Origin of the sequence: Paenibacillus marchantiae (assembly GCF_028771845.1) — a bacterium.
Lineage (GTDB): Bacteria > Bacillota > Bacilli > Paenibacillales > Paenibacillaceae > Paenibacillus > Paenibacillus marchantiae.
The window spans coordinates 6,802,173-6,917,515 of record NZ_CP118270.1 but is presented as its reverse complement, the minus strand read 5'-3'; the positions used below and the strand labels follow the sequence as shown (position 1 = coordinate 6,917,515).

Genomic DNA, 115,343 nt, shown 5'->3' with positions numbered 1-115,343 from the left:
GAGAACGTAATCATCGGCAGATCTTGCAAATGTTCCATTCCGGCTTCTTTACCCGATAGGGGATGCTTTAGGGGTACAACCAGCTCCAGATGATCATCAAAGAGCGGCACACAGTTTAGCCCGGCTTCACTTATAGAAGAGGCAACGATGCCCACATCGGCTTTTTTATCCCGGACAAAAGAGACGATTTCATGTGTTTTCCCCGTCACCAGCTTGATTTCGGCGTTCGGATGCTTCTCCATAAAGGCATTTACCAGCGGTGGCAAAGTGGTTTGAAGCGTTGTCAGACTGGCTCCAAGCGTAATGGAGCTTTGTTCTTCGTCCTTGTACTGGGCCAGCATGGTCAGAAATTTTTGTTGCTGCTGTTTCTGCTCTACCGCGAAAGTATAGGCGAACTGGCCTACGCTGGTTAATTCAAGTCGTTTACCACGGCGATGAAAGAGCGCTACGCCGAGCTCATCCTCCAATTTGGAGATTTTGCGAGACAGCGCGGGTTGTGACAGATTCAGCAATTTCGATGCACGGTTCAGACTGGACTGCTCTACAACCGCCGCAAAAGCGTTTAATTCCTCGAACATGAGCACTAACCTCTTTTCTAATGAACGTATGAACGTACTTTGCGTGAGGCATCTCCTTGTCAAATATTTCTCCATGTTGTATGGCCTGCACGACCGATGTTTATAACTTATACCTATAGGTTATAACATTTAATAATTATATTGCAATTCCCTTATAAGAAAAAAAGGAGTAACATGAATCGTGACACAAGTTGTTCACACCTGAAGAAAACGGAACAATTTGTCGAACCTTTCCTTGGGAAAGGTTTGTGTCATGATAAGCGAATTTTATTTATGAAAACGTTGTATTTAGCGAAAGGGGATCGACATTTTATGAAAGGGTTTTACTCCAGAAAGCTGCACTCCTTGCTTGGCGTCATTCCGCTCAGTCTGTTTTTCATTGAGCATATGGTGACGAACTTCTCGGCAGTTGAAGGCGGCAAAGAAGGCTTTAACGATGCAGTTGCATTTCTGAATGGCCTGCCGCTCGTGATTGTACTTGAAACGCTTCTCATCTGGTTGCCGCTGTTCTATCACGGTGTATATGGTTTGTACATTGCCTATCAGGCCAAGCCTAACGTGGGACGTTTTGGCAATGAGCGCAACTGGCGCTATACGTTGCAGCGCGTCAGCGGTGTCATTACGTTTGTGTTCGTCATCTGGCATATTTGGGAGACTCGTTTCCAGGTTGCGCTGGGGAATGTCACACACGAAGAGCTTGGCGGTGTCATACATGGCATCGTGATGAACCCGGTAACGTTTATTTTATATCTGATCAGTGTGGTTGCGGCATCCTATCACTTTGCCAACGGTTTGTGGTCGTTCCTGGTTAGCTGGGGAATTACCGTCGGTCCGCGTGCGCAGCGTGTATCTTCCTACATCTGCATGAGCTTGTTTGCTATCGTAGCCATCATGTTTATTGTATCGTTGCTTGCTTTCCGGAGCATGGATTTCCAGGTAGCCACTTCGATGATTGACGCAGTTAAGACAGTTCTGATTTAAGCATTTGGACTTTAAATGCTGACTTATAAGGGAGTGAACAGCAATGGCATCATCTAATGTAATTATTGTGGGCGGAGGTCTCGCGGGATTGATGGCGGCGATCAAATCGGCTGAAGCCGGAGTCCATGTTCATTTATTTTCACTGGTTCCCGTTAAAAGATCCCATTCCGTATGTGCCCAAGGCGGTATCAACGGTGCGGTAAATACCAAGGGTGAGGGCGACTCCCCATGGGTACACTTTGACGATACAGTATACGGCGGTGACTTTTTGGCGAATCAGCCTCCAGTCAAAGCGATGTGTGAAGCCGCACCAGGCATCATTCACCTGATGGACCGGATGGGCGTAATGTTTAACCGGACACCGGAAGGTTTACTTGATTTCCGTCGTTTCGGCGGAACGAAGCATCACCGTACAGCGTTTGCCGGTGCAACGACAGGACAACAATTGCTCTACGCATTGGATGAGCAGGTGCGTCGCTGGGAAGCGGCCGGTCTCGTGACCAAGTATGAGAACTGGGAGTTCCTGCAGGCGGTTATTGATGACGAAGGCATCTGCCGCGGCATTGTAGCACAGGATCTGAAAACGATGAAGGTACAGACGTTCCCGGCTGAAGCAGTTATTCTGGCGAGCGGCGGCCCTGGCATTATTTTCGGTAAAACAACCAACTCGGTTATCAATACAGGTACTGCCGCAAGTGCGGTGTATCAGCAAGGTGTAAATTACGCGAACGGTGAGTTCATTCAGATTCACCCGACAGCCATTCCAGGCGATGACAAGCTGCGTCTGATGTCCGAATCGGCTCGTGGTGAAGGTGGACGGATCTGGACGTACAAGGACGGTAAGCCTTGGTACTTCCTCGAAGAAAAATATCCGTCATACGGTAACCTTGTTCCGCGTGATATCGCGACGCGTGAAATTTTCAGCGTCTGCGTGGATATGGGCCTAGGCGTGAACGGCGAGAACATGGTATATCTCGACTTGTCACACAAAGATCCGAAGGAGCTGGATGTGAAGCTCGGCGGAATCATTGAGATCTACGAGAAGTTCATGGGGGATGACCCACGTAAAATCCCAATGAAAATTTTCCCGGCAGTCCATTATTCCATGGGCGGCATGTGGGTAGATTATAACCAAATGACCAACATTCCAGGACTGTTCGCAGCTGGTGAATGTGAATACCAATATCATGGTGCGAACCGTCTGGGTGCAAATTCCCTGGTATCAGCAATCTACGGTGGTATGGTAGCTGGACCGAAAGCAGTTGAATATATCAAAGGACTCAAAAAATCGTCCGCAGATATCAGTTCTTCCGTATTCGAAGGTTATACTAAGCGCCAAACCGATAAATACGAAGGCATCCTGAACATGCAGGGCAATGAAAATGCCTATGTCATTCACAAAGAGCTTGGCGAGTGGATGACGGCGAATATGACGGTGGTACGTTACAACGATAAGCTGGAAGCGACCATCGGCAAAATCAAGGAATTGAAAGAGCGTTACGGCAAAATCAACATGTACGACACTTCCGGTTGGAACAACCCGGGTGCAGCATTTACCCGTCAGCTGTGGAACATGATTGAACTGGCAGAAGCGATGACTTTGGGCGCACTGCTGCGTAACGAAAGCCGTGGAGCCCATTACAAACCAGACTTCACCGAACGTAATGACGAGGAATTCCTGAAAACAACGATCGCAAGCTGGTCGAAGGAAGGTCCGAAAATTTCGTACGAGCCTGTAGACGTTTCCCTGATCCCACCACGGATCCGGGACTACTCGAAGGATTAAGTAAAGCGAAATTTCGGTCTATTCATAAAGTTAAAGACTTAGCATCTTAACGGAAAAGCACTAGACACATAGAGGCAAAGCGTACACGGAGCTTCTCAATGTTACTGCCACCAGAATGAATGGAGTGCAGTTTCCAGCAAAGTGACCCTGCGTGCACGACGTAGCGGAGGAAGCGGAAATGCCCAGAAGAAGCGAAGCGCTCGCCTTTATCACCGGATTTTAACCCTGGGAAGGGTTGATAAAAAAAATCCGGGGATAACAGCGATCAGAAGGGCATTCCGCTGCCGGAGCGCCACCCGTGCACCAAAAGAGTAACTTTGTGCATCAGCAACACCAATCATCGTCACTCAAAGGAGGGGACAACGATATGACGGACACAGCTACAGCAAAAAAAACCGTCAAGTTTATCATCACCCGTCAGGACAACCCGGAGTCATCTTCGTACAACGAAGAGTTTGAGCTTCCGTACCGTCCCGGCATGAACGTTATTAGCGCCCTGATGGAGATCCAGCGGAACCCGGTTAATACAGAAGGCAAGTCCATTGCCCCGGTCTGCTGGGAATCGAACTGTCTCGAAGAAGTCTGTGGAGCATGCTCCATGGTCATCAACGGCAAGCCGCGTCAAGCGTGTGCAGCCCTGATCGACAAGCTCGAACAACCGGTTCGCATTGAACCGATGAAAACCTTCCCGGTGGTTCGTGACCTCGTCATCGACCGTACTCGGATGTTTAACGCCCTGAAACGGGTTAAAGCGTGGATTCCGATTGATGGTACCTATGACCTTGGTCCAGGTCCGCGGATGCCTGAGAAGAAACGTCAGTGGGCTTACGAGCTGTCCAAATGTATGACATGTGGTGTATGCCTCGAAGCGTGCCCGAACGTCAATGAGAAAACAGACTTTATCGGTCCGGCAGCTCTTTCTCAAGTACGTCTGTTCAATGCTCACCCAACAGGGGAGATGAACGCTGAAGACCGCTTGGAAGCACTTATGGAAGACGGAGGTATTGAGGGCTGTGGTAACTCGCAGAACTGCGTACGCTCTTGTCCAAAAGGTATTCCGTTGACTACTTCCATTGCCGAAATGAACAAACAAACAACCAAACACATGTTCAAACGCTGGTTGGGTGTGTAATCTAGTCATATTTAATGCAGAACTTCGGATCTGCCCATTAGAAGAAGTCGTGATCCTTGGCACATATAGCCTAAGATCCCGGCTTCTTTTTCTGTACTCGCAAAGGAACCGGGCTAGTCATGCAGAATATGGTATACTAAGGGGATGGATTTGGAGCGGAAGAAGGAGGGGGACGCATGGGAGAAACACCGCGTGAGGGCAGCAAGATCTCGCCGCCCCGGCGCTCACAGAATGGATCTGATTCGCAGGACTCCATTTTTCCCGGAGAGGAAAAGGATCATGATCCCTCCCGGCGCAGTTTTTTGCTGCGCATGATCATAATGACGGCGAGTGCCAGTATACTCACAGGAGGATATGCCTGGTTATGGGAGCCTCGTCATCTGGAGATCAAGCATGTTGAGTTGAAACTGCCCAAGTTTCCAAAAGCATTTGAGGGACTGCGTGTGATTCAGTTCAGTGATGCTCATCTTGGATTCCATACGGGGCTGAAACAAATGGAGAAGCTGGCTGAAACGATAAGGGAACAGCAGCCTGATCTGATTTGTTTTACCGGTGATATGGTTGAACGGGAAGCAGAACCGATGCGTGAATGTATTCCTGCACTGGCATCAATGCAAGCGAAGTATGGCAAATATGCCGTATTGGGGAACCATGATTATCGAGGCCAGCAGCAGCATGAAGTGGAGCTGATGTTTAAAGAGGCCGGGTTCACGTTGCTTCGAAACAGCCATGTTCTGATTGAACGAGGGGATTCACGTATTGCGATAGTAGGTCTGGATGACGCGCTTACGGGCAGACCTGATCCTGTTGTAGCAATCAAGGGGTTGAGTAGAGAGGTCTGGAAACTGCTGCTTATGCATGAGCCCGATTATGCAGACATTGCAGCACCTTACGGTTTCGGACTACAGCTCTCTGGACACAGTCATGGCGGGCAGGTGCGTTTTCCCTGGATTGGGGCACTGACTACACCAAGAGGTTCACTCAAGTATATTCAAGGGTTATATTACGCTGGGGATAAGCATATGCCAGTCTATGTGAACCGAGGTTTTGGCATGACCCAACTGCCGATTCGCTTTTTGTGCAGGCCGGAATTGACGGTTTTGGAACTAAAGGGTTAGCAACATAAAGAATATAGAGCATAAAGGGAGGTTAGCCAGATGGAACGAATTGCGATTGTATCCGATATTCATGGCAACATGACTGCTTGGGAAGCGGTATTAAAAGATATTCGGAGTCGCGGATTGAAGCGAATCTTTTGTCTTGGCGACCTCGTTGGCAAGGGGCCTGATCCAGTACAGGTTGTTGATCTGGTGAGAGAGACATGTGAGCAAGTTATCCGTGGCAACTGGGATGAGTTGGTTGCGGTTAATCAGGACAATGAAAATTTTACTTGGCAAGCGAAGCGGCTGGGTAAGGAGCGATTGGCATATCTGGAGAGCTTGCCGTTTACCCACCAATTAGAGCTGAGTGGTCGTACGATCCGTCTGGTGCACGCATCTCCCCAAAGTGTATATCACCGTGTACAGCCGTGGGATGAGATTGAGAAGAGGTTGGCCATGTTCGATCCTCCGGCAGATGAACCTGAGCTTGGTATGGCGGATGTCGTGGGATATGGGGATGTGCATAATGCATACTTGCAATTTATGAATGGAAAAATGTTGTTCAATGCAGGCAGCGTGGGTAACCCGCTTGATTTTACCCAGGCTTCTTACTGTATTCTTGAAGGAGAGAACAGCAACGATCGGAACACCCCGTTCAACCTTCAATTTGTAAGGGTGCCTTATGATATTGAGCAGGAAGTAGAGATTGCTCAGCAGGCTCAGGTGCCTTCGCTTGATTTTTATATCCGAGAGCTTCGTACAGGCGTTTATCGCGGGCTGCAAACGGATTAGTTATGTCAGGAATAAACCGCTGTAATGAATTGGCATACTAATGTTCGGGCTACTGAGCGGGTATTGTGGAGTATAGTGATGTTATTGTTTATCCATGTATTTTATTTGCGCCGGATCATCCTCAGAGCATGCTTGTCTTACCGGACTAGAACCCGTTAGGCAAAAGGAGCGATTGTCATGCTGACCCGAAAAATGCTGGGCCAAGGATTGCCTGCTTTATGGACAGAGCGCCTTGTTCTTCGATCATTACGTCAGAGTGATTACAGCACGTTGTCGGAGCTGTTTTCCGACCCGCAGGTGATCCGTTATGTAAACAGGGGGAGTCAGCCCACGCCAATCCGGGCTCGGCGATTATTGAATCAGATCCGCAGCAGCAGTGCCAAGCTGGATTCATTGCATTACGGCATCTGCTGGAAAGGCAGCGAACAGATCATCGGCATCACTTCATTCCAGCATTGGAACGACCAGAATGGTACCGCACAGATCGGATATATTCTGAACAGGTCCTGCTGGGGTAAGGGAGTCGCGACTGAGGCAGTGCAGCGTTTGCTGGAATTCGGTTTTGCCGAGCTTAATTTGTGTAAAGTAGAAGCCCGCTGTTACGAGGCAAATGTATCATCCGAACGGGTTCTTTGTAAAAGCGGTATGATTTATGAACGGACCCTGCCCTCATTTGTTTTGAATCATGAGGATGGTGAGACGCCGGAAACCCTGCTGGATGTTAAGGTGTATAGTCTCTATCGTGAACAGCATGTCCGTTCTCATTGGGAAAATCGCCTGCAAACGTTGGTATCCGACAAGCACGAGTAACATAGAATAGAGTATATTGCATAAATCCAAAGAGCGTATTTCAATCAGAAAAATATAGATCGAAATGTTTCTATTCGTCTATTTTTTTACTCGGAAGCGAGTTGGGTCGAATTATGCAAAATGCTGAAATTAAATGAAACAGCAGAGGTTTGAAACGAACTTCAATTATTTGTTACACAAATGAAATATAGCTGCAATTGAACTCTAACAGACAGCGGGTAAACTTATCTCATGACCCCCTTTTTGATAATAGATAATGCTGTTGGGACCCGCGCTTAGCGGGTTCATTTTTTTTGTCTGTATAAGTTTAACTATGGAATTTCTACACCAACACTCCGATGACAGAACTACTTTCTGTTATCGTGTAAATATTTATTGAACTTATATAACATCTTTTATATTAGGATACAAAGAAAAACCCTCACAGCGTTTTTTTACGCCGTGAGGGCTATTGTGGTGCTCTATGTTTAAAACGGTACAACTTGCATTTGTTTCTGCTTGAAGTATACCCATTCGGTGAATCCAATCTCTTGCAGACGTGTACAAACGTCATCCAGTTCATCAGCAACACGCTGCGGTTTGTGGGCATCCGATCCGAAGGTCACCTTCACTCCGTAATGATGCGCACGCTCCAGAATGGCATCGGAAGGGTACCAGCCCCCACTGAGTTTGGTTTTACCCGATGTATTAATTTCAATAGCCACGTTCGATTCTGCAATGACCTGCAACGTTTCATCGATGGCTTGATCCGCGATAATATCCGAGAAAGGTGGATAATTTCCTTTCATGGCATCAATATGTCCGAGAATCTGGAACATTCCGCTTCGGGCTGATTGCCGAATTAAAGCATAGTAACTCTCTTTCACTTCAACCTTACGTGCATTGCTTAATCCGTTCCAGCGGGTTTTGTTGAATATGCTGACATCTTCCGTATGATGAACTGAACCAATAATATAATCAAAAGGATATTGCCCCAGTGTATTGCGATACAAATCGGCATGGACGGGGAAATAGTCAGATTCAATGCCAAGCAGCACATCAATTTTGCCCGCGTATTCTTCCTTCAGAGCCAGTACTTCTTCCACGTAATGATGCAATTCCGACTTGCCCATCGCGATCCGGGGAAAAGCCTGTTCTTCGTCACTACCGAAGTAAGGTGTATGATCTGAGATACCGATGACCTGAAGTCCAGATTGAATACCTGCCTCAATATAGTCGCGAATATTGCCGTCTGCATGACCACAACGAAAATGATGGGTGTGAAGATCAAATTTCATATGGAAATCCTTCCTTTCTCATGGCTCATTTATCATTCTGAACTGATGAACTGGGTCTCCGGCATGCCTTTGAGATCGCTCAGGAATTGCTGCATGGCCGAATTCACATAACGACTTGATTTGTAAATGACTCCGACAGGGTGACTGACTTCCAGTTCACTCAGTGGAATCATGCGCAGTGTGCCTTGCCGCAACTCGTGGGCAACGGATTGTTTGGATATAACGGCTGCCCCGAGATTAATCTCAACCATCCGTTTTACTTCCTCGCTGCTCGACAACTCCATAACGATATTGGGCTCAATATTATGTTTTTTGAAAATGCCTTCCGTAAAGCGGCGCCCCACTGTATCCGGAGATAGCAAGATCAGAGGTGTGCTGCGCAGGACATCCACCGCGGCATGCTTTTGCTTCGCCAGTGGATGGAAAGGAGATACCACAAGCTCGAAAGTATCATAATACAGCACAGACGTATTCAGGTTAGGATTACGCTCTGTAAGATAACCGATACCGATATCGACCATACCATTCTCGACCTGAGTATAGATCTGGGAGGAAGGCAGGGATTGGATACTGGTCTTGATGAGTGGAAATTGATCCTGAAAGTAGGATAAGACCCGTGGCAAAATCTGAATGGCAATGGATGTGGTTGTACCGAGTCTGATATGTCCCTGAGGGGTCTCATCGAGATCCATCAGCTTCTGTTTCAGCTCCCCCACGATGTCCAGCATACGTTCGGCATGTTGAAGAAATACCTGTCCGCGATCGGTGAGGGTGACCGGTTGGTTCCGATCGACAAGAACGGTTCTGAATTCATCCTCCAAGCTCTTGATCTGGGCGGAGACGGCGGGTTGAGTCAGATTTAGAAGTTCTCCGGCTTTGCGGAAACTCATCGTTTTCGAGATGGTAATCAGCGTCTCCAGTTGACTGATATTCATGTATGGCCTCCTTGCACGTAAAATGTCTTCTGTCTATCCATAGGTGGAATCCCGTAACTGGTCATTGTTCCGTTCCTTAAATTATAGGTGATTCAGGACAGCAGGGCAATGAAGGGAACATCATGGATTTGGGGAGGTCCATTAGAACGAGAAATTAATTTTATTTCAAGAAATTAAATTTTTAACATTTTAAGAAACAGTAAAAAAGTCCTAAATGCCTTTTGCCATGCCTCTCTATGGCAATTGTTCTTGCAACAGATGCGAAAAGCCTCGTTTTTTCGCTAGAATCAGCTATAAACATTTGCCCCGCCGATGACGATAAATTATAGTACACATGCCTTACCGAATTCTTGGTGAATTCTTGTACGTGATAAAGTATAATAAATTTATTGAATATGGGACTTTTGGTGTGTGACCAATAACCCAGTGTAAGGGGGACATTAGACAGTGAAAGCGGAAGTGATTAATCCTTTCCTGGAATCCGCACGGAACGTATTCGAACAGCTCATCCAGGTTTCGCCTTCCACCGGGAGTCTTGGCGTGAAAAATGTGGAGTACATTGCAGACCATGTCTGGATCGTGATCGGAATGACTGGACAACTGAGCGGAAACATCGTGTTTGGAATACAAGAGTCGGTAGCATTGAAAATCGTTTCTGCCATGATGGGCGGCTTTGTCATTACAGAAATGGACGAAATGAGTAAAAGTGCTATTTCTGAACTTGGCAATATGATTAGCGGCAATGCAAGTACCATCCTGTCCAATCAGGGTGTCGTTGTTGATATTACACCTCCACAAGTGATGAATTCTGAATACGTGAGTTCTTTTAGTGCAACGAAGGCATTGAGCATTCCTTTGCTGATGGACGGAATCGGTGAGATGGATATTCAAGTGATGATCTCGTAGAATAGAACCATACGCCTCTTGGGGCAATATGTGTTCAATACGGGAGGACATCGGGTATGTTGAAAGATCAGGTTGTTTTTATCACAGGTGCGTCGAGCGGAATTGGTGCGCTCTGTGCACAGATGCTGATAGAAGAAGGAGCCATCCCGATTCTGGCTGCCCGCTCGCGGGACAAGCTGGAAGAGATTGGTGCTTCGCTGAAAGGGCAACATGAACTACTCACGTTAGATGTAACGAATACTGAGCAAGTTCAGACAGCCGTGGATGCGATGTTGCAGAAATACGGACGAATCGATATTTTGCTGAATAACGCTGGTTACGGAAAATTTGCAGCGATGACGGATATGTCTGTGCAGGAATTCGATGAGATGATGGACGTTAATTACATGGGCATTGTTCGCTGCACCAAGGCAGTGCTGCCGCAGATGTTACAACGAGGCAGAGGGCAAATCGTGAATGTAGCTTCCATGGCTGGCAAGATCGGAACTGCAAAATCCGCTTCATATACGGCAACCAAACATGCCGTACTTGGCTTCAGCAATGCCCTGCGCCAGGAACTTCGCAAGACCGGAGTCACGGTAACGACCATTAATCCCGGACCCATCGATACACCGTTCTTCCAACGGGCAGACCCCTCCGGTAACTATGTTAATAATGTACGCTGGATGATGCTGAAGCCGGAAGAGGTTGCGGGGCATATGATCCGGGCGATGAAGAAGCGCAAGGAAGAAGTGAATCTGCCCAGACTGGCTTCGGCTGGAGTGTGGCTGTATCAGCTATTTCCGCGTCTCGCTGACAGGCTGTCGCACGGAGTAATGAATCAGAAGTAAGATGCAACAATGGGCATCATATATCGGATAAAAGAAGGGCTCCGCCGAGGGGCTTTTCTTTTTTTTGTGTGCAAAGACATGTTTCATGAATAAGATTTGGTCCGCAGGCTTTTTTCGCATATAATGAAAGGTAATGTGATGACAGGCTTCGGTTTTATTAGTACAAGCAGGGCTAGAGCATCAAAACGAATAAATTTAAAGGATGGACATACATGACGAATCAAACATTTGCTTCAATTGGCGTAGAACAGGATCTTGAGGCTGTACTCGCCAGACATGGCATCAACGAACCTTCACCGGTACAGGCACAGACAATCCCGGTTATTTTGGAAGGTCGCGATGTGGTTTCAAAATCGCAGACGGGAACAGGCAAGACGCTCGCCTATTTGCTGCCACTGCTGCAATCCATCAAAAGTGATGTAAAAGGGACACAGAAGCTCATCATAGCTCCTACACAAGAGCTGGCGATGCAGATTGTCCGCGAGGCACAGCGCTATGGAGAAGAACGCAAAATTGGCGTTCTGGGGCTAATTGGCGGCGCCGCAGTAAAACGTCAGATCGAGAAGCTGCGTGAACACCCGGAACTGGTTGTAGGAACGCCAGGACGTCTGAAGGAACTGATCACGCTGAAAAAGCTGAAAATGCACAACGTCTCCACGATCGTTATTGACGAGGCAGACCAGGTATTCCAGCTCGGCGGGGTAAGTGACGTGGACTTCGTATTGCGCAGTGCCCTGCGCGACCGTCAGCTCATTTTCCTCTCAGCAACGATTGATGAACATACCGCAGGACTTGCGAAGCGGGAGATGAAAGAGCCGGTACAGATCGGAATTGAACCGGACCGGGCAACTGCGGCGGGACTGGAGCATTTTTATTTTGTAGAAGAAAACCGCAACAAAATTGATATGCTGCGCCGTCTGGTTAGACAGTATAACCCGGATCGTGCCATCGTCTTTGTGAATGCTACCGAGGATATTGGCGAGGTTGAAGCGAAAATGAATCATCTGGGCTTCTCGGCAGCTGCGCTGTATGGAGATGCTGACAAAGTGACCCGCAGCAACGTGTTATCCGCTTTCCGTAACGGGAAACTGCAACTGCTGATCGCGAGTGAGGTTGCAGCCAGAGGACTGGATATTGAAGGTTTGCCGATGGTCATTAACTATGATCCTGCATTTGATTCGGAACACTATGTTCACCGTGCAGGAAGAACAGGTCGTATGGGTCGCAGTGGTATCGTGTTGTCGATCGTGGACGAAACGCAAATTTTCATTATGCGCAAGTTTGCGCGGGAACTTGGAATCGAATTGCCGGAACGTGTATTGTTCGGGGGTAAAGTGCTGGAGGCTGATCCGCGTCCGGATACGCGGCCTGAAGGACATTCTTTCTCCAGAAAACCAGGGCAGTCCCGGGATCGTAAACCTGGTCAGGCCAGCCGCAATGGCGGCGCCAGAACTGCTGCTTCGAATCAACGTCCGGCGGGCGGCAAGCCAGCTGGCAATACAGGCAGAACAGAACGGGACCAGGATCGTAAGAACAAGGGCGCTCCTAAATGGAGTAAAGGTAAAGAGCCACGCTCTGAAGAATAAAACCTGACGAAAGAGGTGCAGGGATAGATGGAAAACGTTCAACCACCCGTATTGAAAATCAACGGGCTAAGCGGAGGATATAGTGCCAAACGGCCCGTCCTCCACGGCATCGATCTTGAAGTTGGACGCGGAGAAATGGTCGGACTGATCGGATTAAACGGTGCTGGCAAAAGTACTACGATGAAGCATATTTTAGGATTGATGACCCCTCAACAGGGAGAAGTGCGGGTCATGGGCAAGAAGCGGGACGAAGATCCACAGGTATATCAATCCGCCATGGCCTTTGTACCGGAATCTCCTGAGCTGTACGACGAGATGACAGTCATGGAGCATCTGGAGTTTACGGCCAGAGCATATGGCGTTTCTGAGGCTGATTTCAAAAAGCGTACGGAGAAACTGCTCGACTTGTTCCGCATGAATGAGAAAAGTACCAGTCTGTCGACCCACCTGTCCAAAGGTATGCGGCAAAAGGTCATGATCATGTGTGCTTTTGTGGCGGGTCCGCCACTCTATATCATTGATGAGCCTTTCCTGGGACTTGACCCCCTCGGAATCCGCTCTTTGCTTGATTTTATGCTTGAAATGAAGGCTTCGGGATCATCCATTTTGTTGAGTTCACACATTCTGTCCACCATTGAAAATTACTGTGACCGTTTTATTGTCCTGCATCGAGGACAGGTCATTGCTCAAGGGACGCTGAATGAGCTGCGTACTCAATTCGGGGAATCGGATGCCACGTTGGAGCATATGTTCTATTCCCTTGTACAAGGCAGGGATTAAGCATGGATCTCAAGCAGTTATGGAAGCAAAGACGTACGGGATTCTGGAATGGAATTCTTCCTTATCTGGGTTATGTCATTCAGAGCGGCGTAGCCATGGTGTTCTTATTTCTCGTCATTGCGTTCTCCGCCTGGTATACATCGTTTGTACAGCACATTCCGGCGGGATTTCCGATTCGATGGATTACGCTGCTGTTGTTGGCGCCACTGGTGCTGTTTAGCAGCTATCGTACATATCTACATCCGGCAGACATCGTATTTTTACGTCCGCAGGAATATCGGATGCACGAATATCTGAAAAACAGCTTTGCTCGTGGCATTATCTATAAAACCTTGGGTATGCTGCTCGTATTTGTAACGTTGTGGCCGCTCTATGTTCGAGCAGATCAGGATGCAAGGCCATTTGGCTGGTTTATCCTGCTTCTTCTGTTGTGGAAAGGGTTATCGAGCTTCGGGGCTTGGCAAGAACTACGCATGGTGCAAATCGGTGCCGCTAGAGGATATCGTTTGCTGCGGTGGGCTTTGGCTATACTGGCGATTGCCGCCTGGTTGTGGCAGCCTCCACAGCGCAGTATCTGGTTCCTGCTGCTGCTGGCCGTCGTTTATATCGTTGCTCTGCGTATCCCTCTGAAACATCGGGTTTCATGGGAGCGTCTCATTCAGGTGGAGCAGGGCCAGGCTGGCCGAGTGATGCGTACGCTGGGATGGTTCGTAGATGTGCCTTCATCAGGCCAAAAAGTAAGTTCTCGCCGCTGGCTCAGCAAATGGGGGAGTGGCCTCCCGTGGAACGCAGGGAAAGCCTATCGCTATCTGATCACCAAAACGTTCATCCGAACTGAAGTGTTCTCTATCGTTGTGCGCTTGGTTGTACTGGGCATGCTGCTGTCCTGGTGGACGGCAGGCAGTTATTTCGGGATTGGTGTATACCTGTTCTTCCTGCTGCTTGTGGGTGTGCAACTGGGTGCACTGCGTCGCAGTCATGGTGAATCGTTCTGGATTATGATTTATCCCATCTCGGGAGAAAGTCGTCGTTCCCAGGTGCTGGGGTTCATCTCGAATCTGCATGCACTGACTGCCTTGCTCATGTGGCTGCCGATGCTGGTTGCGGGATGGAATGGACTGAGCATGATCGGAGCAGCACTGGTTCTTGGTGTGCTGGTCATCTACTTGATGCGACGTTCTCAGGGCAACAAGTGGTTGAAGGAAGAAGAGGATGAATGAACGATCGATCGAGCGTGTGACTAGTTAACGTTCAATGGCAACGCCGACTAGGGACGCTTGCGTAACATAACAAAAGAAGGGTATTCCGAGCTGTATCCCGGAATACCCTTCTTTGTGCTGTCAGCTTACCTTGTTCCGACTCCTGGTGAGGACGTATGAACTAACAGAGGAATGATTTTGTGATAATGACGAGCAAGATGAACAGAACGAGAATGGCACCTGTATTTGTAAATCCTCCTCCGTAACCGTAACCGCCGCATCCATAACCGCCTCTTGTTTCTTCAACTACTCCAGACATGGTCATTCCCCTTTCAAGTGGTGTTGGGCACGCCCTTGCGTACATCGTATATTATGTGCTTTGGGGATAGGCTGATTGGGCCGTTGCCCGGTAGAGCCTGAAAATTCATCGTTTTGGGCCTTTGCCCGTCAAGATAGCCACACGTTTTCAAAGCGGAACACAAAATACCCCTTTATATCGAGAGACATTCATCAGGATACAAAGGGGTTCGTATTTGAGTCAGGCAACGGATGCAAGTCCGCTCCCTGACTTATTTATTTGGATTAGCATTACTGCATATAAATTAAGTTGTCTGTAGATCCAAAACTCCACGATAGATCGTGTCGAACAGATCTTCCAGTCCGGATTCTTCAATACAGGAGAAGGCGATTCGCAGATCCGCCTCACCCAGCGCAATCGTACCGACGCCGTATTTCTGTAGCAAATGGGTCCGGAGCTGCTCTGCGCCGACATCCTTCAGCTTCAGGCACATGAAGTAACCGGAGTTGAACGGATAGTAATCCCATACCTCACCGTATTTACCGCTATCGAGGATGGATTTTACTTTGTTGGCGCGGCCTTTCATGATTTCAAACTTCTCCAGCTTCTGTGCTTCGAACTCAGGTGCTTTCAGCGCATCCAATACAAAAGTTTGGGAAGGATGCGGACCACTGGAGATGGTTGCCCGGATAATACCGAGTGTTTTTTGCTCCAGAGCATGGAGAACTGCAGCATCTTCATGGGCGTACGTGATGAATCCAACGCGGAAGCCCCATACGAATTCTTCCTTCGTGGCACCGTCAACTTTAACAGTTAACACACGTGGGTGGAGGTTCGCCAGTTTGCCAAACAGGGATTCGTGAATGGAATCTTCGAAGAAGAGACCAAAGTAGGCATCATCTGTCACAGCAACGACGTTCACACCAGCCTCAGCCGCTTGATGGATCGTATCCACGATTGCATCTGCTTCTTCGGCTCCAGGCGTATAACCTGTCGGGTTGTTCGGGAAGTTCAGCAGCACGATGGCTTTGCCTTTGTCCTTCTGCGCAAGCAACGCTTCGAGCAGGCCAGCACTGTTGAAGTTCAATTGATCATCGAACAGGGGATAATGAACTAACTCGCCATGACGACGAATTCCGAAGGTCAGCTCATAATTTTCCCAGTTTTTATCCGGATATATAACAGCGTCCCCTTCTTCGGCGAACAGGTCGGCTACGATACTCAGTCCATGAGTTAATGCGTTAGTCACAATGGGGTTACCAAATGTTTTACCTTCAAGGGAAGGTGTTTCCTTCAGCATCTTGTCTCTCCATACGGTCCGCAACTCAGGCTTCCCTGCAGGCGGAGCATAAGGGTACAAATCTTTCGGTTGGTATGCGGACAGCTTATCCTGAATAACAGCTAGGTGCATCGGCACACCGCCCTCCAGAGCAATACCAATCGTAGCATTGTAGGTTTTGGCCAGACTTGCTGCTTCAGCAGACTGACTCAAGATACCTTCTTTTGGAAAATAGATTTCTTTGCCGAGCTGCGACAGCATGGAGTAGACGTGACTGCTGCCTGCCTGAATACTTTCGTTCAACTGTTCAGCCAGTGGATTCATTCTTTTCATCCTTCCAAGTCTTTGGGATTCAACTGCCTAACATTATAACACCTTGCCTTGCCCCCGTCACGGAAATTACGCATAATGACAGTTTTATCACTTCACCGCGTTGTTGCGGGTGTTTTCGAGTTAGGTTAATGTTACTTCTCCCGATTGATTATACTATGGAAAATGAATGTTATTTCTGATGGAAAGGACAATATTTCCGCATCATTTCGGCAGTTTCTGCATCTCGTCCTTCGTTACGCTGTTCCAGTTCGCCGCTAATATGGTCAAAGCGTTCAGCCGAGAGGTTCTGTCCAAATTTGAACTTGGCACTGATCCGTTCAGGAACAATGCGAACCACAGCAACGGCTTTGAGATTACCCTTGTAGCGGGGATCAGCTGCATCAATGGGGACATATCCGCCCTGCGGCTGGAGTTTCTCCATAAAGCGTTGAAGAACCTTGCCCTTGATGTCCAGATCCTGAACCGGCTCTGCCTGTCCGAATGCCATTACACTTTTGAAAAAAGAAGTTGCCGGACAAGCTAATTCGGGATCACTGAAATAAGATGGAATCAGGGAAAACTCTTCTGCCACGGTAAAACTGACGGAGGAATCCTGCTTGATCTGTTTCATTTTCTCTCCGGCAAGACTGCCATGGAAATAAAAACAACCGTCCATATATACGAAGTTTAGCGGTGTTACCCGTGGCTGCCCGTCCGGACTAACCGTTCCCAGAAAACCAAAGGAGCATTGGTCCAGAAATGTTATCATTTCCTGTTCTTCATCTACATTGAATTCTTTTCTTCTCATCGGTGTTCCCCCTTGAATAGCATGTGGATTAAATCACTGTACCTTAGCCATAACATTAGAACTTGCATTGACATATAAAAAGATCCAATTTACATTCACTTTAATAGACCAATTTATTTGGAAAAAGAGGTGCACGATGGAATTGTGGCTGCCTATGGATTCATACGTGGTTCAACACCGTTACAAATACGAGGCATTGTACCATGCTTTGCGTGACGCCATTCATGCAGGGACGCTGGTTGGAGGCACAAGACTGCCTTCCACTCGAGAGTTAGCACGTCAATATGAAATGTCACGCGGCTCCGTGGCACAGGTATATGACATGCTGCTGGCTGATGGTTACGTGCGAGCGCATAGGGGAAGAGGGACTTTTGTTTCGGACACCATAACAGCACAGGACCATGCAGAGCAGGAGGCAATGATTCAACTTTCTCCATGGGGAGAGCGGGTGAGTACGCTGAATATTCAGAATGAAAAGGAAAAACCGTCAGCCATTGACCGGGAGCAACGGGTCATCAACTTCCATGTACAGCGTATGCCTGCCGAGCATTTCCCACAAGCGGAATGGAAAAGTGCGCTGGCCGCCGTTCATCGGAGCGGATCGCATGAACGAAGTGGTGCTGCTGGAGACCTTGAACTACGTGAGGCCATCGCATCACATCTGAGGTGGACACGGGGCATTCAGGCTGAGGCATCACAGATCGTACTGTTTAGTGGTTCCATGCAGGGCATCACTTTGATAGCACAGCTGCTTATCCCTGAGGGGGCCGCTGTTGTATTGGAAAACCCGGGATATAAGGGAATTGCTCATGCCGTTAAGTCCTGCGGAGGAAAGATTATTCCAGCGGAAGTAGATACCGGGGGGATTATTCCGCAGTCCTGGGAAGCACAGACGTTATTTGTGACACCTACCCGCCAGTTTCCTACAGGGGCTGTCCTTGGTCTGGACAGACGGAGAGCAATACTTGAATGGGCCTCGGAGCGAAATGCCGTCATTATTGAAGATGATTATGATAGTGAATTTCGCTGGGGAGGTAGGCCGATTGAACCGCTCAAAGTACTCGATCGTGAACAACGGGTCATTTATGTCGGATCGTTCTCACAAACGATGGTTGCATCCTTCCGGCTTGGTTACGCGGTTCTGCCACCCAGTCTGGTGCAGCCACTGATCGCTGCAAAAGCACTGTACGAACCCGTACCTCCTGCCCTTCTGGAGCAGCGTGCACTTGCGAAGTTTATGGCCCGAGGAGGGTATTTGCGCCATCTAAGACGGTTAACCCGTCTCTATGGGGAACGGCATGCTTTTTTTGTCAGTGAGATGAAGCGGGAATTACCGGAACCTTTCATCATGCAGCCTGGGGATGCTGGATTGCATATTTATGCTACGTGGAAAGGGGATATTGACAGTTACGAGCGGTTCAAGGCACTGGCTCAGGAAGAAGGTGTCGTATTCCGTGATGCGGTTCGTTATTGGCTGACTCCAGGTCCGCCGGCTGTGTGTTTTGGCTTTGCACATCTGGAGAAAGAGGAGATTGAAGAGGGGATAAGGCGAATGCGGTTAGCATGGGAGAAGTGCACATTTTCGTTTCGGTGAATTCCGCTGTATAATGGAATAAGACGTTTCGCTCCAGCAGGAGCAGAAATATATAAACACATATCGCATCATTTTTGATGCAGTATGCAAAAGAGATTAACTTTCAAGGGGGAGTGGCGACATGCTGCAGGCATCGCCGTCATCTTTTGTTATTTTGCCCGCCGTCGCCAAAATTGTCTGCGAACCGGGATGGAAGTGGCAAAAGCGGGAAAAACCGATGCAAAACTATGACTTATTTTATGTATGGAGTGGTGAAGGGACCGTTGTGCTGAATGACCGATCGTATGAAGTTGGCAAGGGTAGTTGTTTTCTGTTCAGGCCAGGCGATCATCCTACTGCAACACATAATAAGCAAAAACCGTTGGTACTAACGTATATTCATTTTGATGTAGATATACCCGTTAATGATGTTCCCCAGTCCTATCGTGAGGTACTGGAAACGGTGGAATTCGAGCACTTGCTGGCTCGTTATGTAAGATTGTTCCTATCCGATGTATATGGGCGGGATGAGGAGAGCCGACTGATTCTGAAACAGCTGATGATTCATTTGCTGCGTGCAGATACAGAAGCTCCTGTGGAGAAAAAGGTGAGCAACCAGTTGTCCGATGTCATCCAGGAGGTAGCTAACTATGTACGCCAGCATCCGGGGATAACACATCGCGTGGAAGACCTCGCTGCAAGGGCTGGATTATCGCCGCGATACTTCTCGATCAAGTTCAAGGAATTGATTGGTTCGTCCGTGCAATCCTATATCATTCGCATGCGCATTGAGCGGGCTGAGCATCTGTTGGTGCATACCGGCATGAATGTGACCGAAGTGGCAGATGCCCTGGGGTACCGCGATATCTTTTTCTTCAGTCGTCAGTTCAAGCAGTATACCGGCAAAAGTCCGTCCGAGATTCGTTAGGGCCTCTCTGTCCGGTAGAATATGGTAACGTTTCAATTCTGGGAAGCAGGGGTAAGTATGTAGCATTCCAGACGATCGAAAGGGGGAACTTGTGATGAACGGAAAACGTCGGGTCCGCAACCGGGGATGCTCTATCAGGGGCTTTAATATTTTCCGGAACCGCCTGCGCCGCTCCAAACCGGCAGAGGAAATGCAGGACGTATGGTTTTAAGGAATGGTCAGAAAACCAATATGACGAAGCTTAGCTTCGTATTGCATGTATACATGGAATGGGAACGGTAATCATCCTGACTTCTACATAGCTCTGAAGCGGATAATCGGATTCTCTGATCGGCAAAAGGTACTCATAGCCTGGACACTTTACCCTTAAAAGGTGTTCCGGCTGTGAGTACCTTTTTATATTTATTTTTTTATATAGGCCAAAGTTCTGTGTAATCTGTTTCTTGAGATCAGAAATTAAAAAAGATGACTCCTGTTATTCAGGAATCATCTGCGTATTGCTCAATGGATTGGTTTTAACCGACCGAGCAATTCTCCCATTTTGACGGAGTCGCCAGGCTGCAAGCCTGGGTCCGGTTCGAATGTACCGCTCTGTGTTAACAGTACGACGGTGGAACCGAATTCAAAATATGCGAGATCATCGCCTTGTGCCCATGAACTTACATCCGCACCAGCGTACTGTATGCTGCTCACATTCATTGCGCCTACTTTCACGACAGCAACTTCTCCATAATCATGAGCAATATACGTAATGAGCCGTTCGTTCCGACTCAGCACCGATTTCATATGGGTCAGACCAAAATCATTTACGGGATAAACCTTGCCCTTAATATGTTCACTCTCAATGCGGCGACCGCTAACAGGAGCATGAATGCGGTGATAGTCGCGTGGGCTGAGATACAGGACAAAGGCATAACCGTGCTTGTACTTCTCCAGATGTGGTGAGTGGTTTAATAATTCAGCAAGTGTATAATTTTGTCCCTTAACATTCAGGAGCGTTCCAGCAGATACAGGACCGGCTGCCGTGATTTTGGCATCGACCGGACTGATCAGTGCATGTTCTGAAAGTTCAAGCGGGCGCATGCCCGGTTTAAGTTTACGGGTAAAGAAATCATTCAATGAACGATATTCCTTCCAGTCTTTCTCAGCTTCCTGAACAGGGATGTCGTAGGTCCGGACAAAATAAGGGATAAATGCCTTGCTTCCCCGGCTCTTGGAGAAGGCTCCCACAGTCCGGGAGATCCATTTGCGAGAAGAAAGCTCGGTCATTAACCGCAACAGCGTTTTTGCCATGAATATCCCCCTTAGGGTTAGTGCGAACTTCAAGGCCGGCAGGGCCGGCCGTTCTGCATAATATTGACACAGAATGCCCACGAAATCAATATAGGCCGCGATCATACGTCTGGGGTTGCCTTGGTATGCGCGAATTCTGCTCCAGCAGCAGACGTCCATAAGCCATCGGCTGCCGGTAGCTGGCTTTCCAAGTCTCCGTCATTCCGGCCTTGCGGAAACCGTAGCGCTGATCCCTTCCGTTGCATTCGATAAAATAAATCTGGCCCTTCTCTGTGATCCCCAGATCAAGTCCGAGGTCCGCAAGATGAGGCAGGCTCGAAGCCAGCGTCCGTGCGATTCGGAGCCCGACAGACCGGATTCTGGCCTCCAGTTCAAGTGCATGCCAGTCGGTTGCCTGCAAGTCAAGAGCTTCAGCCAGCTTCATGACTTTGCTGCCTTGGGCGATATTCGTGACAAACGTATGCGCCGGAGCCACCTTGGCGAATATGCCTGTGATCGCCCACAATCCGTCACTTCCTCGTTGCACGGATACCCGCAGATCTACAGGTCTTCCCTCAAAACGAACCAGAGGTATGCGTTCTTCAATGAGATAGGCATGCCGGAAAATACGGCGCAGGGTGGCTGATGGCAGTTGTCCCTTATTCAGTCGAAAGGTGGCCCATCCCTTGCGTGAAGTCCTTGTCTCACATGTCAGTTTCCATTGACCGTCCTTTTGGAATATCCGCATAATGCCGTGACCAATGCTTCCGCTGCATGGCTTGATCACCAGATCATCGTAATGTTCCATCATATATGCCAAAGAATCAGGTGTAGCGTTGACCGCACGGGGGAGATGTTGCCTGAGACCGGGGTCCTGATAAAGCATCTCGTGAATGTGGTCTTTTCGGTATCGATTGCGGACATTGTAAACCTGTATGCCCTGCAACAGCAGTTTGGTCACCTGATGCTGCTCCGAACGGCGAAGCTGGAGAGCCCGGTTATGAATAACGGAGGGCAATGGCATCCTTTGACGAACGTATATACCCTCTTTTTTTACATAAGCCATACAGGTTTTGTTGTCCGAATCCACGTCTTCCAGCCGCAAAAAACAAGGGGTTAATCCATAACAGGCCGCTGCCTGTTCAACATTCGCGAGTGATTCCTGACCCGTCCTTCCAGCCGGTATCCCCCGGTACATGCGTGAATCGAACAGAATACCGATCGTTTCTTGTAGCATGACCGTTCCTCCTTCAATGTTATCGCGACCATGGATCGTCCATCCATGGAATGCCGGCCTGTCACCGCATGGTTGGACATCACGATAACGCAGACCGGAATCATGATGCTTCGATATGCATCAAAGAGTGCTCTTTCCAGCCCTTTGCATCATATGGATTTATGCAAATGGCTTACATGATATCGTATGACATCTCTGGGGTAGGGGCGTGGACAGCCGCCTTACATAAGTGAACGGGTACAGCCTATTTCAATAGGGACAGCTCGATCATTCATACCTTGAAGCTTGTGCAGCGATGAAAATGTAACCCACCAAAGTCATGAATTACAGTGGCAGATGCCCATACTGACGCATAAGATGCCGGAGACGAACGTTAGAGGAAGGAGCTAGCTGTATGAGTAAAAAAGGCAATAAGAAGGTTCCTACGCCAAAACTGCGGCATGTGAGTCCTAAATTTAAGGAACTGGATCTGACCAATCGACGGTCAGACACAATGGACTCAGGTTTCACTTCGAATAGGGAAGAACGCTTGAATACAAATAAACGGAATTCGAAGGCCATTCAGGCATCAGAAGAATTCCTATCCGAATCAATGGAGCTACCTGCTTCAACGAACGAGCTGGAAGACCTGGAGATCGTAACCAAAGCCATCAAACCGGAACCCGTAGAGTCTGATAGCGAGAAAGTCGTCGAGACGCAAGATATCCTGGAAAAGCAGATTCAGGTCAGCAGCGTGGCTCCGCTTGTTTTGGAAGAAGAGCTGGGTATCAACAAGCAAGAAACAGCAAGCAGGGACCGGTTGCAGATCCTGAACCAGAACCAGATGCCTGGTCATACCGGACACTATATCTACACGGACGACTTGAGTGAATTTGCTGTTACGGAGAGCAAACTGGCTCCTTTCTCTGTGGATGCCTCCAAGCTGAAACCGGATGCGGTCGGCAGTGAAGCATTGCAGGATTATGCGGTGACCAGCATACACATAGCAGACGGGGCCATTGTTTCAGCGAAACTTGCGGAAGCGTCTGTATCTGAGGAGCACCTGATTGACGGCTCTGTGTCTGGTCATAAAATACGAAATGCTTCTATTGCAGGTGAGAAAATCAGAGATGGCAGCATTACTTCTCAGAAGCTTGGCAACCAGGTCATCGATTCGGCCAAAATTGCCGACGGTTCCATCGGCACAAGACATCTCAGCCGCATGCTGGTAACGGAAGAATTAATCAAGAATCATGCCGTAACTGGAGACAAGATTGCGATTAGCGGGGTGGATACAAGACATCTCACGGGGGGAGCTGTGAATACCTCCAAACTGGCTGACGATGCAGTGACTACATCCAAAATTCGGGAAGCTGCTGTCACAGGCAGCAAAATCGAAGAACTATCCATCGAGTCTCACCATATTCAGGCAGGTGCTGTTAAACAGACACATCTGGCAGAAGGGTCTGTCGGTCGTTCACAACTATTAAATGGCAGTATTGGAAGTGACCAGATAGAGGATGGGTCCATACAAACAAGACATTTAGCTGAGGGTTCACTAAGTGGAAGACATCTCTTGGACGGTTCAATCGGATCAAGCCAGATTCGCGCTCATTCCGTTGGCAAGGAGCAGATTGGCAATGGAGAAGTGGGCAGTGAGCATTTGACGGAAGGTGCAGTAACCAGCAGCAAACTGGCAGACCAGTCTGTGGGAACAGCAAAATTGCTGGAGCAGTCCATTACGGCATCCAAGATCTCTGATCAGAGCGTCATTTCTTCCAAAATTGCGGATGAAGCCGTACAAGGTAAACATCTTGCCAAAGGGTCCATTCGTGCGGAACACATTGCGAATCGGGGAATTACACCGGTACATGTGGACAATTCCGCAATTCACTCCATTCACATTGCAAGTGGGAGCATCGAGGCAACTCATCTATCTACCGCAAGTGTGTCCGGAGATGCTCTCGCAGACGACGTGGTGTGTGAGCGGCATCTTGCAGAGTCGGCCGTGGGTACGTATGAATTGCAGGATGCTGCCGTTACAGACGTTAAACTCGCGGATGGAAGTGTGACAACAGAAAAGCTTGGAACGGCATCGGTGAGTAGCAGAGCGCTTGCCCCGGGAAGTGTTATATCCTCGCATCTTACGAGTGGTGGAGTCACAGGTACACATTTGGCTCCAGGCAGCGTGGGTTCCGAGGCTCTGAGACCTTATGCAGTGAAATCGGAACATCTGACAGAACATGCCGTAGGTGTGCCTCATCTTCAGCCAGGCAGTGTTGAAACGGATGCGATTGCACGGGCCGCGGTCACAACAGATAAATTGGCTATTGATAGTGTAACTTCAGCCCAGCTGGCTGGCGGGTCCATTTTTCCGCCTCATCTAACAGATCATGCGGTTACCTCCCCCAAGCTTTCACCAGAGAGTGTTGCCACAGATAAACTGGCGGATTTTGCTGTCACGTCAGCTAAACTGGCAGACGGCAGCGTGACTTCTTCCAAGATTATGGCAGAGAGCATTAACGCCAAACATATTCCATCAGGAACCATTCGCGGATATCACCTGAAGCAGCATGCCGTTTCCTTGGAACATTTGTCGGAAGAAATACGCTCGCCGGAATTATTCGCTGATGGCAGTATTACTGGCAACAAACTTCGGCATGGGTCCATAAGTGCGGACCATTTGACAGCAGACTCGGTATCGGGGACAGAACTACAACAGGCTGCTGTAGGTAGCGAGCACTTGCAGCCATCCGTTGTACAATCCGTCCATCTGGCTGAAGGCAGCGTGAAATCTGACCATTTGGGAACTCAAGTAGTGAGCTCACAGCATCTGAAGGCAGACATCATTCATGAGGAGCATATTGCTGAACAGGTGGTCACATCGCATCACTTGGCACCTGGATCTGTTGAAACAGACCATCTGGCACCTTTATCCATTACAGCGGCTCATCTTCAGCCAGGTTTGATTAGTGGTTTGCATCTTCAGGCAGAGTCGACAAGTGCTGTTCACCTGCAGCAAGGAGCTGTGCATTCCCGTCATATTCAAGATGGTGAGATTCTTCCTCATCATATCCATGAACGCAGCATCGGAACGTCTCATCTGGAAGAAGAAGCGGTAAGTACGATTATATTGCAGGATGAATCTGTAACACGCTCCAAACTAGCAACTGGTAGTGTGGATGGCAGTAAATTAGCCGCAGGAACCGTATCGGCTACTCACATTGCCAATGAAAGTGTGCAGACCCGTCATATCCAAGAAGGAGCAATCCTTGCTGATCATATTCAAGAGTGCAGTATTGGCTCAGTTCATCTGGATGAGGAGTCTGTAAGTGCGGTTCATTTGCAAAATGGATCTGTAACAAGTGCCAAACTGGCGGATGGCAGTATAAACGGCAGCAAATTGCTTGAAGGAACCGTATCGGGGATTCATATTGCGTCCGAAAGCGTGCAATCCGAGCATATTCAGGCAGACGCCATTCATGCTGACCATATTCAGGAGCGGAGCATCGGCACAACCCATCTGGAGGAGGAAGCAGTAAGTGCGATTCACCTGCAAAATGGGTCTGTCATCAGTGCCAAACTGGCCGACGGCAGTGTAACCGGCAGCAAGTTGATCGAAGATGCGGTGTCGGGAATCCATATCGCCTCTGAAAGTGTGCAATCCCGCCATATCCAGGCAGGAGTAATCCTTGCTGACCATATTCAGGAGCACAGCATTGGCATGCTTCACTTGGAACAGGAAGCAGTAAGTGCCATTCATCTGCAAAATGGATCTGTAACAAGTACCAAGTTGGCCGACGGCAGTGTAACCGGCAGCAAGTTGCTTGAAGGAGCAGTATCGGATATCCACATTGCAGACGATAGTGTGCAATCCCGTCATATTCAAGAGGGAACAATCCTTGCTAATCATATTCAAGAGCGAAGCATCGGCACAGCACATTTGGAAGAGGAATCGGTAAGTGCCATTCATTTGCAAAATGGATCTGTAACGAGTGCCAAACTGGCGGATAGCAGTATAACCGGCAGCAAGTTACTCGAAGGTACGGTATCCGGAATTCATATCGCATCGGAAAGTGTGCAATCCGAGCATATTCAGGCAGGAGCCATTCAAGCTGATCATATTCAGGAGCGAAGCATAGGCACAACCCATCTGGAAGAGGAAGCAGTAAGTGCGGTTCATCTGCAAAATGGGTCCGTAACGAGTGCTAAATTAGCTGACGGTAGCATTAGCGGCAGCAAATTGCTCGAAGATGCTGTATTGGGGAGCCATATCGCGTCGGAAAGTGTGCAAACTCGCCATATCCAGGCAGGAGCGATCCTTGCTGATCATATTCAGGAGCATAGCATTGGTACGTCCCATCTGGAGGAGGAAGTAATAAGTGCGGTTCATCTGCAAAATGGATCCGTAACGAGTGCCAAACTGGCCGATGGCAGTGTGAGCAGCAGCAAACTGCTTGAAGATGCGGTGTCGGATGTCCATATTGCCAATGGAAGTGTGCAATCCAGTCATATCCAAGAGAGAGCCATCCATGCTGACCATATTCAAGAGCGAAGCATTGGAATCTCCCACCTCAAAGCGGAATCGGTCAGTTCGATTCATCTGCACAATGGTTCCATAACAAGTGCCAAAATGGCTGACGGCAGTGTAAACGGTAATAAATTGCTTGAAGGTGCGGTATCGGCTATCCACATAGCAGACAAAAGTGTGCAATCTCGGCATATTCAGGATGGAACGATTCTTGCTGATCATATTCAGGAACGCAGTATTCGCACAACCCATCTGGAAGAGGAAGCAGTAAGCGGGATCCATCTACAGAATGGGTCCGTCACAAGTGCCAAATTGGCCGATGGCAGCGTGAACGGCAGCAAACTGAGTGAGCAGAGTATTACCTCTAATCATTTGAATGCGGGGATTGTAGGTCCGGCGCATTTGAGCGAAGAGATATGGAATGCGATTCGTCAGTTCAGTGGAGAAACGCTGGAACAACTGGCAGCTATCAAAAGACAAGAGGGATTGCTTCAAACAGAAAATGAGGTTGTACCGCCATCACAGCCGGCAATTGTCGTGGAACCCTCAAGTGTCGATCTGAAGGAAACGCAGTTTATCCAGACGTCGGGTCAGGAGCTGGGGCAACAACAAGAGCATCCATCGCAAGCTAACCAGCTTGGAGATTCATTGACGACAGCTGGCACGGTCCAGCCACAGCTACCGCTACCACAGCCTGAATTTTCACATGAGATCGATGGAATTAAGGAGTTCAAGCTGAGGGAGCAAGCAGTTAAGCAGGAGCATTTGAGTGATGGAGCTGTTGGAAGCAGCCAGTTGCAGCATGGAGCTGTGGGTCCTGAACACCTGTCATTCCAGCCCGTACGAAGTGTCAGCCGTCAGCCTGTGGTGCAGCAGTTCGGTATGGAGGCCTTTATATTGCCTGAGGATGAACAGTGCGTGGAAGTAACGGTAGCCTTTGAGGAGTCGTTTATATCGGAGCATTATGTGATTGTAGCCATGTGTAATGATCGGGGATTCCAGGTATCGCTCCTCTCCCAGAGTGAGGATGAAGCCGTACTGGAAGTGTCACGAACTACGGGCTCCACACACACCTATGGATTGTTGTCATGGATTGCCGCTGGGCCTTCCGTGTAAGAATGCGAGATCATGTGTCCTCATTCAAGACATCTGTAGACGAATGATTTCACATGTTTAAATAGACAAAAGCGGTTCCCGGATATGTCCGGGACACCGCTTTTTTTCATATATAAGCTTGCTCCGTTCGGACGATGAGGGGTGCCTGAACGATTTAATATGAGTTCAACAACGAATGATTCTTACAGTCCTACAGCTTGATAAGCTTTGGTAATTGCAGTAGCTTCAGCCGAAGTCGCTCCGTACAGATCTTTAGCGGCTTGGATTGTCGCTGTTTTGGCAGCAGCAAATTTGGATGTAGGTGTCAGATAGTTCACGAGTGTGCTGTAGAAGATTTGAATGGCTTTATCACGCCCGATCCCTGTTACAGTGACACCATTATGTGTACCGCCTTGAGCTGCAAGATAGTACGCTTTGTTAATGATACCGCTGTTGGTATGAACGCCTCCGTTGTCCGCTGTTCCAGTATAACGGTCAGCGTATTTGTCAGGTTGTCCATACAATGTAGGGTTGGATAGGGAGCGCAGTGCATCACCTGCAATGTTAGGGGTGTAGACATCGTCGCCAAGCAACCAGTTTTTGCTTTGGATCGTATTTCCGAAAATATCAGCGAAGGCTTCATTTAATGCACCTGGCTCATTGCGGTACTCCAGATTGGCTGTATACTCAATGACACCGTGAGTCAATTCGTGGCCTACTACATCCAGATCACCAGATAGTGAACGGAAAGTCGTTCCATCACCGTCACCAAATACAATCTGTACTCCGTTCCAGAATGCATTATTGTAGTTGGAGCCATAATGCACAGTGGATTTAATGAGCAAACCGTTGCCATTAATACCGTTGCGGTTGAATTTGTTTTTGTAGAAATCATACGTGGCAGCAGCATGGGCGTGGGCATCTACGCCAGCACGATCAGTCCATACGTTATCGGAATCTGTCAGGAGTGTACCTGGAATGGAGGAACCATTGTTTGCAGTGTAAGTTTCAATCCCATTGCCGCGAGTGGTATCTTTCAGTTGGAAGGTACTGCCGGATTGGGTGGTTGTAAGGGTTTTGGTATCACCAAGTACACCTGTACCTGTTCCTGTTGCGAAGTTGATGAGGTCATATTGAGATACGATACTGCCGTCAACGGCATTCACGAAATATTTGGTACGTAATGGGGCAGGATCCAGCACATTGACTTCGGTAATGTAAACAAGGTAGGTTTGGTTGTCCTCTTCATTGTGGTAAATGTTCAACTCGGCTTCAGGGGTTTTCTGTGGTTCGCCAAGCTCTCCAACGCGGGAAGTGGCTTCTTCCGATGCAATCTTGATCGCATCTTCTGCACTGATTTCAGCGACACCGTCATTAGGGATAGCTTGTTCTTCAACTGGTGGGAGATCTCCAAGTGCGGATGAAACCTGGCCTGTTTTGTCTAGGTGGATCGTTTGCTCGGCACCGTAGACTGGAATGCCCTTAATGTACTGCTTCAGGCGGAAGTGTCTTACACCAGAGGTGTCCGTAGTCCTTTTAATAATTTTGAGTTGGGATTTCACGTCGGAATTCAGGAATTGTTCCTGTTGTCCAAGGAAATTGAAGATTGTTTCGTCAGAACCGCTGTTCAACTGGATACCCTCCTCAGAGGCATAAGGGGCCTGCAATGGAATGGACTGATCAGACAATGGAGCTGCAGCAGCAGAAGATACGGAAGCGAGCAAAAGAGCTCCTCCAAGAATTGTTGGCATAACTTTAGCAAATTTCATAGTAAACTCTCCCATTCTCAATATGATTTTTTTGGAAAACACATAATTATGCCAATCTCGGTTGGAGTTCCGTCTGCAACTTGGGCAGCGCGGAGTGTGGGGCTGAATCTGAAACGTGGAATATGACAAGAAACGATAAGGAACAAAGTCGGCAGAGCCTGTATGCCTGTGGTTGGGCGTGTCAAAGGAGTACCGTTTATCCGGTTCAGCCATGAGGCTTAATCGTTCATTGTGGTTCCTCTTTCAGAAGCCAGGGGCCTTGTCCACTTGCGAAGCAGAAGATGTTCTTACGGAGCCGGGGTGTTCGTTCCGGGTTCACATAATAGAGCCTGAACTACGTATTGAACGGCATCACTCCTCTCAAGGTACATGCAACAGAGCAAAAACAGCCTCTTGTATCATCCTGTACGCATAATTAACCCCAGGTCAATTAACAGGAATGAAAAAAGATTACTAAGGAACGTTTGTTCCTCATTAGGATTTTTTTGTCAATCTACTGCTTGCAACGTATATTATCACAATGTAAAAGTTTGGAAAAGATGCAATTTTAAATTTTTTTTAAAATTGTGTCTGAAGTAGGGGAGCGGTAGCATATTTCGCATATTTTGACGAATTCTGTCTAAATAAATGGATTGACTGAGCCGGGTGGCAGACAGAACCTGCTCGGTTCAAGGACATACGCCGTTTCCACTGCTCCATGAATACATAGAATAACGTGTACTCCCTTTGCATGCCGATGATGTACACCCGGGAGGTGACTGTGTTGCAAAAACGTGGCAATACAGCTTTTTATGCAGCCAAATCGAATCTGGCACAAAGAAAAGCGCAATTAAAGAAGCGTCGTTTGAAATCTGCTTACAAAAAGGGTACAAAGGCCTACAAGTACGTAATTCCACCCGTGGAGCAAACGGAATTGCCAGCATTCGGAGCTGAGCATGCGATGAGAGAGACACTTGCACAGGATTCGACGTACTCGCATAAACCACTGCTTTCGGTCATTATACCTGCCATGAATGAAGAGCGAACCATTGGTGCAGTCGTGCGTCAGTCGCTGCGGATATGCCGTGATGCTGAAGTGCTTGTTATTGTGAATGGTTCAACGGATGGGACGGCAGTAGCGGCAAAAAGGGCAGGGGCACAGGTGCTTCGTTATGCCGAAGCTTTGGGACATGATGGAGGGAGAAGAATCGGTGCAGCGGCAGCTCGTGGCAGGGTGCTGTTGTTCACGGATGCAGACATTCCAATTCCGGCAGAACATCTCGCGCCTTATGTGCGAGCGGTTCTGGACGGGACGGATGTGGCGCTTAATGATTATAACGGACCGGTCGCGCGTATCCCTGTTCACCCTGTGGTAGAGGCCAAACATGCGCTGAACAGCATGCTCGCGAGACCTGATCTGCAAGGGGCTTCCATGACAGCCATTCCGCATGCATTAAGTCGCAGGGCACTTGAAGTGATTGGGACGGACACACTGGAGATTCCACCGTTGGCACATGCAAAGGCGGTTACCAACGGGTTGAAGGTGCGTGCCGTCCATCATGTGCCTGTAGGCAAAATGAACGCAGTTCGAGTCAAGAAACGAAGCGGACCTGACCCGCTCAGTCAATTGGTCTGGAATGATCATCTGACAGCGATCAGGTGGATAACCGATACACTTGGCCCACGCGGAGGACATTCCGATCTGCAGCGTGTTCGTAGCCTGACGAGGTGAGCATGTTGCCTAAAACAAGAAAGAAACCTCGTCAAAAGATGCAGCATGCTGGAGGTGAGGAAATGAAGGAGCGTTCAGGGGGTGTCCGTCGTCAACGGACAGCAGGCAGACGAACACCAAGGAACAGAACCAGAACCATGGGCAGGAAGAGCCTGACTAAATCGCCGCTAAAGAGTTCAGCATCGAGCAGGTTGGCAATGAACAAGTCCGTATTGCATGAAGCATTCAGCGCAGGGCAACGGGCAGGACGCATGACGTTGGAAAATGAACAATCGATTGAACAACATGTGCGTTCAACATGGCAGGAGCATGGGGCTGCGATCTCAGCGGAGCTAAGGAGTTATTCTGCTGCAATGCAGGCAGGGAAAGCATTCATGCAGGGTTATGCTCAAGCTGCGGGACGCTCATTGAATATTATTCCACTTGCCCTGAATAAACCTGCCGCTGCAGTCGTCTGTGCCTGCAATGAGGAACTTACGCTGGGGCAAGTACTTGTACAATTGAAACGTTTACCGCTGACAGATATCGTTGTGGTATTGAATGGAACAACGGACAACAGTCTGACACAGGTGCTTGAACAGTCTGGCATCACGCTGGTCTATGAACCTGACCGGGCGGGACATGATGTAGGCCGCGCCTTGGGGGCCAAAATGACGGAGGCGGAGACCCTTCTCTTTGTGGATGGGGATATGGTCGTCCCGGCAGAGCAACTCGCCCCGTTTCTGTATGCGGTCGACCGGGGAGATGACGTGGCACTGAACAATCTTTCATCGCTGTTGCCTCCATTTGCCCGCCAGGATGAAGTGAGCCGGATCAAGGCATATCTTAACCGTGTGCTTAATCGTTCGGATCTGGGTTCCAATTCGTTGACGGCTGTACCTCATGCCCTCTCACGTAAGATGATCCAGATCGTAAAACCGGAGGCGCTGGCCGTTCCTCCCAAGGCGCAAAGTCTAGCCATCCAGCATGGATTAAAAGTGACTGCACCCAGTCAAGTGGATGTCATTCGTTCCAATCGCCTGCGTTCCACCAATACGGGCAGCGGCAACGAAGTCGCCCGATTGATCATTGGCGACCATCTGGAGGCGATTGCAACCTGGCTGGATATGGGCGGCAATAAGTCACAAGCCCGATCCATTTCTCGTGCTGAAGTGGCCTACAGGAGGAACGCCAGATGACACTGACGAGTATTATTATTCCGACGTACAACGGGCTGGAACTGCTGAAGCCGTGTATCGATGCCATTCGAAAATATACCGATTCTCATACATCTTATGAAATCATCGTTGTGGATAATGGCTCGGTTGACGGAACAGCAGCGTATTGTGCACGGGAACGAATTCGTTTTGTTCGGTTGCCGGACAATCGGGGTTTCCCGGCGGCTTGCAATGCCGGGCTCCGTGCAGCCTGTGGTGATGAGCTATTGCTGCTGAATAACGACGTTACTGTTACCACCCGCTGGCTCGAAAATCTGCGGGCAGCCCTCTACAGTGATGCAAACATTGGTATTACAGGTCCGGTGACCAACTATGCAAGTGGTATCCAGCAGGTAGAGCTTGAGTTCCGGGACATGGCACATTTTCAGGAACTGGCAGCTGCCAACAATATAGTCGATTCTTCCAGATGGAAGGAAGTCAGACGAATTGTCGGCTTATGTATGCTCATGCGGCGAAGTGTGATGGAGGACATTGGTGTGCTTGACGAAGTCTATTCGCCGGGACACTATGAAGATGACGATTATTGCTACCGGGCCTGCCAGAAAGGCTATCGTTTGCTGGTATGCGGGGATGTCTTGGTACATCATCGCGGCAGCGCGAGTTTCCTGAAGACCGATCCTGTAGCATGGAAACAGTTGCTTGAGCGCAATCGATCCATTTTTATCAACAAATGGCATGTCGATCCCCTTAAATATATTGAGACATCCGATGAAGGAGGGATAGTGGAATGAAAGGTGTAATTCTTGCTGGTGGAACAGGAACACGACTGTATCCTCTGACCCGGCTGATTAACAAGCATCTGATTCCAGTCGGCAAGCATCCGATGATTATGTATGGCATCGACAGACTCCGCCAGGCAGGCATTGAAGAGATATTGATAGTGATCAACAAACATTCCGCTGGTTTATACACGGAGTATTTGGGTGGTGGAGCAGATCATGGCGTCAAGCTAACGTATCGGATTCAGGAAAAGGCAGGCGGGATTGCCGAAGCATTGGATCTGGCGACATCGTTTATCCTTCCTGGAGAGAAATTCGTTGTGCTGCTGGGAGACAATCTGTTTAGCGACGATTTGAAGCCTTATGTGGATAAGTATATGCAGCAGCCTGCGGGTACAGCTCGTGTCTTGCTCAAAGAAGTGGACGATGCACGGCGGTATGGGGTGCCGGTGTTTGATCCACAGCATCCGGAACGAATCTCATACATTGAGGAAAAACCGAGTGATCCGAAGACCTCTTATTGTGTTACTGGCATATATATGTATGATGACCATGTATTCAACCTCATTCAGAACATTGCGCCTTCTGCACGCGGCGAACTCGAAATTACGGACGTGAACAATCATTATGCAGCAGCTGGAGGACTGGAATACGATATTTTGCAAAAATATTGGAGTGATGCAGGGACGTTCCAATCGCTTCAGGAAGCAGCCATCCGCATGAAGGGTCAACTGCCCTAAAATATATGCGCCAGATGCTGCCGCTGTGAGGGGTCCCATGAGAGCAGAACAACCTGCGCCGGAGCCGGAAGAATGCTCCGGCGCTTTGTGCAGCGGCGGCACTCCTCGTGCATGCCAAGGGAGGGAATGCCGTGAGAGTAGCAAAACGCAGCGACTTGGGCAGGAAGAAGACACTGGGCGGTCATGCCGGCTCCTTGTACGTATCTGTGGGAGTGCAGCCCAAAGCAAGTTCGAATCACGAATGGGGAAACCAAGGCGCGAAGCAGGGGAATGTGGAACTCGCAGGAATAGAGCGCAAGCTTCTTGCAGAACCGAAAGGCAAAGCCAGAGGGCGCACCGGCGCAAGACGTGGTGCGAGCGCTGGAGCACGAACCAAAACCGGAGCGAAAACAGGCGAAGGGCGGGGCATTGCAGGCACCCGCGTAAAATCAGGCGAGCGTACAGGCGTGAGCCGTGGCCGTAAAGGGGCGCGAGCCAAAACGGGCAAGCGCGCAGTTGCAGGCCGCGGGCATGCTGCGCCGCGGGGCGGGCGGGCCGCAGGCGCCCGCGCCAAACAGCGCACGGCTGCGCAGCGTGCGCCCGGGCCAGCACCGCAAGCCAGCACGCCACAGGCGCTGCCTGCCAGCGGTGCTGGCCCCGCCCCGCCGCAAGCGACACACCGGCACGGTGGTGTCGCCCCCGCGGGGCGGGAAAGCGCTGCCGCGCATGCTGGCAGCGCAAGGGCAATGGCGCCTGCGCTGCCGGCAGCAGCGCCCGAGAGCGGCTACGCCGAGGGCTTCCGCGACGGCGTGTTCGCGGGCGGGGAGGCGCTGGTGGCGCAGCACATCCCGCCTGATCATATTCTGCCTGCCGTGGCGGCGGCAGATCTGATCGAGGCGGGATTCCGCCAATATGCGCCCACCCTAACCCGGCTGGCCAGCCCTCATGAGATGGCTGTCCATATCCAGGGGGCGCTGGATGCGCAGCGCCCCCTGTCTGTCGTTCGCCTCGGAGATGGCGAACTGCTGACCCTGGCAGCCGATACGGTGCTGCCCGGCGAACAAGTGCAGGAGCTGGCACCGTTTCTGCCTTATGCAGGGGTGCCACGCTCCACCCCAGACATCCGCGCTGAGCTCGCGGAAGCCATTCGCGGCGCGGATTGGATCGGTGTCCCCATCTCGCGTGCGCCTACTTTTCAGGGACTTTTATTTCCAGTATTGCGCCATTTCGGCATTGACTGGTCCCGTCTGAATCTGACCAGTTCCACGATTAACTATAGCCTGCATCATTCGGGTCTGTTGTTGCCTGTGGTACAGGGGCGCCGGGTGCTGCTGATTGGAAGCCAAGCTGCAGAGCTCGGGGCGTTGTTGAACGGCCACGGGGTGCAAGTGACAGGCATTATAGGAACAGTGGATGGTGTTGTGGATATCCCGAGAGTGATGCAGCAGACTGCGGAGCATTCGTTCGATATCGCTCTGGTAGCAGCGGGAATTCCGGCCGTCATTCTGTGCCGCCGAATCGCTGGTGAACTGGGGCGGGTTGCCATAGATTTTGGACATTTGGCTGACAAATTGGTTACAGGAGAGCTTCATCTCTAATGGACGATCTGGTGCGACGTTCATCGTAACGCGCATTTGGATGAGGGGAAATGGAGGAAGCAACATGAGCACATCAGGCAGACGTTCAAAACAGCGGAAAGCATCATCATCCGAAACCGTTGTTTTGCATGCAGCTCGAAGCCGGAGTGGAGGGAAGATTAGACGCCAAGGCTCAGGCAAACGGGCAGCCAAGAACGCAAAACTGTATAAGCAGGGCTACCATAGAGGCTATGATGAGGGCGTACGACAGGGGGAAAGCTCATTCGGGCTGGTATTCGAAGGCGTAAGCATTATTATTCCGACGTACAACCAGCGCGAATATGTCCTGCAATGTGTGTCCAGTATTGAAAAGCATACACCGGCCCCCTTTGAAATTATTGTTGTGGATAACGCATCCAAGGATGGCACGGCGGAAGCCGTGCTTCGCAAAGGTGGCATGGTAAGGGTCGCTGCGCTGGATAAGAATCGTGGTTTTGCCGGCGGTGTCAATCATGGACTGATGATGGCGAGGGGGCGACATATCGTCGTGCTGAACAACGATACACTGGTCACCCCGGGCTGGTTGGAAAACATGATGACCTGTCTTGACAGTCATCCCGAGATGGGAGTTGTGGGTCCGGTTACAAATTACATCGGCGGAGATCAGCAGATTGAAGTCCCATACAGTGATGTGGATGATATGTGGTCTTTTGCTGCCCGACATAATCGCCCGGATGCCACGAAACATCGGGAGACCGACAGGCTGGTCGGATTTTGCTGGCTGTTCTCACGGGAATTGCTGGAGCGGGTAGGTTATCTTGATGAAGGTTACGCCGTGGGCAATTTTGAAGATGACGACTGGATCATTCGGGCGAAGCTGGCGGGATACAGGCTGGGGGTAGCCGGAGATGCCTTCATACATCACTACGGAAGTGTAAGCATGAAGGCGCTGGGAGAACAGGATTATGAAGTCGTAAATAAGGATAATGAACAGTTTTATACTCAAAAATGGGGAGATCCCCATGCGTTGGTTGCCGATACTTCCCGGCTCTCGTTGCGTGCCAAGGTGTCGACCAGTCAGCAGGAGAACAAGACACCCCTGGGCAAGACAGACACCCCTGACCTGCGACAGCGCATTTCCACTAAGGGCAGCAGCGATGTAACTCATAAGCTGAGACGCAGTACGGACTTTTACCCGGAGGGTTGTTTCATTTCTGATATCAAGGGCGATGTTTATCGACTGATGCGTGGACAGCGACGTAAGCTGAATATCCCGGTTCCACGCGGCATTTCTCCTGTTTTGGTTGCAAAACCGGATCTGCTCGGCGTACCCGCAGGTGAGCCGCTGGTATCTGCGGGTGAGGTACAGGGCTGGCCCCTGGAAAGAAGTCATGTTCATGCTCAACCCGTTCAGAGCAACCGGGATGCGCTGGAGGAAGGCATGATTGTTGCCGCGACGAATGAAAGGGATACATGGTACCAGATTAGTGGCAATAAACGCAGGAGGTTTGCAACCCCTTATGCTGCGGAACGGTGGGGAGTGCAATTCGGGCATATCGTTCATGTATCTGCGAACCAATTGCGTACGATCGAAGAAGGCTGGCCCATTATAGCTCCTCCCCAGCTCTTGAACGAAGATTTGTAATGACCGGGTTCGGCTGCCTTGTATATCGGCACGACAGCATGATGCGGAATGTGATGTAAAGCGTATCGCTATACATCTGTCCGCATCCGAACTATACATATATCACGAATCACGAAATGAAACGATAGAGAGATTAGCAAATTACTTTTCCACGAGCATTTTGTATAAACTCCAAGAGCGTCATCCGAACATTTTTAACATGGTTAGGGATGCGTTCAAGGGGTAATGGGAGCTCTTGCAGAGCTCTTTTCAAATTTAAAATTTAATCTTTCTATCCTCTTATAGGTTTATTCTATTGGCAGATCCATTGACGCTTGAAGAGGTGAGGAGTACATTTATAGCCATAATTCTTATTTAACAGATAGGAATTAATGGTCTGGGTGGTAATCCATCCTGATCTGACAATGAATCAATCAGGAGGTATGCCGATGTCTTCTACATCGAAAAAAGTAGTGCTCTGGAGCAAAACAGGCTGTCATTTCTGCGGGGAGGTTAAGGCATTCCTAACGGCCCGCAACCAGCCTTTTGAGAACATCGAAGTGCAAGGGAACGATGTGCTGAGGGACGTGCTTGAAGCCAAATATGGCATTCGACATGTACCTGTCATTGAGGTGGGTGGAGACGGCAAGTATGAAGCATTGCTGGAGCCCGATCTGGAGAAACTGGCGGAACTTCTCGCCCAGCCTGATGAAGCAGCAGTCTGACCGGACGTGGCGGATCTCTTGATAAAGCAGTTTCCGGCTGCTAAAGGCTGACATATCAGTGTGCAGCAGTCGGGGACTTTTATAAGCTCTAATCCATCCTCTTATTCAGATATCCAATCCTTATATAGAAAAGTTCTATAAGCAACGCTGTTGACCGATGTGCGGGGCAGTGATAAGATTTGTGAAATTAAAGCTGACCAAACTCATAGGAATAGTTAACTTTTGAATTTTCTTCATTCGTAATCCATATCAGATCGGACTTTAGAAATTTCTTGATATATCCTAATCCAAGGAAGGCGGAATGTAATATGACGGCTCAGCGCAGTTTGAAATTTGGAGCGATTGTCCACGGTGTCGGAGGTAGCATGACGACTTGGAGACACCCGGAGATTCAATCGGATGCCAGTGTGAATTTTGAATTTTACAAACGCCAAACGTTGAAGGCAGAAGAAGGCAAATTCGATCTCGTTTTTATCGCTGACGGTCTTTATATTACCGAGAAATCCATACCTCACTTCTTGAATCGATTTGAGCCAATCAGTTTGTTGTCCGCCCTGGCCGCCATTACGTCACGAATCGGTCTGGTTGGAACACTTTCCACCTCCTATAGTGATCCATTCACAGTTGCCAGACAGTTCGGTTCCCTTGATCTGATCAGTAATGGCCGCGCTGGTTGGAACGTGGTTACATCCCCGCTTGAAGGCTCAGCCAAAAACTACAGTAAAAGCAACCATCCTACCCACCCGGAACGTTACCGGATTGCAACGGAATATTTGCAGGTGACCAAGGGCTTATGGGATTCGTGGGAAGACGATGCTTTTGTAAGAGACAAAGAAAGCGGCGTTTTCTTCGATCCATCCAAGCTGCACACACTCAATCATGAAGGAGAGTTCTTCTCCGTACAGGGTCCGCTTAACATTGCACGTTCAAAGCAGGGGCAGCCGGTTATTTTCCAGGCAGGTTCTTCAGAAGATGGCAAGACCCTTGCTGCCAAAGAAGCGGATGCTGTTTTCACAGGACATGATTCAATTGAGGATGCACAGGCCTTCTACAAAGATGTCAAAACCCGCGCAACAACCTATGGACGTTCCACACAGGATATCGTCATTTTGCCAGGGATCAATCCAATTATCGGACGGACAGAAGAAGAAGCAGAACAGAAATATCAGGAGATTGCCAGCCTGGTCACTATCGATAAAGCGCTGGATTACCTGGGACGTTTCTTCGAGCATCATGACTTCTCCCAGTATCCGCTGGATGAACCATTCCCTGAATTGAATGGCATCGGTAGCAACAGCTTCCGTAGTGGTACGGACAAAATCAAGCGGGATGCCAAAGAGCAAGGATTGACGCTGCGTGAAGTAGCCCTGCGGGCAGCAACACCGAAGAGCAAATTCCTTGGTACACCGGAGCAGGTGGCTGACAAGATCCAGGAATGGTTCGAAGCCGAAGCGGCGGATGGATTCATTATTCATTCCGAACTGCCAAGTGGATTGGCCGATTTTGTGGAACTGGTTGTTCCGATTCTGCAAGAGCGTGGCATCTATCGCACCGAATATGAGCATGACACATTGCGTGGAAATCTCGGTGTGCAAATTCCGGTGAATCGTTACACGGCTGCCCGGGAGCAAGTTGGAACCGAGGCTTGAGAAACAATTAGATAGCTGAAATTCGGCAGTAGTCTAGGAATGAGGTATCCGGATGAAATATTCGGATTGCATATGCGGAAGGTGCCGAATGATGACCTAAAACCAAGTTAACGGATAGGTTATGTTAATAAAAAATCTATAATTCATTAAATCATTAATTCAATGAATCAATGACACCTGTATACACAGAGGGGGAAGCTATATGAACAGGTCTATCTCATGGATGAAATATATGGCATTGGCGGCAGTATTGGTGCTGGTATTATCCGGTTGCGGAGCGGCAGGTAACTCGAACAGTTCAGTTCAGGCTTCTGGTGGGGAGCAGGCGGCTGGGCAAGCAGAAGGTGGGAACCTGACCTACGCACTCGCCACATCGCCGGATACGCTGGACCCGCATCGAAGTGGCCTTGCCGTAACCGTACGCGCGATCCGAACGATCTATGACAATCTGGTGGTACAGCTGCCGGATGGTTCCATTAAACCTTGGCTCGCCAAGGAGTGGAGTGTATCGGAGGATGGCAAAAGTTATACGTTTAAACTGCGTGAAGATGTGAAGTTCCATGATGGCACACCATTTAACGCGGAAGCCGTGAAGTTCAATCTGGATCGGGTAATCGATCCGGCCACCAAAGCCGCCAATTCCCTTGCCCTGATTAGACCTTATAGCTCCTCAGAGGTCATTGATGAATACACTATTAAGGTGAATCTGGAACAACCTTCGCAAGCTTTTCTCGGTAACTTGAGTCAGGCCTTGCTAGGAATCGTATCACCTACAGCCGCCAAGAAATATGGGGATCAACTGGGTAAAAATCCGGTGGGGACTGGTCCGTATACCTTCGTGAAATGGGATGAAAATGCGGATATCGTTGTCGCCAAAAACAAGGATTACAGCTGGGCTCCCGCAACCGTTGAAAACGAAGGTGCCCCGCATATTGATACGATTACGTTCAAAATTGTACCGGAAGAAGCAACGCGTATCGGCAGTGTTCAGAGTAAGCAAGTACTCGCAGCGGAGACTGTTCCGCCGCAAAATATTGCTGCCCTGAAGAACGATCCGAACCAGCAATTGCTTCAAGCCAATACCGTTGGCTTGCCGTATACCCTCTTCTTCAATCTGCGCAAAGCGCCTTGGGATGATGTGAAAGTCAGACAGGCGGTGCAATCTGCAGTTGATGTGGAGTCCATCGTGAAGACACTGTATCTGGGCAACTACGAACGCGCGTGGTCTGCACTGTCTCCGGGAATCCTCGGTTATGATACTTCTCTGGAAGGAAGTATCAATCCGGATATCAACAAGGCCAATCAGCTGCTTGATGAGCAAGGTTGGGTCAAGGGAGCAGATGGCATTCGTGAAAAAGATGGTAAGAAGCTGACCCTGCATTATGTGGACGGTTCGCCGAACCGGGAGAAGCGTAACGACATTGCAGCGATTATTCAGCAGCAACTCAAGCAGGTGGGTATAGCTGTTGAGGTTGAAATTACGAAGGACGTTGCTACGGTCATTTATCAGAACTGGGATTATGATCTCTATGGCAACAGCCAGGTCAATTCTGATCCGAATGCGCTCTATGCCTTCTATCATACGAGTGCAGAAGGTGAACGTCCGACTTTATCCGGTTTATCTGATCCGAAGATCGATAAACTGCTGGAACAGGGAGCGGTGGAGACTGATCCGGATAAACGCGTGGATATCTATAATCAGATTCAACAATATTTGATCGAGCAGGCTGTAATTTTGCCAATCTATGTGTTCCCTTATACGGTGGCTGCATCCAAGTCGGTGCAGGGCATCAAGTTTGATTCACTCGGTTATCCGTTGTTCAACGATGTTCGGATTCAGCCATAATACGAAACGTCAATTATGCAGACAGGAAGGAGACGACCCGGTATGGTTCAAACGATACTGACAAGACTTGCTACATCGCTTCTGGTTATTTTGGGAGCTTCGGTGTTGGTGTACTGCATCATGTATCTGCTGCCGGGTGATCCGGTCCTGCTTATGCTGGACCCGTCATCGGCAACACCCGAGATGATTCAGAATCTGCGGGTTCAGCTGGGTCTGGATCAGCCGTTTTACATCCAGTTTGCCAACTATTTCGGAGACATGCTGCGCGGCGATTTCGGCAAATCAATGATCAATTCCGACCCGGTGCTGCCCAAAATATTGGAACATTTCCCTGCCACACTGGCGCTGACCGCGCTCAGCTCAATCATAGCGATAACCATTGGTATTACGCTCGGCGTATTGTCTGCCATTCATCGTAATGGCGTGATTGATTTCATCGCCCGGCTCGTTGGATTGTTTGGCATCTCCATGCCCACCTTCTGGACCGGCATTCTGTTGATCCTGTTGTTCTCGGTTCAGCTCGGCTGGTTCCCGGCGATGGGCTCCGACGGATTCAGTTCATTGGTGCTTCCTGCTGCAACACTAGGCCTCGTCGGTGCGGGTTTCATCGTACGTATGGTGCGTAACAGCATGCTGGAAGTGGTGAACGAGCCGTTTATCGTAGCATTGCGAGCAAAAGGTCTTTCACAGCGAACCATCATGTACGGTCATGCACTGCGTAATGCACTGATTCCTGCGGTGACGGTCATCGGCATGTTGATTGGTGATTTGCTTGCAGGAACCGTCGTGGTGGAGACGGTCTTCTCCAGACAGGGCATAGGCAGAATCATCGCGGATGCGTTGATGGCCAAAGACCTGCCTGTTGTGCAGGGCGTAGTCTTTTTCACAGCAATTATCTATGTCGTGTTGAATTTACTGGTGGATATCTCTTATGCGTACATTGATCCCAGAGTTAGGCGTGCAGTCCGAACGTGAGGACGGATGGAACAGTCTGAAACATCTGAACGCGTAGTGAGGAAGGAGGAGTCTTATGAGCATGAAACCATTGGTGGGTGACGAAAAAGGTTGGACGGCCAGAACAGGGCGTTTACGCCTCTGGAGTCGCCGTCCCCTGCGTCAACGCGTCTCATTCACGGTATCCCGTTTATTCTTTTATGCAGCTTTGCTGGTCGTGGTGTTTACCGTCACTTGTGCAATCGTGCCGGCATGGATTGCACCTTATGATCCAACTCAGATGATGACGGATGCCATCCTGCAGGCTCCCTCTGCTGCGCACCTGTTTGGGACCGATTATTTTGGCAGGGATATCTTCAGTGTGGTTGTGCATGGCAGCAGGGATTCACTGCTGATTGGATTTGCCTCGGTGCTGGTGGGTGGTATTGTGGGCAGTGCTCTTGGCATTATTGCCGGCTATGCAGGAGGTGTTTTGGACACAATCACCATGCGTGCCGTCGATATTCTGATGGCTGTTCCAGGCGTGTTACTGGCATTATCCGTTGCGGCAGCGTTGGGACCTGGACTGCTTAACATTGCACTGGCTGTTGCGGTATCCTCCATTCCAGGATATGCACGGGTGATGCGTGGGCAGGTCATGTCCGTTAAAGGTTTGCCTTTTATTACAGCTACACGTTCACTTGGGGGCTCCAATGCCCGTATTTTCTGGAAGCATGTACTGCCTCATTCGTTGTCACCTTTGCTGGTTATGGCGACGCTAGGCGTGGGTACCTCCATTCTGACAGGCTCCGGGCTCAGCTTTCTTGGACTTGGTGTGTTGAAGGAAATTCCGGATTGGGGAGCGTTGCTCTCGCAAGGGAGAGGTTATCTGACGGTTGCCTGGTGGATCTGTACCTTCCCGGGACTTGCAATTACCATGTTTGTGCTGGCGGTTAATCTGATTGGAGACGATATTCGCGATCGGTTGGACCCCAAAGTAAATGGAGCGGCTTGACCGCTATTCCAAGGAGGAATCATGATGTCACATGTCGTTATTATTGCCGGATCGCCTTCCAAACGTTCGCGTCTGACAGGCCTTACGGATTACAGCAGCAATAAATTAAAAGAGGCAGGCATTACCGTTGAGGTGATTCATGTAGCAGACCTGCCAGCGGAAGATCTAGTGCAGGCCAAGTTTGATAGCTCATTCATTCGTGATGCGCTTGCTGTTGTCGAAGCCGCAGATGCAGTCATCGTGGCAACACCGGTATACAAAGCATCGTACTCAGGTGTGCTGAAGCTGTTCCTGGATCTGATCCCTCAGGAAGGACTGCGGGGCAAGCTTGCTCTTCCATTAGTCATCGGCGGCTCGATTGCCCATCTGCTCGCCATCGATTATGCATTGAAGCCTGTTCTGGCAGCACTTGGCGGAAGACATATTCTCGGCGGAGTATATGCAGTTGATCAGGGAATTGATCGACTCGATGACGGAAAATATGTGCTTTCGGCGGACATTACTACAAGATTGAATCGTTCCCTGGAAGAATTGATATTGACTCTGGAAAAAGAATGGTATTACGATATCATAAAACCAAGTAAATTCATTGGATAAATAGATATAGATAACGTCTGCGGACGTGGATTCGGGGGGCGCTTATGAATATTGAGAACATTGAAGCATTTGTATACATCAATCATTACGGAAGCTTCAATAAGGCTGCCGAGGTACTCTTTTTGTCCCAACCTTCTGTCACCGCTCGTATTCAGTCCCTTGAACGTGAACTCGGCTGCAAATTGTTTGACCGTCTTGGCAAACAGATTGTGCTCACGGAAGAGGGGAGAAAGTTCCTTCCCTACGCCCAGCAGGTGCTGCAAGTGATTCAGAAGGGCAGACAGAAAATACAGCAACGCCGTACGACGCCCGATGCACTTCGACTCGGCAGTACGGTATCCGTATCTAACTATGTCATTCCCGACTTTCTGCCCAAAATCAAGGAAGCTTACCCTGAGGTGAACATCAAACTGACTACAGCGACGACGGACCAACTCGTCGCCAAGCTGCTGGGTCAGGAAATCGATCTTGCTTTTGTGCGGAAGGTCATGCATCCTGCGATCCGTACGGTTGCTTTTTATGAAGATCCAATCCAGTTATACGTGTACAAAGGCCATCCATTTATTGAACGCGGGCATGTCAGCATGGAGGCGATCAGGAATGAACAGCTGGTCTTTTTTGAATGTGGTTCACTGGACTGGCTGCGCATTCACCGGGCCTTTGACTCGCTGGAGCACCCGCCGGATATTACATATCACGTTGATAATTCGGAAACGGCGAAGAAGCTGGTGAAGCAAGGAGCAGGTATTGCTTTTCTCCCAGGTCTGACAGTGCAAAAGGAAGTGCAGGATCAGGAGCTGTTTCCTATTCAGGTACATGAGGTTGCAGGTGTATCATTGCAGATCAGCGTCGTTACGTTAAAAGAAGAACATTCGCCTTTTGCAGAGCCTTTCGGGGAACTGCTGCGGCAGCTATAGAGACTTATTAACGGAAGTAAGAACGGATTTTAAAAAGTCAGGTTCGGCATGATCGAAGGAGGAGAATAGGATGGGTATTCGTGTTGGCATATTGGATCAAACCCCGATCTATGAAGGGGAGACGCCGATTGATGCTTTTCGGCATACGATTGAATTGGTACAGCGGGCTGAACAGCTTGGATTTCATCGTTTCTGGGTATCGGAACATCATGATTCAGGTCATGTTGCCGGCTCCTCACCGGAAGTGCTCATTTCCCACTTGCTGGCGCATACAGAGCGGATTCGTCTCGGTTCTGGCGGGTTGATGCTGCAACATTATAGTCCTTACAAAGTGGCCGAGAACTTCAATGTGCTTTCTGCGCTTGGTCCGGGGAGAATTGATCTGGGTATTGGACGTGCACCGGGAGGATTGCCCCGCTCCACGCAGGCACTACAGCAAGGGATTCAGGAGGCCGCTTCACTGAAAGAGAAAATCAATCAGGTGAAGCAGTTCATTCATAATGAACCGTATGAAGACGAAACACATCCTTTGGCCGGCTTGAGCGCTGCGCCGGTATCCGAAATCCCGGCCGAGCTATACGTGCTTGGAGCAAGTATCGATAGCGCAGGCATGGCGGCAGAATTGGGACTGCCTTATGTATTTTCATTGTTTATTAATAGCAATACGGAGGTTGCTCTGGAGGCTCTGCGAACTTATAGGGAACAATTCGACCGCTCACATGGACGGGAGCCATATGCCATCCTCGCTATATCATTGATTGTGGCGGAGAGTGCGGAAGAAGCCGAAGGACTGGCAAGTGAACATATGCTGGTCAAGATCCATCTGGAGAATGGCAAGGTATTGACGGTTGGTTCCGTGGAGCAGGCGGAAGAATTCGGACGGCAATCGAACGAGAAGTATCGGATCGAGATTCTGGAGCCAAGTGTGACGAGAGGTACGAAGGAAACGGTTGGTTCGGCTCTGGTGAAATTCCAGCAGGATTTTGCCGTGGACGAACTGATTGTTACCACAGCGACACGTGATTTTGCCAAACGCATTCGTTCATTTGAATTATTGCGTGAGGCGCTGGATGAGCAGGGACTGGGCGAATTTGCGCATGAGTCGACACCTGCGCAAGCGGTGATCGGTTAGGCATATATATGTTATAGAGCATACCTGTTGAAGTGACCCGTGAATATATTAACCCATCTTACATGGCACATACGATGATAAAAGGAGGCAATATCGTGAGCAGTGATCTGAAACAGCCTGAGCAACAGGCAGAGCAAGAAGAACAAAGCCGCAAGCATGAAATTTACGTTGGGCAGGATGAAGAATTCGCAGAGCACTTAACCGCGATTCGGCGACATTTGCATCGTAACCCCGAGCTATCCGGAGAGGAACGGGAAACGACAGAAGCCATTCGAGGCTGGTTGGTGGAGGAAGGGGTACGGATTGCAGATGAATATTCGCTGCGAACGGGCCTTATCGCTGAAATTGGGCAGGGCAATGGCCCGGTAGTGGCCTTACGCGCAGATATTGATGCCCTGCCGATCCAGGAAGAAACGAAGCTGGAGTATGCCTCGCAAATCGCTGGCCGAATGCACGCCTGCGGTCATGATGCACACACCGCCATTTTGATCGGTGCTGCACGATTGTTGAAACAGCGAGAGTCCCGGCTGCCGGGCAAGGTTCGTTTGATTTTCCAGCCTTCGGAGGAGAAGGCGACGGGGGCACGGCAGGTTATTCAGAGCGGAGCGCTATCCGAAGTTCAGTCTATTTTTGGGTTGCATAACAAACCGGATCTGCAGGTCGGTACGGTAGGTATCCGTGAAGGAGCGCTGCTTGCAGCGGCAGATGGTTTTGTGGTTAAAGTGGAGGGTGTCGGAACCCATGCGGCAGTTCCGGAAGCGGGCATTGACCCGATTGTGGTGGCCTCTCATATTGTGACTGCATTACAGGCCATCGTGAGTCGTAATGTTGGAGCACAGGAGAGCGCCGTGATCAGTGTGACCAAAATTAACAGCGGCACCGCTTGGAACGTCATTCCTGAAGAAGCCATATTGGACGGCACCGTGCGTACCTTTGACGAGAAGGTGCGTGCCCGGATTCGCGAGCGTTTCAATCAGGTGGTTGCCGGTGTCGCAGCAGCCTATGGGACACGGGCTACCGTGCGCTGGATTCAGGGACCACCTGCCGTGGTCAATGATGCGTCATTGGCTGCAGCGGCTGAGCAAGTCGCGAGCGAGGTGGGGTTGAACAGTATCCGACCGATACCTTCCCCGGCTGGCGAAGATTTTTCCTTTTACCAAAAGGAGGTTCCGGGACTGTTCCTCTTCCTCGGAACGTCAGGCCCACACGAATGGCATCATCCTGCATTCGATGTGGACGAACGGGCACTGCCGCTTGGCGCACATCTTCTGGCAGCGCTGGCTGAAGAGTCACTGCAAAAGTTGCAGTCAAATGGCGAGTAACTGATAACTGCTAGTTAAATACGTGAATACGTAAGTACGTGAATAATGAATAAGATAATATGCTAATACAATAGCGAATGGACGTAAAAAACGGTGACCTCAATCAGGTGGCCGTTTTTTGCAGTTTCCGTATTTTTAATTTAGTAGTTGTGGTTCTCCATATTGTATGAACGAAGAGTGCGGGATCAATCTGACATCGGGCGCAGCAGACCACGGCTGATCAGCAGTGTAGTCATGCTGTTTGCTTCATACGTATTTGGAGCCACCACGACCTTTCTTCCGCTGTATATGGTATCCACCGTGAAGGAGAGCGGGGGTGTTTTTAACGATGACCTATTTGTCATATATGCTGCCTGCCGATTCCAGATATGAGACAACAACGATCGGAGGACGATCCGTGACCCAAGCGGCCACCTCGCGCGAGAAAAACAAAAATGATTTGACAACATGGTTCAACAGGATTATAGTCATTGTTGTTAATCGTAATAATTACTATTAAGGTCAGAGGTATATGGACCACAACCATAAGGAGTAGATACACATGACACAAAAGCAGGTTCCGGTAACTGTTCTTAGCGGTTACCTCGGTTCAGGTAAAACAACCGTTCTTAATCACGTACTGCACAATCGGCAGGGGCTCAAGGTCGCCGTCATCGTTAATGACATGAGTGAGGTCAACATCGATGCCGCTCTGGTGAAGGGTGAGGCGACGTTGTCGCGCACCGAAGAAAAGCTGGTGGAGCTGTCCAATGGCTGCATCTGCTGCACCTTGCGGGATGATCTGATGCAGGAGATTGAGACGCTGGTGAACGAAGGCAGGTTTGATTATATCCTGATTGAATCCACAGGCATCAGTGAACCTGTGCCGGTAGCACAGACCTTTACATATGCAGACGAGGAGTCAGGTATTGATCTGACAAGTCTGGCGAAGCTGGATTGTCTGGTAACCGTCGTGGATGCCCATCGATTCTGGCATGATTTTGCCTCAGGGCAGAGTCTGCTGGATCGGAACCAGGCCACAGGTGAGGAAGATACCCGCGATGTTGTGGACCTGCTGATTGATCAGATAGAGACTTGTGATGTCCTGTTGCTGAACAAATGTGATCTGGTCGATGACGTGGAGCTGAACAAGCTTGAAGGTGTCATCCGCAAGCTTCAGCCTAAGGCCAAAATCATTCGGACTGTGAACGGACAGGTCAACCCGTCTGAAATTTTGAGTACAGGTCTCTTCGACTTCGAGAAAGCAAGCATGTCCGCCGGGTGGATTCAGGAGCTGGAGAAGGAATCCCATACACCGGAGACCGAGGAATACGGTATTGGCTCCTTCGTGTATCGTCGTCGAAAACCATTCCATCCTTCTCGTCTGGCTGAATTCATGAGCTACTGGCCGGAAGAAGTGGTGCGTGCCAAAGGGCTGGTCTGGCTCGCGGCTAAAGGGGATGTTGCTGCAAGTCTGAGTCAGGCGGGATCGTCGATTCAGTTTGGCCCTGCCGGACATTGGGTTGCGGCATTGCCGGAAGCTAATAAGGAAGAAATTTTGCGTGCGGAGCCAGATGTGCTGGAGAAGTGGGATGCGCAGTGGGGGAGACCGTCAGACCGAGCTGGTCATGATCGGGATTGAAATGGAGCGCGTCATCATTGAAGACGAACTTGACCAATGTCTGCTCAGTGATGAAGAAATGCAGGCCGATTGGGGGCATTTCGACAATCCTCTGCCTTGGCCAGTTGAAGTCGTATAAAAAATAAATTTATAAAAGGAGCTGTAAACCATGGCTAAAAAATCAAAAGTGGTACGTGAAAAACAACGTCAGGCAACCGTAGCCAAATATGCGGAGCTGCGCCGGGAACTGAAAGAAAAAGGGGATTATGAAGCGCTGCAGAAACTGCCGCGCAATGCTTCCCCAACCCGATTGAAAAATCGCTGTGAACTGACAGGCCGTCCGAGAGGATATTTGCGCAAGTTCAAGGTATCGCGGATTGTGTTCCGTGAGCTGGCTCATCAAGGGCAAATTCCGGGCGTCACGAAGTCAAGCTGGTAAGACACATGCATGATCCATTTGATTATGATTGTGTAATTGTTGGAGGGGGGCCAGCGGGGATCGGCATGGCCTCTGTCCTGCAGGATCTGGGAATGCCTCGTTTTACTGTGCTGGAACGCAGTGAGGTGGGGGCAACTTTTCTGGCGTGGCCGGAGGAAATGCGTCTGATCACCCCTTCGTTCACAAGCAATGCCTACGGCATGATGGATCTGAACGCCGTGGCTTTGAATACGTCTCCAGCGTACACACTGGGAACAGAACACCCGACAGGGTTGGAGTATGCGAAGTATTTGCAGGTGGTGAGCCAGTTCAAGAAATTGCCTGTGCAAACGGGAGTAGATGTTTCGGAGGTTATTCCGGAGGAGAAAGGCTTCAGGGTCGTGACATCCAATGGACAACTGTGGACACGCTATGTCATCTGGGCAGCAGGTGAATTTCAATATCCGAGACTGGACCGGTTTCCTGGGGCTGAGTATGGTGTGCACAGCAGTTTATTTTCCAGCTGGACGGCGGTTCAGGGAGAAGAATGTGTCATCGTTGGTGGCTATGAGAGCGGTGTGGATGCAGCTATTCACCTGAGTAAACTGGGGAAAAACGTAACGGTAATCGACCGTAATGGACGAGGACTCGCCAAGGGCAGCAGTGATCCAAGTGTGGAACTAAGCCCCTATACGAAGGATCGCCTGCGCGCGGCGATGATGGATATGCGAATACACATGATGCAAGGTTATGAGGTCAAGTGGATTGAACCGGATGAACCGGGCGGTTATGTTCTCTATTGCGAGAACGATTCCGGAGAGTCCCGATTGCTTAAGACGGGTCAGGCTCCTATTCTGGCGACCGGGTTCCGCAGCAGTTTGCACCTGATTGAGAATCTCGTCGAGCGCAACAAGGAAGGTCAGCTGCAATTGGGAGCGGCGGATGAATCGACGATTGCCCCCGGACTGTTCATTACTGGACCACAGGTCATGCATGGTCAACTCCAATTTTGCTTCATTTATAAATTCAGACAGCGCTTTGCGGTTGTGGCTCAGGCCATGGGTGAGAGGCTCGGGCTGGATCTGGCTCCGCTGGAAACCTATCGCAATGAAGGCATGTTTCTTGATGATCTGTCCTGCTGCGGTGAAGACTGCACATGCTGAATTCGGTTGTGGAGCAACCCGAAGAACTTCGTAAAGTGGTGCTGGTTGGCTTCGAATCCGCGGGCAAATCGGCTCTGTTTCGGGGACTTACGGGCAGAGATAGAGGCGAGGAATCCAATGTTCGGGGCTCCACGGTGACCGTCCGCAGGGCGGAGTTGCTTGAGCACCAGCTTGAACTACTCGATACACCTGGAATCCGGATGAAGGATGACAGTGTTACGACCATGCTGACGTTAAATCAGCTCGCAGCTGGTGACACAGTAATCTTGGTCATCCGCGGCACGGATGTGGTGCAGGAACTGCCTTTACTGCTCGGTATGCTGGATGTCACAGGAAAAAATGCTGTATTGGTGCTTACGTTTGCCGACAAATGTGGTCCGGGATTATCGGCTCAGGTTAACTATTATCGTAAAGGTCTGGGCATTTCCGTTCTGCCGCTCAATACAAGGGAAATGGATGGAAACACCCAAGACCTGATATGCCGGGCGATTGTTGCCGCCAGACCAATGAAGAGGCATCCGGAGCTCGCATCACCTCCTGAATCGCCTGTGGACGAACCGCAGACAACGATGTTTGAGCATACGGTTTGGGGACGTTTTGTGGCTTTGGCTGCACTGGTATTATTATTTGCAGCACCGGTGTATGTGGCCTATCTGTTCTCCGGCTGGATACAACCGCTCGCAGATGCCTGGATTCTTGAACCGCTCCATCGCATGACTGCGGGATTATGGAGCCCGCTGCAGGCGATAATGCTTGGAGATTACGGCATGATTAGTCTGGGCTTGTATTCGTTTATATGGGCCTTTCCGGTCGTATTCCTGATTGGGTTCAGTGTGGCGGCGACGGAGGAGAGCGGACTGAAAGATGGATTACCGACTCGCTGGATGGGTGGATGCGCAAAATCGGCATGAACGGCAAGGATCTGATTCCGGTCCTCAGTGGTTTTGGGTGCAATGTCGTGGCTGTGTTCCAGAGCCGTACCTGCAGCTCCTGTACACGAAAGGCCTGTGTTTCAATGATTTCCTTCGGTTCTGCTTGCAGCTACCAGATAGGAGCTTCTCTATCCATATTCAGTTCCGGCGGCAAGCCGTGGCTGTTCTTTCCTTATATGCTTGTACTGGTACTTGCGGGTGCAATTCATACACGTCTGTGGAATCGAAATCGGCTGGATGACACGCTCCCGTTACATGCTAACCGGACCTTTCTGCAAAAGCCATCATGGCGCTCTGTTAGCTGGCGCGTTCGGTCTGTCATGAAGCAGTTTCTCGTGCAGGCGATGCCTATTTTCATCGGTATTTGTGTGGTGGCTACGTTGCTGGAGCAGACGAGGATATTGTCTGCCCTGACTGGCGCGTTGACGCCGGTACTTGCGATCTTTCATCTGCCGGGCGATGCCGCAGGCGGCATTCTGTTTTCCATTTTGCGAAAAGACGGATTGTTGGTGCTGAATCAGGATCAGGGTTCCTTCGTTGAAGACTTGAGCGGCGGGCAGCTGTTTATTCTTGTGTACCTGGCTTCCACGTTAACGGCATGTCTGGTGACGATGTGGACCATTCGCAAGGAGTTGGGAGCAGTCTTTGCCATGCAACTGGCAGGCAAACAGCTCGTAACGTCACTGGGCAGTGCATTTATACTGGTATGGCTATGGAACTGGATTGCATAACGATGTTGATGAAAGGGTGTGATCTCCATGTTGGACTTGTTTACCATTCGAAGAATTCAATCGGTGATGAACGGTTATATCCATGAGAAGGTCCCGGCACCACTGCGCACCATGGTGAAATTAACGTATGAGATGAATGACAATGAACTGATTTTGACCGAGGAAAGGCCTGCTGAAGAACGATATCAGTGGGACAAACTGCATATTGCCCGATTTTACTGGGAAGAGAATCAGTGGAAGGTATATGCCAAAGACGGACACAGTAGCTGGAATGTGGTAGACGTTATTGAGCCTTGTCCTGATTTTGAAGATCTGCTAGAGCAGGTTGAGCGGGACGAAGCGGGTCTGTTCTGGCGCTGAATGCGCGGTTTTTAACGCAAATATGTGCTGGAGGGAGGGTTTGCAATGCAAAAGGTACAACAGAATAACAGGATTAGCCGAGTAGTGAACGATTCTTTTATCATGCCGGATAAAACTGAGCGCTTGCGGTTATTCGGCTCCGTTGATCCGATACAGGGAGGTAAGCCTGTACGGAAAGAAGAGATGCAAGATTTGCAGAATAGCAAAAATGATTTTCTATTTGAGCTGCAGCAAGTCGGTATTGATCAGGTGAAGTATCCTTTGGATGTCATTTCGGCCAAAGATCCCGTTCGATTGTCCAGCATCGGAACGTTCCGGCTGACGACTTCGCTGGATCGCGAATCGAAAGGCATTAACATGAGCCGCTTGATGGAGCAGCTTCAGCACAGTCGCGGTGAAGGGTTAAGTGACCGGATTCCGGATCTCGTTGCGCTGACGCAGCAGATGGCCGAACAGATGAATCAGGCGAAGGCAGAGCTGAAAGTGACCTATCCCTGGTTCTACGAACGAACCGCCCCCGTAACCGGTTTGTCTGGACTAAATCATTCTTTGGCTACGGTTCATGTCATCTGGGAAGCTGGAAAATCTCCTGTTCTGAGAACAGGTTTACATATACAGGTCACGACGTTATGCCCATGTTCAAAGGAGATCAGCGAATATAGCGCGCACAACCAGCGGGGGTTATTGCGTATCCAGGTACAAGCCAACCCGGGAGAAGCGCTGCCGGGCTATTGGAAGGAAGAGCTGTTGAATGTGGCGGAATCCAATGCAAGTAGCTGTCTTTACCCCATACTCAAAAGGCCTGATGAGAAACGGGTCACGGAACGTGCATATGAGAACCCGCGATTTGTGGAAGATATCGTCAGGCTGGTGGCGGCAGATCTGTATGAGAAGCACTGGGTCAATAAATTTAAGGTAGACTGCAAAAATGAAGAGTCCATTCATCAACATGATGCCGTAGCTCGTATCGTATATGACAAGTCGAGATAACGATAGTGTGAGGGATAAGGAATTCATTTTATTTTATATCACTTTACAATATGAAGAGAAAACAGAAGAACCACCGTCAGAGCTTCAGCGGCGGTTCTTCTGTTTTTTTTAGCGATCCTATGAGCAATCCAAGTGCCATTGCACTAGACTTCATACAAAATTTCACCCGTTCGGGATACATCATACCCATCAAATGATTGCAGTTCCTGCCTGAATTCCGGTGATTGCAGAATGCGCAGTACTGATTCTATCCACGCTTCGTTCCCTTGTTTCTTCAGCATGACCAGATCGTAACGTTCCTGAACAAGTGGAATAAAATCAACCTGACCGACAAGTCGTGCAGCCTTCTCGCTGCCGATCCCTACATCGGCTTCGCCGGAACTGACCTTGGCAACTACACCCATGTGACTGGTTTCTTCCACGTCATACCCAATCAGCTGGGAAGCAGGGATACCATGCAGACGCAATTGTTCATCCAGTAATACACGTGCACCCGACCCTTTCTCCCGGTTAGCCAATCGCAGCTCAGGCTGCTTCAGATCTGTCCAGTTTTGCAAGCCCCGCGGGTTACCTCGTTGCACATACAGCCCGGCAGGCCGTGTTAGCAGATTCACGACGACATATGACCAGCCAATCAGGATTTTGCGAATGTAGGGCAGATTATATTCTCCTGTATCTCCATCCAGCAGATGGGTACTGACCAGATCGGATTCCCCACTGTACATGGAGATCAAGCCATCGAGACTGCCCATGAACGAACGCAGTGGACGAATATCCCGTGTGTGCTTTTCCATATATCGCATGAGAATATCGAGGCTGACATCCTGTCCTGTAATGACCAGATGACGGGCCGAATGGGCTGGCGAAGGATTGCCCGTCATGGAGGTAAAGGCTGCGAATGTCCCTCTGGATAGAGGCGAAGCATTTGCAGCGGAATGAACGACATGATTGGTCGGATCACTTCCCGTCCCGAAATGAGATTCAGTGGGGTGAACTGAATCCACAGCGGCCCGGTGCGCTGGCGATTGAAGCTGCTTGGAGCGCTGTTTATAAGCCTCCAGATCGGTGGCGTCAACACGCATTTGTTTGCCGACGCGATAAGCGACGAGGTCTCCCTTTTTAATCAGATCGTAGACCGTCAGTTTGGATATTTTGAGTAGCTTGGATATTTCTTCGGTGGTATAGGATTGCTCCTCCGTCATCAGTGAAGATCCTCCTTCAAGGTACAGATCATATAACGTTTCGTTCATCAACGCTTATCATCCCGGATAAACGCTGGGGTCTCTTGTACTATACCATTAACAGCCAGAGAGGATAAACTCGCCCACCACAATTCAGCTATCGATGGCTTGCCCATCAACAGACACGTCAAAGACTACCTTCCTATTTCAATGATCTTATGTATAATGAAATATAATTAATTATATCTAGTTATAACTAAACATAACATCGGGGGAGAAGTAGATGAAAAAGAGTATTGGATATGTGTTGGGGAGTATGTCACTTGGACTGGCTCTCGTATTGGCCGGTTGTGGTGCAAGCACAGACAGTAAAGATACATCCACAGCAATGGAACAAACGGGTACAACACCAGCGACATCAGGTGAGAGTTCAACGGCTGGGGCAACAGATCCTCAGGAAAAGGTGGAGCTAACGATCTCAGCGGCAGCCAGTCTCACGGATGCCATGAAGGAAATTGAAACGAACTTTGAAGCCGCGAATCCCAATGTGGAGCTTAACTTCAACTTTGGTGCATCCGGTGCATTACAACAGCAAATTGAACAAGGCGCGCCAGCAGATGTTTTTGTATCGGCTGCGACCAAAAATATGAACGCGCTCGTGGATGAGAAGCTGATTGCATCCGGTGATCAGACGAATTTGCTCCAAAATTCATTGGTAGCCATCATTCCAGCGGATCGTTCAGATACCGTAACAAGCGAGAAGGATCTGACGGCTGATTCTATCAAGACCGTAGCGATTGGTATACCGGAAAGTGTGCCTGCAGGAACCTATGCGAAGGAAGCACTGACCAATGCCAAACTGTGGGATCAGTTGGAAGGTAAGCTTGTACAGGGCAAGGATGTCAGACAGGTTCTGCAATATGTAGAAACAGGCAATGCGGATGCGGGGTTTGTGTACAAAACGGATGCACTCACTTCTGATCAGGTGAAAATTGCTTTTGAAGTGGACAAGAACAGCTATACACCAGCCAATTATCCAGTAGGGATTATTGAAGGTACGAAGCATCGGACAGAAGCAGAACAATTCTACACGTATTTGCAAACGCCTGAAGTGCTTGATGTATTTGCTAAATACGGGTTCTCCATTCCGAAATGAATGTGAGCGCAATAGACTGGGCGGTATTCTGGCCACCGGTTCGTCTTTCTCTTCAAGTTGCGTTGCTGTCCAGTGTGATCGCAGCAGTGTTTGGCATCGCTGTGGCCTGGAAGATGTCGCGTACCTCGTTCCGTGGCAAAATTTTTCTAGAAACGGCATTTATGCTTCCGCTTGTGCTTCCGCCGACCGTGGTCGGATTCATCTTACTCGTGTTACTGGGCCGTAAGAGCCTGCTCGGACAGTGGATTGAAGCCATCTTTTCCGCACCTGTCATTTTCTCCTGGTGGGCTGCCGTGATTGCCTCGGTGGTGGTGGCTTTCCCATTGGTATATCAGACGATGAAATCCGGCTTTAGCGGGATTGATAAGGATCTGGAAGATGCAGGCCGCTCCATCGGAGCGAATGAATGGCAGGTATTTCGTTATATCTCACTTCCGCTTGCAGGGAGAGCGTTGATGACGGCGTTCATCCTGGGTTTCGCTCGTGCACTGGGGGAATTCGGGGCCACACTCATGATCGCAGGTAATATTCCGGGCAAAACGCAAACCGTACCCACTGCGATCTATGTTGCTGTGGATTCGGGCAATCAGACGATGGCCTGGATGTGGACCGGCTCTATTATTATCATTTCGTTTATCATGCTGCTCTTAACCAGACAGCCGCGCGACGGGAAGGCATGATGCGGGCTATATAAAGTGAAAGCGATAAGGATTAGCATTCAAAAACCCGCTCAAGGAATCTTTCCTCGGAGCGGGTTTTCATTTACACAGGCGGCGTATATCGTATATCATGTATGTTTACGTTCGTCCAAGCCGCTATTTGTTCAGCCTGTTTGAACAGAAGGCGTCTCATAACGGGAAGGGTCGAGCGTTTTGACCATAAATACAATCTCTTCCTGCCGTTCAGGTGTCTGTACCGTTTTGTGATGAAAAGGTTCATATCCCCTCCGTTCATACATGGGAGCAAGCCAGGGATGGCGGGTCGCCGTTGCCAGAAATACGGCAGGAGCATCAAGCTTCTGTAGAATGATATGTTGCTCAACCCAATCCAATAGTTTAGAGCCATAGCCCTGGCTTTTATGGGCCGGACTTACCGCGAACCAGCGGATGAAAGGATAGGGGCTGATGGCTTGCCGCTGTACATCTTCGGCTCGATCAAGGGTAACCGTGGCAATGATTTCTCCGGCTTTTTCAAGAATATAGCATTCATGCTGTACAATATTATTCTGTATAACTTCCAGTGTAGCGTGTCCGGCTGGAAAAGGAATGTTCAGGGCCCGAATCGTTTCATAGGCATCAACGGTAACAGCCTGCAATTGTTCGGCATCTTCAAGTGTTGCCAATCGGTATTGTTCGGTCATGGTCGATCAATCCCTTCTATGAAAATTAACTATTCCAACCTGTTAAGTTGGTTTAATATTTTGGTGTTATTTTATCATGAAATTCATGGTTGGAATATAATTCTCGAATCAGATCTGTCTATAAGCCCATCGAAAGCTTCTATATGTAAAAATGACAAAACTTTTTCCAATTTTACTCGTTTCAGGACTCGCCTAAACCATGCTCTATCCTGTAAAATAGAACTAACTGATTCCAGCCAAGAACTGAAATAAGGAGAGACGACTAATGAATACGAAACCTGATTGCGGTATATCGTTGCAAATCGACGACTATCTGGATCTTTTGCATTTTGCCATCCAAATCGAGGATCAGGAATGGCAGCAGTCCCTTATCCACCAGCTCAAAATATTTCAGCCGGAAGCGGAGCAGCGCACACCTGAAGAAGAATTATGGATGAGATTTGATTATATCAACAGTAAACTAACAGGTCTCTGCCACCAGATTCACGCGGCCCATTCAACGGATGAACGCAAGAAGTTTGAAGAACGAATCGGACTCTTGCAACTGCAGCGTATAGAAGTAGCTCGTAAAATTAAATGGGCTAGTCGCAGATAGATGCGTATTTGAATTTAATATGATCTGCAATTGAAGAAGCGATCCCCAGCCTGGTTGGGGGATCGCTTCTTTTGGTTTACTTTTGGATCAGGGAACGGGTGAAGCATAGAGAAGTTCTATAACGTTATCAGGATGTCCTATTAACATATATATTGCCTAGGTATGACATACGATGCTATTCTTTGTTCAACCTAATTCCGACTATACAAGTGTGAATGGTTAGTTAAATCAAAGATGAGGAATGGGAGTACACATCATATTGGCTGAAATAACAGCCTGTGGAGGAGATCGGGAATGGTTAATCAATGGGGGATTCAGAAATTCCGGACAGCATTGCTGTTCATTACTATGTTGGTGGTACTGGCGGGTTGCAGTTCAGGCAATGCATCGAATGAATCGGATTCCGCATCTGCGTCCGGTCAAGATAAAGTGAAGAAGATCATTGTGGGTACAGGTACTCAATTCCCGAATGTTTGCTTTATTGATGAGAATGGCAAGCTGACGGGGTACGATGTAGAACTGATCCGCGAGATTGATAAACGATTGCCTGAATATGAATTCGAGTTCAGTACAATGGAATTTAAAAACCTGCTGCTTAGTCTTGAAACGAAGAAAATAGACCTGATCGCTCACCAAATGGAAGTGAATGAAGAGAGACAGGCCAAGTTCCTTTTTAATGACGAGGCATATAACATTTTCCCTAATAAAATCGTTGTAAGCGAGAAAAACCAGGATGTAAAATCCATCGAGGATCTGAAAGGTAAAAAACTGATTGTTGGCGCTACGAGTAATGCGGCTGTACTGGCTGAGAAATGGAATGCAGCGAATGGAAATGCCATCGACATTGTGTATTCCGGAGCAGGGGAAGATACGAATACTCAGATCAAAACAGGCCGGGTGGATGCAACTATCAGCACGCAGTTTGCCATCGATTATCAAAATAAAGTGGTGGATGCACAGTTAAAGACTGTGGGAGAGGCTCTGTCCAATTCCAAAGTGTATTTCATTCTGAACAAGGATGAGGAAGAGCTCAAAACAAAAATTGATGAAGCGCTCAAATCAATCAAGGAAGATGGAACATTGAGCAAATTGAGCACAGAGTGGCTGGGAGCCGATTACACGGTTGAGGAATAGTTCGTTGAGAAAGGTGAGCGACGGTTATGGGTAAATCATTCGATCTGTCATTGGTTCTGGATTTCGTCCCTGAACTGCTGCGATATTTGCATATTACACTGATTGTACTGGGCGGTTCCATTGTGTTCGGTTTGGTGGGCGGTGTACTTCTGGCGGTCCCGAGGTTATACCGGATTCCGGTGCTGAGCCAGCTCGCGACCCTGTACGTCTCTTTCATGCGGGGCACACCGATTCTCATCAAATTGTTTCTGGTCTACTACGGATTACCTGAATTGCTCAAGCCTATAGGAGTCGATCTGTCCAGGACCGATCCGCTGGTATTTGTCATCGTGACTTATGCGTTAAGTGATGCAGCGTCCTTTGCCGAAATCTTTCGCGGAGCTGTGCGCAGTGTGGACAAGGGCCAGACGGAAGCAGCATATGCGGCGGGCTTGACCACGTTTCAGTCGTTTCGGCGAATTGTGGTTCCGCAGGCGCTCATCGTTGCTTTTCCAAATATGGCGAATACGTTGATTGGTTCGTTAAAGGATACGTCACTTGCTTTCTCGATTGGGGTCATGGACATGGTGGGCAGGGGGCAAACGCTGATCTCGGCTACATCGCATGCACTTGAAGTGTATATTAGTCTGTCGATTGTTTACTATGTTATCGTGCTTGTCCTTGAAAAAGGGTTTGCTATCGCAGAGCGCAGACTCCAGCGTCACGAACGTAAGAAAGAAGTCCCTGGGCCAGTGGTTAGAGCTGAACGCCTGAAACGAATAGCGGGGTGAGCGAATGTCTATTGATTTCAACTTTATCTACACATCTTTTTTCCAGATTCTAAAGGCATTGCCACTAACACTCGTCATTACGATTGTACCGTTGATCGCAGGCTTTGGCATTGGTCTGGTTACTGCTTTAATTCGAATCTATAAGGTTCCCTGGGTCTACCGGATCGCTGATTTCTATGTTTCGTTTTTTCGGGGGACACCGATGCTGATGCACTTGTTTCTAATCTATTACGGGATTCCGTTGATCATCGACAAACTGGCTGCCCGGTACGGCTGGGCCTTTCAGTCTTCCTCCATCCCCATTCTGGTGTTCGTGCTCATCGCCTTCTCGTTGACTGCCGGATCTTATATGTCCGAGATTATCCGTTCCGGTATTCTTGCAGTGGACACTGGGCAGATGGAAGCTGCACATGCCGTGGGCATGAGTACCTCCCAGGCAATGAGACGCATTATTTTACCGCAGGCGGTGGGTGCGGTTCTGCCGAATCTGTGCAGTATGTTTGTTGGTTTCCTGCATGGATCAACACTCGCGTTTACCGTATCACAGATGGATATTCTCGGGAAAGCGGATGTGGTGGCTTCGGTCAGTCTGAAATTTCTGGAGGCTTTCATTGCTGCCGCATTGATCTATTGGGGTCTGACGGTGATTGTCGAACGGATTACAGCTTTGCTGGAACGCAGAGTTGCCGTGTACAGCAAAGGAGGGGTGTCATGATATCACTGACGAATATACACAAATCTTTTGGTCAGCAGGAAGTGTTGAAAGGTATTGATCTGACTGTGGAGCAGGGGGATGTTGTTGCCATTCTTGGACCGAGCGGGTCCGGCAAAACGACATTGCTGCGCTGTGTGAATTTTCTTGAACGTGCCGATGAGGGCAAGGTACAGATCAGCGGATTAACCGTAGACTGCAAGCATGCCCGCAAACATGACATTGTGCAGTTGCGGCGAAAAACGGCGATGGTGTTCCAGCACTATAACCTGTTCAAACATAAAACGGTACTGGATAACGTAACTGAAGGATTAATCATCGCTCAGAAAATGTCCAAAGCCGATGCTCGTGAACGAGCCTTGCGTGTACTTGAACAAGTGGGCCTGTCCGCCAAAATTAATGAGTATCCCAGCATGTTGTCAGGTGGACAACAGCAGCGGGTAGGCATTGCTCGGGCGCTGGCACTGAATCCAGAGGTAATTCTGTTCGATGAACCAACCTCGGCGCTTGATCCTGAACTTGTAGGTGAGGTGCTGTCGGTCATTCGATCGATTGCCCAGGAAGGCATCACCATGATTGTTGTCACCCATGAAATGGGTTTTGCCCGTGAGGTGGCAAATCGAGTTGTATTCATGGATGGGGGTTCCGTAGTGGAAGAAGGCACACCGGAGGAAGTGTTTGTGCGGCCCAAACAGGAACGTACCCGCCAATTCCTCAGTCGATACTCTTCCGATTGGAGTTATGTCATCTGACGATATAGGCGCAAGCTGGAGTAACTGACGATCCCGGCCCGGCATATGCTGTAGCAGGCAAATGCTGATAGGCCGGGTTTTTCTATGGGTGAAGCAGGCCGTGACGGTAAGGAGGAGGACCATGCAGAGCAAAATCGATGAAATACTCACACATATTGCACATTCTCACCAGCAGGTTGCACGTGTACTGGATGCCAAACGTCAAGTCGCTGTGCGCATGTCTGAAATCATCAATCATTTGCCGGATATCGAACCGGAGCTGGATGGCGTTGACGGTCTGCTGGATAGCTCGGGACAAATCAACAAAAGCATCATCTCCTATTTGGGAGGCCTGGCAGACTTGGAAGAAGCCGTAGCCGAAACGCTGACTCAGGTGATGCGGGAGATGGCGGGTCAAGAGGAAGAATAAGCCCGGAAGGCGGGTGAATGGACATGAGCAGAGAACAAAGTCTCATACTGATGCTGGATGCAGCAGCCAAGATGCAGTGGAATATTGCCCTGATTTTGGAGGCCAAGGCGATTGAAGCCGAGAAGGTAAGGAACTGGGCGTTAAATCATTTGAATGGTGAGTCTTTTCTGACGCATAGCGATCAGGTGGCAGAGCCACTCAAAATGCATGATCAACTGGTGGAAATACTAGAAGGATTGACCCGAATGGAAACCGGATTATGCAACAACCTGAAGGCCATCATGGTGCAGAACGATGGTGAAGAAGGCGGCATGGACGGTGGCATGTTTGGCGGCATGGATATGGGGGATCTCGGAAAATGAGTCTGTTGCGGCGTGAGCAGGAAGCGAAACTGTCCCTCATTGAGTCCATTGCACACAGTCAGCAGGCGCTCGCCCGCATTCTGGACAGTGTGGCCAGCGTGTCTGCCCACTCGGAAGTATCCGCCCGCAGTCTGGCCGAGAACATTCGTTTGCTAAGCCGTTATCAAGAGGAGATGTCCCGGATGGTTACGGGGATAAGGCTGGCCCGAATCCAGCATGGGGAGCCTGGTGTGCCATGGCTCAAAGACCCTGGATATGCGATACGCATGGTCCGGAACATACAGGAGGAATGTTGACATGTTAAAGAAGAAAAAAATACGTCTGAGAACCAAAAGAGCTTTGCTTGCTCGCGGGGCCCGTCTGCGTAAAATCCGTAAACTGCGTGCGGTAAAAGGCAAACGTGTGCTTCACAAACGTACCCTCAAAGGACGCAGTGCGTGGCTCAAAAAAAAGAAACGTGCGGTACGACGGCACCGGAGTGTGAAGCCCGCACAACCTGTCGTCCCGGCTACCCCTACCGATCCGAACCCGGACAGCGCGTACAGCCAGGGGTACAACGAGGCGTACAACGAGGGATTCAACGCGGGTTTCGCCAAGGGATTCGAGGACGGACATCAGTTGGCTTACAAAGCGCAATAACAGAGTAGGGTACATTTTCGGATGACTATAGATGCATGTCCAGTGTATGACGATTGCCCGGGGGGACGGATCCCTCCGGGTTATTTGTATCGCTGCAAAAGCGGACATGCCCGTGCAGGCGGTTGTGGAGGGCAGACGCCAATTTTGCGCCTTGCAGGACACCCGTCCATGATGCATCTGACCCCGGGGCATATCCTTTAGAGGGAACACCAATCTCGGGGAGAATCTGAAAGTGGAATCTCCTGAAGGAAGACAGGGTGAAGGATGTGGCAAAACGACGACACCGGCCGCCTACAGAAGCGGAGATAGCTTACCGTGGCGGATATGCAGAAGGCCGCAGATTTGGCGGCTGTCAGGCCATGATGGAGCGAGTGCAGATGTTTGAGCCGACCGTGCGGAATATGAAAGTGCTGTACATTCCGCAAGGATTCGATGCCATCGATGAAGGCGTCATTGGAGCCTTGCAGCAATCTGTTCGTGAATGTGTTGTCGGATCGCCGGCAAACATGCTGCAGGAAGCCAGCCAGCACATGCCCGATCTGGTGCTGGTCATGAATGGACTACACGTATTTCCTCCCGATCATCTGGAACAGGTGAATGGCATAAGGGGACTTGGAATACGAACAGCAGTATGGTTTGTGGATGACCCGTATTTTACCGAAGATACGACAACCATCTGTCAGCATTACGATGTCGTGTTCACGCATGAGGAAGCGGCCGTGCCGTTCTATACTGCACATGGAGCAGGTCGGGTGATCTATATGCCGCTGGCAGTGAACCCGGGAATGTTTCAACCAAGGCGTACGGCGCCGCAGCATCAGTATGACATTTGTTTTATCGGCACCGGATTCTGGAACCGAATTGCACTGTTCGATGAGCTGGCTCCTTTTCTGGCGGACAAAAAGGTATTCATTGCCGGCAGCCAGTGGAACCGGCTGAAACGCTCCGACATCCTGGGCCGATTCATCCATGAAGGCTGGATTGATCCTGGAGCGACAGTGGATTATTACAATGGCGCCAAAATCGTGATTAACGTACACCGGACTTGCGAGAATGGGGAAGACAATCGCAATACGCATCATCTCCAAGGCCATTCCATTAATCCGCGGACGTATGAGATCAGCGCCTGTGGCACGATGCAGATAACGGATGCACGCAATGATCTGCCACGTTACTACCGGCCTGGATATGACATCGAGACCTTTACAACCGCGGCTGAACTTCAGCGCAAAATCAAATATTATCTGCACCATGAAGAGGAACGGCGAGCCCTGGCTTGGCGAGGGCTGCTTACCACACTGAACCAGCATACGTTCACTCGTCGTATTGCTCAGCTGCTGGAGCACGTGTAAATTCTCTTTCTGCAGGGCAACAGCGTTAGAAAACCCTATCCCAAAAATAAAAGGAGTGGCGGTATGTCTCTCAAACACCGTAAAACGAGAAAGTCTCATGCACCAGTGCTCAGTCTGGCTGACCAAGCACGCAAAAACGGGCAACATGCCGGATATGATGCGGGCAAGGAAGAAGGATATTTACGTGGCCGTGCCAACTATATCGTCAATTGTGCACAGGAGCCATTGCCTTTCCGGCAGCTTCACGTGCTGTATGTATCTTCGGGTAAAGGATTCCCATATTCCCCACTGGACGAAGCCATCATGGCAACATTGCAGGGCATGGTTGCCCAGGTAACTCTTTCCGATCCACGTCAGCCTGTATCCGAAATTGCGTTGCAAACCCGTCCTGACCTGGTGCTTGTGCTGGATGGTATGGATATTCCGCTGGAACATCTCGATGCGATTCGCCAAGCAGGCATTCAGACGGCAATTTGGCTCACGGATGATCCGTACTATACGGATATGACGCTTGAGACAGTACAGCATTTCGATCATGTGTTCACATTGGAACTGAACTGTGTCGAGTTGTATCGACAAAACGGCTGCCCTTCCGTTCACTACCTGCCCTTTGCTGCATTCACTAATCATTACTTCCCAATCACCACACCATCTGCATTACACCGGGATGTCAGTTTTATCGGATCGGCCTACTGGAACCGGGTGTATTTCTTCAATCCGATCATGGCACAGCTGATGTCACACAATACCGTATTTAATGGCATCTGGTGGGATCGCCTGCCAGACTATGCTGCTTACGGTGAGAAGATCGAACTGGGTCGCTGGATGAGTCCGCAGGAAACGAATGATGTCTATAACGGCACTAAAATTGTCATCAACCTTCACCGCTCCCATGAAGACGATTCCGTTAACAACAACCATGTTAAAATTTCACCAGCCTCCCCGAATCCGAGAACATTTGAAATTGCGGCGTCTACGACCCTTCAATTGACCGATGCGCGGGATGACCTGGCACGTTTCTATAAACCGGGTGTGGAGATCGAGACCTACTCTTCCCCTCAGGAGTTGCTCGATAAGGTTGAATACTACCTCACTCATGAGAAAGAGCGCCGTGAAATTGCACTTCGAGGGCTGGAACGGACATTGAAGGATCACACGTATGGCAAAAGAATCAACGAAATATTGAGCATTATATTCCCTTAATCTTGTCCGGAAGGAGGTGTGCACAGAACCCTGCATATTCGTATTCAGGGTCCGTGCGGCCATGGCGACTAAACCCAAACTCATGTTGTTTTCCCATGTGTGCAACACCCGCAGCATTACGGGTGCGGAGAAGCTGTTGCTTCATTTTATGAGGGAGATGGGTTCCATCTTTGATTGTGTACTCGTGGTTCCTCAGGAAGGAAAGCTTGCCGGACTTGCACGGAGATTCGATATCCAGGTCAAAGTATGCTTCCTGCCGATGCTTCACGGTGTGTACACACCTTACCGGGGGATTGCAACGGATGCAGAACAGCTTCGCCATAAACCAGCTTATCAGGACGTGGTCTCCCTCATCAGGGAGACTGCACCTGATCTGGTGTTAACGAATACCTGTGTCAATGTGATGCCTGCCGTAGCAGCGAAGTCTCTGCAAATTCCGGTGATCTGGAAGATTACCGAGATTATTGCGTTGAATGAACATACAAACGAAGCTGTACAGATGATTGAGCGTTACTCCGATTGGATCATAGGCATATCCGAAAGTGCAGTAGCACCATTCAAACAAGCCGGCATGAGTGCCAAATTAACCGTGATCTCCCCAACCTGGGACCCGGCCTTACCGGACCCGGAGCGATGGGTTCACTTGAGGGAACGCAAACGCAAAGAGCTTGGTTTTAAGCCATCACAGATCTGTATCGGTTACATCTCTTCCTTCATATATGATGCCAAAGGTCTGAAACCTTTTGTGGATATGGCTTTGCAATTGTGTGAAACCCATCCGCGCTGCCGTTTCTGGATTATTGGTACATCAGCGGACAAAAAGTACTATGACGAATGTGTATCACGGGTGAAAAAATCCGGTTATTATCGCAGATTTACCTTTACGCCGTTTGAAGAGAATGTATCTCTAGCCTATACGGCTATGGACATGGTGGTCATTCCGAGCATGGTCAAAGAAGGATTTGGCATGACCGCGCTGGAGGGGCTTTATTTCGCCAAACCGGTTATCGCTTTTGCCCAGGGCGGACTCAAGGAATTGTTGGAATCGGTAGGCAGCGGTGCATTTTTGGCCCCGGCCGGGGATTCTCAGGCGCTTACTACTCTGGCAACAACTCTGCTGAATGATCCTGAACTGGCCTCCGACACCGGTTGGCGTAATCGGACAGAAGCGGAAAAGCTGTACGGTATTGAAACCTACAGGGCAAAGCTGCATACGATGGTGACACAGTGGTTGATTCGTTTTCCCGGATGGTTTCCGTACATTCAGCCTCCGAATGGTCCAGTGTACGCATGGGGTGAGGGTCGTTTGCGAACCGTGCTGATTCTGGAACCGGCTTCGGTTCGGGCACGATTGTTCCCATTGACTGTGATTCAGGCGTTGCCACTCTCGCCCTTGCCTCCGCTTGCCATAGGTCAGCCTGTTCATGAAGATACAGAACCTCGCTCAAGCCATAGATCAGGACGAAGTCGTTACCCGCATTCAACCCACCGCAGCAGGATCCGTGACCGAATGAAACGAGGAATGGGAACAGGCAGGAGGAAGCTGAAGGCAAGCAAAAAGAGGAAACAACGTGTGCGCGTGGTGCAACCGACTGTTCGCAAACGTGCGCCTGGCAAAGCCAAACGAAGCCGGGTTCGCCGGAGATTATCCAATAGACGATGAAGGCAGGGATTACGATGAAGATCATGACGGTGCTGGGTACGCGACCTGAAATTATACGGCTCAGCCTGATCATTTCCAAGCTGGACCAGTACGCGTCCAAACATATTCTGGTACACACGGGACAGAACTTCACGGAAAGTCTCAGCGGTCTTTTCTTCAAGGAAATGGGCTTGCGTGCGCCGGACTACGTCCTTCAGGATGAAGCGGCCTCGTTGGGTCGACAGTTATCCTCGATGTTTACGCAAATGGAAGATTTATTAAATCAGGAGAAACCGGATAAAGTGCTGCTGCTCGGCGATACGAACAGTGCATTATGTGCTGTTCTGGCTGAACGGATGGGCATACCCGTCATTCATATGGAAGCAGGCAATCGATGCTTTGACCTGGATGTGCCCGAAGAGAAAAATCGCAGGGTTATCGACGCCATTTCCACCATTAATATGCCGTATACCGAACAGAGTAAGAAACATCTGATTAGTGAAGGGGTACCTAGTCGCCGAATTGTGCTGACAGGCAACCCGATCTATGAAGTGATGCGTCACTACGACGCACAGGTAAGTTCCAGCAAAATACTGAAGAAATTGAAGCTGAAGTCCGGGCAATATTTTTTGGTTACGACCCACCGGGCGGAGAATGTGGATCACCCTCCTCATTTGCTGGAGATTATGAAAGGTTTGAACCAGGTTGCTGAAGAACATGCCATGCGAGTCATATGCAGCATTCACCCTCGAACGGCTATTCGAATCGCCGAGCATCTGCAACTGGAGATGCACCCGCTGGTGGAATTTCACGAACCATTCGGTTTTTTCGACTTCGTGATGCTGGAGCGACATGCTCGCTGTGCACTTACGGATAGTGGTACCGTACAGGAGGAGTGCTGCATCATGGGTGTGCCAACGGTAACCATGCGTCGCACGACAGAAAGACCGGAGACGGTGGATTGCGGCAGCAACGTGGTCTCAGGTCTGGATGCGGAGCGTATTGCGGGCTGTGTGAAAGTAATGACCGAAATGTCAAACGACTGGGATTGTCCACAAGGCTACAAAGCAACCGATGTATCCAGTAAAGTGGTCAAATTTCTGCTTGGAGGGAAATTGCATGTTTGAAAATAAGCGTATACTCGTGACTGGCGGTACGGGATCATGGGGTTATGAACTTGTGGCTCAACTGCTGCCCCAGCAGCCCAAGGAGATTATCGTTTACTCCCGGAATGAGTCCAGCCAAGTGGCGATGAGTCGTGAATTCGAAGACCCGCGTCTTCATTTTCGTATTGGTGATATTCGAGACAAGGATGCCTTAACCGTTGCATGTCAACATGTGGATTATGTATTTCATCTCGCAGCGCTCAAGCATGTGCCGGTGTGTGAAGACCAACCTTATGAAGCACTCAAAACCAATGTGATCGGAACACAAAATGTCATCGAAGCTGCGATTGAAAATAATGTAGAAAAAGTCATTTACATCTCGACCGACAAGGCCGCCAATCCATCCAATTTCTACGGCATGACGAAAGCGATTGGTGAGAAGTTGATCGTATATGCCAATCTGCTTCACAGCAATACGCGGTTTGTCACCGTACGTGGTGGCAATGTACTTGGAACGAACGGCAGTGTCGTGCACTTATTCAAAAATCAGATTCGATCCAAAGGTCAAGTTTCCATCACGGATATGAAAATGACTCGATTTTTTCTCACGCTGAAAGATGCGATTACTTTGCTGTTCAAAGCTTCGGTGGAAAGTGTCGGTGGTGAGATTTTTGTCATGACGATGCCAACGTGCAAAATCGTAGATCTGGCAGAAGTTCTGATTGAGGATTCAGGTGTGGAGAATGTCTCCATTGTGGAGCGTGGTACTCGGCCAGGTGAGAAGATTCACGAGATTCTGATGAGTGAATTCGAGAGCATGACCACAGTGGTATACGATGAGCAATACTTGGTGATCTTGCCTACACTCGGCATACCGGGGTTGAAGGAGCATTATACGAACTGTCCTCCAGTATCCTTCAGCAGCTTCAGTTCCGAGCATCAGCTAATGACCAAACAGGAGATTCGTGACATTCTGCAACGCGGAGGGTTCCTGTCATGAAGTTGTTGATACTTGGGGGAAACGGAATGGCCGGCCATATTATGGTCGACTATTTCCGCCGTCAAGGCGTCCACAGCGTCTTCTATACGACCCGAGATGTATCGGACCCTAATGGTCTTCTGTTGGATGTAAATGACTGCTTTATGGTCGACCGTCTGGTGGAGGTGGTGCACCCGGATGTCATCGTTAACGCGGTGGGTGTTTTGAACAGTTTTGCAGATGAAGACAAAATTACCGCTTATCATATTAATGGATTTCTGCCGCATCGTTTGCGGCGGATCGCTGACACGATCGGTGCACGTCTGATCCACATCAGTACAGATTGTGTGTTTAGTGGGGACCGGGGGGCGTACCGGGAGGATGATGTTACCGATGGAACATCTGCCTATGCAATCACGAAAGCACTGGGTGAAGTTCAGGATGCGGGTCATCTGACGATCCGTACGTCCATTATAGGACCCGAAATTCGGAAAGGCGGCATTGGTCTGATGCATTGGTTCATGTCCTGCACAGGTGAGGTTGGCGGATATACACGCGTCTTCTGGAATGGGGTGACCACCCTTGAACTGGCCAAATGGGTAGATCATTATCTGGCATCTCCGGTCAGTGGTCTAATCCATCTGGCTCATCCGGTGCCTGTCAGCAAGCATGACCTGCTTGTGCTGTTCAAGCAGATATGGGATAAACAGGATGTTGTTATCTTACCCGATGATAGCGTTGTGCAGGACCGCACGTTAGTTTCCACACGTGAGGATGTGAAGACAGACCTTCCGGATTATTCTACGATGCTGAAGGAGCTGGCATTATGGATGGAGCAGAGCTAACTGGCAAAAAGGTACTGATCACGGGTGCTTCTGGCTTCACTGGACGGCATGCGGTTGCTTATTTCAAGGCAGCCGGTACGGCAGTCGCAGCAGTGGTCAGGCGGGCAGGGATACATTCGTTTGGCGATGGTGTGGCTGTACATGTCTGTGATCTTAACGATAAGCAGCAAGTCCGCCTTCTGATTGAAGAGGTGAAGCCGGATTATGTGCTGCATCTTGCAGGTAAAAATTCCGTGCCCGATTCGTGGTCCAATCCGCTGCTGGTGCTAGAGACTAATGTGATGGCTGTTCTCTATTTGCTGGATGCACTAAGAAGCTGTCCGGCGGCACGGACCGTTATTGTGGGCTCCCGATTAAAGTATACTCCTGAACCCGGTCGGCCACCGCAGCCTCCGCACCCGTATAGTCTCAGCAAAGCATTAGAGGAAATGGTATCTCTATCATGGATGTCTCTTTTTGGACAGCAGATTATGCTGGCCGAGCCGGGGAATCTGATCGGGGCAGGCCCTTCAACGGGCATATGTTCGCTGCTGGCACGTCATATTGTTGCCTGTGAACAGGAAGGTAAGACGGAGGCCTTTCGTCTATCCGGCCGGGATAATACCCGTGATTTTCTAGATGTGCGGGACGCAGTCCAGGCCTATGCAACCTTGCTTGTTCAAGGCACAACGGGCAACGTATATCCGGTTGTATCGGGCACGGAGCGCAGCCTCGGAGAGATTGCGGATACGCTGCTAACCATGACCGAAGCGGAGGTGCCGGTACGCTGGGACGGAGCTTCTTCCGGGCCGGACGGGGCGGGAGATCAGGAGGAGTTCTCGGCACTGCGCAAGTTGGGCTGGCAGCCGCTGATTCCATTTACCCAATCTCTTCAGGACATTCTGAGCGATGTTCGTACTCAGCAGGGGAGGGCGACTACATGAATCCGAGCGTGTCCATTGTCATTCCGTTTTACAATGATCCTTATGTACCTCAAGCGATCCAGAGTGCACTGAACCAGACATATACCGATGTGGAGATCATTATCGTCAACGATGGCTCTACCCAGAATGAAGAACTGCTTCAGCCGTATCTTCCCTACATTTATGTTCTTGGCAAAAGCAACGGTGGTACAGCTTCGGCTCTGAATCACGGCATTCGTCATGCTTCCGGGGACTATATCGCCTGGCTGAGTTCAGATGACCTCTTATATCCAGATAAGATTCGTCATCAGGTTGAATTTATGCAACGGGAGAATGCGCTCATCTCACATACCAACTTTAATTACATTAATGAGCACTCTACAGTGACCAAGCTGAACGGTGGAGCTCAAGCGATGGCCGAACCGGATTGGCTGCGCCTCTTCGTAAACGGCAATCCGGTGAACGGCTGTACCGTGATGATCCGCAGGGATCTGTTTAGTGGGGTGGGTCTGTTCGATGAACTATTGCCTTATACGCATGATTTGGATCTATGGATGCGTATTCTGCTGAACGGCCATCGTTTTCCATATCTGAATGAATCGCTTACGGCATATCGTCGGCACGGGGGAATGGGGACGGTACGTCACGCGGATGCCATCGGCCGAGAGGCCTCTATGGTATGGTCCAGATATCGGGAGCCTTTGTTGCAGCGCATTGCTGCCATGGGAGGATAAAGAACTTTGGTGGGGGTTATGGAGGCCGTGAGCTGGCCGAATAACGCCCTCTTTATTTATATGCATTTCGATCTATATCTTAATGATGGAAAGCCGCTCCTTGGATTGATGCAAAATGCTCCATGTGCGTAATTTATACGTCGCTATGCAACAGATGCCTGATACCTAACGGACCTATCTACATATAATAGGGAGAATGGTATTATTCACGCGGGGAAAGGGGAGGACCGAATGGAGCCGAAAGTATCAATTGTCATTCCTTTTTATAATTGCGCGTACATCGAGCAGGCTGTTCACAGCGCCATTCACCAGACGTATCCGCATATTGAGGTCATTGTGGTGGATGACGGCTCTACGAAGCATGTGGAGCGGCTGCAACCATTCATGGATCGCATTCGCTATATTCGAAAAAAGAATGGTGGAACAGCAACCGCGTTAAACGAGGGAATTAAGCAGGCGACAGGTGATTACTTTGTCTGGCTCAGCTCCGATGATGTAATGTTGCTGGACCGGGTAGAGAAACAACTGAAGTTCATGCTTGACGTTAAGGCTTCGTTCTGTCACGGGGCTTATCATTATGTTGATGCGAACAGCGTATGGATGGACACGGTGAGACCAGAAGTAGGGAGTCGTCTGGAGATGCTTCAGGTACTGACCGAAGGTTGCCCAATCAACGGTTGCACTGTAATGCTTGAGATGGATGCATTTCGAAAGTTCGGCGTATTTGACACCAATTTTCGCTACACGCATGACTATGAGATGTGGTTGAGACTGTTTCCGCTCTATGAGCTGTTCTATTACAATGAGCCACTGATGTGTTATCGGGTTCATGAATCGATGGGAACCAAGAAACACTTTGAGGCATTAAAAGCCGAGATGGAACTTGTTCAAGCGAAGCATCGGCCCGTTTTACTTAATCTGCTGCAGGTTGGCGGTTACTGGAAATAGAGGCTAGAAGTCTTGGAATCACGAATGCTAGACATATGAACCTCACTGCAATAAAAAGAGGGTATTCGGTTGCCGTTAAGTGATTGCGGCACGAACGAATATCCTCTTATTTGTTCCTGTTTGTAAAGTACTTGACTCTAATTTTTCTCGGATGTGAGAATGTGCATGGTTGCCGGATCAGGGAAAACGTACCCTTTGGGCAGCTTCCTCATTAATTCGTTCATTACAGCGTAATCTACCTCAATATGTGTCGTCGACACAGGGGTGGAGAACCAACGATTATACAAATCACTGGGGACGAGCAATGTCATATCCTCTGACCTCCCAACTGAATGGCTTCCTGGTAGACATGCAGCGTGTGCAATCCCATCTCGTCCAGTGATCGATGTTGTTCAGCCCATGCTTTAGCTGCTGCTCCTACCTTTGCACGGGTGGCACCATCTTGCAGAAGGGCATTTAACAGTGCGCTAAGGGCTTCGACATCCTGCGGTGGCACGACCCAACCGGTATGTTCAGGCTGCACCATCTCAGGCATACCTGCCGTACCGCTTACAATGACAGGCAATCCGGCGAGCTGAGCCTCTGTAACAGAGAAAGGCTGCGTATCCTGCAAGCTGGGCTGCACATAAATATCGGCATGGCGTAAGAATGAAGGGATATTATCGAGTTTACCCCAGAAAACGATGTCAGCACCTACTCCAAGATCATTGGCTAGGGAGCGCAAATCCTCCATCAGATTGCCTTCCCCAGCAATCCAGCAGATCCAATCCGAGCGATTCTTCTTCAGGCTGGAGAGAGCTTTAACCAGAATATGAACCCCTTTAATGTGCTCCAGTCTGCCCGTAAATGCGATCACTTTTTTGCCCGCTGGCTTCCTCTGACGGAACTTGACTGCTGCTTGGGCACGGTAGGCTGGAATATCCACAGCATAAGGAATAATTCGAAATTTGGACTCGGGAACATGGAGATCCGTAAGGGTGCTCTTAATCCAATGGCTGGAGACCAGAATAAGCTGGGATTGCTCAGCGCTTCGCTCTTCCAGTGACAGGAAGTAACGTCCTCGTGTGGATTGCAAATATTCGGGAAGCGTGAGCTTCGCGTTAGAGTTTTGAGCATCGTAAAAGGCTTCGCGCGCAAGCGCTCCGTGATAACTCGTTACCATGGGTGTATTGCGGTTTAATATACGTCTCATCGCGACCGCTGCTACCGGGTCCTGCGCATGGATGACATCGTAATGATCAACGCCGAGATAGGCGGCTCCCATTTCAAAGGCATACCTGTTCAATTCATAATAAGCCACGAGAGAATCGGCAGTGAATTGAGGCAAATCTGTCGGATTAAGTTTGGCTTGAAGCATGGGCCATACTTTATCTTTGGAGAAGGAACGATTGAGATTGCGAATGTATACTTCATTTTTGGCTCCGTTGGTGCCCATAATATCCACCTCTACGCCAAGAGCCATCAGCCTGTCAGCTAGCTGTTTCACATATGTCCATATTCCACCCATCTGTGTAAGCTCCCAATAGGTCACGAGCAGAACTCTCATAGGTACCTCCTTGTCACGGCCTGCACAGGCCGATCTTCTATCCTGTTAGTCTATGAAAAAAAGCAGACGAAAGGGTGGGCATTTCCGTGGAATTGATTAAAATGGGTGATTGCAAATAGCAATGGACGAGAGCAGGCATACCATATCTAGAGAAAGGTTCAACTCTGCTCTACAGGAGGGATATACAGTGGCCGCATATGTGCTGGAGATTCACGAAAACTTGCTGCAAACCGTTGTTCCGGTGAGATATATGGACATTGAATTGTCATTTGTGGGGAATGACGATGTGGATATCTTTGTCGGAGGAATCAGTCACACCCATGGGGAGTTGTATCGCTATCTTTGTCGGATTGGGGCGGATACGGGAAATCACATTATTCATAATCTCGCGGTCCCATCCGATCCATCCGAACTACGCATCATTAGCAACAGTTCTATACCAAGTCATCTGGTTATTCGCATGTACTGCAGAAGTGACCAAGGCCAGACCCTGGGTATACTTTCGGAGCATCAGATGATCAAATTGGCAGATTAGCAAAGATCACCATAATGAGCATCGATTAACCAAATGGGTGGAGCAGGAGAAGACCTGGTCCATTTTTTGGCATACATACGTGATCCGTTATCCAATAAAAAATAGCTTGACAGCAAAGGTATTTTCATTAGAATTAACCTATGCTCAAACAAGAGTTTAAAACGACGGTTTAAAACAAAAGTTTGAAACGTCGTGAATATAAGGCCGATGGAGAGGCACATACAAAGATAATGCCTCCAGGCCGGAAAAGAGAGTGGAGAGATTGAAACAACAAACAGCAGTACCCCAGGACCCGGCGGAATTCTCGATTAAAACGATTATTCTGCCGCTACTGGCTATTATCGTCGGGATGATTATGGTCATCTTGGACAGCACGGTGGTTAACGTGGCGATTCCGAATCTGGTTCAATATTTTGAGACCGATCTGAAGACCATTCAATGGACGGTTACAGGTTACACGTTGGCCTTGTCAGCCGTCATTCCGCTGGCGGGATGGTTGACCGACCGATTCGGTGCCAAAAGAGTATTTCTGTTCACGATTGCGATGTTTACTCTGGGTTCGGTCTTATGTTCGATCGCGCAATCTCCTGAACAATTAATTATTTACCGTATCATTCAGGGACTTGGCGGAGGCATGGTTGCTCCGATTGGTATGGCGATGGTATTCCGCCTGGCTCCTCCTGAAAGAAGAGGTTCTATCATGGGTATGCTCGGGATTCCGATGCTGTTGGCTCCTGCACTGGGTCCGGTATTATCGGGCTGGTTCATTGAATCATTCAGCTGGCACTGGATCTTCCTGATCAATCTGCCGATTGGTATTGCCGCTTTTATTCTATGTATCAAATTCCTGCCGGATACGGATCGTGGACGCACGCCTGCGCTTGATCTGCTCGGTATGATTCTGGCACCAATCGCATTCTCGATGCTCGCATACGGTGTAAGTGAAGGCGGAACAAGCTGGACGTCTGCAACAACACTGACAGGTGTGATTGTCGGAGGCGTGGCGCTGATCCTGTTCGTTATCGTGGAACTTCGTCACAAAAATCCGCTGTTGGAACTTCGGGTGTTCAAATCATCTGATTTCACACGGGGTATTATTCTGGCATGGGTATCACAAGTCGCTTTGTTTGGGGCGATGATTTTGATCCCACTTTATCTGCAACAAATCAAAGGCTACACTGCATTGGAAACAGGACTCATTCTGCTCCCGCAGGCGCTGGCTTCGGGTGTGGGTATGCCACTTGGTGGACGTTTGTTTGATAAAATTGGTGCAAGACCACTTGCTTTCGTGGGTCTGGGTATCATCTCGGGTGCACTGTTCATTCTGTCTTCGATTACGGCGGAAACGGGCCTTGGTCTGATCATTCTTAGCCTTGTCATGATGGGATTGGGTATGGGCTTCTCCATGATGCCACTCAATACGCATGTACTGAATGCTGCTCCACGTAAGCTGGTAGGTCGGGTTACCCCGCTTACTGCTGCTGCACAACAAGTGGTTGTGTCCTTTGCAGTTGCTGGCCTGACTGGATTCCTGACCTCCCATATTGCAAGCAATACAGCTGGAGCTACTGACGCTACAGGTATGGTGAATGGATTAGTGGCTGGTTTTAACGACACCTTCTTCCTGGCCGCGTGTATTGCCTTGTTTGGATGCCTGCTCAGTCTGATTCTGCGCAAACCAAAACGGATGGAGGAAGATACCCTTCAAACAGGGGATCAACCTGATCCTGCAATGATGATGGGACACTAATTTTTATAAGCCGATCTTAAGAAAATAAATTAAGGCAGTTCAGAGCATCCTTCTGAACTGCCTTTTTTGTTTTGTTTAAAAGAAAATGCTCAAGGCTGTCATCATTTCTCGAAATGAAGTGGCGTAACGATCAGGGGAGAAGGAGATGGCCATATGCTGTCTGCCCTGAATGCGTATATACTCCCGCAGCTTTTTGTTGCGCATAAGGTCTGCAGCTTCGGATACAGCCGTATTCACGTTGCCAATCGGATAGAATTTACCCGTTCGGTTATGTGTAATAAAGGACCTTACGCCATCCGAATCGGTACTGAGTACCGGACAGCCGCAGCTGATGGCTTCAGCAACGGCGTATCCAAAGCCTTCAAGCAGCGATGTGGATAGCATGATACCCCCGGAAGCTGCAACCATGGAGTAGAATGTAGGCATCTGGGAATGGGGCACGTTGATAAAGATGCCAATCCGATCTTCAAGCCCGTACTCCGCAAGCATGTGTCGGAACATGACCTCGTCCTCGGGATTAGCCAAGGTCGGATCGTGGAACAACCATAGTCTGGCTTTTGGAATTTTTTTAATGATTTCACTAGATATCATCAAATATTCCCGCCAGTTTTTGTTGTGTTCGAGCCTTCCTACCCATGCAATTACTGGATAGGGAGGGCTATCCACCGAAATTGGGGCAAAGGTATTGGTATCCAGCATATTGGGAATGACAAACCGGTGAAGCCATGGGCACATATGGATGAACAGCTCCAGTAAATGATCGGTTGGAGGAATGAGCGCAGCATTACAGTGGGCTTGCAGATAAGGTACTCCCATCTGAATGGTTTCCATAGCTTGCTCACGTGTCCCAAGTCCCTGTGCTTCATAGATAATGCGTCCTTTATACCCGAGGGCTCTTAATCTGCCCGGCATGGCAATATCGGAGGTAACAATAATGGCATCATATCGATGATGATGAATCAAACTGTGAATTTCCTCATCACTGGAAGCGGTGAAGACCGGCGTGCTGGTATTGTTCTGCATTCCCGAGCCAGGGTACAGATACAATACATGCGCTTCGATGCCATGGCGTTGCAGAACGGCTGTGCGCAATCGATTTAAAGTATCCACACCGCCGCTTGGAACAAAAAATGTGAATAGTACTTTCACACGGTTCACCCTCTGACTTTTGTGCAGGTGCTAATGCTCCTGTACTTTAAGGTACGTTGCCCCAGAGTGCAGGGTGTGGGTGAATGAAGTGTTGTTCACATTTTAGACACATATTTTTAAGCTCTCTTTTAAGTGACTTTAAGCTGCATTTAGGATACAACACGTAAGATACAAGGAACTTCCCGTGTTGACCATCAGAAGAAAGCGATGATGGCACACGGGTATTTTAACGGGAAAGGATGAATGATGTGCTCGAAGTGAAACAGGTAAGCAAAGTATTTGATGGACGGCGCGGCGTGCATCAACTGGATTTCACAATGGAGCGCGGTGAGATTGTTGGATTTTTGGGACCGAATGGTGCCGGGAAAACTACAACGATGCGAATGATCACGGGCTATTTACATCCAACGGCAGGCTCCATTGCAGTGGATGGCATATCAGTGCACGATCAGGGCAGGAGCGTCCGTTCCAAGATCGGTTATCTGCCGGAGACACCTCCGCTTTATCCAGATATGACGGTACAGTCGTATCTGAAGTTCGTCGCTAATCTGAGGGATGTCCCGACACGTGAAGTGAAATTGCGAATCAGTGAGATGGTGAGTAGGCTGGGTCTTCAAGGTCGCGAAAAGCAATTGGTTCGCGGACTGTCCAAAGGGTACAAGCAGCGTCTGGGTCTGGCTGGAGCCATTATTCACAAACCGGATCTGCTCGTGCTGGATGAGCCGACTTCAGGACTCGATCCAAATCAGATTATGGAGATACGAGATCTGATCCGTGAACTGGGTGAGAATCATACAGTGCTGCTCAGTACACATATTTTGCCGGAAGTGAGCGCGCTGTGTAATCGCATGTTGATTATTAATCAGGGACAGCTCGTATTGGACGGTTCACCGCAGCATTTTGGCTCAGCGATGGGGGATCAGTTCAAGGTGTCCATTGAAGTGAAGGCAACAGAGCAGCAATTACATAATGTGCTGACACCATGGGAGAAGGTACGAAGTGAAGTCATTCAAGCAGCAGATGGACAGACCTCCACTGGTTCTACTGATACGGTCAAAATGCTGCTTACCGGTGAATCTTCCGAGGATTATCGAGAAGAACTGTTCTATCTTTTGTCTGGTGCAGGCTTGCCGATCCTGGAGATGAAGAAAGAAAATCTCAGTCTGGAACAGATTTTCCTGAAGCTGACCACAACGGAAACGGAATCCGAAGTGAAACTGGCAACGCAGGAAAATGAAGCTGATAAAGTGCAGCTCGCCAATCAGGCAACAGAAGAAGAGGCCAATTTGGACACCACTTCAGATCTGAAGCAATCGACTAAGTCCGAGAGCGCTTCATCTGATTCTCACACAGGGGAGGGTTCCAAATGAGACGAATGATGGCGGTTTGCAATAAAGAACTGCAGGCATACTTCCTGTCACCGACGTCGTATTTCGCTTTTGCCGTATATGTACTGATGACAAGTTTGCTGTTCTATTCCAGCTTTGTGTATTACCAGCCAAGCATTGTGGATTATCGCCTGGTGCTCGGAGACACGTTATCCATGCTGCTGTTTGTGGTGCCGTTGCTGACGATGCGACTGGTGGCAGAGGAATTCCGGCAGGGAACGGACGAACTGTTATTGACTTCACCTGCACGGGTGACCGAGATTATTTTCGGTAAATATTTGGCGTCACTCGCCATTCTTGTTGTACTTATCCTGTGCAGTCTCGTTTATCCGTTTATTATGTCCTTCTTTGGTGAATTAGATCTGACATCCGTATGGTTGTCTGCACTGGGTCTCTTTTTCCTGGGCGGAAGCATGATGGCGATTGGACTGTTTGCTTCCACGTTATCTCAGCACCAGATGGTGTCTGCGGTAGCCGGTTTTATTATTTTGCTCGTATTGTGGATGCTTGATTCATTTGCAGGCAATTCCGGATCTACGTTACAGCAATGGCTGGATCCATTTGCGCTGACGAACCGGTTTGACAGCTTCACGAAAGGTGTACTTAGTGGCCCAGATATATTGTATTACGTGACGCTCTCAGGTGTGTTTCTGCTATTAAGCATTCAAATTGTGGAACGGAAGCGGTGGAGGTGAGAAGATGAAAAAATGGTTGAGTCATACCAACAGTACCGTGCTGTCTGTAGCGGTGATTGGCATCTTTATTTTGCTGACCCTGTTTCTGAATTCGCTTGGCGGCTTCCAACTGGATCTGACCTCGAATAAACAATATACCTTGTCAGACCAGTCTCTTACCGCGATCAAAAATGTAAAAGAAGACGTCAACATTCTGGTATTAACCGTCGAAAATGCGAATAATACGGTCTTGAACCGCGAAGTATCGGATATGGTTCAAGAATATACGAAACGCAACAGCAAACTGACGATGAAGCAATACAATCTGACGCAGGAGCCTACACTGGCCTCCAAATATGGCATCACAGGCAGCTCCATTGTATTAGAGCAGGGCGATCAGCATAAAGTCATTGATATCGCCAGTCTATTCACGGCTGTCGGGGATGGAAGCGATGGATCGTACCAGTTCACAGGTGAGGAAAAGCTGACACAAGCCCTAATGAATCTGTCTTCCACGGAGATGCACAAGATGGTTTTCCTGACAGGACATGAAGAGCTCGGCCTGGATCAACTGACTACACTGCGCTCATCTCTGGAACAGAATAATATCACGACTGAAGAACTTCAGCTGAATCAGGCAGGTCAGGTTCCGGAAGATGCGGATGTACTCGCGATTATTGGACCACAGCGGGATATTAGTGATACAGAATTGAAGGCTATTCGGACTTATCTAAGTAACGGAGGAAAATTGCTGTTATCCCTCGGTTTTCATGAAGACATGAAGTTGACTTGGAAAAATATCGATGCACTCATGACGGATTATGGCGTGGTTGATGAGCATGCAGTCATGGTGGATAATCAGCAAGCCAGCACAATGGGCCCACTGTGGGTTGTGCCGGAGTATGGCACACATGCCATCACGGATAAACTATCAGAAAGCAAACTTTACCCGATGTTATCCTTGTCCATTGCCTTGACGAGCAAAGAGCAGGATAAATACACCTTGTCGCCGCTCATTCATTCATCGGATGACAGTTATGGCGAGACGAACATTGCAGGTTTATTGCAAAACGAAACAACCAACGATCCGGATCAGGATGTACAAGGTCCTGTTGAGCTTGGATATGCGGCGGATACAACAGATGGCAAACCGAAGGCTGTAATTCTGGGTTCATCTATTTTCATGCAGGACTCGGAAATAGTGAACGGTGGGAACCGAGATTTTATTCTGAATACCGTCAATTATTTAAGTGAAAAAGAAGATGGATTAACGATCCGGCCACGGGTGCAATCCGGTTATCAAACGGCGTACCTGGATGGTAAACAAGCCAGAACCATTTTCTTCGTGGCGATTGTCGCATTCCCGCTCATCTTTGTTATGATAGGTGTACTCTTATGGTGGAGGCGCAGACGCGTATGAAAAAATGGGTCCCAACGATTCTAGTCTTATTGGTCTTGATTATCGGGTGGGTCTATGCGGCCAGTCAGAATTATTTTCGTGAAGAGGAAGCGGAGAAGGTCAAGTTACTTGGTATTAAGTCTGCCGATATACAGTCCATCACGATTCATGATAACAATACAGACACATCAGGTGCTTCAAAACCCTCATCTTCACAATTGGAACTGAAAAATGGCGTGTGGAGTATGGTGGAACCCAAGGCATATCCTCTGAATGGGTATACGGTTAGCAGCTGGCTTGATGCCTTAAGTGGTGCGGATCAGGAACTGGTTGTGGAGGAAGAGCCGAAGGATCTCGCCAAATATGGATTGGGTTCAGATGCAACGTTGCTGGATATCCAACTGAAGGATAACCGTGAGATCAAACTGAGCATCGGTGGTCAGCTGCCAGCAGATGACGCTCGTTATGTGCGAGTAGACTCTGGACCTGTCGTAGCAGTACAAACGGAATCCATAAGTAATATAGAAAAATCACGGCAGGATCTGCTGGATACAACTCCGTTTAATCTGGATGAAACCAATGTCACTACGCTGGAATGGGAAGGCGAAGCAGCCACCTGGATGCTCAAATCTTCCTCCGAGGAAGGTGCGGCAGAGCAGACGTGGAAGCTTAATGGTGAAGCGGTTGAAGCTACCGATGCTGTATCGCTGATTGGCAAAATTAAAAACCTGTCCACAGCTGACGATGTGCGCAAAGCCTCTGAACTGAAAGGCACCGTGCCACGCTTTACTTTATCTGTTGAGCAGACGGTTAATGGAGAAGCTGTTACGGATGTGTACCGGGGACTTACTATTCCATCAGAACCGGATCAGATCTGGGTAGTCACACCGGACGGTCAGTGGGCCTATCCGATGGATGCAGCTAGTCTGAAGGAAGCAGAGCAATTTCCGAATTCGATCAAAAAATCAGAATCAGATGCAACCTCTTCTTCGAGTGGAGAAGGTGCTGATGCGAATTCCTCATCCACATCCAAGTAAGGGAATGGCTCCTTCAACATAATAATGAAGGTTCTCACTTGAACAGGAAATACGCGGTTATAAAGAGCGGTGCTGCACTTTGTGCAAGCATCGCTTTTTTATGTGGAAGAGAACCCATTGAGCCCAGATAAAGGAGGCTAATGTTCCATATCCTTTCAGCATATCGCTCCGTACAGAAGAGCATCCTATCCTTGTGACCAAAACCAACATAATTGGAGGATGAGACATGCCAGCAGCCAAAAAGGCGACAGCAATCAGCTTATCTTTGTCTACTGCAATCTTCGTAATGGCCGGATTGACGGGTTGTGGAACAAGTACAAAAGATAACAATCTGCACACCCAAAGTGTTCGTCATGAAGTGAAAGGCATTAACCGTTATGGTGTTGAATCCAATGGGATGGATGGCATTCGTGCGAAAAGTTATCGTACGCATAACGTCACCGACCTGAAATCAAGTGACGAGCTGGCTAAACGCATTACGGAAATGAAAGAAGTGAAGTCAGCACATGTCATGCTGACCGATCGTAACGCGTATGTTGCAGTCCGTTTGACAGATGGTCACACTGGCAAATTGGAAAGCAAATCTTTGCGTAACCGGGCAAATGGCACTATGCGTACAGAAAGCATGGGTCAGGATATGGGCGGTTTGCGTGTAAATGGTGGTAATGGAACCATGTCTCCATACAGCACCAGTGGCATTGCTCCGGGACTGAACACCAATGCAGCTACGGATCGCAGCCACATGGGCAATGATCGCAGTATCTATGGCACCATGGGTACTGGATCTTATGGCATGATGCGTGGTCTGACTAACAGTGGCAATGGCAATGCACGTACAATGACCGAAGGTCACTACGGGATGAAGAGTGAAACATCGCGTATTGACAGCACGGATGACAACACATCCGAAGAGATTAAATCCAAAATCTCGGCGAAAATCAAACAATTTGCACCTAACGTCGAGAACGTATATGTATCGGCTAACCCGGAATTTGTTCAACATGTGGAGAGCTATGCCACAGATATCCGTAACGGCAAACCGGTTAGCGGCATGATTAACACGTTCCAATCGATGGTTGAACGTATTTTCCCAACGAATGCGATGAACACAAATCACCGTGACGGCGTGCTTGATGATGGCATCATGAATCGTAACAACAACGATGGCATGATGAACCGCATGAATCGGTAATTTAAGTTGAACAAGTATGCCTTTGCGCTGATGGTCAACATTAGTTGCAGGGGCATGTTTGTTTTTTAAGGGTTATTGAAAATAACGATTAAGAAGGATGATACATAGTATGCTCTATAATACTTAGTCCAAATTGACGATTTTGGATTACTACGTTTGTACCTACATAGCGATTATTCATTCAAATTACAATTCACTGCCCATTTTTTTGATAAAACTGAACCAACGCCCTTGACCTTACATAAGATGAGTTGACTGTATCCCCTTAACCTTGTTACACCAACACAACCCAGGCAAGGAGGGGTGAACATTGAAGGGTATCGATCATAAAAGCAAATTTCTGTTGACCCACCGTGAACGCGAAGTATTCGAATTACTGGTTCAGGACAAAACGACGCGTGACATCGCAGGGCAGTTATTCATCAGCGAGAAAACGGTGCGCAACCATATTTCGAATGTGATGCAAAAACTCAATGTTAAGGGTCGTTCGCAAGCAGTTGTAGAGCTGATTAAGCTCGGAGAACTGAAGATCTGACGCGATACTGCACAGTTGATTGAAGCAGCATGAAAGTCTTTTTCTATTCTTCATGATGAAGAATGGGGAAAGACTTTTTTGTTTTAGGTTGGAAAGCAAAAACAAGCGAATTCCTAAAATGAAGGAATCGCTTGTTTTAAATATTCATTCTCAGAAGTCTGGATTCAGAAGCTGCTGATTGCAGTCCGCTATTCTGGTTAGCTCAGATTTTGGATAGCCTAGCCGCTTTGTCTTTTCGCAGCACCACCAGCAGGAACAATGAATTTTTCCTTTGGCAAAAGTCCCTTCGAACTTGTAGGACCAATCGTACCGCATAGCGAGCTGTTTTTTACGTTGAATAACACGCTTTCTGTGGTGCCTGTAGTAGGCTTGATTTCTTTGCTGAGATTTCATGGATCATCACGCTCCCTTGGGAAAAGGCTCAGCCCGCAGAAATTCCAAGGGTATAGATTGCTACGGGCAGAGCGTGATGGAAATCGTATTCGTATATGGCATAAGGGTTCACCTACATATGGTTATTGGAATGTTCCTCAATAAAGGATCTCCATTGTTTCTTTGAAAAAGGCTGATAGAAGAGCTGCTCCAATTCCCTGTATTGTGTTTCATCTAGGTGCAGATAGAGTGCTTTTTTCGCAATTTTGGCAGCAGGTTGGGGGGAAGATTTTGTACCGCCAGTTTTACGTTTGATTGGAATATGAAACTGCAGCAAGTCTGCGAGGCTATTCCAACCTTCCCAGCTCAGTCGCGCTCCGCGCTTCCAGTCGATGGCATAGAGGGCAAAGTATTTACGAGCTTCGGTCTGTTTTATGGCAATAATCCAGGTGGAAGGAATCATTTTTTGACGTTGTCGTTGATTCATCGAGTGTACCCCTTCCTTAGAAATGAAAATGTTCACATTCACTTCAAGGTTTATCTCCAATATAAGCGGAATCCCATTCCTTAATCAAGAAGATACCTTTTCAAAAATTTCATCATACATACCGCGAATACATGGTTAAAATCCTCTTGATTTGCAACAACGTATTGATTAAAATGAAAATATAAAAATAATTTTCTTTATTTATAATGAATTAATAAAAATAATTTTCATAAAAGGAGAACTCATGGCAGCCATACTACATGCGTTGCAGCAAGAGCTGAATGAACTTCCGTCTCAGGAACGACGAATCGCAGAGGTGATTTTACAGTCCCCATCTGATATTCCTGGCTGGACCATTAACCATCTTGCACAGCAAAGCGGAACAAGTGCGGCTACGGTAACCCGCTTTTGCAAATCATTCCATTTCAAAGGTTTTCCTGATTTCAAAATGAAGCTGGCCGCAGAATTGTCGCATTCCACCAATGAAACAGCATATCAGGATATCGTGGCAGGTAATCCTTTATCCAAAATTGTGGAAGCCATTGAAGCCAATCATCTTGCATCCATTGCGGACACTACCCGTTTGCTGGATCTAGGAAGGCTGGAGCATGCAGTTCAGTTACTATGTCATGCCCGTCGTATTGATCTCTACGGTGTCGCAACCTCTTCCATTGTTACGCAGGATTTCTACCAGAAACTTGTGCGGATCGGCAAAAGCTGTACTGCCTTCTCGGATTCACATATGCAAATTACGTCGGCTTCTTCACTGGGTGAGGGAGATGTGGCGATGGCGGTATCTTATTCGGGTGAAACACCGGAGACGATCGATGCCTTGCATTGTGCCAAACAGGCGGGAGCCTCTACCATTTCACTGACATCCTATGGAAATAACAAACTTGCGGGGGTGTCTGATATTCCGCTCTTTACGTCTTCGTTGGAAGAAGGCATGAGACGGGGGGATATGGCTTCACGTATTGCACTGCTGCATGTCGTCGATATTCTATTCACGGGCATGGTTAGTGCCGACTTTGACCGTTTTATCCCCAAATTGGAACAATCGTATCACAATGTACAGTCTTATCGAGTTCAACATAACGGAGGTGCCTAAGAAGATGAATATTCGTATTTTTGAAAATGAAGAAGATTTGAATGCAACGGGTGCAGGGGTGATTGCCAGTTTGCTACAGACAAAACCCCGGGCTGTACTGGGACTCGCGACTGGAAGTTCTCCTGTGGGTATCTATAAACAGCTTATTGCTTTGTATCAGAAAGGTCTGGTCAGCTTTGCGCAGGCCTCTTCCTTCAATCTGGATGAATATGTCGGTCTTCCTGTAGAACATCGCGAAAGCTACCGCAGCTTTATGAATGAGCAACTGTTTTCGCATATTGATATCGATCTCGCCAGAACCCAGGTGCCGAATGGACAGGCTTCGGATTTAAATGAGGAGTGTGTTTCCTATGAACAACGGATTGATGATCGTGGACCAGTAGATCTGCAATTGTTGGGTATCGGACATAATGGCCACATTGGCTTCAATGAACCCGGAACCGAACTCACAGGACGAACACATGTGGTGGATCTCAAAGAAGAGACAAGAAAAGCAAACGCACGCTTTTTTAAACATATTGATGAAGTTCCGACTCAGGCCATCACGATGGGTGTAGGTACGATTTTAAAAGCCAAACAAATCTTGCTGATCGCCCGTGGTGAGGAGAAAGCCGAAATTATTCGTGAAGCCTTTATGGGGCCGATTACAACACAATGTCCCGCTTCGCTACTGCAATGTCATCCCAATGTGGTGGTATTGCTGGACCGTGCTGCGGGGAGGTTGGTGAAATGAACGTAGAACCTATGGAAAACCAGGAGCAAGAGAGTGAAAAAACCATTTCTCTTCTTCGAGGTAAAATCGTACTGCCCGATGGTGTAATGGAGGATGGTGTACTTGTCTGGACGGATGGGAAGATCCTTTATGCTGGCGCACCCGAGGGATTATCTGAACAGATTCGCCGTGAAGCCGTATCTGTACCTGTTTCCAAGCATGGCGTCATTGTGCCTGGATTTATAGATATCCACGTACATGGTGGCAATGGCGAAGACTTTATGGACGCGAGTAAGGATGTGATGGATAAAATCACTTCATTCCACAGCACACAGGGGACCACTGCCATGCTGGCAACGTCTATGACAGCGCCCAAAGATAGTCTGGACCGGGTATTGGCTGAAGTGGACAGCTACCGTTCCGGTGACATGCCTTATGCACAGCTGGAAGGTGTACATCTGGAGGGTCCTTTTTTCAGTCCGAAGTGGCCCGGCGCACAAAACCCGGATCATATTGTATTGCCTAATGTGTCCTGGCTGGACGCGTGGGAAAAACAATATCCCGGCCTGATTCGTCAAGTCACCCTGGCGCCGGAACGTGAGGGAGCGCTCGAAGTCATTTCATGGCTGCGCGAGCAGCGAATTACGGCAGCATTAGGACATACGGATGCGACCTATGAAGAAGTACAACTTGCGGTCGAAGCCGGGCTGCACCATGCCGTGCATACATTCAATGCGATGACACCGCTGCATCACCGCAATCCTGGAGCTGCCGGCGCAGTGCTTAGTGATTCCCGCATCAGTGCAGAAGTCATTGCAGACGGTATCCATGTGCATCCGGCGGCGATGTCTATTTTGGCTCAACTGAAAGAACAAGCAGATCAGCTTGTGTTAATCACAGACGCGATGTCTGCTACCGGGCTGGATGATGGTGAATACAAAATTGGCGATCTGCCTGTGATTGTTACGAAAGGTGTGGCACGTTTGAAAGACGGAGGCGCACTGGCAGGAAGCACGCTCACGATGATTCGTGGTTTCCGTTATCTGGTACAGGAAGTAGGCTTGAGTCTGAATGCAGCTTCACGCGCAGCCAGCCTGACGCCGGCACGTCTGCTCGGCATTGATCACCGCACGGGTTCCTTTGCTAAAGGCAAACAGGCGGACGTCGTTTTGCTGAATGGTGATTTGAAAATTGAGGAAGTGTGGGTGAAGGGAAGACGAATCGGCGGTTAATTCTACATTTGTAGTGTTGTCGTGTGCCTCAACAGGCAATAGCTTGCGTAATGTGTTAAAATAGATCTCAAAAAAGCCGGGATCTGCGGATCACGCATTACGGAGGCGTGAAACATGGAACGTAACGCTATGCTCGAATTCGACCCGTTCATCACAGAGCTGGCGGAAAAGCTGCACGTACACGGATATTATGCCTTTTATGGCGAGCACTACAATGAGACCGATATGGAGCAGTACCGTAGACACCTATTCACCTCATTCAGCAATATCGTATGGGTGGAGCTGGATGCACGCAAAAAGTATATGATTGTGGATCATCGTGGACGCAACACGGTCATGAAGTTAATCGACGGTATGCTGAACACCCGTAGAACGCTGCGGGCCAATCTGGCGATGGCAGGTACAGACACCTCCGAAGTCCAGCAGGAAATCACGCACATGATGCAGCTTGTGCATATGTTAAATTTCACAACCTTCCGCTCATAAGTGGAGGATGCTACGTGCTAGGTTCGTTAAAAGGTAAATAACGAGCCGTTGTAACGAATGTAACTGTCTCAATTGAGAAGCAAAAAGGGGAGTCCAGTAATGAAGATAACTGAACTCCCCTTTGGTATGTCACTTATAAGGCGAATAGCTTAGCCTAATGCTTGCATGCGGAAAGCTATCATTTTACACCTCATATAAAGTTATACCTAATCTACTATCCAATTTTAAATCTCACTTACGCATAGAATTCACTTTTCTCGAAATAAAAACGACGACCTCTAGGGCCGTCGTTTTTTTGTTGTATCTACCTACCCTACTACTACCCTTCATTTGTAAAGTAAGCTCAGTCTTAAAATAAGTTCATGGAAAAGCTGCAAAGTAGTGAAGGGGACGAAATCGATTCTGGAAAAGCGAAGCGTTCGCCTAAAAGCTTTCTGCAAGAAAGCTACTTCGGAAGCATATGCTATCGTCGGATCTTACCCTTTGAGAAGGGGAATCCAAAAAATCCGACGATAACAGCGATCGAAAGAACGATTCGTATCCGGAACGGCCACTTGCACGCTTTCCAGCACTTATTTTTCACATGAACTATACTTTACAAACTTTTTAAAAACTGAACAATCGTCAACAACCCTTTATCAAAGTTCTCCAGGTTGAAATGCTCATTCGGTGCATGCAGGTTCTCATCTGGCAAACCGAAGCCCATCATAACAGCCGGAATACCAAGCACGCGTGAAAGTTTCTCCACGATCGGAATGGAGCCGCCATCTTTCGTAAACAGGGCACGAACGCCGTACACTTGCTCATAGGCATCAGCTGCTTTTTGCAGTACCGGATCGGAAGGATCAGTATTGAACGCAAAGGCTTTCTCGATCTGTTTCACATGCAGCGTTGCGCCAGGTTGAACGTGCGCGCGCAGATGTGCTTCGATACGGTCCAGCACCTGCTGTGGATCTTGATCCGCAACAAGGCGGCATGTAATTTTGGCATGAGCTTCCTTCGGAATAACCGTTTTGGTGCCTTCACCTTGGAATCCGCCCCATACGCCATTCAGTTCCAGCGTTGGACGTGCGCCAATACGCTCTACGAACGAGTAGCCTTCTTCCCCGTACAATTGCTCCAATCCGAGGTCTTGACGAAGCTGTTCTTCATTGAAGCCTTGCTTCACGAACTCTTCTCTCATCTCAGGAGAGAGCGGCAGAACGCCATCATAGAAACCATCTACGCTCACGCGACCTTGCTCATCATGCAGCGAAGCGAGCAGGGATACGAGTGCGTGCAGTGCGTTCGGTACACCGCCTCCAAATGAACCGGAGTGCAGGTCCGTGTTGGCTGTATTCAGATCCACTTCGAGCGAGCAAAGACCACGCAGACCCGTAGAGATCGCCGGTTTTCCTTTTTCGAGCAGGGACGTATCCGAGATTAGTACCATATCTGCACGCAGCTTGTCTGTATTGTCGTTCAGGTAGATCGGCAGGTTCGGGCTGGAGATTTCCTCTTCACCTTCGATGCAGAATTTCACATTAACAGGAAGTTCCTTGTTTTCGGCAAGCAGAGCTTCAACCGCCTTGATATGTATGAAGATTTGTCCTTTATCATCCGTAGCACCACGTGCAAACAGTTTGCCATCACGAACGGTAGGTTCGAATGGAGGTGTTTCCCACAGGTTAAGCGGATCGACAGGCTGAACATCATAGTGTCCATAGATCAGTGCGGTTGGTTTGCCGGGTGCATGCAGGTGATCTGCATATACAATCGGATGTCCCGCTGTTGGAATAACCTCTACATTTTCCATACCTGCACGAGTGAGTGCATCTGCAGCCCATTGTGCCGCACGGTTAATATCCTCTTTATGTGCCGAAATGGCTGAAATACTTGGAATGGACAACCATTCGTTCAATTCCGCCAGGTGTTTCTCTCTATTTTCTTGAAAATAAGTTTGTTCCTTCATTAAAAGGCCTCCTTCATGTTTTGCTTTATCCTATTGTAATCCATTTTGATGCGTTAATAAAACATTGGTTAAAAAATGATCTGCTACATACCGTTTCATTCCCCCGGAAATTATGCGTATAATACAAGAAACGGATTTCATCCATATATTCTCATGTAAACCATTCAGCAGGGGAGTTGAGGGAGTTCCCATGACAGTCAGAGCATACGCAAGCAAGCAGGTGAGCATTGATGGAACCAGATAGGAAGGTAAGATCCTCTGGTAGACTCACGCGTTGGCCAGGGCTAACCACAGGACGACATAAAGGGCGTTTTTATCGAAACAGCCTGATGCTTATTTTGCTCATTGCCAGCATTCCCGGACTGATCACAGGCATCGTGATGTATCAATTGGTCGTTGGCCGGATGGAAAATGAATTTAATCAGATGCACCAAAGCCAGATTGAGAACCGGGCGCGAAACGTGGACGACCAACTCGCTTATTTGGAGATGACCTTGTCCCATTGGGCTTTTGAACCCAGGTTTGGCAATGCGCTGCGAACACTGGATTTTGTGTATTATTTCAATGAAACACAGGAGATCGTAACCACACTGTACGTATTGCAAGGCTCTCATCCGCTTATCAAATCCGCGCAGCTATATTTGCAGGAACCGAAACCGATTTTGTTTAACCGGGATTATAACGAATTGAAGGATGATGCAAAAATACAGGCCTACAACCGCTATCTGACGATGGGCAACCATGTGTATTGGACAGACTGGATTGCGAGCCAGAGCAGTGATAAAGCATCTCAAACGAATGATAGTATACTGCATACCGATCCGGGTAATGCACTGGTTCTTGTACATAAGATTCCGGGTGAAAGCATTAATCCATTTGGTGCGCTGATCATTACGCTGGATAATGAGAAAGTCGCCAGCTTGTTGAAAACGCTTACTCCTTATGATGAAGGGTTAACGTTCCTCATGGATAAACAGGGTAATACACTGGTTACCGGTAATCCGGTAGCAGGGAAGACCGATCTTGCTTTTGAGCAGCAGCTAAAAGAAGAAGTAGCCCTGCATGCAGACAACCATTCATTCCTGTTCAAATATGAGGACGAAACCTATTCCGTGTCCTATGGATCACTGAGTCGGATTGATTCGGACTGGACGTATGTCTCCGCAGCTCCGCTGACATCGGTGACCTCACCGGTGAAGCTCGTATCCAAAATCATCGTCATTGCGAGTGCTGGCAGTCTTATCCTGGGGTTGGTATTATCCTGGTTTGCTTCACGCAGAATATACTCTCCCGTAGCAAGGATGCTCCATTTATTGACGCCGGGCAGGAGTGAAACGACAACAGATACCAGGCTAGATGAATTCCAGCTGCTGGAACAACAGTGGAACGAATTGACTTCGCAGAGTCTGACCGCCCATCGACAATTACAGGAGCAGCTTCCCCATTTGCGGGACAGTTTTGTATTACAACTGGTGCAGGGGCATCTGTATGCCTATAACGAGCAGGATCTTCAGCAGCGGATGAGGAATCTTGGATTTGAGGTGGAAGACCAGCAGTTTTTGCTGCTTCAGATGTATTTTACGGGCTATGCCCAGTTACAGGGTCGATTTGGGAGCCAGGATACAGGGCTCGTTACCTTTGCAGCAGTTAATATCATTGAAGAAGTTGCCAAAAATGTTTTCAGTCAAATTAGTGTAATGAACTTTCACGACCTGTCTTCAGCCATGCTTGTGATTGCTCCCAACGACGAGCCTGTGAAATCACAAGCGTTATTATGGGGACAAGAGTTGGTGGAGGTCATAGGTCAGACTTTGAAAATGAACGTGACGGTGATCGTAAGTCGTCCTGCTGCTTCCCCGCAGGAATTGCCGGGATTATTCATGGAGATGGAGCAGGCGGTTGCTTATCGCAGCGTGGAGGACGGGAGCCAGATTCTCGATTTGGAGGATGAGCAATGTTTCCGCAGAACGGAAGAAGCCTCGTATCCACTGGGGCTGGAACGTGAGATCCTTCAGGCGATCAGGCTTGGGAAGAAGGATGAGTCTGAGCGTGTACTGGAGCAATTTGTGACCGAGATCACCCAAGCGGGCAGTTCCGAATTCCAGGTGCAGCAGATGATGCTTCAATTGCTGGGAAGTATTCAGCATATGATGCTGCAGACCGGGGTAACGCCTTACAAGCTGTTTGGTGGCTGCAACATGTATGAGCGCTTGTCCACGATTCGCGAACCTGCACAAATGATGAAATGGATGATCGGAGAAGTATTGCTGCCATATGTTCAGGAGATCGAGATGCGTTCCCAGGAGCCGCTGAAGCAGGTAGTGGAACGTACGATGTTGTTTATTGATGAGAATTATAGAAACGAACTTTCCCTGGAAGGCTGTGCAGATGCGGAGCAGATGACCCCTTATGCATTAAGCAAGGCATTCAAGCAAGTATCGGGCATGAATTTCATTGATTATTTAACACGGGTACGAATGGATGCGGCGAAGCAATTGCTGCGTGAGACCACGATGAAAATCAATGATATCGCAGGAGCTGTTGGATACCAGCACAGTTACTTTAATCGGATTTTCAAGAAACAGGAAGGTTTAACCCCGAGCCAGTATCGGGATCGATGGCTAGGTAAATAAACCTGTTCATAAGACTTCATCATTGACCGGAATCCCGCTTCATGGGACTCCGGTTTTTCATGTTTCACCTCGGAAACAAAGAAGGATAATGCTGCAAAAATGTGCAATAACCTTTGCCAAAGTATATCCGAATTGAAGAAGGAATGGCGTTATAGCGGGCTTTCGGACCACTTTGCGCAACCATGCAAAAAATGAAGGTTGCCTGAAACAAGGCAGCTGTATAGTCTGAATAACAGGTCGATTGATAACGCTTACATAAATGGGGAGGGGAGACATTATGAACGGGAAGACGGACTGGAATGGAAATGGCGCTACAGCAGCTCAAGTGGATATGGCCGCATTGCCGATGAAGCGGGAGTCCAACTGGAAGAGGCAGATCAAACGAAATAAATGGCTGTACGTGCTTGTGCTTCCCGGATTTTTGTACTTTGTCATTTTTAAATACTTGCCTATGTGGGGGATCGTTATTGCCTTCCAGGACTATCAGCCTTTTCTGGGCATTCGCGACAGTCAATGGGTGGGTATGGAGAACTTTACGAATTTCTTCTCCAATCCGGACTTCTTCCGATTGCTGAGGAATACGCTCGTCCTTGCCCTATATGATCTTATATTCTTTTTCCCGGCACCGATTATCATCGCTTTGTTACTTAATGAAATCCGGGTCGCTTTCTTCAAAAGAACGATTCAGACGCTGGTCTATGTACCTCACTTTGTTTCCATGGTCATTATCGCGAGTATCACTTATGTATTCCTGACTCCGCAAGGCGGGGTACTCTATGACCTGATTTCCTGGATCACAGGCAAACCGATCGATGTATTGGCAAGTCCGGGGTCATTCCGTCCGCTCATTATTGTTCAGATGATGTGGAAAGAGATGGGCTGGGGAACGATTATCTTCCTCGCAGCACTTGCAGGTGTGGATACAGAGCAGTATGAGGCTTCAATTGTGGATGGTGCAGGTCGATTACGGTGCATGTGGCACATCACGCTTCCAGCGATCCGCACGACCATTGTTATCTTGCTCATTCTCAGGCTGGGGAACTTCCTGGATACCGGTTTTGAACAGATCTATCTGATGACCAACTCTCTGAATCGTGATGTGGCAGATGTATTTGATACGTATGTATACACCGTCGGGATTACGCAAGGTGCATTCAGTTACAGTACCGCGGTTGGGTTATTCAAGTCGGTGGTCGGAATTATTCTGGTGCTGGGCAGCAACAAACTGGCCAAGAAATTCGGACATCCCGGAATCTATTAAGAGCATGTTCGTCATCCATTGATAAGGAGGAAATCGCCCATGAACAGCCGTCTATACAACAGCCCTGCCGGCAGAGTATTTGATATTTTCAATTACGTCATGCTGGGGATTCTGGGCATATTAACCGTCCTTCCTTTCCTGTATATTATAGGAAATTCATTCGCGACCGAAGCCGAGATTACCGAACGCAGTTTTTTCCTTATTCCGAAGGTGTTTTCGTTCAGTGCGTATGAGTATATTTTTTCCTCGTCCACCATCTTCCGCAGTATAGGGGTTTCGATATTTGTTACGGTTGCAGGTACATTGGTCAATCTGTTCTTCACACTGACGATGGCTTACCCACTGTCCCGAAGTGACTTCTGGGGCCGAAATGTCATGATGAACATGGTGATTTTCTCCATGTTGTTCGGCGGCGGGATGATCCCGACCTATCTCGTCATTCGTGGACTTGGACTTCTGGATTCCTACTGGGCCCTCATGCTTCCTGGCGCGATCAGCGCTTTTAACTTAATTGTTGTCAAAAACTTTTTTCAACAAATGCCGCCAGGGCTGGAGGAAGCGGCCCGCATCGACGGCTGTTCGGATCTTGGGGTACTGTGGCGAATTGTTCTGCCATTGTCCAAACCGGTGATTGCCACCTTTGCGTTATTCTACGCCGTAGGCCACTGGAACAACTTTTTCTCGGCACTCCTGTACATTTCTGACAGTGACAAATGGCCATTGCAAGTCATGCTGAGACAGATCGTTCTGCTCTCACAGGCCAGTGTCGGAGATATGGCAAACATGGACCCCAATTTTGTACAGCCACCGGAGCAGTCCATTAAAATGGCGGTCATTGTGGTTGGTACCATCCCGATTTTGCTGGTGTATCCGTTTTTGCAGAAGCATTTTGCCAAGGGTGTCATGTTAGGTTCAATTAAAGGCTAAAGCCAAGGGGGAGAACGTATGGGACAAAAGACGGGATTCAAAAAAGGCGCATTGCTACTCTCTGCATCATTGGTATTGAGTACGATTCTGGGAGCTTGCTCCACGGACAAAGCAGGTTCAGGAACAGCTGCGGGTGGCACGGATCAGATCACGATTATGCTTCCGAACTTTGAAGCGGAGAATCCGCCGGATAACAGTCCTGTGATTCAGAAGCTTGAGGAATTGACCAAGATGGATGTGAATCTGCAATGGGTACCGAGTAGCTCCTATGAGGATAAATTCAATATCACACTGGCTTCGGGCAAGCTGCCCGATGTTATGGTTGTGCTGGGTAAGTCCCCAAGTTTCATTAATGCGGCTCGTACTGGAGCTTTCTGGGAGCTTGGACCTTATTTGAAAGACTATCCGAACCTCAGCAAGATGAATGAAATTATCACTAACAATGCTTCTATCGATGGCAAAACCTATGGCATCTACCGCGCACGTGCTCTCGGACGTAACGGTGTCACGATCCGCAAGGATTGGCTGGAGAAGCTTGGTCTGGAAGAGCCAAAGACCATTGACGAGTTCTACAATGTATTGAAAGCGTTCACGAAGGATGATCCAGACGGCAACGGTAAAGACGATACCTACGGTCTGGTGGCGAGCAAATTCACAGGTCCTTGGGATAATATGCAGATTTGGTTTGGTGCACCCAACAAGTGGGGCGAGGATGGTAACAGAGGTTTGATGCCGGCACACGAGACTCCAGAATATATGGAAGCTTTGAAATTTTTCCGTCAAATCTATAGCGAAGGTCTGGTCAACAAGGACTTTGCCGTGATGGATGCAACCAAGTTGTCCGATCCGTTTGTGAACGGGCAAGCAGGCGTAATGGTGGATGTAGCAGATAACGCACAGCGCATGGATCAGAAGATTCTGGAGAAAGATCCGTCAGCAACTGGGCATGTGGATGTGCTTCAGGCAATGGAGGGGCCGAACGGTTTGCGTGACATGCCAACATCCGGCTATTCCGGCATGATTGCCATTTCCAAAAGCAGTGTCAAAACGGAAGAAGACTTGAAAAAGGTACTGAGTTTCCTGGATCAGCTGAATGAACCTGAATTGCAGGCGCTGCTGGGGAACGGTCTGGAAGGCAAGCAGTATGAGAAAAAAGAGGGTTACATCATTCCGACAACTGACAAACTGGCGCTGCGAGATGTACAGGGTCTGAATCAGATCCTTATGTTTATTCCAGAGGACAAAACACTTCGTGTGCAACAGACACCTGTTCGCGAAAAGGTTGCACAAGTGCAGAAAGCCAATGAGGAAATCGTCATTGCTAATCCTGGCGAACCGCTGATTTCCGATGTGTATGCCCAGAAAGGACCACAGCTGGATAACATCATTAATGATGCCCGTATCAAATTCATCGTGGGGCAAATTGATGAAAAAGGTTTCCAGGATGCTGTAGCACTGTGGAAAAGCAGTGGTGGCGACGATTATGTCAAAGAAGTGAATGAGCTGTACGCTGCACTGAAGTAGATTGATGTTCCAGAGCCCGGCAGCCTTTCTTGTAGTGCAAAGGTGGCAGCCGGGCATTTCCGTGTATCCCTAGTTAGTTCAGGCTATTTAAAAAACGATCTTCATCTCTTTTTTTGTGAATTATAGCTTCCAGTATTTAGATTTTGATGTATAATCAATGCAAAACAAACCTATTTGAACTTAAATGAACGTTATCGGTAGATGGACGACCACTCTTGCACATACAGGGAGGAAGCGACATGTGGAACGGGGATGCATTTGAAAATCCCGAGGCGCAGTACCGGGTTCATCCCTTTTGGTTTTGGAATGGGGATATGGAAGAAGGGCAAATCAAACGACAAATAGCCGAAATGTCTGCACAGGGCGTAGGTGGTTTTTTCATCTGTCCACGTCAGGGGCTGGAGATTCCCTATCTGTCCGAAGCATGGTTTGACAAGGTACGGATTGCAGTGGAAGCGGCGGCTGCCTGCGGTATGCAGGTATGGTTATATGACGAGTATCCCTATCCAAGTGGGATGGCTGGCGGTGAGGTGACACTTGATTTTCCCGAGGCGAAGCAGCGCCAGCTTGTGCATCAGCAGATTCGTGTTCATGGCGGAGATACAGTGGATCATGAGTTGCCGTGGGGTCGAATTCTAGTGGCGAAGGCAATACCCAAGGATGCGCAGGGCAAACGATTGTGGCATGAATCCATTGATTTGCGCAATAACATCGGCAATATCCAGACGGATCAGGTCTATCAGGAGACAGGACTCACGTCGTATAATCGAAAGCGGTTTTTTACATACCGAACGGCTTTCCGCCTGTCATGGAAAGCTCCCGCTGGGGAATGGGACGTGATTATATTTCAGGAAGAAGAGATGGATGATTTCAAATATTACGGCAACTTTGTAGACCCGTGTCACAAGGAAGCGATGAGCCGTTTTATTGAACTGACCCACGAACGGTATAAGGAAGCAATTGGAGAACAGTTTGAAAGCGTAATCAAAGGCATGTTCTCCGATGAAATTGCGCCGCTTGGGCGTATCCCCTGGTCTCCACAGCTTCCCGGCTATTTCAGTGAACGCTGCGGTTACAGTCTGATCGAGTCCCTACCTGCTCTGCTGCATGGCGATGTCCCAGACGCAGAACGTATCAGGTATGACTATTATCAGTCGCTACATCTGCTGCTCAGGGAGTCGTATCACAAACAGGTACATGACTGGTGTGAAGAGGCAGGGATTCAGTATGCGGCAGAAGTGCCCGGGGTACGTATGACCACGCAGTTGTTCAGTCATATGCCAGGTGGAGATTCGGCACATGAGAAAATCGGACGCTCCTTATCCTGGATTCTGGAACGGTATGGCAAGAAGATGCGCGACAATCCGAAGATGGTCAGCTCGCTTGCCAGACAGCTTGGCCGAAGCCGCAATCTGATTGAGTGTTTTCACAGTGTGGGCTGGTCGATGACTTTACAGGATGCCAAATGGATGATTGACCGAATGGCAGCCATGGGCACCAACTTTTTTAATTTCCACGCCTTTTTCTATACCATCGGCGGACTCGCCAAGCATGATGCACCGCCGTCCCAGTTTTTACAGAACCCGTATTGGCGTCACTTCCGGCAGTTGGGAGATTACACAGGACGTTTAAGCTATCTGATGAGCACCGGGACTGCGGATATTCGTATTGCCGTGCTTGATCCAACGACCACGTTCTGGAGCCTGATGGGCAATCCGTTACACGGGTTCGAATATGGCGGAGAAGACGAAGCAGAACGGGCGAAGCTGGATCGTCTCACGAACGATTGGATGCGGATCACCTCGCATCTGCTCGAAAACAGACGTGACTATGATCATCTGGACCCCGAGTTGTTAGCGGAAGCTGTGCTGGCCGAGGGCACAATTCAGATTGGTGTTGCACGTTATGAAGTGCTGATTCTTCCGCCGATGCTGAACCTGGAGGCGGCAGCCTGGCAGCAGGTGAAGCAGTTCGTAGAACAGGGGGGGACGGTTATATCGGTAGGTATGCCGCCGCATGTAGCCATCCAGCCAGGAAGCCCTGCAGGAAATGAGGCTGCACAGTTCTTTGGTGCAGGTAACCAGCCGCACGAGGCATATTGGGGCAATACGGGAGAAACAGGTCATGACAGCAGCGAATTGATGTGGCAGCAGGGACAGGGAAATGCCTATTTTCTACCTGCGGGAACAGGTCGCGGGGATGACTTCTCCTTGGAACTGATCTCCCTGCTGCTGGATCAGGTACTGCCCGAACCGATCTGTTGGATCATGGAAGAAGAAAGTGCGTCGCTGCTTATGCAGACCCGTCAATTATCGGACGGAGAGTTTATGATCTTTTTGTCCAACCAGGAAGGACAACAACTTGAAGGGCAATTGAAAATGGTAGCCAAGCGGTTATGGACGGATGTGGATCTTTCGACGGGTACACGTCTGCTGGCGGAACGGCTCGATTTGGAGACAGGACAGCGTGAATCATTGCCGTTTACCAGCAGTGGTGGTGAATGGTGCATTTCGTTAAAGCTTGCTCCCTATGAAGCACATGTGGTGAGGCTTACTTTACAACATGCTCAAGAGGCATCAGAGGGGAATTCTTTTGCTCTGAACCAAACAGGGACGAAGTCTGGCGCGGATCGTTTAGTTACCGAGACTGAGAACGCACCCTATACGATTCAGCTTCCTGCGGAGGGGCCATGGCGACTGGAAACGGTGCAGTCCAACACTCTTCGAATGGGAGAGTTCAACGTAACAGCTTCCAATGACAACGGTGTAATTTTTGAACGTAATCATGTTACAGTCAAGCCCTTTATTGATCAGGCGGCTGAATTGTCGGAGAACCATCATCTGCCGCTCCAGTTTAATCAGGTATTTGGTACACCGAAGAAAGCATCCGTTGCCTATCCAATCCAGTGCAAGTATACAACTACATTTGAGCTTAGAACGGCATTGGCAGAATGTCTGTTATTCATGGACAGGGCAGCGATATCAGGTGACTGGACCATGGAAATCAACGGTCAACCGATCGGACCTGATCTATTTGAGCCAATTGAAATTACCGATCACCATAATATTGGCTGCAATATAACTGAGTTGTTGCGCAGTGGCCTGAATGAAATGATCGTTACCTTAGAGGTCACGAGGGATGAAGAAGGTATCGTTGATCCGCTGTATCTACAAGGGCGGTTTGGCGTGGAATTCCATCATGAAGGCATGGTCTCTCTCGTTCGTGAGCCGGATACGTCGATCCGAATTGGGCCTGAGCCACAGCCGTTGTATCCCCATTTTGCAGGAGAGATGAGTTACAAACGAAGCTTCTGGGTGGATCAGCCTGCTGAAGAGGTGGCGTCTTTTGAACTGGAATTCAGTAACTGGCAGGTGCAGGATGTGGTAGAAGTACGGGTGAATGGTTACAGTCTGGGCGTTCGATGCTGGTCTCCATATCGCTGGACGGGAGAAGCCTCGTGGCTGCGAGCAGGGGATAACGATATTGAAGTACGAGTTACCAATACACTAATTGGACTGCTGGAAGGTACTTATTTTGACTCGGGCAGCCACAGTTTGCAGGAAGCCGGTCATATATCAGCTGAAGAATAAACCTCCCAAGATAAACGGATTTATTCCCAAAGGAGAGATAGCACATGAGCTAAATAGAGTTATGTGCTTGTAGTAACAGGTGGAAGAGCGGTTTTTTTTATACAGTACTAGCGAAGCAGTGGTTGGATCGTTGATCTGCTGTTATACAGAAAGGAAAATGAAAAGCCTCAAAAAAGCAATTGAAGTGGGAGGAGGAATAAGATGGGACATCGTATCCAGTTTGACCGCTACCCAGGTGGCGTGATGAAGGCCTTGACGTTCAGTTATGACGATGGTGTGGTGCATGATCGCAGACTGGTGGAAATTTTCAATCAACATGGGCTGCGGGGCACATTCAATCTGAATTCCGGTACCCTGAGCAAGCCTGGCCGAATTGAGACGACAGAAGTTGCGAAGTTATATGCCGGGCATGAAGTGGCTGTACATACGGTCACCCATCCCACATTGCCCTATGTCCCGGATGAGCTGCTGACCGAAGAGATCATGGAAGATCGGAGATCGCTGGAACAGCTTGTCGGTTATCCGGTACGAGGTATGGCCTATCCGAATGGAGGTTATGACCGTTCACTCAGCACCAAGCTCGAATGGCTTGGCATCGATTATGCACGCACGGTTGAATCCCACGGCAGGTACACACTGCCTGAGCGGCCGCTCGAATGGCATCCAACCTGCCACCACAACCATGATTTGGCGGCCCATGCCGAACGATTTATCCAGCATACGAAGACAGGTACGCCACTCTTGTTATATGTATGGGGTCACAGCTATGAATTCAATGATAACGACAATTGGCAGATTATAGAGCAGTTTGCTGAGCAGATTGGTGGCCGGGATGATATCTGGTACGCAACGAACATCGAAGTGATTGCTTACTGGAAAGCGGTCAAACGCCTGGAGTGTTCAGCAGATAGGTCCATCATCCACAATCCGTCCGCGATCACCGTCTGGTTTACGGCGGATCAGCAGGTGGTTGAAGTGAAGGCTGGCGAGACATTGCGACTAACCGAACGAATCAAGGTATAGGAAGGGAGCTGATGATCATTCGTTATTTTCATGAGAACGAGGCGATTGCAGGCAAGGTGTATGATTCAATTCCGGATATTTTGACTACCGTGGCACAGCGTTATATTGGGGATCATCCGAAACACTCCTTTTTGTTCCGAGCGTACCACCGTGGAGGCTTCCGCAGACTGGGGGATTATCGTTATGATCTGAATCTGGATGCCAAGTGGAAAGAGGCTCGTGCAGGACAGTACGTATACGTATGGGGCAAGTTGTGGAGCCAGCAAGAGGCTACGTTAAATACGGGACTGAATTGTTATAGTCCGGTGACGGTCTATGTGAACGGAGAAGAGATTTTCAAATCTGAGCTATTGCAGGAATTATTTCCCGAGCGCAGAACCCAGATTCCGATTTCCGTGAAATATGGCTGGAACGATGTAATGCTTTGTTTTGTAAAAACAGAGGTGGGATTCGGCGGGATCTACGGAACGGCCTCATTTAAAAACTTTCCGCTTCACTTCCTCACACCTGGTGTGGACCACCATGGACAGGAGGGCTGGCTGTACTCGGAACCCGTCGATGAACCTTTATCATCACTCCCTCGTGATGGCATGACTGAAGAAGAAACGGGCCTGTCCTGGTATCCGCGCAGGGACTGGACAGAAGGGGAACAGAACGCTGGAGCTTTCGCCAGAATCTTTGGGACAGAGCAGCCTGCTGTTGCGTACGCATGGTCCAAACTGGATGTCATCCAACCGGGATCGTCACCTGTTCTTTTGCAAGGAAAACATGAAGGTGCTCTCACCCTGTACGTTGATGGCAAGGAGATATATTCCGCTGGGCAAAGCGGCAATTACCGCATTGAACTGCCTTGCCGCTACGGTCCATCTGATCTGGTAGCAAAGGGTGAAACCAAGGCTGGGAGCGAGTTGTGGGGATTCACACTGGACGATGCGAAGGATTCCACTGCAAAAGGATGGAGATTAAGACCACCTCATCCGGTTGCAGGATGTCCCGATGCGTGGCTGTATACGGGTGCATTTTCCCCAGGCTCTGAACCATCTCCCCAAGACATCGTGGTCACAGATACCGTATTTGATGATGGAGCCCAGGGCGTGTACTGGCATGTAGATCTTCCTGAAACGAGTGTCCGTCCCTATTTGGAAAATACCCATTATGGCAAATGGAATTATCCACTCGGTGTTACCCTCCTTGGTCTTCTTCAGATTGGACAGGAGTTGGGACGTGACGACTATGTTCAGTATGTGCGGGACCATATCGGCCTGAGTACATCGTTTGACCGTTATGGTCTGTGGGATCGGGAAGGGTACGGCGCCGCGGGAATTAATAATCAGCTGTCTGCAATCGACAGTCTGGATGATTGCGGTTCGTTTGGATCTACTTTGCTGGCAGCGATGGAACTCGGCGACATTCGTGGAGGCAGGGATACCGCAGATCGTATTGCGGGCTATATTACGGATGAACAGGAACGTCTGGAAGACGGGGCCTTTTACCGTGTTCGTGGCAGCGGGGAGATGCGCCAGGAAACGATGTGGTGTGATGATCTGTATATGAGCACACCTTTTCTGATGCGGTACGGTCAGTTGACGGGAGATACTTCTTATTGGGAGGATGCAATCAACCAGTTCCTGATGTTCCGCAAATATCTGTATATTCCCGAGCAACAGATCATGTCCCATGTGTATGATTTTGTGCGTGGACGGGCGACGGGCATACCATGGGGACGCGGAAATGGATGGGTTCTGTTTTCGCTAACCGAACTACTGTCGATTCTGCCAAGTGATCACGTCAAACGGCCAGAACTGCTGAGCTTCTACCGGGATTTATGTCAGGGGTATCTGGCGCTGCAAGGTGAAAATGGTCTCTGGCATCAGGTGCTGAACCGCCCGGATTCATATGAGGAAACCTCCTGCACGTCGATGTTCATCTACGCTTATGCCCGCGGTATTCGTGAAGGCTGGCTGGAGCAGCCAGAGGCCTACCTGGATGCGGTGCGCAAAGGATGGGAGGGCATGACCCATCTGTCCATTGATTATAAAGGCAACGTCTACGGTGTATGTCGGGGTTCTGGTTACTCCTTTACCGCACTTTATTACCGGGACGATTTGGGATGGATTCTGAACGATACGCACGGTATCGGCATTGTGCTTCTGGCCGGGATTGAGGCGTATAAAATGAACCAGCAGCTCTGCGAGGCGTCTATCGATTCTTCGGTTACAGCCGTGCAGCGCTGATGTTTGATTAAGTCCATATGAAGTGAAATAAGACTATTTAGGCAACTTAATTGCCTAAATAGTCTTATTATTGTTCTATTGCCACAATTATTCTGGATATTCTGGATCAAACGACAAATTTTGATAGATAGTTACAAAATGTATTTATTATAATAGGGAAGATCCAATTATTCTGTCATAGGGAGGAATTGAATTGAAAAACAAAGGAAAATGGAAAAGCTGGACTGGAACATGCGTATTAGGTCTGGGAATATTGTGTATGGCTTCATCAGTACAAGCGGCAGGCAAAACGACCTATGTATATGATTCCAACAATCGATTAACATCCGTGACGACCGCTAATGGAAAGGTATATACATATCAGTATGATACCAACGGAAATCTATTAAAAATAGTTCAGCGATAGGTCAGCTTGAATTCTTAAATTATCGTAGTAGGGACGATCCAAAGTTAGTGCGCGTTCGTCCAACGGGGAAGTACAATCCATATGAGGAGAGATTAATGATATGAAAAAAGGGCTATCCATCCTGCTTATTTTCGCTTTTTTGGCATCCATGTTATTTCCGCCAGAACCGGGGATACAACGTGCTGTAGCTTCTCCATCCTATGACACACCGGATACCGTGAGTGTGACAGAAGATGTATACGGTAATGCTTCATTGAACCCAGCGTTGGGAAGCGCTGTGGATTCGAATGATCTGATCACCATTACGACCATATCTGAACGCTTTCAAGTGGAACGGGACTGGATCGTTCTTGAACTGGGCAAAGGCTACGCACTAAATGAAATCTATCAGGCATTACTTGCTCAGGAGCAAGGAGGCTCCTATGAAACATACATACAAGAGAAATATCCAGACACCATGAATCATTCATTAACAGTTAGTCCTGAATCAGTTACATTTGAAAACGAACCCGGTTCGTTGGGCCGGGTGGATGAGCCCTCGGTGACAGAGGCTACATACAACGATGAATATGTGTCTCCTTCTGTAACAGACGAGGTGTATGCATCACCTCATTCATTCGCTCTCGCTGCCAACGGTTATGATGACATTGCCTTGCAACGTCAGTCCATCAAGTTCGATCAGGCTCCTTATGGAGTGGGATCGGTAAATGATAGTATCTCTACGAGCGATGGCTCGCTCAATATAAGTGTGGTGGATCTGGTCATGCCGGGGGCCAACGGTCTTGATTTTACTCTGCGTCGCAAGTATGACAGCTCGCTGGGCAAGGACCAGATTGGTGCGAGAGTAAATCCTGATTTTAAAAACACAACCGAATCGACAACAGAGGAACAAAAATTTCCAATCGGTAAAGGCTGGACCTGGGATTTGCCTTATGTGAAGCATGAAGGTGGTGGGACGTATGTTCACATTCCGGGAATGGGTACATTTGCCCGTCCTGAAACGGGCGGATTGGCAGGGTATCCATGGGAGAATCTGGACTTTGGACTTGTACACTCCGATCTCTATGTATCGGGAGAAAAAGCGTACTATGTTTTAACAGATTACAATACCGGTATTGTTCAATATTTTGATCAGGCAGGCAACATTCTGCAAATTCGTAATCAGTATAATAACACCATTGAATTTTATTACACTACCAACTTCAATTACGGCACCGTTCTGAGTTTTGTTATGAGTCGGGCAGGCAAGGGACAGCCTGTACAGACGATGGATTTTTCATACAGCACCAATCAAGTCAAAGTATCCTTTGATGATCGGGTGGTCACCTATAAAACACGAAATGTGACGAGTAACAATCGTACACAACGATTGCTCGATCACGTCATTGATGCAGAAGGAAGAATAACGAAGTATGGGTACCTTCGATGGAATGGTCTCCTTTTCAACCTGATTGATTTCTACAAGGATTATACGGGAGAAAATCAGCAGGTCTATTGGGGATGGAATGACTGGCTCGTGTTGGCCTCCATTGAGCATCCAACCAAAGCGATGACGCAATATACTTTTGGTGGGACTGTACTGCGAAAACTGGGGCCGACTGGTGCGGAGACTCAACCTCGATATGGTCAGCGCAGAGTGTACTACAGCACAGCGGGACAGGAAGTATCCAACCAAATCAATGTGAGTTATAGCGGCGATATTGGTGCGATATACGGACAAAACAATACCTTTACGACGACGGTGGAGGATGGGCTAACCCGCAGCGAGTACAGCTTCAAGAAACAATTTGTTGCACATAACAAACCGGACGTCGTCTATAACACACAAATCAGCACCCGCGCCATCGAAGGAAACCAGCGGCGGGTTACAGCCTATACGTACAATGAAGCCGCTTATCGGAATGTACCAACCCGCATTGAAGAACGTTCGTATGATACGGCCGGTGCCTCCAGTGCAGCGGTGACTTCACTCCAGTATAACGACTGGGGGCAGGTGATTGCCCGAACGAATCCACTGGGTGCAACGATCAAGTCCACTTATGAGATGAAGTTTTTTAGCGGATACGACTTGTCACCGCTAATCGCCCTTACCCAAAGTACGGAAACGGGCGGTAGCAGCCAGCAGGCAACCACCAATTACAGTTATGATTCGGTTACGGGATCATTAACACAGTCCGTCATACGGGACAGTCAAGGCAATCTTCTGGGCCAGACTAATTATCAATATGATGGATACGGGAACCCGATTGTGCTCCAACTGAAGGGAGAGACGGCGGATACCATCGTTCGTCAGGAGTTTGGTTACAAATCCATGTTGCCTACCCGGCAGGAAGCCCAAGTTACGGATGCGGCTGGGAAGAGTTCTACCGTTACTGTGCAAGCAGGGTATAACGCCACTGGTGAAATGAACAGCTATAAGGACGGCAATCAGAATACGACAACGACGACCTATGATAAGCTTGGGCGTGTCATTTCTGAGAAGAATCCGGACGGAAGCATGACCACCTTGTCCTACGATGACGTAAATAATACGTTGACGGTAAAGACGCCTGATCTGAGCCAAACGGTATACCGTTTTGACCCGCTGGGCAGGTTGTCCAGTGAAACGAATGAACGGGGAAGCAAGACGTATACGTATGATGTCTATGACCGGATGATCGCTCAGACGGATGCCACTGGTCAGACGACAACGTATGTCTATGATGCATTCAATCGGGTTATTCGTCAGCAGGACGGGACGTCCACCACCCAAATGGCTTATGATGATGCGGCGCGTACCCTGACGATCACCGATGGGGAAAACAACCGGATTCGGGAGACGCACAATGTTATGGGTCAGGTGACCAAGAAGGAAGAGCTCAAGGCTAGCGGCAACGTAGCTCTGGCCACCTACACGTACGACAGCGTGGGCAACGTCATCTCCATCACTGACGGAAACGGCAACCTGACCACGAATGGCTATGATGCCTTGTCCCGTCTCACCTCGGTGACCGATGCCGAGAATAAAAAGACAAGTTACACTTACAATCTCGGTGGTGACTTAACCAAAGTAACCTATGCCGACGGAAAGACCGTCCAGAAACGTTATGATGAGATTGGACGTTTACTCGTCCAGACAGATCCCCTGGGACAAGTCACGACCTATACGTATGATGCGAATGACAATGTGACCAAGGTGCTGGATCGCAAAGGGCAAGAACGAACTTATGTATACAACAACCGAAACTTCCTGCTGGAGAACCGGGCCAGTGACGGAACGATCTCGTACACCTATGATGCCATGGGCCGGAGAACCGGTATGGGTGACGCTACCGGAAGCACGCAATATGTTTATACACCCGTCGGTGAACTGGAGCGTATTACTTACCCGGATGGGGCGACATTAACGCTGGGCTACGATGCCCGAGGTGTGCGGACCCGTCAGATCTTCCAGCAAGGCAGTTATACGCTCAACCTGGGCATGTCATATAAGGGAGCCTCGGCGCTACCAGCAACCCTGAGCTTGACGAACGGTAGCGGAACGGCCCTCGGTAGCTTCGCGTACACGTATCGCGGCAACAACAATCTGGCACAAAAAAGTGCAGGGTCCGGTTGGAAGGAAGTCTATACCTACGATGGCCTGAACCTGAAGGGACTCACGCATACATTCCAGGGAACGAATGGCCCAAGTTACAGTTATGCCTATGATAACAACCGAAATATGACGAGCAAAACAGATCAGGGGATTGCTTCCCAATTCACGTATGACAAGCTAAATCGAATTAAAACATCCAGCCCGTATCAGGAGACGTATACGTACGATGTGCGGGATAACCGGAGCAGTCTGGAAAGTGACCGGGAGTGGAACCCGCCTGTGCCAGCTTCTTATTCCTACGATGCTCGCAATCAACTCACAGGTGCTACGGTTAACGCTCAGACCGTGAGCTACCGTTACAATGGGGACGGTCTGATGACCGAGCGAAGTACAGGAGGTCAGACGACTCGTTACTACTACGATAATCGTGGACTGCTGGTGGCGGAAGGTACAGTCGGCAGTACAGGAGCGGTGCAGATCACGGTAGGGTACGTCTACGATGCCACCGGCAAACTGACTGCCAGGCAGATCGCCGGAGCAAATCAGCTCCAGTCCTATGTGACGAACGGACACGGGGATGTGACCGAAGTCCGAGATGCATCCGGCAACGTATTGAACCGTTACACCTATGATATCTGGGGCAACCCGGAAACAACAGAAGAGACCGTCCCGAACGTCTTGCGTTATGCGGGGGAATATTGGGATGAAGTGACTGGCCTCCAGTACCTGAGAGCACGTTGGTACGACCCGTCCACGGCTCGTTTTATAAATGAGGATACGGTGGAAGGGGAACTTACGAATCCATTGAGTTTGCATTTGTACACGTATGTGGAAAACAATCCGTTGATCTATGTGGATTCAAGTGGGTATGGCAAACGCCCTGCGAATAATACAATTGAGGGAATGGGACTTGGTAGTGGAAGTGCCAGTGGAGGGCGAATGACCCCAGGCGGAAGCATGGGTGGAGGTGGAAGTAAAGGTGGAAGCGGAACGTCTGGTAGTAAGCCGTCGACATCAGGTAAGGTTAGTGGTTCTCTGAATGGTTTAAGCAATGCAGAGAAGAAAGTTGTAAATGATCTGATTAACAGTGGCAAAAATGTTGAAATTATTCCGAAAGATCCATATTCAAAAGTTAAAACACCTGATTTTAAAGTCAATGGAATTAAAACAGAACTCAAAACTTTAGAAAATGCTAATATTAACACTGGTATAACAAGGATACAAAAAGGATTGAAACAAGGAGCAGACACAGTGATAATTGACGCTAGGGCCGCAGGATTAACTGTAGACCAAGCAAAGGAGATTATTAAGCGTGCTTCTGGAACATACTCTAACAAAACAATTCCTGGTAAGGTTGAAATTTGGACGAATGAGGGGAATATAACCTATCCGTGAGAGGAGTGCTTTTATGGCAAGATTACAATGTAAATGTGGTGCAACATTATCGAATTCAAAAGCACCTAATGACGTTGAATTAAGAGTGTATACAGATAAAGAATGGGACGATATTATAAATTTAGGGGACTTAATTGACCCAGTAACAATACCATCTCCTCGATACGATGTTTGGAGATGTTTACATTGTGAGAGAATTTATGTTTTTGATGAGGATACTGTAATAAAGACATATTTGTTGGAAAGCAAAGTTTAGATTATTGGGCAAATGTCTGTATTGAATAATATATACACCTTGAACGACCACTTGCTTTGAGCAGGTGGTCGTTCAACTAAAGTAACCTATACAGACGCAAAGACTGTCCAGACAACGCTTTGACGAGATTGGTCGTTTGCTCGTCCAGACCGATCCCTTGGTATACGTATGATGCGAATGACAATGTGACGAAGGTGCTGGATCGCAAAGGGCAGGAACGCACCTACGTATACAACAGCCGCAACTTCCTGCTTGAGAACCGGGCCAGTGACGGCATGATCTCGTACACCTATGATGCCATGGGGCGGAGAACCAGTATGGGCGACCCTACCGGAAGCACCCAATATGCCTACACACCCGTTGGAGAACTGGAGAGCATCACGTATCCAGACGGAGCTACGCTAACGATGGGTTACGATGCCCGAGGCGTGCGGACCCGTCAGACCTTCCAGCAAGGCAATGACACGCTCAATCTGGGTATGTCGTACAAGGGAGCTTCTGTACTTCCAGCATCGCTTAACGTAACCAATGGGAGTGAAACGACGCTCGGCAGCTTCGCCTACACCTATCGGGGCAACAACAGTATGGCCGAGCAAAGTGCCGGGTCTGGCTGGAAAGAGACCTACACGTACAACGGCCTGAATCTGACCGGGCTCAGCCATACTTTCCAGGGAACAAACGGCCCGAGCTACAGCTATGCCTATGATAACAACCGAAATATGACGAGCAAAACAGATCAGGGGATCGCTTCCCAATTCACGTATGACAAGCTAAATCGAATTAAAACATCCAGCCCGTATCAGGAGACGTATACGTACGATGTGCGGGATAACCGGAGCAGTCTGGAAAGTGACCGGGAGTGGAATCCGCCTGTGCCAGCTTCTTATTCCTACGATGCTCGCAATCAACTCACAGGTGCTACGGTTAACGCTCAGACCGTGAGCTACCGTTACAATGGGGACGGTCTGATGACCGAGAGAAGAACAGGAGGCCAGACGACTCGTTACTACTACGTAATCGTGGACTGCTGGTGGCGGAAGGTACAGTCGGCAGTACAGGAGCGGTGCAGATCACGGTAGGGTACGTCTACGATGCCACCGGCAAACTGACTGCCAGGCAGATCGCCGGAGCAAATCAGCTCCAGTCCTATGTGACGAACGGACACGGGGATGTGACCGAAGTCCGAGATGCATCCGGCAACGTATTGAACCGTTACACCTATGATATCTGGGGCAACCCGGAAACAACAGAAGAGACCGTCCCGAACGTCTTGCGTTATGCGGGGGAATATTGGGATGAAGTGACTGGCCTCCAGTACCTGAGAGCACGTTGGTACGACCCGTCCACGGCTCGTTTTATAAATGAGGATACGGTGGAAGGGGAACTTACGAATCCGCTGAGTTTGCATTTATACACGTATGTGGAAAACAATCCATTAATCTATGTCGACTCTAGTGGAGAGTCCAAAAGACCAGCAAAGAACTCTTTAGAAGGATTAGCATCTGGGAGCGGAAGTGCCAGTGCTGGCGCAGGTCGATCATCTGGAGGAAGTTTTGGTGGGGGCGGAAGTAAAGGAGGGGGGAGAGGAAGCAGTAGCAGCGGATCAAGTAGTAGTAAGCCATCGACATCAAGTAATGGGCAATCGAGCCAGGGGGCGGCTAAACTTTCGGATTCGATTAGTAGTAAAGCTTTTAAACAAATATTTAAAAAGTGGGGTAAACAAGGTGTCGACGCCTTTGTAAAAGCAGCAAATAAGGGATTAGTGGGCTCGCAAGGACAGAATGGAATAAAATTATTAAAAGGTGACGGATTAAGCATTGGTGGTAAAACTTATACTCATGAAATTAAGGTTTTGAATAAAGACTATGGTGATTATCGAATTTTTGGATATCTTGATGAGGCAGGTAAATTTATTTTTGATCAATTTAAAAAGGGATTACATTAATAATCAAGGAGTTGAGAAGTTTGAACACCGATGAACTCTTAAACTGGGCTTCAACGAACGATATAATTGAACGTGCTAAAAAAGCCTTTTGGTCATATATGGAAAACTATAAAATGGAGGAGCCGGATGAGTATAGAGAGTTATTTAATAATGTGGATTTGAATCTTCTAGATACAAACATTAGCAAAATAAGCTTAACAATTAATTATAGATTTGACGAGCCGATTAGTTTTGTATCTGTTTTTATAGAAATTATTTATGAGGAAGAAGAGTTGTGTATTTATGAGTCCTTATTTTCACTAGATGGAAGTGAGTTAGATGATTATTTAAGAATGACAAATTAGAAGAAAGTTCTATATTTGGTGGAGTTACGAAATTTAAATCAGGTATGAGTAGTGCTAGACATGAGATTGCAAAACAAAATGATGCCACTTACTCTCTATACTCAAATTCGCGGATTCCTCAAGCGATTAAGGATTGGGTTACAAAGAAGAGAATTGTCTTAAGGGATTTTTAGATTAAAAGGAGAGATGATCCATGTCTGTCTCATCATCTATTGAAATATTCTTATCAAAGCAAATATCAGGAATGACTATTCTAAGCAAATTAGAAAATTCGGTTGGTCGTATAACGATCACGGACATGCAACTTTCCTGCCCATCGGTGACGAAGATGATTATGGTTGGCAACACGTAAGTATTTCTAAAGAAGAGTTGTTAAAGATTCTAAGTACAAAAGAAAAGCAAAGAGAATTAATCGGGGTTGGAATGACTTGGAAGGATACGAATATAGGAGGCACTTTTTTAATTAGTGATAATGGCACTTTTGTAATGAGTCCTGATATTAATCGTAAAGTTGTTGAAGTAGAGAGTTACAGCAATATAACAGATATAAATTGGTACATGACCAAAATGATGCCTATATTTGGTCCATTATTTGAGTCAATTTCTTACTACAAACATGAATAAGTTCTTTCCCCTAATGAAACCTTGAGGCGAAACATCCTCAAGGTTGTTTTCTTATAAAAAATTAATCAGCACCTCTCCGCTTGACAAACCTTCGGAGAACGTATGGTTTGTGAGAAATGATTTCAGGTCTCAGGTCTTCTCGGTCAGATCAGTTATCAATATGATGGATATGGGCAATCCAACTGTGCTCCAACAGGAAGCCCATGTTACGGATGTGGACGGGAAGTAGGGATGAAGTGACAGGCCTCCAATAACTGAGAAGTGGTTTGGACGAACTGAGTGTCGGGCAATTTATTAGTGAGGATTTGCCCGAAGGTGAACTGATGAATCCGCTAAGCTTGAATCTGTAGCTTATTCTAGTTTAAATCTTGAGTTGAAGCTTAAAACAGTTCCAATTGCTCCGGCCCCTCTTCCTCCTCCCGCTCCGTACGGTCAGGAAAGGGCTTCACAGGCTGCTCCAGCAGCTCCATCATCATCTGTGCATTGGCAGCTGCGTCACCGCCCGAGTTGTTGTTGAAAATCACATAGACATCTTTGCTCTGCTCTTGCAATTGCTCCAAATAACCTTTCCACTCCAGCAGCTCTTCCTGGTTGTAGCGATACAGATAACGGGTCTCGCGCCAATTGGGTGCACCATTCTGATGCCAGCCTGATACATTGCGCCCATGCATACGTACCAGCGTCATCTCGGCATCGGTAGCTTCGGGTACAATAGGGATAGATCCTGGCCCCGCCTGAGGTTCATCACAGACGCTGTGAATCCAGCCTTGTTCCTTCAGAAATGCAAGCGTTCGTTCGCGCATGCCCTCTTCATACCAGCTGCGATGACGAAATTCGAGGGCACACGGGATGCCTTCCATTCTCAGTTTTACTTCACGCAGTTCATTGACATTGTCCCGATTGCATTCAAACCACGGCGGGTACTGGAACAAGGCCGCTTGCATCTTGCCTGCTTCCATGACAGGCTCCAGGGATTCGCGAAAAGCCTTATACATCTCCGAGGTGCTTGTGAAATAGGGTTTTCCCCGCAGATGTCCTGTCATCCCTTGATAGGCTTTGACGATAAAAGCAAAGGACTCCGGCGTCTCCGCTGCCCAGCGTGCCATCCGATCCCGAGGCTGAACGGCGTAGAAGGAACTGTCTACCTCCACGGTCGTAAAATATTGTCCATACAGACGGAGCTTGTCTTTCGCTTTGGTACGGTTCGGGTACAAATCTTCCTGATCTCCCCAGCCCGTAAGTCCAATCCGAATCATAAATAACACCTCCTGCTGCTTCTTCTGATGTCGCGTTATATTTCAACTTCTCATGGCGTTCATAAAATGAAAATACAATAGTGATTCTATATCAACTTCTATGTATAGTTAACCGATTCGCGTGGGCCTGACTATGTTTAACATTATATCGTGTGGTTTCCGGCCGTTCAATGTGGGCGACGCTTGGGAATTTTTGAGTTTGAAGGATAAAGACGGTACAATGGCTAAAAGCTATAGAGATATGATCCGGCTGATAGAACAGCGTATTACGGATAGTTGGGCCAGTGACCATGTGGAGGGCGATACGTAATGACGGAATGGTATGAAAAGAGTTTTGGAGAAGATTACCTTCTTGTGTACAAACATCGGGATGTGCAGGGTGCATATCAGGAAGTACATAAAATGATTAATTGGTTAAAGCTTCAGCCAAAGTCCAAGGTACTTGACCTGTGCTGTGGTATGGGCCGACATTCTCTGGCCCTTGCAGATGCTGGTTTTCAGGTGACCGGAATCGACCTGTCTGATGTGCTTCTGCGTGAAGCACGCAGCATGGATACCGAACATCGTGTAGAGTGGTATCACGCCGATATGCGCGAGCTTCCACTGAAGGGCGGATTTGACGCCGTGGTCAATCTATTTACCTCATTTGGCTATTTCCGAGAGGATGGAGAGCAACTAAGAGTGTTACGCGCCATTCATCGGATGCTGAAGCCGGGGGGCAGCTATATTATTGATTTCATGAACACGGCTTATGTGACTCGTCATCTGGTGCAGCATTCAACACGTGAAAGCGAAGGACAGAATATTGAGGAATTTCGCAAGATCCAGGATGGATTTGTGCAAAAAGAAATTCACATTACCGATACCGAATCGGGCCAAAAACCACGAATCTATCAGGAACGCGTCAAGCTGTACACTCGCGAACAACTACGTGATCTGCTTCACGAGGCAGGACTCGTGGTGGATCAGGTACATGGCGGTTATGATGAAGAGAAGTACGATGAGCAGACATCGCCGCGGATGATTTTTGTCGGTCATCGGCCGGAGCAGTAGAGTTGGAGGAGAATATTAATGAAGCGAACGGAATCCATTCCCATGCCAGCAGGCATGCATCGGGTCAAGATTACTATGGCTTTTCCACTGCGATGGGTGAACAGCTATGTGCTTCATGAACCGGATGGAACAATAACGATTGTTGACCCGGGACCACGCAGTGCTGAGACGGAACAGGAGTGGCACGAAGCACTCGCAGATTTAGATTTAACTTTTCAGGATATCAGTCAGATTGTACTGACCCACCATCACCCCGATCATCTGGGGTTGTCCGGCTGGATACAGCAGCAAACGGGTGTGCCTGTTCGAATGTCCATACGATCCCGCCAGGAAGCGGATTACATGTGGGGAACGGAGGCAACTATAAATACAGTTTTGCCTGAATATTATAGTCACCATGGAATGCCGGAAGACAAGACGCAGCAGATCCGTGAACATATGGAGGGATTCATCTCACAGATTACGCCACTTCCCGTAGTGACACCGATTGAAGATGGCGAATGGTTGGTTATGGGCGGGAAAAATTGGCGTGCTGTAGAAACAGGTGGTCACGCGCCAGGACATCTATCCTTCTATGCGACAGAATCTAGGGAGATCTTGTGTGGAGATGCCGTATTGCCGCAGATCTCACCGAATATTAGCCTGCAGCCGGGAAGTGACGATCAGCCTTTATTGTCTTATATGGAAGGGCTGCATCGACTGGGGGCTTTGGATGTAGAAGTGGCATATCCAGGGCATCGGAATCCGTTTGGCCATTTTGGCGATCGAACGGTTCATCTGCTTACTCATCATGAAGAGCGCCTTCAGAAGATGATGGAGCGAATCCGGGAAGCACCGACGAATGCGTATGATATCTGTGTGTTTATGTTTGGTGACCGATTGGGAACACATCAGCTTCGTTTTGCGATGAGCGAGACTTTGGCGCATCTGCAGGAATTGATCCGGCGGGAGCGTATAGTACAGGAGCAGCAGCCCGACGGAGTGTTCTTTTTTATCGAAAATACTTAGAATTACAAGACTTTGACCAGGAGAACTGCCTGTTCAGAGTCTTTTTTGCGTGTAACGACTCCAATAAATGAAAGCTTTAGTCTCTCTTAACCGTCCATTCATCTTCTTTTAAGCCAGCACTTCTATGATAAATGCATGAACTTCGCCAGAGAAAGCAGGGAAGAGCGATGACTAGGAAAAAACGAAACCAATGGAGAAAATGGCAAGCCTCAGCGGCAGCAACGTTGACCGTGGCTGCACTCTTTCAATATGTAAGAACTTCTGATGCCTTTGATGTCGCTTATGC

General features: G+C 48.7%; 103 protein-coding genes and 1 pseudogene (2 of these 104 cut by a window edge). 87 read left to right on the top strand and 17 right to left on the bottom strand.

The window, feature by feature from the left end:
• Window positions 1-578, bottom strand: partial view of a LysR family transcriptional regulator gene (locus PTQ21_RS31100; protein ID WP_274568413.1) — the 5' portion only. Its footprint begins 346 nt before the window's first position; 578 of the gene's 924 nt are visible here — the first part of the coding sequence; its start codon is at window positions 576-578; the stop codon falls past the left edge of the window.
• Between the two features lie 312 nt (window positions 579-890).
• On the opposite strand from PTQ21_RS31100, the gene PTQ21_RS31095 reads away from it, so the two are divergent.
• The 6 genes from PTQ21_RS31095 (at window position 891) to PTQ21_RS31070 (ending at window position 7,179) form a co-directional block, all read left to right on the top strand.
• Window positions 891-1,559 (top strand): succinate dehydrogenase cytochrome b558 subunit, encoded by a 669-nt coding sequence (locus PTQ21_RS31095; protein WP_063566173.1) that lies wholly within the window; start codon window positions 891-893, stop codon window positions 1,557-1,559.
• A gap of 43 nt (window positions 1,560-1,602) precedes the next feature.
• A complete protein-coding gene (gene sdhA / locus PTQ21_RS31090) occupies window positions 1,603-3,345 on the top strand; it encodes a succinate dehydrogenase flavoprotein subunit (protein ID WP_063566088.1) in 1,743 nt (580 codons plus the stop codon).
• Between the two features lie 367 nt (window positions 3,346-3,712).
• Entirely contained in the window at window positions 3,713-4,477 is a 765-nt protein-coding gene (gene sdhB, locus PTQ21_RS31085; RefSeq protein ID WP_063566087.1) for a succinate dehydrogenase iron-sulfur subunit, read from the top strand.
• Between the two features lie 176 nt (window positions 4,478-4,653).
• On the top strand, window positions 4,654-5,595 hold the full coding sequence (locus PTQ21_RS31080) for a metallophosphoesterase (RefSeq protein WP_274568409.1): 942 nt from the start codon (window positions 4,654-4,656) through the stop codon (window positions 5,593-5,595).
• Window positions 5,596-5,634: 39 nt separating this feature from the next.
• Window positions 5,635-6,369 carry a metallophosphoesterase family protein gene (locus PTQ21_RS31075; RefSeq protein ID WP_274568408.1) on the top strand — a complete coding sequence of 245 codons (735 nt, stop codon included), beginning with the start codon at window positions 5,635-5,637 and terminating at the stop codon, window positions 6,367-6,369.
• Between the two features lie 177 nt (window positions 6,370-6,546).
• Window positions 6,547-7,179 carry a GNAT family N-acetyltransferase gene (locus PTQ21_RS31070; RefSeq protein WP_090810516.1) on the top strand — a complete coding sequence of 211 codons (633 nt, stop codon included), beginning with the start codon at window positions 6,547-6,549 and terminating at the stop codon, window positions 7,177-7,179.
• 467 nt (window positions 7,180-7,646) lie between these two features.
• Here PTQ21_RS31070 and PTQ21_RS31065 read toward each other — a convergent pair whose 3' ends face one another.
• Both PTQ21_RS31065 and PTQ21_RS31060 read right to left on the bottom strand, forming a co-directional pair.
• Window positions 7,647-8,456: a histidinol-phosphatase gene (locus PTQ21_RS31065; RefSeq protein WP_274568406.1), complete on the bottom strand. Its 810-nt coding sequence runs from the start codon at window positions 8,454-8,456 to the stop codon at window positions 7,647-7,649.
• A gap of 32 nt (window positions 8,457-8,488) precedes the next feature.
• Complete coding sequence (locus tag PTQ21_RS31060; protein ID WP_063566083.1) at window positions 8,489-9,391, bottom strand: LysR family transcriptional regulator; 903 nt, start codon at window positions 9,389-9,391, stop codon at window positions 8,489-8,491.
• 447 nt (window positions 9,392-9,838) lie between these two features.
• Here PTQ21_RS31060 and PTQ21_RS31055 point away from each other — a divergent pair, with 447 nt between their 5' ends.
• The 5 genes from PTQ21_RS31055 to PTQ21_RS31035 all read left to right on the top strand — a co-directional run bounded on the left by PTQ21_RS31055 (window position 9,839) and on the right by PTQ21_RS31035 (window position 14,713).
• Window positions 9,839-10,297: a chemotaxis protein CheX gene (locus tag PTQ21_RS31055; protein WP_063566082.1), complete on the top strand. Its 459-nt coding sequence runs from the start codon at window positions 9,839-9,841 to the stop codon at window positions 10,295-10,297.
• 56 nt (window positions 10,298-10,353) lie between these two features.
• Window positions 10,354-11,127 (top strand): SDR family NAD(P)-dependent oxidoreductase, encoded by a 774-nt coding sequence (locus PTQ21_RS31050; RefSeq protein ID WP_063566081.1) that lies wholly within the window; start codon window positions 10,354-10,356, stop codon window positions 11,125-11,127.
• Between the two features lie 212 nt (window positions 11,128-11,339).
• Complete coding sequence (locus PTQ21_RS31045) at window positions 11,340-12,713, top strand: DEAD/DEAH box helicase (RefSeq protein WP_072735468.1); 1,374 nt, start codon at window positions 11,340-11,342, stop codon at window positions 12,711-12,713.
• Between the two features lie 27 nt (window positions 12,714-12,740).
• On the top strand, window positions 12,741-13,493 hold the full coding sequence (locus PTQ21_RS31040; RefSeq protein ID WP_063566079.1) for an ABC transporter ATP-binding protein: 753 nt from the start codon (window positions 12,741-12,743) through the stop codon (window positions 13,491-13,493).
• Window positions 13,494-13,495: 2 nt separating this feature from the next.
• Window positions 13,496-14,713: an ABC transporter permease gene (locus PTQ21_RS31035; RefSeq protein ID WP_274568404.1), complete on the top strand. Its 1,218-nt coding sequence runs from the start codon at window positions 13,496-13,498 to the stop codon at window positions 14,711-14,713.
• 160 nt (window positions 14,714-14,873) lie between these two features.
• Here PTQ21_RS31035 and PTQ21_RS31030 read toward each other — a convergent pair whose 3' ends face one another.
• From PTQ21_RS31030 to PTQ21_RS31020, 3 genes are all read right to left on the bottom strand, one after another.
• Entirely contained in the window at window positions 14,874-15,011 is a 138-nt protein-coding gene (locus PTQ21_RS31030) for a hypothetical protein (RefSeq protein ID WP_162842448.1), read from the bottom strand.
• 283 nt (window positions 15,012-15,294) lie between these two features.
• Window positions 15,295-16,593 carry an aminotransferase class I/II-fold pyridoxal phosphate-dependent enzyme gene (locus tag PTQ21_RS31025; RefSeq protein WP_063566077.1) on the bottom strand — a complete coding sequence of 433 codons (1,299 nt, stop codon included), beginning with the start codon at window positions 16,591-16,593 and terminating at the stop codon, window positions 15,295-15,297.
• A gap of 178 nt (window positions 16,594-16,771) precedes the next feature.
• Window positions 16,772-17,389 carry a pyridoxamine 5'-phosphate oxidase family protein gene (locus tag PTQ21_RS31020; protein ID WP_072735465.1) on the bottom strand — a complete coding sequence of 206 codons (618 nt, stop codon included), beginning with the start codon at window positions 17,387-17,389 and terminating at the stop codon, window positions 16,772-16,774.
• Window positions 17,390-17,525: 136 nt separating this feature from the next.
• Between PTQ21_RS31020 and pdxR the strand changes: the two genes are divergently transcribed.
• Both pdxR and PTQ21_RS31010 read left to right on the top strand, forming a co-directional pair.
• A complete protein-coding gene (pdxR, locus tag PTQ21_RS31015; protein ID WP_072735464.1) occupies window positions 17,526-18,983 on the top strand; it encodes a MocR-like pyridoxine biosynthesis transcription factor PdxR in 1,458 nt (485 codons plus the stop codon).
• Between the two features lie 121 nt (window positions 18,984-19,104).
• Window positions 19,105-19,890, top strand: a complete 786-nt coding sequence (locus PTQ21_RS31010) for a helix-turn-helix domain-containing protein (RefSeq protein ID WP_053783204.1) — start codon at window positions 19,105-19,107, stop codon at window positions 19,888-19,890.
• A gap of 501 nt (window positions 19,891-20,391) precedes the next feature.
• Here PTQ21_RS31010 and asd read toward each other — a convergent pair.
• Together asd and PTQ21_RS31000 are read right to left on the bottom strand one after the other, a co-directional pair.
• A complete protein-coding gene (gene asd / locus PTQ21_RS31005; protein ID WP_063566074.1) occupies window positions 20,392-21,183 on the bottom strand; it encodes an archaetidylserine decarboxylase in 792 nt (263 codons plus the stop codon).
• Between the two features lie 85 nt (window positions 21,184-21,268).
• Entirely contained in the window at window positions 21,269-22,399 is a 1,131-nt protein-coding gene (locus PTQ21_RS31000) for a YheC/YheD family endospore coat-associated protein (protein ID WP_274568397.1), read from the bottom strand.
• Between the two features lie 394 nt (window positions 22,400-22,793).
• On the opposite strand from PTQ21_RS31000, the gene PTQ21_RS30995 reads away from it, so the two are divergent.
• Window positions 22,794-28,025: a WIAG-tail domain gene (locus tag PTQ21_RS30995; protein WP_274568395.1), complete on the top strand. Its 5,232-nt coding sequence runs from the start codon at window positions 22,794-22,796 to the stop codon at window positions 28,023-28,025.
• A 182-nt stretch (window positions 28,026-28,207) separates the two neighbouring features.
• Here the strand turns inward: PTQ21_RS30995 and PTQ21_RS30990 are convergent, their stop codons facing one another.
• A complete protein-coding gene (locus tag PTQ21_RS30990) occupies window positions 28,208-29,773 on the bottom strand; it encodes a M4 family metallopeptidase (RefSeq protein WP_072735461.1) in 1,566 nt (521 codons plus the stop codon).
• A gap of 760 nt (window positions 29,774-30,533) precedes the next feature.
• Here PTQ21_RS30990 and PTQ21_RS30985 point away from each other — a divergent pair.
• The 23 genes and pseudogenes from PTQ21_RS30985 to folE2 all read left to right on the top strand — a co-directional run bounded on the left by PTQ21_RS30985 (window position 30,534) and on the right by folE2 (window position 53,670).
• Window positions 30,534-31,484, top strand: coding sequence for a glycosyltransferase family 2 protein (locus PTQ21_RS30985; protein WP_256863744.1), 951 nt, complete (start codon window positions 30,534-30,536; stop codon window positions 31,482-31,484).
• Between the two features lie 62 nt (window positions 31,485-31,546).
• Complete coding sequence (locus PTQ21_RS30980; RefSeq protein ID WP_256863743.1) at window positions 31,547-32,662, top strand: glycosyltransferase family A protein; 1,116 nt, start codon at window positions 31,547-31,549, stop codon at window positions 32,660-32,662.
• Window positions 32,659-33,432, top strand: a complete 774-nt coding sequence (locus tag PTQ21_RS30975; protein ID WP_072735458.1) for a glycosyltransferase family 2 protein — start codon at window positions 32,659-32,661, stop codon at window positions 33,430-33,432. The genes PTQ21_RS30980 and PTQ21_RS30975 overlap by 4 nt, the downstream gene beginning before the upstream one ends.
• Window positions 33,429-34,160, top strand: a complete 732-nt coding sequence (locus tag PTQ21_RS30970) for a sugar phosphate nucleotidyltransferase (RefSeq protein WP_079696647.1) — start codon at window positions 33,429-33,431, stop codon at window positions 34,158-34,160. Before PTQ21_RS30975 ends, PTQ21_RS30970 begins: the two co-directional genes overlap by 4 nt.
• Before the next feature lie 812 nt (window positions 34,161-34,972).
• Complete coding sequence (locus tag PTQ21_RS30965) at window positions 34,973-35,737, top strand: GT-D fold domain-containing protein (RefSeq protein WP_244552230.1); 765 nt, start codon at window positions 34,973-34,975, stop codon at window positions 35,735-35,737.
• 64 nt (window positions 35,738-35,801) lie between these two features.
• Window positions 35,802-37,361 (top strand): glycosyltransferase family 2 protein, encoded by a 1,560-nt coding sequence (locus PTQ21_RS30960; protein WP_274568391.1) that lies wholly within the window; start codon window positions 35,802-35,804, stop codon window positions 37,359-37,361.
• A 428-nt stretch (window positions 37,362-37,789) separates the two neighbouring features.
• Window positions 37,790-38,065: a glutaredoxin family protein gene (locus PTQ21_RS30955; RefSeq protein ID WP_063566643.1), complete on the top strand. Its 276-nt coding sequence runs from the start codon at window positions 37,790-37,792 to the stop codon at window positions 38,063-38,065.
• Between the two features lie 308 nt (window positions 38,066-38,373).
• Window positions 38,374-39,714, top strand: a complete 1,341-nt coding sequence (locus tag PTQ21_RS30950; protein ID WP_064635749.1) for an LLM class flavin-dependent oxidoreductase — start codon at window positions 38,374-38,376, stop codon at window positions 39,712-39,714.
• A gap of 202 nt (window positions 39,715-39,916) precedes the next feature.
• On the top strand, window positions 39,917-41,560 hold the full coding sequence (locus PTQ21_RS30945; RefSeq protein ID WP_274568389.1) for an ABC transporter substrate-binding protein: 1,644 nt from the start codon (window positions 39,917-39,919) through the stop codon (window positions 41,558-41,560).
• Window positions 41,561-41,602: 42 nt separating this feature from the next.
• Window positions 41,603-42,535 (top strand): ABC transporter permease, encoded by a 933-nt coding sequence (locus PTQ21_RS30940; RefSeq protein ID WP_062324145.1) that lies wholly within the window; start codon window positions 41,603-41,605, stop codon window positions 42,533-42,535.
• Between the two features lie 55 nt (window positions 42,536-42,590).
• The gene (locus tag PTQ21_RS30935; RefSeq protein WP_177031251.1) at window positions 42,591-43,508 is read left to right on the top strand and encodes an ABC transporter permease; all 918 of its coding nucleotides are present in this window, start codon (window positions 42,591-42,593) and stop codon (window positions 43,506-43,508) included.
• A gap of 24 nt (window positions 43,509-43,532) precedes the next feature.
• Window positions 43,533-44,105 carry an NADPH-dependent FMN reductase gene (ssuE, locus tag PTQ21_RS30930; protein ID WP_274570593.1) on the top strand — a complete coding sequence of 191 codons (573 nt, stop codon included), beginning with the start codon at window positions 43,533-43,535 and terminating at the stop codon, window positions 44,103-44,105.
• 44 nt (window positions 44,106-44,149) lie between these two features.
• Window positions 44,150-45,022, top strand: a complete 873-nt coding sequence (locus tag PTQ21_RS30925) for a LysR family transcriptional regulator (RefSeq protein WP_063566647.1) — start codon at window positions 44,150-44,152, stop codon at window positions 45,020-45,022.
• Between the two features lie 70 nt (window positions 45,023-45,092).
• Window positions 45,093-46,154 carry an LLM class flavin-dependent oxidoreductase gene (locus tag PTQ21_RS30920; RefSeq protein ID WP_274568386.1) on the top strand — a complete coding sequence of 354 codons (1,062 nt, stop codon included), beginning with the start codon at window positions 45,093-45,095 and terminating at the stop codon, window positions 46,152-46,154.
• Between the two features lie 95 nt (window positions 46,155-46,249).
• On the top strand, window positions 46,250-47,476 hold the full coding sequence (locus tag PTQ21_RS30915; protein WP_371129280.1) for an amidohydrolase: 1,227 nt from the start codon (window positions 46,250-46,252) through the stop codon (window positions 47,474-47,476).
• A 328-nt stretch (window positions 47,477-47,804) separates the two neighbouring features.
• On the top strand, window positions 47,805-47,975 hold the full coding sequence (locus PTQ21_RS30910) for a hypothetical protein (RefSeq protein ID WP_176854759.1): 171 nt from the start codon (window positions 47,805-47,807) through the stop codon (window positions 47,973-47,975).
• A 42-nt stretch (window positions 47,976-48,017) separates the two neighbouring features.
• Window positions 48,018-49,215, top strand: a pseudogene (locus tag PTQ21_RS30905) (GTP-binding protein).
• A 30-nt stretch (window positions 49,216-49,245) separates the two neighbouring features.
• Window positions 49,246-49,515 (top strand): 30S ribosomal protein S14, encoded by a 270-nt coding sequence (rpsN, locus tag PTQ21_RS30900; protein ID WP_063566651.1) that lies wholly within the window; start codon window positions 49,246-49,248, stop codon window positions 49,513-49,515.
• Window positions 49,516-49,520: 5 nt separating this feature from the next.
• Window positions 49,521-50,657, top strand: a complete 1,137-nt coding sequence (locus tag PTQ21_RS30895; RefSeq protein ID WP_090954642.1) for an NAD(P)/FAD-dependent oxidoreductase — start codon at window positions 49,521-49,523, stop codon at window positions 50,655-50,657.
• Window positions 50,651-51,568 (top strand): GTPase, encoded by a 918-nt coding sequence (locus tag PTQ21_RS30890; protein ID WP_274568382.1) that lies wholly within the window; start codon window positions 50,651-50,653, stop codon window positions 51,566-51,568. The genes PTQ21_RS30895 and PTQ21_RS30890 overlap by 7 nt, the downstream gene beginning before the upstream one ends.
• The gene (locus PTQ21_RS30885; RefSeq protein ID WP_274568381.1) at window positions 51,550-52,320 is read left to right on the top strand and encodes a nucleoside recognition domain-containing protein; all 771 of its coding nucleotides are present in this window, start codon (window positions 51,550-51,552) and stop codon (window positions 52,318-52,320) included. The genes PTQ21_RS30890 and PTQ21_RS30885 overlap by 19 nt, the downstream gene beginning before the upstream one ends.
• A 27-nt stretch (window positions 52,321-52,347) precedes the next feature.
• Entirely contained in the window at window positions 52,348-52,680 is a 333-nt protein-coding gene (locus PTQ21_RS30880) for a DUF3024 domain-containing protein (RefSeq protein ID WP_090954638.1), read from the top strand.
• Window positions 52,681-52,725: 45 nt separating this feature from the next.
• Complete coding sequence (gene folE2, locus PTQ21_RS30875) at window positions 52,726-53,670, top strand: GTP cyclohydrolase FolE2 (RefSeq protein ID WP_176854757.1); 945 nt, start codon at window positions 52,726-52,728, stop codon at window positions 53,668-53,670.
• A gap of 143 nt (window positions 53,671-53,813) precedes the next feature.
• On the opposite strand, the gene PTQ21_RS30870 is transcribed toward folE2, so the two are convergent.
• On the bottom strand, window positions 53,814-54,872 hold the full coding sequence (locus PTQ21_RS30870; protein ID WP_274570592.1) for a helix-turn-helix transcriptional regulator: 1,059 nt from the start codon (window positions 54,870-54,872) through the stop codon (window positions 53,814-53,816).
• 262 nt (window positions 54,873-55,134) lie between these two features.
• Between PTQ21_RS30870 and modA the strand changes: the two genes are divergently transcribed.
• Entirely contained in the window at window positions 55,135-56,007 is an 873-nt protein-coding gene (modA, locus tag PTQ21_RS30865; RefSeq protein ID WP_274568380.1) for a molybdate ABC transporter substrate-binding protein, read from the top strand.
• On the top strand, window positions 56,004-56,687 hold the full coding sequence (gene modB, locus PTQ21_RS30860) for a molybdate ABC transporter permease subunit (protein ID WP_170867947.1): 684 nt from the start codon (window positions 56,004-56,006) through the stop codon (window positions 56,685-56,687). The genes modA and modB overlap by 4 nt, the downstream gene beginning before the upstream one ends.
• Before the next feature lie 143 nt (window positions 56,688-56,830).
• Here modB and PTQ21_RS30855 read toward each other — a convergent pair whose 3' ends face one another.
• Complete coding sequence (locus PTQ21_RS30855) at window positions 56,831-57,367, bottom strand: GNAT family N-acetyltransferase (RefSeq protein ID WP_072735445.1); 537 nt, start codon at window positions 57,365-57,367, stop codon at window positions 56,831-56,833.
• Between the two features lie 265 nt (window positions 57,368-57,632).
• Between PTQ21_RS30855 and PTQ21_RS30850 the strand changes: the two genes are divergently transcribed.
• The 19 genes from PTQ21_RS30850 to PTQ21_RS30760 all read left to right on the top strand — a co-directional run bounded on the left by PTQ21_RS30850 (window position 57,633) and on the right by PTQ21_RS30760 (window position 72,451).
• Window positions 57,633-57,962, top strand: a complete 330-nt coding sequence (locus PTQ21_RS30850) for a hypothetical protein (protein WP_063566659.1) — start codon at window positions 57,633-57,635, stop codon at window positions 57,960-57,962.
• A gap of 294 nt (window positions 57,963-58,256) precedes the next feature.
• Window positions 58,257-59,096, top strand: coding sequence for a transporter substrate-binding domain-containing protein (locus tag PTQ21_RS30845; RefSeq protein WP_063566660.1), 840 nt, complete (start codon window positions 58,257-58,259; stop codon window positions 59,094-59,096).
• Between the two features lie 26 nt (window positions 59,097-59,122).
• Window positions 59,123-59,866: an amino acid ABC transporter permease gene (locus PTQ21_RS30840; protein ID WP_063566661.1), complete on the top strand. Its 744-nt coding sequence runs from the start codon at window positions 59,123-59,125 to the stop codon at window positions 59,864-59,866.
• Between the two features lie 4 nt (window positions 59,867-59,870).
• Complete coding sequence (locus tag PTQ21_RS30835; protein ID WP_063566662.1) at window positions 59,871-60,581, top strand: amino acid ABC transporter permease; 711 nt, start codon at window positions 59,871-59,873, stop codon at window positions 60,579-60,581.
• Complete coding sequence (locus tag PTQ21_RS30830; protein ID WP_064635771.1) at window positions 60,578-61,330, top strand: amino acid ABC transporter ATP-binding protein; 753 nt, start codon at window positions 60,578-60,580, stop codon at window positions 61,328-61,330. The genes PTQ21_RS30835 and PTQ21_RS30830 overlap by 4 nt, the downstream gene beginning before the upstream one ends.
• Window positions 61,331-61,451: 121 nt before the next feature.
• Complete coding sequence (locus tag PTQ21_RS30825; protein ID WP_063566664.1) at window positions 61,452-61,739, top strand: hypothetical protein; 288 nt, start codon at window positions 61,452-61,454, stop codon at window positions 61,737-61,739.
• Window positions 61,740-61,762: 23 nt separating this feature from the next.
• Window positions 61,763-62,101 (top strand): alpha-helical endospore appendage domain-containing protein, encoded by a 339-nt coding sequence (locus PTQ21_RS30820; protein ID WP_063566731.1) that lies wholly within the window; start codon window positions 61,763-61,765, stop codon window positions 62,099-62,101.
• Window positions 62,098-62,397, top strand: coding sequence for a hypothetical protein (locus PTQ21_RS30815; protein ID WP_063566665.1), 300 nt, complete (start codon window positions 62,098-62,100; stop codon window positions 62,395-62,397). Before PTQ21_RS30820 ends, PTQ21_RS30815 begins: the two co-directional genes overlap by 4 nt.
• A 1-nt stretch (window position 62,398) precedes the next feature.
• Window positions 62,399-62,740, top strand: a complete 342-nt coding sequence (locus PTQ21_RS30810) for a hypothetical protein (protein ID WP_063566666.1) — start codon at window positions 62,399-62,401, stop codon at window positions 62,738-62,740.
• Between the two features lie 21 nt (window positions 62,741-62,761).
• A complete protein-coding gene (locus tag PTQ21_RS30805) occupies window positions 62,762-62,941 on the top strand; it encodes a hypothetical protein (protein ID WP_139295735.1) in 180 nt (59 codons plus the stop codon).
• Between the two features lie 56 nt (window positions 62,942-62,997).
• Complete coding sequence (locus PTQ21_RS30800) at window positions 62,998-64,092, top strand: CgeB family protein (RefSeq protein WP_063566667.1); 1,095 nt, start codon at window positions 62,998-63,000, stop codon at window positions 64,090-64,092.
• A 63-nt stretch (window positions 64,093-64,155) separates the two neighbouring features.
• The gene (locus PTQ21_RS30795; RefSeq protein ID WP_240321512.1) at window positions 64,156-65,295 is read left to right on the top strand and encodes a CgeB family protein; all 1,140 of its coding nucleotides are present in this window, start codon (window positions 64,156-64,158) and stop codon (window positions 65,293-65,295) included.
• Between the two features lie 61 nt (window positions 65,296-65,356).
• Complete coding sequence (locus tag PTQ21_RS30790; protein WP_274568376.1) at window positions 65,357-66,958, top strand: glycosyltransferase family 4 protein; 1,602 nt, start codon at window positions 65,357-65,359, stop codon at window positions 66,956-66,958.
• Between the two features lie 14 nt (window positions 66,959-66,972).
• A complete protein-coding gene (gene wecB / locus PTQ21_RS30785) occupies window positions 66,973-68,064 on the top strand; it encodes a non-hydrolyzing UDP-N-acetylglucosamine 2-epimerase (protein ID WP_274568375.1) in 1,092 nt (363 codons plus the stop codon).
• Entirely contained in the window at window positions 68,057-69,043 is a 987-nt protein-coding gene (locus PTQ21_RS30780) for a polysaccharide biosynthesis protein (RefSeq protein WP_072735442.1), read from the top strand. Before wecB ends, PTQ21_RS30780 begins: the two co-directional genes overlap by 8 nt.
• A complete protein-coding gene (locus PTQ21_RS30775; protein WP_072735441.1) occupies window positions 69,040-69,867 on the top strand; it encodes a dTDP-4-dehydrorhamnose reductase family protein in 828 nt (275 codons plus the stop codon). The genes PTQ21_RS30780 and PTQ21_RS30775 overlap by 4 nt, the downstream gene beginning before the upstream one ends.
• Complete coding sequence (locus tag PTQ21_RS30770) at window positions 69,849-70,790, top strand: NAD-dependent epimerase/dehydratase family protein (protein WP_274568374.1); 942 nt, start codon at window positions 69,849-69,851, stop codon at window positions 70,788-70,790. Before PTQ21_RS30775 ends, PTQ21_RS30770 begins: the two co-directional genes overlap by 19 nt.
• Window positions 70,787-71,503 carry a glycosyltransferase gene (locus PTQ21_RS30765; RefSeq protein WP_274568373.1) on the top strand — a complete coding sequence of 239 codons (717 nt, stop codon included), beginning with the start codon at window positions 70,787-70,789 and terminating at the stop codon, window positions 71,501-71,503. Before PTQ21_RS30770 ends, PTQ21_RS30765 begins: the two co-directional genes overlap by 4 nt.
• Before the next feature lie 231 nt (window positions 71,504-71,734).
• Window positions 71,735-72,451, top strand: coding sequence for a glycosyltransferase (locus PTQ21_RS30760; protein WP_090954627.1), 717 nt, complete (start codon window positions 71,735-71,737; stop codon window positions 72,449-72,451).
• A gap of 137 nt (window positions 72,452-72,588) precedes the next feature.
• Here the strand turns inward: PTQ21_RS30760 and PTQ21_RS30755 are convergent, their stop codons facing one another.
• Window positions 72,589-72,762, bottom strand: a complete 174-nt coding sequence (locus tag PTQ21_RS30755) for a hypothetical protein (RefSeq protein WP_170867946.1) — start codon at window positions 72,760-72,762, stop codon at window positions 72,589-72,591.
• A complete protein-coding gene (locus tag PTQ21_RS30750; RefSeq protein WP_090954626.1) occupies window positions 72,759-73,997 on the bottom strand; it encodes a glycosyltransferase family 4 protein in 1,239 nt (412 codons plus the stop codon). The genes PTQ21_RS30755 and PTQ21_RS30750 overlap by 4 nt, the downstream gene beginning before the upstream one ends.
• Before the next feature lie 187 nt (window positions 73,998-74,184).
• On the opposite strand from PTQ21_RS30750, the gene PTQ21_RS30745 reads away from it, so the two are divergent.
• Both PTQ21_RS30745 and PTQ21_RS30740 read left to right on the top strand, forming a co-directional pair.
• The gene (locus PTQ21_RS30745) at window positions 74,185-74,532 is read left to right on the top strand and encodes a hypothetical protein (RefSeq protein ID WP_090954624.1); all 348 of its coding nucleotides are present in this window, start codon (window positions 74,185-74,187) and stop codon (window positions 74,530-74,532) included.
• A 262-nt stretch (window positions 74,533-74,794) separates the two neighbouring features.
• Window positions 74,795-76,282, top strand: coding sequence for a DHA2 family efflux MFS transporter permease subunit (locus tag PTQ21_RS30740; RefSeq protein WP_063566677.1), 1,488 nt, complete (start codon window positions 74,795-74,797; stop codon window positions 76,280-76,282).
• Window positions 76,283-76,357: 75 nt separating this feature from the next.
• On the opposite strand, the gene PTQ21_RS30735 is transcribed toward PTQ21_RS30740, so the two are convergent.
• A complete protein-coding gene (locus tag PTQ21_RS30735) occupies window positions 76,358-77,431 on the bottom strand; it encodes a glycosyltransferase family 4 protein (RefSeq protein WP_176854755.1) in 1,074 nt (357 codons plus the stop codon).
• Window positions 77,432-77,670: 239 nt separating this feature from the next.
• Between PTQ21_RS30735 and PTQ21_RS30730 the strand changes: the two genes are divergently transcribed.
• The 6 genes from PTQ21_RS30730 (at window position 77,671) to PTQ21_RS30705 (ending at window position 83,656) form a co-directional block, all read left to right on the top strand.
• The gene (locus tag PTQ21_RS30730; protein WP_420800351.1) at window positions 77,671-78,801 is read left to right on the top strand and encodes an ABC transporter ATP-binding protein; all 1,131 of its coding nucleotides are present in this window, start codon (window positions 77,671-77,673) and stop codon (window positions 78,799-78,801) included.
• Window positions 78,798-79,514, top strand: a complete 717-nt coding sequence (locus tag PTQ21_RS30725) for an ABC transporter permease subunit (RefSeq protein WP_063566679.1) — start codon at window positions 78,798-78,800, stop codon at window positions 79,512-79,514. The genes PTQ21_RS30730 and PTQ21_RS30725 overlap by 4 nt, the downstream gene beginning before the upstream one ends.
• A gap of 4 nt (window positions 79,515-79,518) precedes the next feature.
• Window positions 79,519-80,913 (top strand): GldG family protein, encoded by a 1,395-nt coding sequence (locus tag PTQ21_RS30720; protein ID WP_269054070.1) that lies wholly within the window; start codon window positions 79,519-79,521, stop codon window positions 80,911-80,913.
• The gene (locus PTQ21_RS30715) at window positions 80,910-81,929 is read left to right on the top strand and encodes a DUF4340 domain-containing protein (protein ID WP_064635785.1); all 1,020 of its coding nucleotides are present in this window, start codon (window positions 80,910-80,912) and stop codon (window positions 81,927-81,929) included. The genes PTQ21_RS30720 and PTQ21_RS30715 overlap by 4 nt, the downstream gene beginning before the upstream one ends.
• A 226-nt stretch (window positions 81,930-82,155) precedes the next feature.
• Window positions 82,156-83,121, top strand: a complete 966-nt coding sequence (locus tag PTQ21_RS30710) for a YhcN/YlaJ family sporulation lipoprotein (protein ID WP_063566682.1) — start codon at window positions 82,156-82,158, stop codon at window positions 83,119-83,121.
• Between the two features lie 310 nt (window positions 83,122-83,431).
• Window positions 83,432-83,656, top strand: coding sequence for a helix-turn-helix domain-containing protein (locus PTQ21_RS30705; RefSeq protein WP_017692532.1), 225 nt, complete (start codon window positions 83,432-83,434; stop codon window positions 83,654-83,656).
• 505 nt (window positions 83,657-84,161) lie between these two features.
• Here the strand turns inward: PTQ21_RS30705 and PTQ21_RS30700 are convergent.
• Window positions 84,162-84,515, bottom strand: a complete 354-nt coding sequence (locus PTQ21_RS30700) for a hypothetical protein (RefSeq protein WP_072735431.1) — start codon at window positions 84,513-84,515, stop codon at window positions 84,162-84,164.
• Window positions 84,516-84,759: 244 nt separating this feature from the next.
• Between PTQ21_RS30700 and PTQ21_RS30695 the strand changes: the two genes are divergently transcribed.
• The 4 genes from PTQ21_RS30695 to PTQ21_RS30680 all read left to right on the top strand — a co-directional run bounded on the left by PTQ21_RS30695 (window position 84,760) and on the right by PTQ21_RS30680 (window position 88,053).
• Window positions 84,760-85,623 (top strand): MurR/RpiR family transcriptional regulator, encoded by an 864-nt coding sequence (locus tag PTQ21_RS30695; protein ID WP_063566684.1) that lies wholly within the window; start codon window positions 84,760-84,762, stop codon window positions 85,621-85,623.
• Window positions 85,624-85,627: 4 nt separating this feature from the next.
• Entirely contained in the window at window positions 85,628-86,356 is a 729-nt protein-coding gene (gene nagB, locus PTQ21_RS30690) for a glucosamine-6-phosphate deaminase (RefSeq protein ID WP_274568352.1), read from the top strand.
• A complete protein-coding gene (gene nagA, locus PTQ21_RS30685; RefSeq protein ID WP_274568351.1) occupies window positions 86,353-87,567 on the top strand; it encodes an N-acetylglucosamine-6-phosphate deacetylase in 1,215 nt (404 codons plus the stop codon). Before nagB ends, nagA begins: the two co-directional genes overlap by 4 nt.
• A 114-nt stretch (window positions 87,568-87,681) precedes the next feature.
• Complete coding sequence (locus tag PTQ21_RS30680; RefSeq protein WP_053783145.1) at window positions 87,682-88,053, top strand: hypothetical protein; 372 nt, start codon at window positions 87,682-87,684, stop codon at window positions 88,051-88,053.
• 595 nt (window positions 88,054-88,648) lie between these two features.
• On the opposite strand, the gene PTQ21_RS30675 is transcribed toward PTQ21_RS30680, so the two are convergent.
• Window positions 88,649-90,004: a dipeptidase gene (locus PTQ21_RS30675; RefSeq protein WP_063566686.1), complete on the bottom strand. Its 1,356-nt coding sequence runs from the start codon at window positions 90,002-90,004 to the stop codon at window positions 88,649-88,651.
• Window positions 90,005-90,333: 329 nt separating this feature from the next.
• Between PTQ21_RS30675 and PTQ21_RS30670 the strand changes: the two genes are divergently transcribed.
• The 14 genes from PTQ21_RS30670 to PTQ21_RS30605 all read left to right on the top strand — a co-directional run bounded on the left by PTQ21_RS30670 (window position 90,334) and on the right by PTQ21_RS30605 (window position 111,740).
• A complete protein-coding gene (locus tag PTQ21_RS30670; protein ID WP_274568350.1) occupies window positions 90,334-92,637 on the top strand; it encodes an AraC family transcriptional regulator in 2,304 nt (767 codons plus the stop codon).
• Between the two features lie 331 nt (window positions 92,638-92,968).
• Complete coding sequence (locus PTQ21_RS30665; protein ID WP_274570590.1) at window positions 92,969-93,898, top strand: ABC transporter permease; 930 nt, start codon at window positions 92,969-92,971, stop codon at window positions 93,896-93,898.
• Between the two features lie 39 nt (window positions 93,899-93,937).
• Entirely contained in the window at window positions 93,938-94,825 is an 888-nt protein-coding gene (locus PTQ21_RS30660) for a carbohydrate ABC transporter permease (RefSeq protein ID WP_024632531.1), read from the top strand.
• A gap of 18 nt (window positions 94,826-94,843) precedes the next feature.
• Window positions 94,844-96,349 carry an extracellular solute-binding protein gene (locus PTQ21_RS30655; RefSeq protein ID WP_274568342.1) on the top strand — a complete coding sequence of 502 codons (1,506 nt, stop codon included), beginning with the start codon at window positions 94,844-94,846 and terminating at the stop codon, window positions 96,347-96,349.
• Window positions 96,350-96,588: 239 nt separating this feature from the next.
• On the top strand, window positions 96,589-99,939 hold the full coding sequence (locus PTQ21_RS30650; protein WP_274568340.1) for a glycosyl hydrolase: 3,351 nt from the start codon (window positions 96,589-96,591) through the stop codon (window positions 99,937-99,939).
• Between the two features lie 201 nt (window positions 99,940-100,140).
• The gene (locus PTQ21_RS30645) at window positions 100,141-100,962 is read left to right on the top strand and encodes a polysaccharide deacetylase family protein (RefSeq protein ID WP_269054062.1); all 822 of its coding nucleotides are present in this window, start codon (window positions 100,141-100,143) and stop codon (window positions 100,960-100,962) included.
• A gap of 11 nt (window positions 100,963-100,973) precedes the next feature.
• The gene (locus tag PTQ21_RS30640) at window positions 100,974-103,196 is read left to right on the top strand and encodes a glycoside hydrolase family 88/105 protein (RefSeq protein WP_274568335.1); all 2,223 of its coding nucleotides are present in this window, start codon (window positions 100,974-100,976) and stop codon (window positions 103,194-103,196) included.
• A gap of 193 nt (window positions 103,197-103,389) precedes the next feature.
• Window positions 103,390-103,602 carry an RHS repeat domain-containing protein gene (locus PTQ21_RS30635; protein WP_079696615.1) on the top strand — a complete coding sequence of 71 codons (213 nt, stop codon included), beginning with the start codon at window positions 103,390-103,392 and terminating at the stop codon, window positions 103,600-103,602.
• Window positions 103,603-103,702: 100 nt separating this feature from the next.
• On the top strand, window positions 103,703-108,571 hold the full coding sequence (locus tag PTQ21_RS30630; protein WP_274568332.1) for an RHS repeat-associated core domain-containing protein: 4,869 nt from the start codon (window positions 103,703-103,705) through the stop codon (window positions 108,569-108,571).
• Window positions 108,572-108,584: 13 nt separating this feature from the next.
• Window positions 108,585-108,827 (top strand): hypothetical protein, encoded by a 243-nt coding sequence (locus tag PTQ21_RS30625; protein ID WP_274568331.1) that lies wholly within the window; start codon window positions 108,585-108,587, stop codon window positions 108,825-108,827.
• Window positions 108,828-108,946: 119 nt separating this feature from the next.
• On the top strand, window positions 108,947-109,906 hold the full coding sequence (locus tag PTQ21_RS30620) for an RHS repeat domain-containing protein (protein ID WP_274568329.1): 960 nt from the start codon (window positions 108,947-108,949) through the stop codon (window positions 109,904-109,906).
• The gene (locus tag PTQ21_RS30615) at window positions 109,891-110,772 is read left to right on the top strand and encodes an RHS repeat-associated core domain-containing protein (protein WP_274568328.1); all 882 of its coding nucleotides are present in this window, start codon (window positions 109,891-109,893) and stop codon (window positions 110,770-110,772) included. The genes PTQ21_RS30620 and PTQ21_RS30615 overlap by 16 nt, the downstream gene beginning before the upstream one ends.
• A 20-nt stretch (window positions 110,773-110,792) precedes the next feature.
• Window positions 110,793-111,116, top strand: coding sequence for a hypothetical protein (locus tag PTQ21_RS30610; RefSeq protein WP_274568327.1), 324 nt, complete (start codon window positions 110,793-110,795; stop codon window positions 111,114-111,116).
• Between the two features lie 369 nt (window positions 111,117-111,485).
• Window positions 111,486-111,740, top strand: coding sequence for a hypothetical protein (locus PTQ21_RS30605; protein ID WP_274568326.1), 255 nt, complete (start codon window positions 111,486-111,488; stop codon window positions 111,738-111,740).
• A gap of 380 nt (window positions 111,741-112,120) precedes the next feature.
• On the opposite strand, the gene PTQ21_RS30600 is transcribed toward PTQ21_RS30605, so the two are convergent.
• A complete protein-coding gene (locus PTQ21_RS30600) occupies window positions 112,121-112,996 on the bottom strand; it encodes a DUF72 domain-containing protein (RefSeq protein ID WP_072735428.1) in 876 nt (291 codons plus the stop codon).
• Window positions 112,997-113,305: 309 nt separating this feature from the next.
• On the opposite strand from PTQ21_RS30600, the gene PTQ21_RS30595 reads away from it, so the two are divergent.
• The 3 genes from PTQ21_RS30595 to PTQ21_RS30585 form a co-directional block, all read left to right on the top strand.
• Window positions 113,306-114,049, top strand: a complete 744-nt coding sequence (locus PTQ21_RS30595; RefSeq protein ID WP_063566693.1) for a class I SAM-dependent methyltransferase — start codon at window positions 113,306-113,308, stop codon at window positions 114,047-114,049.
• Between the two features lie 18 nt (window positions 114,050-114,067).
• Complete coding sequence (locus PTQ21_RS30590) at window positions 114,068-115,057, top strand: MBL fold metallo-hydrolase (RefSeq protein WP_274568325.1); 990 nt, start codon at window positions 114,068-114,070, stop codon at window positions 115,055-115,057.
• Between the two features lie 167 nt (window positions 115,058-115,224).
• Window positions 115,225-115,343: the beginning of a hypothetical protein gene (locus PTQ21_RS30585; RefSeq protein WP_063566695.1), read on the top strand. It continues 277 nt past the right edge of the window; 119 of the gene's 396 nt are visible here — the first part of the coding sequence; the start codon lies at window positions 115,225-115,227; its stop codon lies off the right edge, out of view.

Excerpts from the sequence above, each read along its gene's own strand:
- PTQ21_RS30885 (WP_274568381.1), top strand. The coding sequence starts at position 51,550 with ATGCGCAAAATCGGCATGAACGGCAAGGATCTGATTCCGGTCCTCAGT.
- PTQ21_RS30935 (WP_177031251.1), top strand. The coding sequence starts at position 42,591 with ATGAGCATGAAACCATTGGTGGGTGACGAAAAAGGTTGGACGGCCAGA.
- PTQ21_RS30855 (WP_072735445.1), bottom strand. The coding sequence starts at position 57,367 with ATGACCGAACAATACCGATTGGCAACACTTGAAGATGCCGAACAATTG.
- PTQ21_RS31075 (WP_274568408.1), top strand. The coding sequence starts at position 5,635 with ATGGAACGAATTGCGATTGTATCCGATATTCATGGCAACATGACTGCT.
- ssuE (WP_274570593.1), top strand. The coding sequence starts at position 43,533 with ATGTCACATGTCGTTATTATTGCCGGATCGCCTTCCAAACGTTCGCGT.
- PTQ21_RS30840 (WP_063566661.1), top strand. The coding sequence starts at position 59,123 with ATGGGTAAATCATTCGATCTGTCATTGGTTCTGGATTTCGTCCCTGAA.
- PTQ21_RS30795 (WP_240321512.1), top strand. The coding sequence starts at position 64,156 with ATGTCTCTCAAACACCGTAAAACGAGAAAGTCTCATGCACCAGTGCTC.
- PTQ21_RS31065 (WP_274568406.1), bottom strand. The coding sequence starts at position 8,456 with ATGAAATTTGATCTTCACACCCATCATTTTCGTTGTGGTCATGCAGAC.
- PTQ21_RS30990 (WP_072735461.1), bottom strand. The coding sequence starts at position 29,773 with ATGAAATTTGCTAAAGTTATGCCAACAATTCTTGGAGGAGCTCTTTTG.
- PTQ21_RS30770 (WP_274568374.1), top strand. The coding sequence starts at position 69,849 with ATGGATGGAGCAGAGCTAACTGGCAAAAAGGTACTGATCACGGGTGCT.
- PTQ21_RS30730 (WP_420800351.1), top strand. The coding sequence starts at position 77,671 with ATGAATGATGTGCTCGAAGTGAAACAGGTAAGCAAAGTATTTGATGGA.
- pdxR (WP_072735464.1), top strand. The coding sequence starts at position 17,526 with ATGGAATTGTGGCTGCCTATGGATTCATACGTGGTTCAACACCGTTAC.
- PTQ21_RS30625 (WP_274568331.1), top strand. The coding sequence starts at position 108,585 with ATGGCAAGATTACAATGTAAATGTGGTGCAACATTATCGAATTCAAAA.
- PTQ21_RS30640 (WP_274568335.1), top strand. The coding sequence starts at position 100,974 with ATGATCATTCGTTATTTTCATGAGAACGAGGCGATTGCAGGCAAGGTG.
- PTQ21_RS31025 (WP_063566077.1), bottom strand. The coding sequence starts at position 16,593 with ATGAATCCACTGGCTGAACAGTTGAACGAAAGTATTCAGGCAGGCAGC.
- PTQ21_RS30760 (WP_090954627.1), top strand. The coding sequence starts at position 71,735 with ATGGAGCCGAAAGTATCAATTGTCATTCCTTTTTATAATTGCGCGTAC.
- folE2 (WP_176854757.1), top strand. The coding sequence starts at position 52,726 with ATGCAAAAGGTACAACAGAATAACAGGATTAGCCGAGTAGTGAACGAT.
- PTQ21_RS30910 (WP_176854759.1), top strand. The coding sequence starts at position 47,805 with ATGACCTATTTGTCATATATGCTGCCTGCCGATTCCAGATATGAGACA.
- PTQ21_RS30750 (WP_090954626.1), bottom strand. The coding sequence starts at position 73,997 with ATGAGAGTTCTGCTCGTGACCTATTGGGAGCTTACACAGATGGGTGGA.
- PTQ21_RS31045 (WP_072735468.1), top strand. The coding sequence starts at position 11,340 with ATGACGAATCAAACATTTGCTTCAATTGGCGTAGAACAGGATCTTGAG.
- PTQ21_RS30920 (WP_274568386.1), top strand. The coding sequence starts at position 45,093 with ATGGGTATTCGTGTTGGCATATTGGATCAAACCCCGATCTATGAAGGG.
- PTQ21_RS30655 (WP_274568342.1), top strand. The coding sequence starts at position 94,844 with ATGGGACAAAAGACGGGATTCAAAAAAGGCGCATTGCTACTCTCTGCA.
- PTQ21_RS31095 (WP_063566173.1), top strand. The coding sequence starts at position 891 with ATGAAAGGGTTTTACTCCAGAAAGCTGCACTCCTTGCTTGGCGTCATT.
- PTQ21_RS30590 (WP_274568325.1), top strand. The coding sequence starts at position 114,068 with ATGAAGCGAACGGAATCCATTCCCATGCCAGCAGGCATGCATCGGGTC.
- PTQ21_RS31010 (WP_053783204.1), top strand. The coding sequence starts at position 19,105 with ATGCTGCAGGCATCGCCGTCATCTTTTGTTATTTTGCCCGCCGTCGCC.
- PTQ21_RS31060 (WP_063566083.1), bottom strand. The coding sequence starts at position 9,391 with ATGAATATCAGTCAACTGGAGACGCTGATTACCATCTCGAAAACGATG.
- PTQ21_RS30670 (WP_274568350.1), top strand. The coding sequence starts at position 90,334 with ATGCTTATTTTGCTCATTGCCAGCATTCCCGGACTGATCACAGGCATC.
- PTQ21_RS31040 (WP_063566079.1), top strand. The coding sequence starts at position 12,741 with ATGGAAAACGTTCAACCACCCGTATTGAAAATCAACGGGCTAAGCGGA.
- rpsN (WP_063566651.1), top strand. The coding sequence starts at position 49,246 with ATGGCTAAAAAATCAAAAGTGGTACGTGAAAAACAACGTCAGGCAACC.
- PTQ21_RS30700 (WP_072735431.1), bottom strand. The coding sequence starts at position 84,515 with ATGAATCAACGACAACGTCAAAAAATGATTCCTTCCACCTGGATTATT.
- nagB (WP_274568352.1), top strand. The coding sequence starts at position 85,628 with ATGAATATTCGTATTTTTGAAAATGAAGAAGATTTGAATGCAACGGGT.
- PTQ21_RS30630 (WP_274568332.1), top strand. The coding sequence starts at position 103,703 with ATGAAAAAAGGGCTATCCATCCTGCTTATTTTCGCTTTTTTGGCATCC.
- PTQ21_RS30955 (WP_063566643.1), top strand. The coding sequence starts at position 37,790 with ATGTCTTCTACATCGAAAAAAGTAGTGCTCTGGAGCAAAACAGGCTGT.
- modB (WP_170867947.1), top strand. The coding sequence starts at position 56,004 with ATGAATGTGAGCGCAATAGACTGGGCGGTATTCTGGCCACCGGTTCGT.
- PTQ21_RS30790 (WP_274568376.1), top strand. The coding sequence starts at position 65,357 with ATGGCGACTAAACCCAAACTCATGTTGTTTTCCCATGTGTGCAACACC.
- PTQ21_RS30825 (WP_063566664.1), top strand. The coding sequence starts at position 61,452 with ATGCAGAGCAAAATCGATGAAATACTCACACATATTGCACATTCTCAC.
- PTQ21_RS31070 (WP_090810516.1), top strand. The coding sequence starts at position 6,547 with ATGCTGACCCGAAAAATGCTGGGCCAAGGATTGCCTGCTTTATGGACA.
- PTQ21_RS30765 (WP_274568373.1), top strand. The coding sequence starts at position 70,787 with ATGAATCCGAGCGTGTCCATTGTCATTCCGTTTTACAATGATCCTTAT.
- PTQ21_RS30650 (WP_274568340.1), top strand. The coding sequence starts at position 96,589 with ATGTGGAACGGGGATGCATTTGAAAATCCCGAGGCGCAGTACCGGGTT.
- wecB (WP_274568375.1), top strand. The coding sequence starts at position 66,973 with ATGAAGATCATGACGGTGCTGGGTACGCGACCTGAAATTATACGGCTC.
- PTQ21_RS30665 (WP_274570590.1), top strand. The coding sequence starts at position 92,969 with ATGGCCGCATTGCCGATGAAGCGGGAGTCCAACTGGAAGAGGCAGATC.
- PTQ21_RS30595 (WP_063566693.1), top strand. The coding sequence starts at position 113,306 with ATGACGGAATGGTATGAAAAGAGTTTTGGAGAAGATTACCTTCTTGTG.
- PTQ21_RS30780 (WP_072735442.1), top strand. The coding sequence starts at position 68,057 with ATGTTTGAAAATAAGCGTATACTCGTGACTGGCGGTACGGGATCATGG.
- PTQ21_RS30820 (WP_063566731.1), top strand. The coding sequence starts at position 61,763 with ATGAGCAGAGAACAAAGTCTCATACTGATGCTGGATGCAGCAGCCAAG.
- PTQ21_RS30645 (WP_269054062.1), top strand. The coding sequence starts at position 100,141 with ATGGGACATCGTATCCAGTTTGACCGCTACCCAGGTGGCGTGATGAAG.
- PTQ21_RS30845 (WP_063566660.1), top strand. The coding sequence starts at position 58,257 with ATGGTTAATCAATGGGGGATTCAGAAATTCCGGACAGCATTGCTGTTC.
- PTQ21_RS30675 (WP_063566686.1), bottom strand. The coding sequence starts at position 90,004 with ATGAAGGAACAAACTTATTTTCAAGAAAATAGAGAGAAACACCTGGCG.
- PTQ21_RS30835 (WP_063566662.1), top strand. The coding sequence starts at position 59,871 with ATGTCTATTGATTTCAACTTTATCTACACATCTTTTTTCCAGATTCTA.
- modA (WP_274568380.1), top strand. The coding sequence starts at position 55,135 with ATGAAAAAGAGTATTGGATATGTGTTGGGGAGTATGTCACTTGGACTG.
- PTQ21_RS30810 (WP_063566666.1), top strand. The coding sequence starts at position 62,399 with ATGTTAAAGAAGAAAAAAATACGTCTGAGAACCAAAAGAGCTTTGCTT.
- PTQ21_RS30940 (WP_062324145.1), top strand. The coding sequence starts at position 41,603 with ATGGTTCAAACGATACTGACAAGACTTGCTACATCGCTTCTGGTTATT.
- PTQ21_RS30755 (WP_170867946.1), bottom strand. The coding sequence starts at position 72,762 with ATGACATTGCTCGTCCCCAGTGATTTGTATAATCGTTGGTTCTCCACC.
- PTQ21_RS30815 (WP_063566665.1), top strand. The coding sequence starts at position 62,098 with ATGAGTCTGTTGCGGCGTGAGCAGGAAGCGAAACTGTCCCTCATTGAG.
- PTQ21_RS30880 (WP_090954638.1), top strand. The coding sequence starts at position 52,348 with ATGTTGGACTTGTTTACCATTCGAAGAATTCAATCGGTGATGAACGGT.
- PTQ21_RS30995 (WP_274568395.1), top strand. The coding sequence starts at position 22,794 with ATGAGTAAAAAAGGCAATAAGAAGGTTCCTACGCCAAAACTGCGGCAT.
- PTQ21_RS30725 (WP_063566679.1), top strand. The coding sequence starts at position 78,798 with ATGAGACGAATGATGGCGGTTTGCAATAAAGAACTGCAGGCATACTTC.
- PTQ21_RS30945 (WP_274568389.1), top strand. The coding sequence starts at position 39,917 with ATGAACAGGTCTATCTCATGGATGAAATATATGGCATTGGCGGCAGTA.
- PTQ21_RS31000 (WP_274568397.1), bottom strand. The coding sequence starts at position 22,399 with ATGCTACAAGAAACGATCGGTATTCTGTTCGATTCACGCATGTACCGG.
- nagA (WP_274568351.1), top strand. The coding sequence starts at position 86,353 with ATGAACGTAGAACCTATGGAAAACCAGGAGCAAGAGAGTGAAAAAACC.
- PTQ21_RS31080 (WP_274568409.1), top strand. The coding sequence starts at position 4,654 with ATGGGAGAAACACCGCGTGAGGGCAGCAAGATCTCGCCGCCCCGGCGC.
- PTQ21_RS30600 (WP_072735428.1), bottom strand. The coding sequence starts at position 112,996 with ATGATTCGGATTGGACTTACGGGCTGGGGAGATCAGGAAGATTTGTAC.
- PTQ21_RS30950 (WP_064635749.1), top strand. The coding sequence starts at position 38,374 with ATGACGGCTCAGCGCAGTTTGAAATTTGGAGCGATTGTCCACGGTGTC.
- PTQ21_RS30870 (WP_274570592.1), bottom strand. The coding sequence starts at position 54,872 with ATGACGGAGGAGCAATCCTATACCACCGAAGAAATATCCAAGCTACTC.
- PTQ21_RS30895 (WP_090954642.1), top strand. The coding sequence starts at position 49,521 with ATGCATGATCCATTTGATTATGATTGTGTAATTGTTGGAGGGGGGCCA.
- PTQ21_RS30850 (WP_063566659.1), top strand. The coding sequence starts at position 57,633 with ATGAATACGAAACCTGATTGCGGTATATCGTTGCAAATCGACGACTAT.
- PTQ21_RS30715 (WP_064635785.1), top strand. The coding sequence starts at position 80,910 with ATGAAAAAATGGGTCCCAACGATTCTAGTCTTATTGGTCTTGATTATC.
- PTQ21_RS30975 (WP_072735458.1), top strand. The coding sequence starts at position 32,659 with ATGACACTGACGAGTATTATTATTCCGACGTACAACGGGCTGGAACTG.
- PTQ21_RS31030 (WP_162842448.1), bottom strand. The coding sequence starts at position 15,011 with ATGTCTGGAGTAGTTGAAGAAACAAGAGGCGGTTATGGATGCGGCGGT.
- PTQ21_RS30720 (WP_269054070.1), top strand. The coding sequence starts at position 79,519 with ATGAAAAAATGGTTGAGTCATACCAACAGTACCGTGCTGTCTGTAGCG.
- PTQ21_RS31020 (WP_072735465.1), bottom strand. The coding sequence starts at position 17,389 with ATGAGAAGAAAAGAATTCAATGTAGATGAAGAACAGGAAATGATAACA.
- PTQ21_RS30710 (WP_063566682.1), top strand. The coding sequence starts at position 82,156 with ATGCCAGCAGCCAAAAAGGCGACAGCAATCAGCTTATCTTTGTCTACT.
- PTQ21_RS30695 (WP_063566684.1), top strand. The coding sequence starts at position 84,760 with ATGGCAGCCATACTACATGCGTTGCAGCAAGAGCTGAATGAACTTCCG.
- PTQ21_RS30980 (WP_256863743.1), top strand. The coding sequence starts at position 31,547 with ATGAAGGAGCGTTCAGGGGGTGTCCGTCGTCAACGGACAGCAGGCAGA.
- PTQ21_RS30680 (WP_053783145.1), top strand. The coding sequence starts at position 87,682 with ATGGAACGTAACGCTATGCTCGAATTCGACCCGTTCATCACAGAGCTG.
- PTQ21_RS31050 (WP_063566081.1), top strand. The coding sequence starts at position 10,354 with ATGTTGAAAGATCAGGTTGTTTTTATCACAGGTGCGTCGAGCGGAATT.
- PTQ21_RS31035 (WP_274568404.1), top strand. The coding sequence starts at position 13,496 with ATGGATCTCAAGCAGTTATGGAAGCAAAGACGTACGGGATTCTGGAAT.
- PTQ21_RS30805 (WP_139295735.1), top strand. The coding sequence starts at position 62,762 with ATGACTATAGATGCATGTCCAGTGTATGACGATTGCCCGGGGGGACGG.
- sdhB (WP_063566087.1), top strand. The coding sequence starts at position 3,713 with ATGACGGACACAGCTACAGCAAAAAAAACCGTCAAGTTTATCATCACC.
- PTQ21_RS30925 (WP_063566647.1), top strand. The coding sequence starts at position 44,150 with ATGAATATTGAGAACATTGAAGCATTTGTATACATCAATCATTACGGA.
- PTQ21_RS30775 (WP_072735441.1), top strand. The coding sequence starts at position 69,040 with ATGAAGTTGTTGATACTTGGGGGAAACGGAATGGCCGGCCATATTATG.
- PTQ21_RS30890 (WP_274568382.1), top strand. The coding sequence starts at position 50,651 with ATGCTGAATTCGGTTGTGGAGCAACCCGAAGAACTTCGTAAAGTGGTG.
- sdhA (WP_063566088.1), top strand. The coding sequence starts at position 1,603 with ATGGCATCATCTAATGTAATTATTGTGGGCGGAGGTCTCGCGGGATTG.
- PTQ21_RS30970 (WP_079696647.1), top strand. The coding sequence starts at position 33,429 with ATGAAAGGTGTAATTCTTGCTGGTGGAACAGGAACACGACTGTATCCT.
- asd (WP_063566074.1), bottom strand. The coding sequence starts at position 21,183 with ATGGCAAAAACGCTGTTGCGGTTAATGACCGAGCTTTCTTCTCGCAAA.
- PTQ21_RS30960 (WP_274568391.1), top strand. The coding sequence starts at position 35,802 with ATGAGCACATCAGGCAGACGTTCAAAACAGCGGAAAGCATCATCATCC.
- PTQ21_RS30830 (WP_064635771.1), top strand. The coding sequence starts at position 60,578 with ATGATATCACTGACGAATATACACAAATCTTTTGGTCAGCAGGAAGTG.
- PTQ21_RS30660 (WP_024632531.1), top strand. The coding sequence starts at position 93,938 with ATGAACAGCCGTCTATACAACAGCCCTGCCGGCAGAGTATTTGATATT.